The organism is Salinivibrio siamensis (assembly GCF_001996005.1).
GTDB classification, from domain to species: domain Bacteria; phylum Pseudomonadota; class Gammaproteobacteria; order Enterobacterales; family Vibrionaceae; genus Salinivibrio; species Salinivibrio siamensis.
Map to the genome: position 1 here is coordinate 1 of NZ_MUFB01000003.1, position 115,343 is coordinate 115,343.

103 protein-coding genes, 7 tRNA genes and 1 pseudogene (1 of these 111 running past the window's edge) are annotated in these 115,343 nt (G+C 50.9%); 61 read left to right on the forward strand and 50 right to left on the reverse strand.

All coding sequences use genetic code 11. The annotated features are described in order from the left end of the window. Nucleotides 1-271: 271 nt before the first annotated feature. Complete coding sequence (gene cysK, locus BZG73_RS02375) at nt 272-1,240, reverse strand: cysteine synthase A (protein ID WP_046073711.1); 969 nt, start codon at nt 1,238-1,240, stop codon at nt 272-274. 171 nt (nt 1,241-1,411) lie between these two features. Next, the gene (gene cysZ / locus BZG73_RS02380) at nt 1,412-2,170 is read right to left on the reverse strand and encodes a sulfate transporter CysZ (RefSeq protein ID WP_077605827.1); all 759 of its coding nucleotides are present in this window, start codon (nt 2,168-2,170) and stop codon (nt 1,412-1,414) included. A 309-nt stretch (nt 2,171-2,479) separates the two neighbouring features. Between cysZ and zipA the strand changes: the two genes are divergently transcribed. The 3 genes from zipA to gltX all read left to right on the forward strand — a co-directional run bounded on the left by zipA (nt 2,480) and on the right by gltX (nt 7,162). Next, a complete protein-coding gene (gene zipA / locus BZG73_RS02385; protein WP_077667477.1) occupies nt 2,480-3,442 on the forward strand; it encodes a cell division protein ZipA in 963 nt (320 codons plus the stop codon). A 111-nt stretch (nt 3,443-3,553) separates the two neighbouring features. Next, the gene (gene ligA / locus BZG73_RS02390; protein ID WP_077667478.1) at nt 3,554-5,569 is read left to right on the forward strand and encodes an NAD-dependent DNA ligase LigA; all 2,016 of its coding nucleotides are present in this window, start codon (nt 3,554-3,556) and stop codon (nt 5,567-5,569) included. A 168-nt stretch (nt 5,570-5,737) separates the two neighbouring features. Continuing rightward, nucleotides 5,738-7,162, forward strand: a complete 1,425-nt coding sequence (gene gltX / locus BZG73_RS02395; protein WP_077667479.1) for a glutamate--tRNA ligase — start codon at nt 5,738-5,740, stop codon at nt 7,160-7,162. Nucleotides 7,163-7,233: 71 nt separating this feature from the next. Here the strand turns inward: gltX and BZG73_RS02400 are convergent, their stop codons facing one another. Continuing rightward, nucleotides 7,234-8,484: a uracil-xanthine permease family protein gene (locus BZG73_RS02400; protein ID WP_046073706.1), complete on the reverse strand. Its 1,251-nt coding sequence runs from the start codon at nt 8,482-8,484 to the stop codon at nt 7,234-7,236. A gap of 260 nt (nt 8,485-8,744) precedes the next feature. Here BZG73_RS02400 and BZG73_RS02405 point away from each other — a divergent pair, with 260 nt between their 5' ends. Then, a complete protein-coding gene (locus BZG73_RS02405) occupies nt 8,745-9,914 on the forward strand; it encodes a DUF2066 domain-containing protein (RefSeq protein WP_077667480.1) in 1,170 nt (389 codons plus the stop codon). A 95-nt stretch (nt 9,915-10,009) separates the two neighbouring features. On the opposite strand, the gene BZG73_RS02410 is transcribed toward BZG73_RS02405, so the two are convergent. The 6 genes from BZG73_RS02410 to miaB form a co-directional block, all read right to left on the reverse strand. Then, nucleotides 10,010-10,588, reverse strand: a complete 579-nt coding sequence (locus tag BZG73_RS02410; protein WP_077578595.1) for a lipid-binding SYLF domain-containing protein — start codon at nt 10,586-10,588, stop codon at nt 10,010-10,012. 74 nt (nt 10,589-10,662) lie between these two features. Further along, nucleotides 10,663-12,228 (reverse strand): apolipoprotein N-acyltransferase, encoded by a 1,566-nt coding sequence (gene lnt / locus BZG73_RS02415; RefSeq protein ID WP_077667481.1) that lies wholly within the window; start codon nt 12,226-12,228, stop codon nt 10,663-10,665. Then, entirely contained in the window at nt 12,215-13,087 is an 873-nt protein-coding gene (corC, locus tag BZG73_RS02420) for a CNNM family magnesium/cobalt transport protein CorC (RefSeq protein WP_046073703.1), read from the reverse strand. Before corC ends, lnt begins: the two co-directional genes overlap by 14 nt. A gap of 18 nt (nt 13,088-13,105) precedes the next feature. After that, nucleotides 13,106-13,576, reverse strand: coding sequence for an rRNA maturation RNase YbeY (gene ybeY, locus BZG73_RS02425; RefSeq protein ID WP_046073702.1), 471 nt, complete (start codon nt 13,574-13,576; stop codon nt 13,106-13,108). Beyond that, entirely contained in the window at nt 13,573-14,658 is a 1,086-nt protein-coding gene (locus BZG73_RS02430) for a PhoH family protein (protein WP_077578592.1), read from the reverse strand. Before BZG73_RS02430 ends, ybeY begins: the two co-directional genes overlap by 4 nt. Before the next feature lie 54 nt (nt 14,659-14,712). After that, a complete protein-coding gene (gene miaB, locus BZG73_RS02435; protein ID WP_046073700.1) occupies nt 14,713-16,137 on the reverse strand; it encodes a tRNA (N6-isopentenyl adenosine(37)-C2)-methylthiotransferase MiaB in 1,425 nt (474 codons plus the stop codon). Between the two features lie 283 nt (nt 16,138-16,420). Here miaB and BZG73_RS02440 point away from each other — a divergent pair, with 283 nt between their 5' ends. Next, nucleotides 16,421-17,581: a 2-octaprenyl-3-methyl-6-methoxy-1,4-benzoquinol hydroxylase gene (locus BZG73_RS02440; protein WP_077667482.1), complete on the forward strand. Its 1,161-nt coding sequence runs from the start codon at nt 16,421-16,423 to the stop codon at nt 17,579-17,581. A 21-nt stretch (nt 17,582-17,602) separates the two neighbouring features. Further along, complete coding sequence (locus tag BZG73_RS02445) at nt 17,603-18,214, forward strand: HAD family hydrolase (RefSeq protein ID WP_077667483.1); 612 nt, start codon at nt 17,603-17,605, stop codon at nt 18,212-18,214. Nucleotides 18,215-18,276: 62 nt separating this feature from the next. On the opposite strand, the gene BZG73_RS02450 is transcribed toward BZG73_RS02445, so the two are convergent. The 8 genes from BZG73_RS02450 to lolB all read right to left on the reverse strand — a co-directional run bounded on the left by BZG73_RS02450 (nt 18,277) and on the right by lolB (nt 23,173). After that, nucleotides 18,277-18,351: transfer RNA gene (locus tag BZG73_RS02450), tRNA-Gln, on the reverse strand. A 17-nt stretch (nt 18,352-18,368) separates the two neighbouring features. Next, nucleotides 18,369-18,455: transfer RNA gene (locus tag BZG73_RS02455), tRNA-Leu, on the reverse strand. A gap of 51 nt (nt 18,456-18,506) precedes the next feature. After that, nucleotides 18,507-18,583 (reverse strand) — tRNA-Met (locus tag BZG73_RS02460). A 269-nt stretch (nt 18,584-18,852) separates the two neighbouring features. Then, nucleotides 18,853-19,944, reverse strand: a complete 1,092-nt coding sequence (gene ychF, locus BZG73_RS02465) for a redox-regulated ATPase YchF (protein ID WP_046073697.1) — start codon at nt 19,942-19,944, stop codon at nt 18,853-18,855. 24 nt (nt 19,945-19,968) lie between these two features. Beyond that, on the reverse strand, nt 19,969-20,559 hold the full coding sequence (gene pth, locus BZG73_RS02470) for an aminoacyl-tRNA hydrolase (RefSeq protein WP_077667484.1): 591 nt from the start codon (nt 20,557-20,559) through the stop codon (nt 19,969-19,971). 193 nt (nt 20,560-20,752) lie between these two features. Beyond that, nucleotides 20,753-21,700 (reverse strand): ribose-phosphate pyrophosphokinase, encoded by a 948-nt coding sequence (locus BZG73_RS02475; RefSeq protein ID WP_046073862.1) that lies wholly within the window; start codon nt 21,698-21,700, stop codon nt 20,753-20,755. A gap of 32 nt (nt 21,701-21,732) precedes the next feature. Next, nucleotides 21,733-22,590, reverse strand: coding sequence for a 4-(cytidine 5'-diphospho)-2-C-methyl-D-erythritol kinase (gene ispE / locus BZG73_RS02480; RefSeq protein WP_077667485.1), 858 nt, complete (start codon nt 22,588-22,590; stop codon nt 21,733-21,735). Beyond that, nucleotides 22,583-23,173, reverse strand: coding sequence for a lipoprotein insertase outer membrane protein LolB (gene lolB / locus BZG73_RS02485; RefSeq protein WP_158075260.1), 591 nt, complete (start codon nt 23,171-23,173; stop codon nt 22,583-22,585). The genes ispE and lolB overlap by 8 nt, the downstream gene beginning before the upstream one ends. A gap of 318 nt (nt 23,174-23,491) precedes the next feature. Here lolB and hemA point away from each other — a divergent pair, with 318 nt between their 5' ends. The 10 genes from hemA to BZG73_RS02535 all read left to right on the forward strand — a co-directional run bounded on the left by hemA (nt 23,492) and on the right by BZG73_RS02535 (nt 33,557). Further along, nucleotides 23,492-24,751, forward strand: coding sequence for a glutamyl-tRNA reductase (hemA, locus tag BZG73_RS02490; RefSeq protein WP_046073693.1), 1,260 nt, complete (start codon nt 23,492-23,494; stop codon nt 24,749-24,751). A gap of 11 nt (nt 24,752-24,762) precedes the next feature. Further along, nucleotides 24,763-25,851 (forward strand): peptide chain release factor 1, encoded by a 1,089-nt coding sequence (prfA, locus tag BZG73_RS02495; protein WP_046073692.1) that lies wholly within the window; start codon nt 24,763-24,765, stop codon nt 25,849-25,851. After that, nucleotides 25,851-26,696: a peptide chain release factor N(5)-glutamine methyltransferase gene (gene prmC / locus BZG73_RS02500; protein WP_077667487.1), complete on the forward strand. Its 846-nt coding sequence runs from the start codon at nt 25,851-25,853 to the stop codon at nt 26,694-26,696. The genes prfA and prmC overlap by 1 nt, the downstream gene beginning before the upstream one ends. Nucleotides 26,697-26,727: 31 nt before the next feature. Beyond that, nucleotides 26,728-27,111: a SirB2 family protein gene (locus tag BZG73_RS02505; protein ID WP_046073861.1), complete on the forward strand. Its 384-nt coding sequence runs from the start codon at nt 26,728-26,730 to the stop codon at nt 27,109-27,111. Nucleotides 27,112-27,113: 2 nt separating this feature from the next. Continuing rightward, entirely contained in the window at nt 27,114-27,923 is an 810-nt protein-coding gene (locus BZG73_RS02510; RefSeq protein ID WP_046073690.1) for a SirB1 family protein, read from the forward strand. A 31-nt stretch (nt 27,924-27,954) separates the two neighbouring features. Next, entirely contained in the window at nt 27,955-28,806 is an 852-nt protein-coding gene (kdsA, locus tag BZG73_RS02515) for a 3-deoxy-8-phosphooctulonate synthase (RefSeq protein WP_077667488.1), read from the forward strand. Nucleotides 28,807-29,057: 251 nt separating this feature from the next. After that, nucleotides 29,058-30,404, forward strand: coding sequence for a Na+/H+ antiporter NhaC family protein (locus tag BZG73_RS02520; protein WP_077667489.1), 1,347 nt, complete (start codon nt 29,058-29,060; stop codon nt 30,402-30,404). Nucleotides 30,405-30,676: 272 nt separating this feature from the next. After that, nucleotides 30,677-32,350 (forward strand): bifunctional UDP-sugar hydrolase/5'-nucleotidase UshA, encoded by a 1,674-nt coding sequence (gene ushA / locus BZG73_RS02525; RefSeq protein WP_077667552.1) that lies wholly within the window; start codon nt 30,677-30,679, stop codon nt 32,348-32,350. Between the two features lie 98 nt (nt 32,351-32,448). Continuing rightward, nucleotides 32,449-32,922, forward strand: coding sequence for a Cys-tRNA(Pro) deacylase (ybaK, locus tag BZG73_RS02530; protein WP_077667490.1), 474 nt, complete (start codon nt 32,449-32,451; stop codon nt 32,920-32,922). Between the two features lie 17 nt (nt 32,923-32,939). After that, a complete protein-coding gene (locus BZG73_RS02535) occupies nt 32,940-33,557 on the forward strand; it encodes a LysE family translocator (RefSeq protein ID WP_077605845.1) in 618 nt (205 codons plus the stop codon). Between the two features lie 69 nt (nt 33,558-33,626). Here BZG73_RS02535 and smrA read toward each other — a convergent pair whose 3' ends face one another. Continuing rightward, nucleotides 33,627-34,211 carry a DNA endonuclease SmrA gene (smrA, locus tag BZG73_RS02540; RefSeq protein WP_077667491.1) on the reverse strand — a complete coding sequence of 195 codons (585 nt, stop codon included), beginning with the start codon at nt 34,209-34,211 and terminating at the stop codon, nt 33,627-33,629. Nucleotides 34,212-34,356: 145 nt separating this feature from the next. Continuing rightward, nucleotides 34,357-34,494 (reverse strand): DUF3149 domain-containing protein, encoded by a 138-nt coding sequence (locus BZG73_RS02545; protein ID WP_046073685.1) that lies wholly within the window; start codon nt 34,492-34,494, stop codon nt 34,357-34,359. 308 nt (nt 34,495-34,802) lie between these two features. On the opposite strand from BZG73_RS02545, the gene BZG73_RS02550 reads away from it, so the two are divergent. The 3 genes from BZG73_RS02550 (at nt 34,803) to BZG73_RS02560 (ending at nt 35,227) form a co-directional block, all read left to right on the forward strand. Continuing rightward, nucleotides 34,803-34,894 (forward strand) — tRNA-Pro (locus tag BZG73_RS02550). Nucleotides 34,895-34,947: 53 nt separating this feature from the next. Further along, nucleotides 34,948-35,024: transfer RNA gene (locus BZG73_RS02555), tRNA-Pro, on the forward strand. Between the two features lie 126 nt (nt 35,025-35,150). Continuing rightward, nucleotides 35,151-35,227, forward strand: a tRNA-Pro gene (locus BZG73_RS02560). 187 nt (nt 35,228-35,414) lie between these two features. Here BZG73_RS02560 and BZG73_RS02565 read toward each other — a convergent pair. After that, the gene (locus BZG73_RS02565) at nt 35,415-35,852 is read right to left on the reverse strand and encodes a DUF411 domain-containing protein (RefSeq protein ID WP_077667492.1); all 438 of its coding nucleotides are present in this window, start codon (nt 35,850-35,852) and stop codon (nt 35,415-35,417) included. Nucleotides 35,853-35,864: 12 nt separating this feature from the next. Further along, nucleotides 35,865-38,678, reverse strand: a complete 2,814-nt coding sequence (locus tag BZG73_RS02570) for a cation transporter (RefSeq protein WP_077667493.1) — start codon at nt 38,676-38,678, stop codon at nt 35,865-35,867. 103 nt (nt 38,679-38,781) lie between these two features. Between BZG73_RS02570 and cueR the strand changes: the two genes are divergently transcribed. Continuing rightward, entirely contained in the window at nt 38,782-39,243 is a 462-nt protein-coding gene (cueR, locus tag BZG73_RS02575; protein WP_077667494.1) for a Cu(I)-responsive transcriptional regulator, read from the forward strand. A gap of 3 nt (nt 39,244-39,246) precedes the next feature. On the opposite strand, the gene BZG73_RS02580 is transcribed toward cueR, so the two are convergent. The 3 genes from BZG73_RS02580 to tesA form a co-directional block, all read right to left on the reverse strand. Then, nucleotides 39,247-40,101 carry a co-chaperone YbbN gene (locus BZG73_RS02580; protein ID WP_077638602.1) on the reverse strand — a complete coding sequence of 285 codons (855 nt, stop codon included), beginning with the start codon at nt 40,099-40,101 and terminating at the stop codon, nt 39,247-39,249. Between the two features lie 432 nt (nt 40,102-40,533). Continuing rightward, the gene (locus BZG73_RS02585; protein ID WP_077667495.1) at nt 40,534-41,379 is read right to left on the reverse strand and encodes an SDR family oxidoreductase; all 846 of its coding nucleotides are present in this window, start codon (nt 41,377-41,379) and stop codon (nt 40,534-40,536) included. A gap of 11 nt (nt 41,380-41,390) precedes the next feature. Beyond that, nucleotides 41,391-42,005, reverse strand: a complete 615-nt coding sequence (tesA, locus tag BZG73_RS02590; RefSeq protein ID WP_077667496.1) for a multifunctional acyl-CoA thioesterase I/protease I/lysophospholipase L1 — start codon at nt 42,003-42,005, stop codon at nt 41,391-41,393. Here tesA and BZG73_RS02595 point away from each other — a divergent pair. Both BZG73_RS02595 and BZG73_RS02600 read left to right on the forward strand, forming a co-directional pair. After that, on the forward strand, nt 42,004-42,690 hold the full coding sequence (locus tag BZG73_RS02595; protein WP_077667497.1) for an ABC transporter ATP-binding protein: 687 nt from the start codon (nt 42,004-42,006) through the stop codon (nt 42,688-42,690). The two genes, tesA and BZG73_RS02595, sit on opposite strands and share 2 nt — an antisense overlap. Beyond that, nucleotides 42,680-45,121 (forward strand): ABC transporter permease, encoded by a 2,442-nt coding sequence (locus BZG73_RS02600; protein WP_077667498.1) that lies wholly within the window; start codon nt 42,680-42,682, stop codon nt 45,119-45,121. The genes BZG73_RS02595 and BZG73_RS02600 overlap by 11 nt, the downstream gene beginning before the upstream one ends. Before the next feature lie 114 nt (nt 45,122-45,235). Here BZG73_RS02600 and BZG73_RS02605 read toward each other — a convergent pair whose 3' ends face one another. After that, the gene (locus tag BZG73_RS02605; RefSeq protein ID WP_077578575.1) at nt 45,236-46,132 is read right to left on the reverse strand and encodes a TIGR01777 family oxidoreductase; all 897 of its coding nucleotides are present in this window, start codon (nt 46,130-46,132) and stop codon (nt 45,236-45,238) included. Nucleotides 46,133-46,358: 226 nt separating this feature from the next. Between BZG73_RS02605 and BZG73_RS02610 the strand changes: the two genes are divergently transcribed. From BZG73_RS02610 to BZG73_RS02635, 6 genes are all read left to right on the forward strand, one after another. Beyond that, on the forward strand, nt 46,359-47,084 hold the full coding sequence (locus BZG73_RS02610) for a DUF1538 domain-containing protein (protein ID WP_046073676.1): 726 nt from the start codon (nt 46,359-46,361) through the stop codon (nt 47,082-47,084). Continuing rightward, nucleotides 47,081-47,863 carry a DUF1538 domain-containing protein gene (locus tag BZG73_RS02615; RefSeq protein ID WP_046073675.1) on the forward strand — a complete coding sequence of 261 codons (783 nt, stop codon included), beginning with the start codon at nt 47,081-47,083 and terminating at the stop codon, nt 47,861-47,863. Before BZG73_RS02610 ends, BZG73_RS02615 begins: the two co-directional genes overlap by 4 nt. A 9-nt stretch (nt 47,864-47,872) precedes the next feature. Further along, nucleotides 47,873-48,223 carry a P-II family nitrogen regulator gene (locus BZG73_RS02620; protein WP_025674528.1) on the forward strand — a complete coding sequence of 117 codons (351 nt, stop codon included), beginning with the start codon at nt 47,873-47,875 and terminating at the stop codon, nt 48,221-48,223. Beyond that, nucleotides 48,220-48,642, forward strand: coding sequence for a CBS domain-containing protein (locus tag BZG73_RS02625; protein WP_025674526.1), 423 nt, complete (start codon nt 48,220-48,222; stop codon nt 48,640-48,642). Before BZG73_RS02620 ends, BZG73_RS02625 begins: the two co-directional genes overlap by 4 nt. A 287-nt stretch (nt 48,643-48,929) precedes the next feature. Beyond that, entirely contained in the window at nt 48,930-51,806 is a 2,877-nt protein-coding gene (locus BZG73_RS02630) for an archaeal ATPase (RefSeq protein ID WP_077667499.1), read from the forward strand. Nucleotides 51,807-51,829: 23 nt separating this feature from the next. Next, nucleotides 51,830-54,229 (forward strand): amidohydrolase family protein, encoded by a 2,400-nt coding sequence (locus tag BZG73_RS02635; RefSeq protein ID WP_077667500.1) that lies wholly within the window; start codon nt 51,830-51,832, stop codon nt 54,227-54,229. An 89-nt stretch (nt 54,230-54,318) separates the two neighbouring features. Here BZG73_RS02635 and BZG73_RS02640 read toward each other — a convergent pair whose 3' ends face one another. The 4 genes from BZG73_RS02640 to BZG73_RS02655 form a co-directional block, all read right to left on the reverse strand. Beyond that, nucleotides 54,319-55,005: a hypothetical protein gene (locus BZG73_RS02640; RefSeq protein ID WP_077667501.1), complete on the reverse strand. Its 687-nt coding sequence runs from the start codon at nt 55,003-55,005 to the stop codon at nt 54,319-54,321. A gap of 3 nt (nt 55,006-55,008) precedes the next feature. Then, nucleotides 55,009-56,139, reverse strand: a complete 1,131-nt coding sequence (locus BZG73_RS02645; protein WP_077667502.1) for a hypothetical protein — start codon at nt 56,137-56,139, stop codon at nt 55,009-55,011. After that, a complete protein-coding gene (locus tag BZG73_RS02650) occupies nt 56,132-57,112 on the reverse strand; it encodes a hypothetical protein (protein ID WP_077667503.1) in 981 nt (326 codons plus the stop codon). The genes BZG73_RS02645 and BZG73_RS02650 overlap by 8 nt, the downstream gene beginning before the upstream one ends. A gap of 363 nt (nt 57,113-57,475) precedes the next feature. Further along, entirely contained in the window at nt 57,476-57,703 is a 228-nt protein-coding gene (locus tag BZG73_RS02655; protein WP_235606004.1) for an addiction module antidote protein, read from the reverse strand. Nucleotides 57,704-57,876: 173 nt separating this feature from the next. Here BZG73_RS02655 and BZG73_RS02660 point away from each other — a divergent pair, with 173 nt between their 5' ends. The 4 genes from BZG73_RS02660 to BZG73_RS02675 are packed head-to-tail and all read left to right on the forward strand — an operon-like array spanning nt 57,877 to nt 61,983. Next, the gene (locus BZG73_RS02660; RefSeq protein WP_074213135.1) at nt 57,877-58,788 is read left to right on the forward strand and encodes a BKACE family enzyme; all 912 of its coding nucleotides are present in this window, start codon (nt 57,877-57,879) and stop codon (nt 58,786-58,788) included. Next, nucleotides 58,785-59,741: an L-carnitine dehydrogenase gene (locus BZG73_RS02665; protein ID WP_077667504.1), complete on the forward strand. Its 957-nt coding sequence runs from the start codon at nt 58,785-58,787 to the stop codon at nt 59,739-59,741. Before BZG73_RS02660 ends, BZG73_RS02665 begins: the two co-directional genes overlap by 4 nt. Beyond that, nucleotides 59,741-60,202 carry a thioesterase family protein gene (locus BZG73_RS02670; protein WP_077667505.1) on the forward strand — a complete coding sequence of 154 codons (462 nt, stop codon included), beginning with the start codon at nt 59,741-59,743 and terminating at the stop codon, nt 60,200-60,202. Before BZG73_RS02665 ends, BZG73_RS02670 begins: the two co-directional genes overlap by 1 nt. 29 nt (nt 60,203-60,231) lie before the next feature. Then, nucleotides 60,232-61,983: a BCCT family transporter gene (locus BZG73_RS02675; RefSeq protein WP_235606005.1), complete on the forward strand. Its 1,752-nt coding sequence runs from the start codon at nt 60,232-60,234 to the stop codon at nt 61,981-61,983. A 144-nt stretch (nt 61,984-62,127) separates the two neighbouring features. Here the strand turns inward: BZG73_RS02675 and BZG73_RS02680 are convergent, their stop codons facing one another. Beyond that, the gene (locus tag BZG73_RS02680; protein ID WP_077667506.1) at nt 62,128-63,099 is read right to left on the reverse strand and encodes a GlxA family transcriptional regulator; all 972 of its coding nucleotides are present in this window, start codon (nt 63,097-63,099) and stop codon (nt 62,128-62,130) included. Between the two features lie 186 nt (nt 63,100-63,285). On the opposite strand from BZG73_RS02680, the gene BZG73_RS02685 reads away from it, so the two are divergent. After that, nucleotides 63,286-64,101 carry an MBL fold metallo-hydrolase gene (locus BZG73_RS02685; RefSeq protein ID WP_077667507.1) on the forward strand — a complete coding sequence of 272 codons (816 nt, stop codon included), beginning with the start codon at nt 63,286-63,288 and terminating at the stop codon, nt 64,099-64,101. A 55-nt stretch (nt 64,102-64,156) separates the two neighbouring features. Next, the gene (locus BZG73_RS02690; protein WP_021023979.1) at nt 64,157-65,140 is read left to right on the forward strand and encodes a GlxA family transcriptional regulator; all 984 of its coding nucleotides are present in this window, start codon (nt 64,157-64,159) and stop codon (nt 65,138-65,140) included. An 84-nt stretch (nt 65,141-65,224) separates the two neighbouring features. Here BZG73_RS02690 and metQ read toward each other — a convergent pair whose 3' ends face one another. Genes metQ through metN form a run of 3 tightly spaced genes read right to left on the reverse strand, consistent with a single transcriptional unit; the run spans nt 65,225 to nt 67,797 of the window. Beyond that, nucleotides 65,225-66,040: a methionine ABC transporter substrate-binding lipoprotein MetQ gene (metQ, locus tag BZG73_RS02695; RefSeq protein ID WP_077667508.1), complete on the reverse strand. Its 816-nt coding sequence runs from the start codon at nt 66,038-66,040 to the stop codon at nt 65,225-65,227. 46 nt (nt 66,041-66,086) lie between these two features. Beyond that, nucleotides 66,087-66,773, reverse strand: coding sequence for a methionine ABC transporter permease (locus BZG73_RS02700; RefSeq protein ID WP_077578564.1), 687 nt, complete (start codon nt 66,771-66,773; stop codon nt 66,087-66,089). After that, nucleotides 66,763-67,797, reverse strand: a complete 1,035-nt coding sequence (metN, locus tag BZG73_RS02705) for a methionine ABC transporter ATP-binding protein MetN (protein ID WP_077520233.1) — start codon at nt 67,795-67,797, stop codon at nt 66,763-66,765. Before metN ends, BZG73_RS02700 begins: the two co-directional genes overlap by 11 nt. A 247-nt stretch (nt 67,798-68,044) precedes the next feature. Here metN and BZG73_RS02710 point away from each other — a divergent pair, with 247 nt between their 5' ends. Next, the gene (locus BZG73_RS02710; RefSeq protein ID WP_077667509.1) at nt 68,045-68,683 is read left to right on the forward strand and encodes a LysE family translocator; all 639 of its coding nucleotides are present in this window, start codon (nt 68,045-68,047) and stop codon (nt 68,681-68,683) included. 7 nt (nt 68,684-68,690) lie between these two features. Here BZG73_RS02710 and BZG73_RS02715 read toward each other — a convergent pair whose 3' ends face one another. The 3 genes from BZG73_RS02715 to BZG73_RS02725 all read right to left on the reverse strand — a co-directional run bounded on the left by BZG73_RS02715 (nt 68,691) and on the right by BZG73_RS02725 (nt 73,409). Beyond that, complete coding sequence (locus BZG73_RS02715) at nt 68,691-69,830, reverse strand: amidohydrolase (RefSeq protein ID WP_077667510.1); 1,140 nt, start codon at nt 69,828-69,830, stop codon at nt 68,691-68,693. A 129-nt stretch (nt 69,831-69,959) separates the two neighbouring features. Next, a complete protein-coding gene (gene pta, locus BZG73_RS02720) occupies nt 69,960-72,107 on the reverse strand; it encodes a phosphate acetyltransferase (protein WP_077578561.1) in 2,148 nt (715 codons plus the stop codon). Nucleotides 72,108-72,212: 105 nt separating this feature from the next. Next, on the reverse strand, nt 72,213-73,409 hold the full coding sequence (locus BZG73_RS02725; protein ID WP_077667511.1) for an acetate kinase: 1,197 nt from the start codon (nt 73,407-73,409) through the stop codon (nt 72,213-72,215). Nucleotides 73,410-73,778: 369 nt separating this feature from the next. On the opposite strand from BZG73_RS02725, the gene yfbV reads away from it, so the two are divergent. After that, complete coding sequence (gene yfbV, locus BZG73_RS02730; protein WP_077667512.1) at nt 73,779-74,228, forward strand: terminus macrodomain insulation protein YfbV; 450 nt, start codon at nt 73,779-73,781, stop codon at nt 74,226-74,228. 123 nt (nt 74,229-74,351) lie between these two features. Here yfbV and BZG73_RS02735 read toward each other — a convergent pair whose 3' ends face one another. The 3 genes from BZG73_RS02735 to BZG73_RS02745 all read right to left on the reverse strand — a co-directional run bounded on the left by BZG73_RS02735 (nt 74,352) and on the right by BZG73_RS02745 (nt 76,796). Next, nucleotides 74,352-75,323 (reverse strand): ChaN family lipoprotein, encoded by a 972-nt coding sequence (locus BZG73_RS02735; RefSeq protein ID WP_077667513.1) that lies wholly within the window; start codon nt 75,321-75,323, stop codon nt 74,352-74,354. An 18-nt stretch (nt 75,324-75,341) separates the two neighbouring features. Further along, entirely contained in the window at nt 75,342-76,166 is an 825-nt protein-coding gene (gene rlmA / locus BZG73_RS02740; RefSeq protein ID WP_077605869.1) for a 23S rRNA (guanine(745)-N(1))-methyltransferase, read from the reverse strand. A 129-nt stretch (nt 76,167-76,295) separates the two neighbouring features. Then, on the reverse strand, nt 76,296-76,796 hold the full coding sequence (locus BZG73_RS02745; RefSeq protein WP_077578556.1) for a YfbU family protein: 501 nt from the start codon (nt 76,794-76,796) through the stop codon (nt 76,296-76,298). 182 nt (nt 76,797-76,978) lie between these two features. Here BZG73_RS02745 and BZG73_RS02750 point away from each other — a divergent pair, with 182 nt between their 5' ends. Next, on the forward strand, nt 76,979-77,644 hold the full coding sequence (locus BZG73_RS02750; RefSeq protein ID WP_077667514.1) for an energy-coupling factor ABC transporter permease: 666 nt from the start codon (nt 76,979-76,981) through the stop codon (nt 77,642-77,644). Between the two features lie 110 nt (nt 77,645-77,754). Here the strand turns inward: BZG73_RS02750 and focA are convergent, their stop codons facing one another. Further along, nucleotides 77,755-79,203: a formate transporter FocA gene (gene focA, locus BZG73_RS02755; protein WP_077667515.1), complete on the reverse strand. Its 1,449-nt coding sequence runs from the start codon at nt 79,201-79,203 to the stop codon at nt 77,755-77,757. A 197-nt stretch (nt 79,204-79,400) separates the two neighbouring features. On the opposite strand from focA, the gene BZG73_RS02760 reads away from it, so the two are divergent. Continuing rightward, the gene (locus tag BZG73_RS02760; RefSeq protein ID WP_077638578.1) at nt 79,401-80,306 is read left to right on the forward strand and encodes a LysR substrate-binding domain-containing protein; all 906 of its coding nucleotides are present in this window, start codon (nt 79,401-79,403) and stop codon (nt 80,304-80,306) included. Nucleotides 80,307-80,349: 43 nt separating this feature from the next. Here the strand turns inward: BZG73_RS02760 and pflA are convergent, their stop codons facing one another. Beyond that, nucleotides 80,350-81,090, reverse strand: a complete 741-nt coding sequence (gene pflA, locus BZG73_RS02765; protein WP_046073652.1) for a pyruvate formate lyase 1-activating protein — start codon at nt 81,088-81,090, stop codon at nt 80,350-80,352. Nucleotides 81,091-81,421: 331 nt separating this feature from the next. Between pflA and BZG73_RS02770 the strand changes: the two genes are divergently transcribed. Beyond that, a complete protein-coding gene (locus tag BZG73_RS02770) occupies nt 81,422-83,044 on the forward strand; it encodes a methyl-accepting chemotaxis protein (protein WP_235606006.1) in 1,623 nt (540 codons plus the stop codon). A 166-nt stretch (nt 83,045-83,210) separates the two neighbouring features. On the opposite strand, the gene pflB is transcribed toward BZG73_RS02770, so the two are convergent. Next, complete coding sequence (gene pflB / locus BZG73_RS02775; RefSeq protein ID WP_077667517.1) at nt 83,211-85,487, reverse strand: formate C-acetyltransferase; 2,277 nt, start codon at nt 85,485-85,487, stop codon at nt 83,211-83,213. Nucleotides 85,488-85,620: 133 nt separating this feature from the next. After that, entirely contained in the window at nt 85,621-87,132 is a 1,512-nt protein-coding gene (locus BZG73_RS02780) for a DUF3360 family protein (protein WP_046073649.1), read from the reverse strand. A 553-nt stretch (nt 87,133-87,685) separates the two neighbouring features. Between BZG73_RS02780 and BZG73_RS02785 the strand changes: the two genes are divergently transcribed. From BZG73_RS02785 to BZG73_RS02820, 8 genes are all read left to right on the forward strand, one after another. Continuing rightward, nucleotides 87,686-88,789, forward strand: a complete 1,104-nt coding sequence (locus BZG73_RS02785; RefSeq protein ID WP_131826179.1) for a tetratricopeptide repeat protein — start codon at nt 87,686-87,688, stop codon at nt 88,787-88,789. A gap of 432 nt (nt 88,790-89,221) precedes the next feature. After that, nucleotides 89,222-89,992 carry an ABC transporter ATP-binding protein gene (locus BZG73_RS02790; protein WP_077667519.1) on the forward strand — a complete coding sequence of 257 codons (771 nt, stop codon included), beginning with the start codon at nt 89,222-89,224 and terminating at the stop codon, nt 89,990-89,992. A gap of 84 nt (nt 89,993-90,076) precedes the next feature. Then, nucleotides 90,077-90,853 (forward strand): ABC transporter substrate-binding protein, encoded by a 777-nt coding sequence (locus tag BZG73_RS02795; RefSeq protein WP_077605873.1) that lies wholly within the window; start codon nt 90,077-90,079, stop codon nt 90,851-90,853. Between the two features lie 38 nt (nt 90,854-90,891). Next, the gene (locus BZG73_RS02800; RefSeq protein WP_077667520.1) at nt 90,892-91,632 is read left to right on the forward strand and encodes an ABC transporter permease; all 741 of its coding nucleotides are present in this window, start codon (nt 90,892-90,894) and stop codon (nt 91,630-91,632) included. A gap of 6 nt (nt 91,633-91,638) precedes the next feature. Continuing rightward, nucleotides 91,639-92,316 carry an ABC transporter permease gene (locus BZG73_RS02805; protein WP_046073644.1) on the forward strand — a complete coding sequence of 226 codons (678 nt, stop codon included), beginning with the start codon at nt 91,639-91,641 and terminating at the stop codon, nt 92,314-92,316. Between the two features lie 121 nt (nt 92,317-92,437). Then, complete coding sequence (locus BZG73_RS02810; RefSeq protein ID WP_077578550.1) at nt 92,438-92,878, forward strand: MerR family transcriptional regulator; 441 nt, start codon at nt 92,438-92,440, stop codon at nt 92,876-92,878. 87 nt (nt 92,879-92,965) lie between these two features. Continuing rightward, nucleotides 92,966-93,904, forward strand: a complete 939-nt coding sequence (locus tag BZG73_RS02815; protein WP_077605874.1) for an NAD-dependent epimerase/dehydratase family protein — start codon at nt 92,966-92,968, stop codon at nt 93,902-93,904. Then, nucleotides 93,904-94,974: a saccharopine dehydrogenase family protein gene (locus BZG73_RS02820; RefSeq protein ID WP_077667521.1), complete on the forward strand. Its 1,071-nt coding sequence runs from the start codon at nt 93,904-93,906 to the stop codon at nt 94,972-94,974. Before BZG73_RS02815 ends, BZG73_RS02820 begins: the two co-directional genes overlap by 1 nt. A 93-nt stretch (nt 94,975-95,067) precedes the next feature. On the opposite strand, the gene xthA is transcribed toward BZG73_RS02820, so the two are convergent. Beyond that, a complete protein-coding gene (gene xthA / locus BZG73_RS02825; protein ID WP_077667522.1) occupies nt 95,068-95,877 on the reverse strand; it encodes an exodeoxyribonuclease III in 810 nt (269 codons plus the stop codon). A 118-nt stretch (nt 95,878-95,995) separates the two neighbouring features. Further along, nucleotides 95,996-96,196, reverse strand: a complete 201-nt coding sequence (locus BZG73_RS02830; protein WP_077667523.1) for a hypothetical protein — start codon at nt 96,194-96,196, stop codon at nt 95,996-95,998. Nucleotides 96,197-96,734: 538 nt separating this feature from the next. Here BZG73_RS02830 and BZG73_RS02835 point away from each other — a divergent pair. The 5 genes from BZG73_RS02835 to arsJ all read left to right on the forward strand — a co-directional run bounded on the left by BZG73_RS02835 (nt 96,735) and on the right by arsJ (nt 100,959). Beyond that, entirely contained in the window at nt 96,735-97,070 is a 336-nt protein-coding gene (locus BZG73_RS02835) for a metalloregulator ArsR/SmtB family transcription factor (RefSeq protein WP_046073638.1), read from the forward strand. A 64-nt stretch (nt 97,071-97,134) separates the two neighbouring features. After that, entirely contained in the window at nt 97,135-98,196 is a 1,062-nt protein-coding gene (gene arsB, locus BZG73_RS02840; RefSeq protein ID WP_077667524.1) for an ACR3 family arsenite efflux transporter, read from the forward strand. 106 nt (nt 98,197-98,302) lie between these two features. Further along, nucleotides 98,303-98,644: a metalloregulator ArsR/SmtB family transcription factor gene (locus BZG73_RS02845; protein WP_077479022.1), complete on the forward strand. Its 342-nt coding sequence runs from the start codon at nt 98,303-98,305 to the stop codon at nt 98,642-98,644. A gap of 11 nt (nt 98,645-98,655) precedes the next feature. Continuing rightward, nucleotides 98,656-99,663, forward strand: a complete 1,008-nt coding sequence (locus BZG73_RS02850; RefSeq protein WP_077667525.1) for an ArsJ-associated glyceraldehyde-3-phosphate dehydrogenase — start codon at nt 98,656-98,658, stop codon at nt 99,661-99,663. A gap of 72 nt (nt 99,664-99,735) precedes the next feature. Beyond that, nucleotides 99,736-100,959 carry an organoarsenical effux MFS transporter ArsJ gene (arsJ, locus tag BZG73_RS02855; RefSeq protein WP_077667553.1) on the forward strand — a complete coding sequence of 408 codons (1,224 nt, stop codon included), beginning with the start codon at nt 99,736-99,738 and terminating at the stop codon, nt 100,957-100,959. 47 nt (nt 100,960-101,006) lie between these two features. On the opposite strand, the gene BZG73_RS02860 is transcribed toward arsJ, so the two are convergent. After that, the gene (locus tag BZG73_RS02860; protein ID WP_046073635.1) at nt 101,007-101,360 is read right to left on the reverse strand and encodes a DUF4168 domain-containing protein; all 354 of its coding nucleotides are present in this window, start codon (nt 101,358-101,360) and stop codon (nt 101,007-101,009) included. 210 nt (nt 101,361-101,570) lie between these two features. On the opposite strand from BZG73_RS02860, the gene BZG73_RS02865 reads away from it, so the two are divergent. Then, a complete protein-coding gene (locus BZG73_RS02865) occupies nt 101,571-102,548 on the forward strand; it encodes a glutathione S-transferase family protein (protein WP_077667526.1) in 978 nt (325 codons plus the stop codon). Between the two features lie 57 nt (nt 102,549-102,605). On the opposite strand, the gene BZG73_RS02870 is transcribed toward BZG73_RS02865, so the two are convergent. After that, a tRNA-Tyr gene (locus BZG73_RS02870) sits at nt 102,606-102,690 on the reverse strand. Nucleotides 102,691-102,976: 286 nt separating this feature from the next. Between BZG73_RS02870 and BZG73_RS02875 the strand changes: the two genes are divergently transcribed. Beyond that, nucleotides 102,977-104,098 (forward strand): efflux RND transporter periplasmic adaptor subunit, encoded by a 1,122-nt coding sequence (locus tag BZG73_RS02875; protein WP_077667527.1) that lies wholly within the window; start codon nt 102,977-102,979, stop codon nt 104,096-104,098. After that, nucleotides 104,098-107,247: a multidrug efflux RND transporter permease subunit gene (locus tag BZG73_RS02880; RefSeq protein ID WP_046073632.1), complete on the forward strand. Its 3,150-nt coding sequence runs from the start codon at nt 104,098-104,100 to the stop codon at nt 107,245-107,247. Before BZG73_RS02875 ends, BZG73_RS02880 begins: the two co-directional genes overlap by 1 nt. Before the next feature lie 70 nt (nt 107,248-107,317). Here BZG73_RS02880 and queC read toward each other — a convergent pair whose 3' ends face one another. Both queC and BZG73_RS02890 read right to left on the reverse strand, forming a co-directional pair. Beyond that, nucleotides 107,318-108,013 carry a 7-cyano-7-deazaguanine synthase QueC gene (gene queC, locus BZG73_RS02885; RefSeq protein WP_077667528.1) on the reverse strand — a complete coding sequence of 232 codons (696 nt, stop codon included), beginning with the start codon at nt 108,011-108,013 and terminating at the stop codon, nt 107,318-107,320. A gap of 180 nt (nt 108,014-108,193) precedes the next feature. Next, nucleotides 108,194-108,625 carry an acyl-CoA thioesterase gene (locus BZG73_RS02890; RefSeq protein WP_235606007.1) on the reverse strand — a complete coding sequence of 144 codons (432 nt, stop codon included), beginning with the start codon at nt 108,623-108,625 and terminating at the stop codon, nt 108,194-108,196. A gap of 244 nt (nt 108,626-108,869) precedes the next feature. Between BZG73_RS02890 and dbpA the strand changes: the two genes are divergently transcribed. The 6 genes and pseudogenes from dbpA to BZG73_RS02920 all read left to right on the forward strand — a co-directional run bounded on the left by dbpA (nt 108,870) and on the right by BZG73_RS02920 (nt 114,976). Then, complete coding sequence (gene dbpA, locus BZG73_RS02895; RefSeq protein WP_077667529.1) at nt 108,870-110,252, forward strand: ATP-dependent RNA helicase DbpA; 1,383 nt, start codon at nt 108,870-108,872, stop codon at nt 110,250-110,252. Between the two features lie 123 nt (nt 110,253-110,375). Continuing rightward, nucleotides 110,376-110,870: a DUF1003 domain-containing protein gene (locus BZG73_RS02900; protein ID WP_077578540.1), complete on the forward strand. Its 495-nt coding sequence runs from the start codon at nt 110,376-110,378 to the stop codon at nt 110,868-110,870. Between the two features lie 320 nt (nt 110,871-111,190). After that, nucleotides 111,191-113,676: pseudogene (locus tag BZG73_RS02905) on the forward strand (T6SS effector antibacterial DNase). Continuing rightward, nucleotides 113,677-114,090, forward strand: a complete 414-nt coding sequence (locus tag BZG73_RS02910; RefSeq protein ID WP_077667530.1) for a hypothetical protein — start codon at nt 113,677-113,679, stop codon at nt 114,088-114,090. Nucleotides 114,091-114,463: 373 nt separating this feature from the next. Continuing rightward, nucleotides 114,464-114,706: a DUF7683 domain-containing protein gene (locus tag BZG73_RS02915; RefSeq protein ID WP_077667531.1), complete on the forward strand. Its 243-nt coding sequence runs from the start codon at nt 114,464-114,466 to the stop codon at nt 114,704-114,706. 48 nt (nt 114,707-114,754) lie between these two features. Then, entirely contained in the window at nt 114,755-114,976 is a 222-nt protein-coding gene (locus tag BZG73_RS02920) for a bacteriocin immunity protein (protein ID WP_077667532.1), read from the forward strand. 329 nt (nt 114,977-115,305) lie between these two features. Here the strand turns inward: BZG73_RS02920 and BZG73_RS02925 are convergent, their stop codons facing one another. Then, nucleotides 115,306-115,343 carry the final stretch of a PLP-dependent cysteine synthase family protein gene (locus tag BZG73_RS02925; protein ID WP_077667533.1) on the reverse strand. It continues 1,027 nt past the right edge of the window, so the window shows 38 of its 1,065 coding nt (coding positions 1,028-1,065); the start codon falls outside the window, past its right edge; the stop codon is at nt 115,306-115,308.

Sequence of the window (115,343 nt, forward strand, 5' to 3'; positions counted from 1 at the left end):
AGGTTAGCTTAACCGCTAACGGGCGACTTCGCTATCCGTTGACGCTAACCTAACCAAGAAATCGACCCGATAGCTTAATCCATGTCAATTTCGTGTCATCTTGTTGCCATTTTTGACCTTCCACTCATTAGGCGCGAGGGCTTTTATTTTGATGCGGAAAATAAAAAGGCAGACGTGTTTTACTAAAGCTTAATATAAAAATCAAACAAAAAAGGCCCAATTTGGGCCTTTGCGAATAGGGGGTTATGGAGGCTGGTTGGCTAACCTGCTGTTACTGCTCGGTTTCCAGCTCGGTGAACATCCCAGCAAACAGTGGCGAGCTGAGATAACGCTCTGCTGCACTTGGCAAAATTGTGACGATCTTCTTATTTGCGAACTCGGGAAGCTCAGCAATTTTGTTTGCCGCAACCACGGCTGCACCTGAAGAAATCCCGCCCAAGATGCCTTCTTCTTCCATCAAACGGCGAGCCATCGCAATGGCTTCGTCTGAGCTGACAGAGACCACCTGGTCAACAAGCGTGACATCCAAGTTTTTTGGCACAAAGCCCGCGCCAATACCTTGAATTTTGTGAGGGGCAGGCTGCACGTCTTGGCCCGCGATCGTTTGTGCAATCACTGGCGATTCAGCAGGTTCGACCGCGACCGTGGTGATGGCTTTGCCTTTGGTGTTTTTGATGTAGCGGCTAACACCGGTTAGGGTGCCACCTGTGCCAACACCGGCAACAAATACATCGATTTCACCGTCGGTGTCTTCCCAGATTTCAGGCCCTGTGGTTTTTTCATGGATCTCAGGGTTGGCGGGGTTATCAAACTGTTGCAGCATCAGGTATTTGCCTGGCTCTGCTGCCATGATTTCTTCGGCTTTGGCAATCGCCCCTTTCATGCCTTTTGGCGCTTCGGTGAGCACCAGCTTCGCGCCCATGGCTTTAAGCAGTTTACGACGCTCAAGGCTCATTGACTCCGGCATGGTAAGGGTCAGCTTATAACCACGTGCCGCCGCGACATAGGCGAGTGCGATCCCCGTGTTACCACTGGTTGGCTCAATCAATTCGATACCGGGTTTGAGGGTGCCTTTTTTCTCTGCGTCCCAGATCATATTGGCGCCGATACGGCACTTGACGCTGAAGCTTGGGTTGCGTGCTTCAACTTTGGCTAACACGTTTGGCTTCGCCACGCGGTTTAGGCGAACTAGCGGTGTGTTTCCGATGGTTTGTGTATTGTCTTCGTAAATCTTGCCCATTGTATCGTTCCTTCATGACACCGATTTTAATCACACTCCAAGCATATCTCTGCTGCTTGGTTTTGAAAGGATCGGTTGGTTATATCTTATTGTGACATTAACCAATAACTGATTGGTTAACCGAAAAAAGCCCACACCGATGATGTGAGCGTTCGCGTAGACGATCACAGACTAATTGCGTCCCAATGACGCTTTGTGCTTATCCACCCACATGGCGGTCGCGCCGCATACGGCCGCAGGCATCACCAGTAGATTGAGAAAAGGGGTCATGGTAAATAGCATCACCACGGCGCCAAAGCCAAGCGATGCGCCCCGCTGTTGATTTAAGGTCTGGCGCATGGCGGGAAACGACACCTTGTGATTGTCAAACGGGTAATCACAGTATTGAATCGCCATCATCCACGCGCTAAACAAAAACCAGATCACTGGCCCCACAGTTTGTCCGACCGCTGGTATCCACAGCAGTAACAAAAAACCTATTGCTCTGGGGATGTAGTAAGCGAGCTTTTGCCATTCTCGTTTCATCACCCGCGGGATATCTTTAAGGATGCCAGCCAAGCCATCATCAGGCGCACGCGTTCCCGACAGCTTTGCCTCCACGTGTTCGGCCAATAGACCATTGAACGGCGCCGCTATCCAGTTGGCCAATGTGCTGAACACATAGGAGAACACGACCAAGATAGCAACCACCACCAAAGGCCAAATCAAAAAAGAGAGCCAGGACAACCACTCAGGTAAGCTGGCCATCCAATGATCGATCCAGTCACCAACTTGTGAAAGCAAATAGATGAACGCGCCGCCAAGCAGCAACACATTGATCAAAATAGGAATGATCACAAACCGGCGTAAGCCGGGGGCCATCATCAGAGAAAAGCCTTGGAACAGGTAGCCAGCACCACTTTGGGGACGGGGGCGAGCATTATTCGCCATGATATCTCCTTGAGAATAATGTAGGTCACAACAATCCGCATGCATGCGGTCGATACAAAAATAACGGTGTGCGCTATATTACGGGGGGAATCCTTGCGATGACAACGACCCAATAATGGGAAAGTTTAACGATTTGTGTATCTTGATTCGTTAAATTCTCCCCAACTTTTGATACAGTTAACTAAGTTGACCATTAACGCATTGCGTCAGCCAACGGGCCCCGCTTATGATCACACAAACCTTTGCAAACTGGTTGGCGTTGTGACATAAGCGAATCAAAACGCTGAACATAGATAGATTTGAGAATCGATGATGCAGGAATTGCGCCTTGTACTGATTGTGTTGGGAGCACTAGCAATCGCAGCTTTGCTTTTGCATGGCCTCTGGACAAACAAGAAAGAAAAGACGACCAAGTTTGGTGAAAAGCCGTTGGGAAAACTGGATGACGACAGTGACGAACAAAAGTTTGACCAAGATGGTATTGGTGCCGTCAGAGTTGTCAGTCGCGCTAAAAGCGAGAGCGATAAGCCTGCGCGCCAAGAGCCCGCGATGAACTTTGGTGATAAACCTGATGTGGATCCCTTGTTCGCAGGGCAAACTGGCACCGTGTCTGAACCTGAACAGACCCTGTATCCTTCAATGTCTGCGACTGATGATGAGCCTTCGCTTTCAGCCGCCACTCCGCACGTAACCGGTCAAGCTCACGAAGAACCAGAGGCGCCGCAGGCACACGCTACGGTGGCCGATGATGAGCCATCAGAGCCTGCGCCAAGCGTGCATCAAGGTGATACGGAGACGGCTGAACAGGGTGAGCCGCAACCCAGTGATGAACCACCAAAGGCAGATGAGCCCGCGGATGAGACCGAAGTACTTGTGTTGCATGTGCATGCGAACAATAGCGACGTGTTCAGTGGTCTTGAGCTGATCCCGACCCTTGAGCAATATGGCCTCCGTTTTGGTGATATGGGCATTTATCACCGTCACTCTGATCTATCGGGGAGCGGAAAAGTCTTGTTCAGTGTGGCCAATATGGTCAAACCCGGTACGTTCGATATCAGTCATAGCGAAAGCTTTGAAACGCCTGGCATTAGCTTTTTTATGACGCTGCCGTGTTACGGTGAGCCAGAGCAAAACTTTAAGCTTATGCTGCAAACGGCCCAGCAAATCGCGGATGAGTTAGGTGGATTAGTGCTGGATGACTCACGCACGATGATGACGCCATCACGATTGGATGAATATCGCGAGCGCGTTAAAGCCTTCATGGCCAAATAGCCTGCGCTGACGCGACCACGGTTTAAGCATACAGCGGGACATGGCTCCCGCTGTATGTGATTTATAGATATACTTGCCCGCAACCGACTCTGCTCAGACGACGAATCAAACATGGCTTACAGCAAACAACAACTCGATGATTTAAAGCATCAGCTCAACTATCATGCCTATCGCTACTATGTAGAAGACAGCCCAGAGCTGCCCGACGCTGAATACGACCGCCTGATGCAAACCCTATTGGCCATCGAGGCCGAGCATCCCGAATGGGTAACCAGTGACTCGCCAAGCCAACGGGTAGGGGGCGCGCCCCTGAGTGCATTTGAAACCGTGACTCACGAGCTGGCGATGCTTTCACTTGATAATGCCTTTGAACCCGCTGATTTGGATGCGTTTGAACGTCGTTTGAAAGAGCGCCTATCGCTAGACGCTGAGCAAGCGGTGACCTACACCTGTGAACCCAAGCTCGATGGCTTAGCGGTGAGCCTGATTTATGAAAACGGTGAGCTGGTGCAAGCGGCGACGCGGGGAGATGGCACTACCGGCGAGAACATCACCCACAACGTCAAAACCATTCGCAATGTTCCCCTCACGCTACAAAAAGGGGATTGGCCAACGCGGCTCGAAGTGCGCGGTGAAGTCTTCATGCCGAAAGCGGGCTTTGAGGCACTCAACGAAGCGGCATTGAAACGAGGCGATAAAACCTTTGCCAATCCGCGCAATGCGGCGGCAGGCAGCCTGCGTCAACTTGACCCCAAAATTGCCGCCAACCGACCATTGAGTTTCTATGCCTATGCGGTGGGTGTCATGTCGACCCCGTTTGGCCAAGGGCAAAGTGAGCGCTTACAAAAGCTGAAAAAATGGGGCCTAGCGCTCAGTCCGGAAGTGAAACGGGTGGAAGGGCTAGACGGCGTGAAAGCCTATTACCAAGACATTATGGCGCGTCGTGATGCGCTGCCCTACGAAATTGATGGGGTGGTGATCAAGGTTGATAGCATTGCCAGCCAAGAACGATTAGGTTTTGTGGCGCGGGCACCGCGTTGGGCCATTGCTTACAAATTCCCGGCGCAAGAAGAAATCACCACCCTTAACGATGTGGAATTCCAAGTGGGCCGTACCGGGGCGATTACGCCCGTTGCCAAGCTTGAGCCTGTGTTCGTGGGCGGCGTCACGGTCAGTAATGCCACCTTGCACAACGGTGATGAAATCGAACGGTTAGGCGTTCATATTGGTGACACCGTGGTGATTCGCCGTGCCGGTGATGTGATCCCGCAAGTAGTGGGTGTGGTGGAAAGCCGACGCCCTGAGCAGGCGAAACCGATTGTGTTTCCCGATGCGTGCCCCGTTTGTGATTCAGCGGTCACTCGCATCGAGGGAGAAGCAGTGGCACGATGCACCGGTGGTTTGATTTGTCTGGCGCAGCGCAAAGAAGCGATCAAACACTTTGCGTCACGTAAGGCAATGGATATTGACGGTTTGGGCGATAAAATCGTCGAGCAGCTAATCGAAAAAGAGCTGATAGAAACCCCCGCTGATCTCTTTACCTTGACGCCAGGTCGGGTGACGCTGCTAGAGAGAATGGGGCCAAAGTCAGCCCAAAACTTGGTTGATGCATTGGAAAAAGCCAAAGCCACCACCTTGCCACGCTTTATTTATGCCTTGGGGATTCGTGAGGTAGGCGAGGCAACTGCGCAAAATCTCGCTTTGCATTTTCACACCCTTGAGGCGTTGCGCGTGGCCGATGAAGACGCACTCATTAACGTGCCGGATGTCGGTGCGATCGTCGCGGGTCACATCGTCCGCTTCTTTGCCGAGCCGCACAACCAGAGTGTGCTAGAAGCCTTGCTGGATACTGGGATCCACTGGCCGGAAATCAGTGCGCCTTCTGAGCCAGATGCGCAACCGTTAGCCGGTAAAACCATTGTCCTGACTGGCACCTTATCGCAAATGTCTCGCAGTGATGCCAAAGCGGCGCTACAGGCGTTGGGCGCAAAAGTAACCGGCAGTGTCTCGGCAAAAACCGACATGTTAGTGGCGGGAGAGGCGGCAGGCTCCAAACTGACCAAAGCGCAAGATTTGGGCGTTACTGTGCTCGATGAAGATCAGATGATTGCCATGCTCAATCAGTAGCTTGTACCCATCACGCTGTGCGCTTCGCCGTGTAAGCGAATAACCGCGCACAGGCGCAATAGTTTACATGGCCATGTACCGTGTCTGGGCATGGCCTGATTGTGGAATTTACCTGTACTGGTAAACTAACCGTTACATATTATTCTCAGCACTGGGATAGGGATCCTAATGACGATTAAAACCCGCTTTGCCCCCAGCCCAACCGGCTTTTTGCATGTTGGTGGCGCGCGTACAGCACTTTATTCTTGGCTTGCAGCACGCAGCCAAGGTGGTCAATTTGTATTGCGTATTGAAGATACAGATATTGAACGTTCAACCCAAGAAGCGATTGATGCCATTTTAGAAGGCATGGAATGGCTGGGCCTTAATTGGGATGAAGGGCCGTACTACCAAACGAAACGCTTTGACCGCTACAACGCGCTAGTCGATSAGCTGTTGGCAGAAGACAAAGCCTACAAGTGTTATGCCCCCAAAGAGCTGCTAGAAGAGATTCGCGAAGAGCAGAAAGCGAATGGCCTAAAAGCACGTTATGATGCCAATCACCCCAAGGTGATTGCGGCCAACAGCCAAGCAAACGCTGACGACCCACACGTCATTCGTTTCCGCAACCCCAAAGAGGGCAAGGTGGTGTTTGACGATAAGATCCGCGGTCGGATTGAAATCGCCAACAGCGAACTGGATGATTTGATCATCCGCCGCACTGACGGTAGCCCAACCTACAACTTCTGTGTGGTGGTTGATGATTGGGATATGGGGATCACCCAAGTTGTGCGTGGGGAAGACCACATTAACAACACCCCGCGTCAAATCAATATTTATGAAGCCTTGGGCGCGCCTGTGCCTGAGTTTGCTCACTGCTCGATGATCCTTGGCGACGATGGTGCCAAGCTGTCTAAGCGTCATGGTGCGGTGAGTGTGATGCAATATCGCGATCAAGGTTTCTTGCCACAAGCACTGCGTAACTACTTAGTGCGCTTGGGCTGGTCTCACGGCGACCAAGAAATCTTCTCGATGGAAGAAATGATTGATTTCTTCTCCCTAGAGGCGATCAGTAAATCAGCCTCTGCCTTCAATACGGAGAAGTTGCGTTGGCTGAACAACCATTACATCAAAAACGGTGATCCAGCTGAGGTCGCGTCACACTTGCAATGGCACCTGGATCAGCAAGGCATTGATGCCTCGACAGGACCTGCTTTGACCCAGGTTATCCAGCTGGTGGGTGAGCGTTGTGACACCCTGGTTGAGCTGGCCGAGCAAAGCCGTTATTTCTATCAAGACTTTGATGAGATTGAGGCAACCGCCGCCAAGAAACACCTTCGCCCAGTGGCGCTTGAACCACTGCAAGTGGCAAAAGGCAAGATTGAAGCGCTGGACGAGTGGACGGTTGATGCTCTGAAAGCGGTGATTGCGGATACCTGTGCAGAGCTAGACGTGGGCATGGGCAAAGTCGGGATGCCATTGCGTGTTGCGGTTACAGGCGGCGGTCAATCTCCGTCGGTGGATGCGGTGATGCACCTGATTGGTAAAGACCGTGTGGTGGCGCGTATCGATCAAGCTATCAAAGTGGTTGAAGCTCGAGCCGCACAAAGCTAAAAAGTTGCGACACCGCGGCACAATCAAAAAAGGGCGCTGCGGCGCCCTTTTTTAGTTTGTCATCGCCTGTCTTAATGTGACTCTTCTTCCATCTGCGCACTATCAACAATGTGGTTCTCGCCCATTTTTCGCGGTAGGACAAGATTGAGCACGATGGCCACTAAACCACACAAGCTGATGCCTTGTAAGCTGAAATCACCAATGCCGAAGGCCATCCCGCCAATCCCAAAGACCAAGGTGACGCCGACAATCGCGAGGTTGCGCGAGTCGTGGAGATCAACTTGATTGCGAATCAAGGTATTGAGGCCCACGGTGGCGATAGAGCCAAACAGTAGGATCATGATACCGCCCATCACCGGCAAAGGAATGGTTAATAGCAGTGCCCCCAGTTTACCCACAAAGGCGAGCACGATGGCAGTGATCGCCGCGTAGGTCATAATCTTAGGATTAAATGCTTTGGTAAGCATCACCGCCCCGGTGACCTCACTGTAGGTGGTATTGGGCGGGGCACCAAACATTGATGCGGCGATAGTGGCCGCGCCGTCACCTGCCATGGTGCGATGAAGGCCGGGCTTTTTAAGGTAGTCTTTGCGAGTGACGTTGGAAATGGCCAGCATATCGCCCACATGCTCCACCGCGGGCGCTATCGCCACGGGGATCATAAATAAAATGGCGTTAATGTTAAATTCTGGCAAGGTAAAGGCAGGCATCATCAACCAGCTGGCGTTTGTCACCTGAGTAAAGTCGACAATCCCCATCACTAGGCTCGCCACATAGCCAATTGCAATGCCAGCCATAATCGGAACCAGCTTGAAAAAGCCTTTGGCGAAGACGCTGACCGCGATGGTGGTCAGTAATGAAAGCAGGGAAATCCAGATAGCGATATCACCGGCGATGAGTTGCTCACTGCCGTCGCCACTTTTACCTAGCGCCATATTGACGGCGGTGGGGGCCAAACCAAGCCCAATCACCATAATCACAGGGCCAACCACCACGGGTGGAAGTAGCTTGTGAATAATGTCGACGCCTTTGAGGCGAATAATGCCTCCCATAATGAGGTAGATAACCCCGGCGGCCATCAGTCCACCCATGGTGGCAGGAATACCGAAATTGTTAACGCCGTACAGAATGGGGGCAATGAAGGCAAACGAAGAGGCGAGAAAAATAGGAACAGAGCGGCGGGTAATAACTTGAAAGATTAGCGTACCTATCCCGGCCCCGAAGAGGGCGACGTTGGGGTCAAGCCCGGTTAACAGCGGCACCAACACCAAGGCTCCAAATGCGACGAACAGCATTTGTGCCCCTTGTAAAACTTGCATCATGATCTCACCTCCAAAAAAAATCGCGCAATGCTAGCACAAAGCGTTTCTGTGATTCCTGTCATGTTTTTAAATGTGAGACCGGTAGCAAATAAATGATGTAACGGATTTCATTGGCAAGGGGTAATTGTGAAATACGCCTTTTTGCAGCGACGACTATCACTTTATCGCGTTTGCCCTATCTTTTTTACAAATGAGGATTGCTGAACCTAGAGCTGTCAGCTTATGATCGCTCCACGCCCATTTATCCATGTGGAAAGACTATGAATCGATTTGTGTTGGCCTTAATTGCCTGTCTATGGTTGCCCAGTGCGCTGGCAAACGACCTTTATCACGCCAGCATTCCGCTCGAGAATGGCGCGCAAACCTCGCAACAAGCAGCCAAAAAACAAGGGTTAAGCGCGGTACTGACCAAGGTATCCGGTCAACGGAATCTGTCCGACAATCCGGCAGTTAAACAAGCGCTACAAGAGGTAGATAGCTTGATTACCCAGCTTGGGTACGGCGAGACTGATACGGCAGGTGGGGCACCGACGCGTACGTTAGAAGTCGGGTTTGACAGTCAACAAGTACGGGAAATCTTGCGTCAAGCGGGGCTACCTTTGTGGGGAAGCCCACGCCCGTCGGTACTGGTGTGGCTGGTGGATGACCGCGGCCTTGAGCGACAAATTATTTGGGAGCAAAGTGAGCGTCCCGTGATTGACAAGCTGCGCCAAGCGGCGGCATTGCGCGGGTTGCCTGTTCTGATCCCTGTGGGCGATTTTGATGATCTGATGGCGATTTCGAGCAGTGATTTGTGGGGCGGGTTTATTCAGCCCGTTGAAGAGGCCAGTGAGCGTTACCAGCCAGACGGTATCGTGATTGCCAAACTGACCGACCAAGGCATTCGTTGGCAGCTTTTCCCTGAAGCAAACCAAATGCAAACCAATCAAACCCGTGGTCAGGCGCGTAACGCAGCCGCAATGATTCATTCACTTGCTGATTATTACGCGCAGCAAACCGGTGTGATCCTCGATCAAAACGATGACAGTGCGTCTGTCGTGATCGCGGTCGGTGGTATTAATAACGGCAATGATTATGTCGCACTCGAGAAAACACTGGCAAACTTAAATGCGGTACAAGGTGTACATTTACGCAAGCTTAATGATGACACCCTGGTATTCGATGCGCAGTTGGCCGCGTCACAGCAAGCACTGATTAAAGAGCTAACCGCCAACCGAGAAGTGCGCTTAATGACTTCTCAGGAGCAAGAGGCTTATACGGCGAACACATCGCCAACTGCCAGCGATGCGCAACATACTACACAGCCGGCTGTTGAGCTGGAACAAGGTGAGAAGGCGGGCGAACAGGGGGAGAGCGATAGCACACAAACGCTTGTTCCCGACCCACAACCGTCGGCGGAAAAGCGCCTGTGGTTTGTTTGGCAGCCGTAACGGTGCAGTGACAACCCAATTTAAAAAAGGCTAGCCAACACGGCTAGCCTTTTTGATGGGCAGATGAGGCGTTTACGCTCTGTACGCGTCAATGACTACCAGTTGGCAGGACTAAATTGTTGACCGGCGAGGGCAGCTTCTACCATCAGTCCTCCCTTTGCATGGGTAAAGACAGTCAGGCCATTGACGTAATAAGCTTTCGACTGACGGTTACTGGCGGAGGCTGAGGTGCCAGAGGTACCTGTTTGCGCCGATGCCCCCTCGGTCAATGCGGTGGCAGACGCTTGCGCGCCTAGCTCCACTTGTCCTTGCATAAAGCGGTCATACGCTGTTTTGTCTTTAAAGAAAACAATTTCACTGAACGCTTGACCACCAAAGGTCAGCCCGACCGATACCTGTTTGAGCTCCGCGGCACTCACTGGGGAGCCTTGACGATAAACGACGCCCTTACCATAGGCACCGCCTACCCAAAAACCCCCTTTGCCGACAGAAGGGAAGACGGCATAGCCGTAGGCGTTATCAAAAAAGGGTTGTGTTTGTGGGTACTGCTTAAATTGTTCGCGCGCGAGGTTGGCTTGACGAACCTGATCTTGCTGCGAGCTAGCCGCACAACCGGTTAATGCCGTCAATGCGACAATGACCAACGCTAACCAGCGATGAGAAAGACGTAACATGTTTGATCTCCTTATGGCGTCAATGAAAATGACCAAAAGCGCAATCAGATTACGTCAGTTTCTCGCGGATAATGTCAGAGGTTTGTCGATATTTTCGCTTGCCGGCTGGGATCGCGACGCCACGCAATGAAACCGATACACCCGCTTATCAGTATCCAAAGCCATAGCGGGGCATTGCCCCATTGGCGGTAAGGCGTTTCCCCTCGGGTGCGGGTGACTTGCGTGGTGAGCACCTGGGTTTCAAATTGTGGCAAGGTAGTTTGAATCTGGCCGTGCTCGTCCATCAAGGCTGTCACACCGTTATTGGTCGCGCGTATCACTGGCAAGCCAAACTCGAGTGCGCGCATGCGTGCAATTTCAAGGTGTTGCCAAGGGCCAATCGAGCGACCAAACCATGCGTCATTCGACAGTGTAATGATGGCGTCACTGTCGGCATTCAAGTTGTCGCGGATCTGCGCGGGAAAGGCAATTTCATAGCAAAGCGCGGTGATATAGTCCCAGCCGTTGGCGGGCAGGGCAGGTTGAACCGGCTCGCCCGGTGAAAATGACGACATCGGCAGGTTAAACAGCGGGGCGAGCGGGCGTAATAGTGCCTCAAATGGCACAAACTCGCCAAACGGTAGCAAATGATGTTTGCTGTACTGGGTGGGGGCCGGATAGCGATACTCGGGGGTCCCTGCACCCAGTGCCAGTACATTGTTAAAGTACGCGCCCTGTTCATTTTGGTCGAGCGCGCCTGTGATCACCGTGGTTTGGTTATGCTTGGCGGCTTGATCAAGCTGAGAGAAAAAGCGAGGCAGTTCGCGCTCCAGGGCTGGGACGGCGGCTTCTGGCCAAATAATGACATCACTGTCCCAATGCTGGCGGGTTAAATCTAGGTACTTCATCAGCGTTGGCCAGCGCTGATCGGGACGCCATTTCAGCGCTTGCGGCACATTGCCTTGAATTAACGAAATCTGCTGCTGTTGGTCGGTTTTTGTGACCCATTGAATCGTACCGAGGCCATAGCTAACCGCGATAAGCCCTAACCCGATGGCGACGGCACCATAGCGTGCTTGTCCTTGCCACTGGCCCCAGCGAGGTGTGATGAGCGCGAGTAGGCCAGCCAGTATAGCCAAGACAAGCGTGATCCCCTGCACGCCGAGCACAGGGGCAATGCCAGCCAGTGGACTGTCGATTTGGCTGTAGCCAGGCCAAAGCCAAGGAAAGCCGGTAAATACCCAGCCTCTAAGCCAATCAATCACAAGCCATAAGGCGGGTGCGAGGATTAACCACTTAATACCCGGCTGGCGACTGGGCAGTTTGTTGACCAATGCGCCGAACAACGCCGGATAGAGGGAGAGATAGGCAATCAGCAGGCCCATTAATGACAAGCCAGCAATGGCCGGCATGCCACCAAAATGGTCAATGCTCACGTAAACCCAGCTAACGCCGGTAGTAAATTGGCCCAGTCCCCAGCAAAATCCCAACCACGCACTGCGCTTGGGCGAGGCGTTTTGTAGCAGGGTGAATAAGCCCCACAAGGCAACCAGCATCAATGGCCAGTACGAGAAGGGAGAAAAGGCGAGGGTGGCGCTGGCACCAAAAGCGGCAGCCAGTAATGACTGCCCGCTTTGGCGTAAACGGTTAGGCGTTTTCACTGTTTGTTTCGCTACTGTCTGGGACGGTGACTTGTAGCTGAATGATACGACGACTATCGGCGGCCGTCACTTTAAAGTGATAATCACCAATATCGACTTCTTCACCACGATCAGGGAGATGGCCAAAGCTGGTCATCACTAAACCACCAATGGTATCGACCACATCGTCTTGGAACTGAGCGCCAAAGTGTTCATTAAAGTCTTCCAAGGTCGTCAGGGCTTTGACCGAGAACGTATGACGGCTGAGCTGGCGGATTTCCTGCTCCTCTTCGTCGTCGTACTCGTCTTCGATTTCACCGACGATCTCTTCTAAGATATCTTCAATGGTCACTACCCCTGACACGCCCCCGAACTCGTCAATGACAATTGCCATGTGGTAGCGCTCTTCTTGGAACTCTTTGAGTAGGCGGTCAACCCGTTTACTCTCAGGTACCACCACAACAGGGCGTAACACTTTTTCGATGTCAAAGTCTTCGGCATCTGGGCGCAGGTAGCGCAACAAATCTTTCGCAAGCAAAATGCCTTCAACATGGTCTTTGTCATCACTGATCACAGGATAACGAGAGTGTTGGGCATCAATAATAATATTAATGATCGCTTCCAATGACTGCGATCGTTCAACGATTACCATCTGCGAGCGGGGTATCATGATATCTCTCACACGCATGTCAGAGATTTGCATCACACCTTCCAGCATGTCCCGTGTGTCGTGATCGATCAGGGCGTTTTGCTCTGAGTCTCGGAACACGTCCACCAGCTCTTGTCTGTCTTTTGGATCAGCTTGGAAAAACTGACCCAGCCGCTCGAAGAAGGTCTTCCTACTCGGACCGTCTGAGTTTTGCGAATTATCGTCGTTCATTCAGTTTCATTCAGTTAGTTAACGCTCGATGAAGTCGTTAGCATAAGGGTCACTGACCCCCATGGCGGCGAGAAGCTCTCGCTCCAATGCCTCCATTTGCTCGGCTTCATCATCCTCAATATGGTCGTAACCCAGTAAGTGTAAGCTACCATGAACAACCATATGTGCCCAATGATCCATCAGTGCTTTGCCTTGTTGTTGTGCTTCTTGTTCAACAACTTGACGGCACACGATGAGATCACCAAGCAAATCAATTTCCACCCCAGGAGGGGCATCAAACGGAAAAGATAACACGTTTGTAGGCTTATCTTTGCCGCGATAGTCGCGATTTAGGCTTTGGCTCTCACCTTCGTCGACAATACGAATCGTCACTTCCGCTTGAGGGCGAGCGGCACGCACTGCCTGCTCAAACCAAGCTTGGAGCTGATCGTCACTGGGCAAGCCTTGTTCGTTCTCACAGGCAATTTGCACATCGACATAGTAGCTCATGACGGCTCCTGTGAGCCTGGCACGGCAGGTTGCGCTGCAACTTGCTGAGCTTCACGTGCTTCTCGACGACGAGCCTCTGCTTCTTTTCGCGCTTTGGCGTCTTCCGCTTCCCACTTATCATAGGCTTGGACGATGCGCGTCACCACATGGTGGCGGACGACATCATCCGCTTGGAAAAAGTGGAAGCTAATTTCGTTAACGTCGGCGAGCACCTCAATCGCATGGCGCAGGCCTGAGCGTGCATTTCTCGGTAAGTCGACCTGGGTCACGTCACCGGTGATCACGGCCCGTGAATTGAAGCCAATCCGCGTCAAGAACATTTTCATCTGCTCGACCGTGGTGTTCTGGCTCTCATCCAAGATAATAAAGGCATCGTTCAAGGTTCGGCCACGCATATAAGCCAGAGGTGCCACCTCGATCACGTTACGATCGATCAGTTTCTCGACCCGCTCAAAGCCGAGCATTTCAAACAGTGCATCGTAAAGTGGACGTAAATAGGGGTCGACCTTTTGGCTTAAATCACCGGGCAAAAAGCCCAGCTTTTCGCCGGCTTCAACAGCCGGGCGCGTGAGCAAGATACGACGGATCTCTTGACGCTCAAGTGCATCCACCGCGGCGGCGACAGCAAGATAGGTTTTACCCGTCCCCGCTGGGCCAATACCAAAGGTGATATCATGATTGACCATATTGGCGATGTACTGCGCTTGGTTGGGCGTGCGCGGTTTTATCACCCCTTTTTTGGTCTTAATGTTGATTTCTTTACCGTAAGGAATGCTCGACTCGGTGTTTTGCTCCAACACCCCCGACTCTTTGATCGCCAAATGAATCGCTTCTGGTTCAATGTCTGGAGAGCTGCCTCGCACCGGGGCGGTGTCAACGTATAAGCGTTTTAAAATATCAACCGCGGCATTGGCTGTATGGGGCTTACCCATCACAGTAAATGCATTATGGCGGTGACTAATTTCCACCCCCAAGCGGCGCTCAAGCTGTTTGATATTATCGTCAAACGGGCCACATAAGTTGGCAAGACGGGTGTTGTCGGCAGGTTCTAGGTTCAGGTCAAGAGAGATGATTTTAGACAAGATTATCCTCGCTTTCGGCGCCGGCTATCCGGCGCCGTTGAATTGATGAACGCGTTATGGCGTGAAAACACCAACACCAAGCTCGTTTTCATTGCGCGTCTTCGCCATGATTTCGGTTGGCGAGACGGCGACCCGCAAGTCCATATCTTTTTCGGTACGAACCAGCTCGCCGCGCAGCGAGTTTGGCATCACTTCAGTTATTTTGACGTCAACAAATTGGCCAATCAAATCGACAGAGCCTTCAAAGTTGACCACTCGGTTGTTCTCGGTACGACCACGCAACTCCATCAGGTTTTTGCGTGATGGGCCTTCAACCAAGATACGTTGTTCGGTATCTAGCATCATGCGCGAGTAGCGCATGGCTTGGCTATTCACTTGTTGTTGCAAGCGGTACAAGCGCTCTTTTTTCACTTGCTCTGGCGTATCGTCAGGCATATCGGCAGCCGGTGTGCCTGGACGAGATGAGTAAACAAAGCTAAAGCTCATATCGAAATCGACATCTTTAATCAATTTCATGGTCGCTTCAAAATCTTGCTCGGTTTCGCCAGGAAAGCCGACGATAAAGTCAGAACTGATAGTGATATCAGGACGCGCCTGACGCAACTTACGGATTTTTGATTTGTACTCAATCGCCGTGTGCGGGCGTTTCATCATGGTCAAAATCCGATCTGAGCCGCTTTGTACCGGCAGGTGCAAGAAGCTTGCAACCTCAGGGGTATCACGATACACCTCAATAATATCATCGGTAAATTCAACCGGATGGCTGGTGGTGTAACGGATACGGTCAATACCATCAATGGCCGCGACATAACGCAGCAGCTCCGCAAACGTGCATACATCACCGTCATGGGTGTCGCCACGGTAGGCGTTCACGTTTTGTCCCAACAGGTTCACTTCACGCACACCTTGTTCAGCCAGCTGTGCAATTTCGAACAATACGTCATCCAGCGGGCGGCTGACTTCTTCGCCACGGGTGTAAGGCACCACGCAGAACGTACAGTATTTTGAGCAGCCTTCCATGATCGAGACGAAGGCGGTCGGCCCTTCTGCACGAGGCTCAGGCAGACGATCGAATTTTTCGATCTCTGGGAAGGTAATGTCCATCACTGGCGCATGATCCGAGCGTGACTGCTTGATCATCTCTGGCAGGCGGTGCAAGGTCTGTGGGCCAAAAATCACATCCACATAAGGCGCACGCTCACGAATATGGTCGCCTTCTTGGGTTGCCACACAGCCACCGACACCGATCACCAGCTCTGGGTTTTTATCTTTGAGGGTTTTCCAACGCCCGAGTTGATGGAATACCTTTTCTTGTGCCTTTTCTCGAATCGAGCAAGTATTGAGAAGGAGAACGTCTGCGTCTTCTGGTTGTTCGGTCAGCTCATAGCCACCGGCAGAATTGAGCAGATCTGCCATTTTGGATGAGTCATACTCATTCATTTGGCAACCCCAGGTTTTGATCAGCAGTTTCTTAGCCATGTAACTTCACGCTCATTGTTAATCTTATGGACGACATTACCCTTTCAAGCTGTATGGTTTTTAATCAGTCAATCAGCTTGGCAAGCCGCGTATTGTACTGCTTTCCAATATCGCTGACCAGATCACAGGCTCGGAGAAATCGTGTCGATCCGGCTAAACGTTTGAGCGGATGCGACAAAGGCCAACTCGGAAAAGCGAATTTGCCCTCACTTTGATCGGATTGATATCGAATTCTCGTTTACCTTCAGTAGAATGCTTGCATCAACGGCACAAAGAGACGGTCATGAATCAATTTGAAGTTATTATAGTCGGTGGTGGCATGGTTGGCGCCGCGGCCGCACTCGGGCTTGCTCGCCAAGGCCGCCAGGTGGCGTTAATCGAGCGCCAGCCCCCTGAGCCTTTTGAACCTTCACAACCGATGGGCCTGCGAGTGTCCGCGATTTCCCAGGCATCGGTGAGCCTGCTCAAGGATCTCGGTGCGTGGGCGAGTGTTGAAGCCAAGCGTGTTTGCCCCTACCGCCGCCTAGAAACCTGGGAAGCGGAAGACAGCCGTGTATGTTTCAGTGCCGACCAACTCGACTTGCCACAATTAGGATATATGGTCGAGAATCGCTTGATTCAACTCGGCCTGTGGCAGCAGTTTGCTCGTTTTGACAATTTGCACCTCGTCTCACCGGCCTCGATCACGGGTATGACGCAGGCGGGCGAGCTGCATCAAGTCCAATTAGAGAGTGGTGACACCTTGAGTGCTCCTTGGCTTATCGGCGCAGACGGTGCCCACTCCAAAGTGAGAGATTACGCGCAAATCGGCCTTACCAGCTGGGATTATCGCCAGCACTGCATGCTCATCCATGTTGAAACGGCCGCCCCCCAACAAGACATTACCTGGCAGCAGTTTTTCCCCACCGGGCCGCGCTCGCTGTTGCCGCTTTGTGGCCACAATGCCTCGCTAGTGTGGTACGACAGCCCAGCGCGTATTCAACAGTTGTGCCAGCTCAATGCCGAACAGCTCAAAGCCGAGATCGTGAGCCATTTCCCACCGGAAGTGGGCGACGTCACTCCCATTAATTGGGGGGCATTCCCGCTGACACGCCGTCATGCTCAGCAGTACCATCGTAATGGGGTCGTGGTAATTGGTGATGCCGCCCACACCATTAACCCGCTGGCAGGGCAAGGCGTGAACTTAGGCTTTAAAGACGTCGCCGCATTGCTGGATGCGTGTGCAGATGCAGGCGCACAATGGCAAGCGGCGTCAACGTTAAAGGCATACGAAAAAGCACGCCGTACGGATAACATGATGATGCAAACCGGAATGGATGTGTTTTATACCGCGTTCAGCAATCAGTTTACGCCGCTAAAATTAGCCCGTAATGCGGTGTTTAAACTGGCTGAACACAGTGGCCCGGTGAAAACGCAGGTGTTGAAATATGCACTTGGGCTCTAGTCTTCGCGACAAGGAGGTGAAATGACTGGCTACCAGAATATTATTTTTGATATTGGCAATGTGATCGTGCGTTGGTCACCAGAAGAAATTATCCGCTTAACCTTAGGGGAAGCAGCGGATACGGACGTTTATGCCAACCAAGTGTTTCAGAGTGACACTTGGCAAGCGCTGAATCGTGGCACGCTCACCGAGGCGCAAGCCAAGCAACGTTTTGCCGATGACACGGCGCTTAGCCCCGCGCAACTTGAGGCATTGTTTTATTACATTAAACAGACTCAAATTTGTCTTTACGGCAGTGTCGATTTGCTTCGTTCGGCCAAAGAGGCCGGATACGGGGTTTATGCGTTAACCGATAATGTGCGCGAAATCGTGGCGTTCTTAAAACAGCGCTACGCGTTTTGGTCGCTGTTTGATAGTGCGATTGTGTCAGCCGAAGTAGGGTRCTTAAAACCCGAACCTGCTATTTATCAACGCTTGTTGGATGATTATCACCTTGACCCGGTTTCATGTGTGTTTTTGGATGACAGGACGGCGAACGTCGAGGGCGCGAAAGCACTCGGCATGGCGGGCATCACCTTTACCGATGCACAGCAAGGTCGCGCAGAACTGGCCAAGATGGGGATCGTGGTGTAGTGGATGCGGTAAACATGAGCCTCTAAACGCAAAAAAGCCCACATGATGTGGGCTTTTTAATATGGCTGGGGTACCAGGATTCGAACCTGGGAATGACGAGATCAAAACCCGTTGCCTTACCGCTTGGCGATACCCCAGTAGGCGTTGCCTAACTTGGTGCGGAGAGAGGGACTTGAACCCTCACGTCCTTTCGGACACTAGCACCTGAAGCTAGCGCGTCTACCAATTCCGCCACCTCCGCAAAAGGTGGGTAACTCGGCAATAAAAAACGCTGCCAAATTACAAAAATACATGGTGGCTACGACGGGATTCGAACCTGTGACCCCATCATTATGAGTGATGTGCTCTAACCAACTGAGCTACGTAGCCACGCTATAAGGCAAAAGCCTTAAGACGGAACGGATTATGCGGATCGAGAGCCTGAGCGTCAAGTATGGCTACCCATTTTTTTATGATTTTCATCTCGTTGGCTGCAATATTCACCAGTTTGTGCTGATTTTGCCAACAGTATGCGTACAAGGCTTGCTCTGGACAGTGGTGAGGTCAGTTGTAAGACAAAAAAAGCCAGCCCGTAGGCTGGCTCAAAATTATTAGGGTGGGGTCTCGACAACACACCCATGGGGCTTAACGCTTGCGCGTTAAACGTTGAAACGGAAGTGAATGACATCGCCGTCTTTAACAATGTACTCTTTGCCTTCAAGACGCCACTTACCGGCATCTTTGGCACCGCTTTCGCCATTGTTAGCAATGTAATCATCATAGCCAACCACTTCGGCGCGGATAAAGCCTTTTTCAAAGTCGGTGTGGATTTTACCTGCCGCTTGTGGCGCGGTAGAGCCAATCGGCACTGTCCAGGCGCGCACTTCTTTCACCCCTGCGGTGAAATAGGTATGCAAGGTAAGCAGCTCGTAACCGGCGCGAATAACGCGATTAAGGCCCGGCTCTTCCAGGCCCATTTCATCTAAGAACGCGGCCGCTTCTTCGGCGTCTAGCTCGGCAATTTCGCCTTCAATTTCGGCGCACACAGCCACCACGGTCGCGCCTTCTTGGGCGGCGATGTCGCGCACTTGATCCAAATATGGGTTATTTTCAAAGCCATCGTCGTTAACGTTGGCAATGTACATGGTGGGCTTGAGCGTCAAGAAGTTAAGATACTGCACCGCAGCGGCTTCTTCTTTGCTCAGTTCGACTGAGCGCAACATGTTGCCTTCTTCCAGCACAGGCAGCAGTTTTTCCAATACCGTCAGCTCAAACTTGGCGTCTTTATCGCCACCTTTGGCTTTTTTAGCGTTGCGCTGCATCGCGCGCTCACAGCTTTCTAGGTCGGCGAGCGCCAATTCGGTGTTAATCACGGCAATGTCATCAGCAGGATCGACTTTGCCCGACACATGGACAATATTGTCATTTTCAAAACAGCGTACCACATGGCCAATGGCGTCGGTTTCACGGATGTTGGCCAGGAATTTGTTACCCAGGCCTTCACCGCGTGATGCACCCGCGACCAAGCCGGCGATATCGACAAACTCCATGGTGGTCGGTAGCACTTTTTGTGGGTTCACAATTTTGGCTAACGCATCCAAGCGCAAGTCAGGCACAGGCACCACGCCCGTGTTTGGCTCGATGGTACAAAATGGAAAGTTAGCGGCGTCAATGCCCGCTTTGGTCAGTGCGTTAAATAGTGTGGATTTACCTACGTTTGGTAGGCCCACGATGCCACATTTAAAACCCATGAGATGGTAACCCTTTAATCAAAATTACTGTGCTTTGAAGGTATGTAAACGATTTTGCGCTTTAGCAAGATCGTCTTTGAGCAGTATTTCAAGGCTGCGAACCGCCTCATCAGTGGCCTGTTCTAACAGACTCTGCTCATTGGCAGGGGCTTTGGTAAGCACATATCCCGCCACCTTATCCTTGTGACCCGGATGGCCAACACCAATCCGGAGTCGATAAAATGATTTATCATTTGCCAGTTTGCTGATGATGTCACGTAGCCCATTATGGCCACCGTGCCCACCACCTTGTTTAAACTTGGCCACACCGGGTGGTAAGTCTAGTTCGTCATGCGCCACCATGATGGCGTCGACGGGAATATTGTAAAAGTTGGCGAGTGCTTGCACGGCCTTCCCGGACAAATTCATGTACGTGGTTGGGATCAACAAACGCAGATCTTGCCCGTGGATATTGATACGGCCCGTCAAACCAAAGAATTTTTTCTCTTCTTTTAACGGTGCATTGTGGATCCGCGCAAGCTCTTGCACGACCCAAGCGCCCGCGTTATGGCGTGTTTGGGCATATTCTGGCCCTGGATTGGCCAATCCAACTAGTAAGCGGATCTGATTACTCACAACGTTTCTCGCTATTTGTCTACTTATCGTAGCCGGTGAGCATCGCGCCCACGCAAAAAGGCGACATATCCTACCATTGTTGTGACTAGAGGGTCGAGCCAGCACCGACAAATGGCAGATAAAAAAACACCCCGCACAAGGGCAGGGCGCTTAGGGGCTGTTGCTGAGGTTAACTCAGTGACCTATGGCTAACTTACGAGTTAAACATCGCAGAGATAGACTCTTCGTTGCTGATGCGGCGAATCGCCTCAGCGAGCATGCCAGAGAGCGTTAATTGCGATACGCGGCCAGTGGCCTGGATTTCAGCGCTCAATGGGGTGGAGTCCGTCACCACGATTTCATCAATCACAGACTCAGCGATATTTTTCGGGGCATCGCCAGAGAAAACCGGGTGAGTGGCGTAAGCGAAGACGCGCTTAGCCCCGCGGTTTTTCAACGCTTCGGCGGCTTTACACAGGGTGCCACCGGTATCAATCATGTCATCAACGATGATGCAGTCACGCCCTTCGACGTCGCCAATCAAGTGCATCACTTGTGAGACGTTGGCACGTGGACGACGCTTATCGATAATGGCGATGTCAGTGTCATCCAGCAGCTTCGCGGTTGCACGCGCGCGGACCACGCCGCCAATGTCAGGAGACACAACCACAGGGTCTTCCAGGTTCTTCGCCAGCATGTCTTCAAGCAGAACAGGGGTACCAAAGATGTTATCGACCGGTACGTCGAAGAAGCCTTGGATTTGTTCAGCGTGAAGATCCACCGTAAGGACGCGGTCAACACCCACGTTAGAAAGGAAATCTGCAATGACTTTTGCGGTGATAGGAACACGAGAGGAGCGGACGCGGCGGTCTTGACGGGCATAACCAAAGTAAGGGATCACAGCGGTTATGCGGCCAGCCGATGCACGTCGAAACGCGTCTATCATCACGACCAGTTCCATTAAGTTGTCATTGGTCGGGGCGCAGGTGGACTGGAGGACGAACACGTCACTACCGCGCACATTCTCGTTAATCTGAACGCACACTTCACCGTCAGAAAAACGGCCTACAGTGGCGTCACCCAGTGACATGTAAAGACGGTTTGCGATACGTTGGGCGAGAACGGGTGTCGCGTTACCAGCGAACAGCTTCATATCAGGCACGGTGGAAACCTCGGGTTGCATCCATTTAGTAGTCACTGACCGACGGTTTGTTGCTGCAGCACATCAAGTAGGGGTGAACGATTCAACCCACGTGCAACAAACCCTGTCAGCCAGTTAGGCATAGTGTCGAGTGTGGCCTGGGCATCTTGTGCAGTGTCAAACTCGGCAAACACGCACGCGCCTGTCCCAGTCATCCTAGACGGCGCGTATTCTAGCAGCCACGAAACAGCCTTATCAACCTCGGGGAATTGTTTACGGGCTATCTTTTCGCAATCGTTTTCGTATTTTTGTGCCATTAGCGCAGAAACTGTGCGCTTTGGCGTGTTTCGTTGCAACTGAGGGTGAGTGAAAATTGCAGCGGTTGAGATAGACACGTCAGGCTTTACCACCAAGTAGTATTTCTCGCGCGGCGCGACGGGCGTAAACACCTCTCCAATGCCTTCTGCKACTGCCGCCTGGCCATAAATGAAAATCGGCACATCGGCACCCAGCGTCACGCCAAGTTGCGCCAGCGCTTGTTGGCTGACTTGGGTTTGCCACAGATGATTGAGTGCGACCAGCGTGGTGGCCGCATCGGATGACCCACCGCCAAGGCCGCCGCCCATAGGAAGGCGTTTTTCCACGTCAATATGTGCGCCTTGTTGGCATCCCGTATATTGCTGCAACGCTTTCGCGGCTTTGACAATCAAGTTGTCGTTTTCACTGACCCCCTCTATCGCGGGGCTGAGGCTGATCGTGCCACTCGCGTTCGGCGTAATAGCTAGTGTGTCGCCATGGTCGAGAAACTGAAACAGGGTTTGCAGCTCATGATAGCCATTGTCGCGACGACCGGTGATGTAGAGAAACAAGTTAAGCTTGGCAGGCGCGGGCCAAAAGGTGGCTTTAGTCATTATCGAGCGTCCAATCAGAAATCATTAACTTAATGGTTTGCTGGCCTTTGGTAAGGGTAATACGTGTGGGTAGCGCAGGCTGCGTGTCAGCGCTGTAGTCTTGATAATCAATGTCCCAGCCCTGCGCTCCTTTGAGGGTCGCGACACGGTTATCTGGCCCAAGCAAAAAGGTGTCTTGCGCGCGCGGTAGGCCAATGAGCCAAGGGGCAAGGGCATCAACAGGCAATGGCGCGCCAGTTAAGTAGGCCATCAGACGCGCAGGGTTAGGGTCTTGATAGGTCTCCCCTTGGTCATCAATCACGGTCGCGCCTCGGGCATTCATGGTTAGCGACAGCAAGGTGGTGCCGAGAAAGTTGGTGAGCCGCAGTTGAGATTGGGCGGGCGAGTGCCGCCAGTACAAATTGGCAGAAAAACGCGTACTGGGGGCAATAAACGCGACCTTACCCCGTGCGGTGTAGCTATTCACCGATGCTAAGGCGTCGCGATGGCTCTGCCACTCAGTCGTGGGGGCTGGGGCAGTGGCACACCCCGCGAGTAGCGCTAAAAACAACGCCAAGACGCTCACGCGTAAAGAGGAGAACATCAAACCGAATATCCTTTTTGTTTTGGTCAACCGAGCATGGGTTTCGTCAGCCGACCATGGGTTTGGGTCAGACGACATCAATCGCTGTGTAACGCTACTTTGCCACAAGCGCCGGAATGAGAGAAGCCAGTCAAGCGCTTGGTTGTGTGGAGGAAAGAAAGGAATGTTTGTGGTTGTACACCTTTACATCGATCTCGTGAGGCTTCACATTTCCGTGCCACGAAAATGCTGCGATACAATGTTCGCTTTAATTCGCGGGGGGCATCAAGTAAAATCCTCCGCTCCAATCCTTACTGGTGCTGTCGGTAACAACGCTTCATGAGCCTGTTAGTTCTCGGAATTAATCACAAAACGGCCCCCGTCGAGCTGCGGGAAAAGGTCGCCTTTTCGCCGCAACAACTTGAGCAGGCGTTAGGGCAGCTTTCCGAGCATCCGCAGGTGCGCAGTTGCGTGATCGTTTCAACCTGCAACCGTACTGAGATTTATGCTGAGTTAAACCAGCCGGGTGTGGGGGTATTGGTGGAATGGCTAACGCGCTTTCATCAGCTCAGTAGCGACAGCCTAATGGCCAGCATTTATTACCATGAAGAGCAATCTGCGGTGAAGCACTTGATGCGGGTGGCGTGCGGGTTAGACTCCTTGGTGTTAGGCGAGCCGCAAATACTGGGGCAAGTGAAGCAAGCGTATGCCAGTGCTGGTGACGCGGGGATGATTTCTGGCTCATTGGAGAAATTGTTTCATAAAGCCTTTGCGGTGGCGAAGCGGATCCGTACCGAGACCGAGATTGGCGGCAATGCGGTGTCAGTGGCCTTTGCTGCTTGCACATTGGCGCGCCAGATTTTTGAGTCGTTATCCGACGTAACCACCTTGCTCGTGGGCGCTGGCGAGACCATTGAACTGGTGGCCAGGCATTTAAAAGAGCACCAATGCAGTCAGATTATTTTTGCTAACCGCACACAATCACGCGCGCAGGCACTTGCCGAGCAATTTGACGCGAAAGTGTCGGGGCTCGATGCCCTTGAAGAGCAACTCTGCCACGCTGACATTGTGATTAGCTCGACGGCGGCGCCTATGCCATTGATTGAAAAGGCGATGGTAGAAAAAGCCTTGAAACAGCGGCGTCACCAACCCATGTTGCTGATTGATATTGCCGTCCCGCGTGACATTGATGAAAACGTGGGCAGTCTCGCGGACGCGTATCTCTACAGCGTGGATGACTTACAGTCGATTGTGGAGCACAACCGCGAGCAGCGAAAACTCGCGGCGATTCAAGCCGAAGCGATTGTGACCGAAGAAAGTGCTGATTTTATGCGCTGGTTACGCTCACGCGAAGCGGTAGACAGTATCAAGCAGTACCGTACACAGTCTGAACACATTAAACAGGCGGAATTGGAGCAAAGTATTCAGGCTCTAGCCAATGGCGCTGACGCAGAAAGCGTATTACGCCAGCTGAGTAACCGTCTGACCAATAAACTGATCCATCCCCCCACGCAGGCGATGCAGCAAGCGGCGCAAAATGGTGAGCCGGATAAACTGGCGGTGATGCGCGTTTGTTTGGGGCTGGACAGTGACAACTAACGAAGAGACATATGAAAGCATCAATATTAGCCAAGCTAGAGTCGCTATCTGAGCGTTACGAAGAAGTTCAGCACCTGCTCGGCACCCCAGACATCATTAATGATCAGAACAAATTCCGCGCGTTGTCGAAAGAGTATTCGCAGCTGGAAGAGGTGATCAAGTGCTTCAGTGAGTTCAAGCAAGCGCAAGAAGACTTGGCTGCCGCAAAAGAGATGGCCAACGAAGACGACGCAGAGATGCGTGAAATGGCGCAAGAAGAAGTCGCGCAGGCTGAACAAACCATTGCATCACTGACCGATCAGCTCCAGATCCTGCTGCTGCCGAAAGACCCGAACGATGACCGCAATTGCTTCCTAGAAATTCGCGCCGGTGCCGGTGGGGATGAAGCCGGGATTTTTGCCGGAGATTTATTCCGCATGTATAGCCGTTATGCTGAGCAGCGCGGCTGGAAACTGGAAATTATTAGTGCCAGTGAAGGGGAGCACGGCGGCTTTAAAGAAGTGATTGCCCGTGTTGCCGGTGAAGGTGCGTATGGTGTGCTTAAGTTTGAATCTGGCGGCCATCGCGTACAACGGGTACCCGCCACGGAGTCACAAGGGCGCGTGCATACCTCGGCTTGTACCGTGGCGATTTTGCCAGAAATTCCAGAAGCTGAAGCCCCTGAGATTAATCCAGCTGATCTGAAAGTTGACACCTTCCGTGCATCCGGTGCCGGTGGTCAGCACGTCAACACCACAGATTCTGCCATTCGTATTACTCACTTGCCGACCGGCACTGTAGTGGAATGTCAGGATGAGCGCTCGCAACACAAAAACCGCGCCAAAGCGATGTCGGTATTGGCGGCACGTTTGATTAAGGCAGAAGAAGAAAAGCGCGCCGCAGAAGAGGCGTCAACGCGCCGCAACCTGTTGGGCTCGGGCGATCGCTCAGACCGTATTCGCACCTACAACTATCCGCAAGGACGGGTGTCGGATCACCGAATCAACCTGACTTTGTATCGCCTCGACGATGTGATGCAAGGCGATCTTAATAGCTTGGTCGACCCGGTGATTCAAGAGCACCAAGCCGACCAACTTGCCGCCTTGTCTGAGCAGCAATAATGACAGCGACGATCAGCGCATTACTGGCCGATAGCACCACAGAGCTGACTGCCTTATCGGGCGGGTCTGCAGGCGTCGACGTAAGAGCGTTGCTCTGCCATGTGTTAGGACAGCCAAGTAGTTACCTTTACACCTGGCCAGAGCGCAAACTAACTGCAGCACAATTGGCGCAATTTCGTCAGTTGTTTGCTCGTCGCCTCCAAGGTGAGCCTGTGGCGTATATTTTGGGCTATCGCGATTTTTGGACGCTACGACTCAGTGTCTCACCCGCAACCTTAATCCCGCGCCCTGAAACCGAGCTGCTGGTGGAGCAAGCGCTGGCCGTGCTGCCTCCGACGCCTTGTCGTGTACTGGATTTGGGCACCGGAACGGGCGCCGTGGCTTTAGCTATTGCGAGTGAGCGCCCCGATATCACAGTCGTGGGGGTTGATTTGATGCCTGAAGCCGTGGCCTTGGCAAGCCGAAATGCGCAAGACAACCACCTCGCTAACGCACATTTTATTCAAAGTGACTGGTTCAGCGCACTCAGCGATATGAATCGGTTTGACGTGATTGTGAGTAATCCACCGTACATTGACAGCGATGACCCACATCTTCATCAGGGAGATGTTCGCTTTGAACCCGCCAGTGCCTTGGTAGCCGAAGAAAGTGGCTTAGCCGCGATTCGTCACATTGGTAAAAACGCGCCCACGTATCTGGTCGACGGGGGGTGGTTGATGGTTGAGCATGGTTACAACCAAGGCGAAGCGGTCCGGGCGGCATGGAAAGACGCCGGCTGGCCCGATGCCAAAACACAACAAGACTACGCTGGGCTCGATAGAGTCACCTTGGCACAGCGACTTTAACTGACACTGATAGGAAGCAGGAATCGTTATGATCTACATGGCCCTGAAGCACACCCACTTACTGACCGTGGTTTTAAGTCTCTCATTATTTGTGATCCGGTTTGTCTGGGTAATGCGCGACAGTGAGATGATGAATAAAAAATGGGTCAAGGTCACGCCGCATGTGGTCGATACCCTATTATTGAGCACCGGTGTGGCGCTGATTTTTGTGACCGGGTTTATTCCCTTCACCGAATCTGGCGCGTGGCTCACGGAAAAGCTGACCTGTGTCTTGGCTTACATTGCCTTGGGCTTTGTGGCCTTGCACTACAGCCGAGGTAAATTATTCCGAACGGTAGCCTTTTTAGGCGCATTAGGGTGGGCCTATGCCGCGGCTAACCTTGCACTACTCAAAGTTCCTCACGTAATGGGATAAACATGATGCCATTAACCGATCAACAATTAGACGCGCTGACATTGGCAGAAGGGGCGGCGACCCTGAACCATGCCATCGACTCGTCAGTCGATGTGCATCAGGTTAAAGCGTCACTGGATCGCCTTGCCGACGAAGCGGAGCACCAGCTTGGTGCCGAGCCCGATATGGCATTACGTCTGGATGGCCTGTGCCGTCTGTTTTATCACCAGTGGCAATTCAAAGGCGACATCGAGCAGTATTTTTCATCGGATAACGTCTTTATTAATAAAGTATTAGAGCGAAAAACTGGGATCCCAGCCTCATTGGGCGCTGTCTTTTTATATCTGTGCGAGCGCTTGTCGCTGCCGGTTAAGCCAATGGCGTTTCCTAGTCAGCTGGTACTGCGTATTGATGAGTTGGAAGACGCGCCGGTTTTCATCAACCCGTTTAACGGTGAACGGGTTAATGAACGTATTTTGCGTGGCTGGCTAAAAGGGAGCCAAGGCCCACTTGCCGAGCTTGAATCGTCGCACTTGCAGCCAAGTGACAACCCCACCATTATCGGTCGTTGGCTCACTGTGGCGAAAAGTGCGCTATTACGGGAAGAAAAATACGCCATGGCGCTGCGTTGTAGTGAACTGGCGCTAACCTTTAGCCCTGATGATCCTTACGAGATTCGCGACCGTGGCTATATTTTCCAACAATTGGATTGCGATCGTGTGGCGGCAACTGACTACGAGTATTTTATTGAGCAATGCCCGGACGATCCGGCGGCAGAACTGCTAAAAATGCAAGTAAAGGCGCTTAACGAAGAGCAACCAACGTTACATTAATGCGTGATCACGCATGACTAAGGATACCTGTATGACGCAAAAAACCGTCCACATTGGTGACACCCCTGTTGCCAACGATCGCCCGTTTACCTTGTTTGCCGGCATGAACGTGCTGGAATCACGCGATTTGGCCATGCAAATTTGTGAGCATTACGTCAAGGTGACCGACAAGCTTGGCATTCCGTATGTTTTCAAAGCCTCATTTGACAAGGCGAACCGCTCATCAGTGCATTCTTACCGTGGCCCGGGCATGGAAGAGGGGCTCAAGATCTTTGAAGAGCTAAAAAGCACCTTCGGCGTCAAAGTGATTACTGACATCCACGAGCAATATCAAGCGGCACCGGTGGCGGAAGTGGCGGATGTCATTCAATTGCCCGCCTTCTTAGCGCGCCAAACCGACTTGGTTGAAGCCATGGCAAAAACCGATGCGGTGATCAACGTTAAAAAACCTCAGTTTATGAGCCCTGGACAAGTGGGCAACATCGTCGATAAATTTGCCGAGTGTGGCAACGAGAAAGTGATCTTGTGTGAACGTGGTAGCTGCCACGGTTACGATAACTTGGTGGTGGATATGCTGGGCTTTGATGTGATGAAAAAGGCCTCTAACGGCAGCCCGATCATCTTTGATGTTACCCATGCGCTGCAATGCCGTGATCCACAAGGCGCGGCATCGGGTGGACGCCGTCAGCAAACGGTTGATCTGGCTCGTGCGGGCCTAGGCACCAAAATTGCCGGCTTGTTTATTGAAGCGCACCCAGACCCAGACAATGCCCGTTGTGATGGGCCGTCAGCGCTGCCATTGGACAAACTTGAGCCGTTCCTGGCACAAATGAAAGCGCTGGATGATGTGATTAAAAGCTTTGCAGACATCGACATTCGTTAAACGAGTGTCAATACACAAAAAAGCTGCCGAAATGGCAGCTTTTTTTGTATCTGCGGACACACGATATGGCAGGCATGACGAAATGGTTGCGTGCACCCAAGCACGAATTCAGAGTTATTAACTGAGCAACCCGTCAGCAATCTAGACAAGCAATCAAGATATTTAGATGTTTAGACGTCCATTTATTGACTGGACGGCTAGAGGTCTGTAACCTTGATCACAGTTTTAAAAGAGGTATTACAAAAACTGCCATGACAACATCAGCAAACACCACACCGCGACCCTCAGCGCTCGCACTTCTCCCCCTACTTTTATTTTTATCCCTTTTTATCGGGGCGGGCGTGTATTTTACCTTAGAAGGTGCGGACTACGCGTTTTATCAGCTTCCTGCGCACGTTGCTATTCTGCCAGCAGTGATTTTGGCTATTGGCTTGAGCCGTGAGCGCCTGAACACCGCCATTGAACAGTTTATTCGCGGTATGGGGCACGGTGACATTATTGCCATGTGCTTGATTTATTTGCTCGCTGGCGCCTTTTCCGCGGTCGCCGATGCCACGGGTGGGGTAGAGGCCACGGTTAACTTGGGACTGACCCTGATCCCAGAAAGCTTAATCTTACCCGGGCTATTTGTGATTGCCGCTTTCATCTCAACGGCAATGGGCACCTCGATGGGCACCATTGCCGCGTTAGCGCCTTTTGCATTGAACATGGCGACAGCCACGGGGCAGGCACCAGCCGTAATGGCCGGCGTGCTGCTAAGTGGGGCGATGTTTGGTGATAACCTTTCTTTTATCTCTGACACCACCATTGCCGCGACGCGCTCACAAGGCTGTAGCATGCGTGACAAGTTCAAAGAGAACGTGGGGATAGCCATTCCTGCCGCGGTTGCCGCGATTATTCTGTTTGTATTTAACAACCAAAGCGCACCCGTTGACGCACCAGAGAGCATTAACTACCTGGCGGTATTACCCTATTTGTCGATCATTGTATTGGCGCTGGCGGGATTAAACGTGTTTGTAGTGCTCACCGCTGGGATTGCATTGGCGCTATGTGTGGGATTAATGAGCACCCCAGACTTCACGCTGCTTACCTTCAGCCAAGAGGTCAAAGCAGGCTTTGCCAGCATGCAAGAAATCTTTGTTCTGTCGCTGATGATTGGTGGGATTGCCGAGCTGATGCGCTGCCAAGGCGGACTGAGCTTTTTGACCCAAGCCGTGAACCGTGTGATCGCCCGCTTTGAGAAAAACCGCGGTGCGCATCACTCCCGCGCGAGTGAATTTGGTATTGCCTTGTTGGTGTCTTTTTCCAACTTGTGTACCGCCAACAACACGGTCGCGATTGTGGTCTCTGGGCAAGTGGCGAAAAACATTGCCAGTGAACATTCGGTGCCGGCCAAACGCAGTGCCAGCTTGCTGGATATCTTTTCTTGCGTGGTACAAGGCCTGATCCCGTATGGCGCACAAATCCTGCTACTCGGCGCGAGCTTTGGCTTGTCGCCGTTGGTGATTGTTAGCCACTCTTACTACTGTTTCTTCCTCGCAGCCTCCGCATTGATTGCGGTGATTAGCCGCCGATGGTGGCAAGCACGTCGCGCTTAATCGCTATAGTTAATACATCACGGCGCTGTCTTTTCTTGTCTAGATAGGTAAGCAAAGGCTGCGCCGTTTTTGAACTGTCTAGAGTGCAGGCTCTAGAAATATTGTCTCGATCACCAAAGTCGCCCTACCTAGGCGTTGTAAGGTGATCGCAGCAACAAAAATATGAAATCACTCAGCACCATAGCATCAATTCTTTTAGACTAGATAGCGTTTTATAACCACCGACAATGATGTCGATGGTGGTTTATCCATCGCTAAAAAGGTCTATGATCATGAAGRAACGTCTTTGTTTAAAGGCAGCGGTCAGCGCTGCGTTAATTGCATCATTGGCAGGCTGTGCCAACTCTGGTTCAGAGACACAAGAGCAAGGTTGGGCGCCAGATACCACTTATAAACTCACCATTCTTCATACTAACGATCACCACGGTCGTTTCTGGCACAACCGCTATGGCGAATACGGCATGGCAGCACGTAAAACCTTGATTGATGATCTGCGCGCTGAAGCCAAAGCCGAAGGCAGCGACGTGCTGCTGCTATCGGGTGGTGACATCAATACCGGTGTACCAGAGTCAGATTTGCTGCAAGCGGAGCCTGATTTTAAAGGGATGACCCAAATTGGTTACGATGCGATGGCTATCGGTAACCACGAGTTTGATAACCCGCTTAGCGTGCTTGAACAGCAAATGCAGTGGGCCGACTTCCCGATGCTTTCTGCCAACATTTACGACAAAGAAACCGGTGAGCGTAAGTATCAGGCTTACGAAATGTTTGAGCGCAATGGTCTGAAAATTGCGGTTGTGGGTCTGACCACCGAAGACACGGCCAAAATTGGTAACCCAGAATACATTGGCTCGCTCGACTTCCGTGACCCGAAAGCCGAAGCGAAAAAAGTGATCGCCAAGCTCAAAGAAACCGAGAAGCCTGACATCATCATTGCGGCGACCCACATGGGTCACTACGCAGACGGTAAAAGTGGTGTTAACGCCCCGGGCGATGTGGCGCTAGCGCGTTACATGGATGAAGGTGATCTCGACCTTATCATCGGCGGCCACTCACAAGAGCCGGTGTGTATGGAAGGCCCGAACATGTATAACAAGAGCTTCGAGCCTGGTGATGCCTGTACGCCGGACCAACAAAATGGCGCGTGGATTATGCAAGCCCACGAGTGGGGCAAGTATGTCGGTAAAGCGGAATTTGAATTTCAAAACGGCGACCTTAGCCTTGTTAGCTATGACCTGATCCCGGTTAACCTTAAGAAGAAAATTAAGGTTGATGGCGAGAAAAAACGCGTCTTTATTCAAGATGAAATTGAAAAAGACCAAGCACTGTATGATTTCTTGAAGCCTTACCAAGACAAAGGCCAAGAGAAGCTGAGTGTGAAAATTGCTGAGAGCAATGGCAAGTTAGTGGGCGATCGCAACATTGTGCGCTTCCAGCAGACTAACTTAGGTCGTTTGATTGCAACCGCTCACATGGAGCGCGCCAAAGCAGACTTTGCGGTCATGAACTCAGGCGGTGTGCGTGACTCTATCATTGCCGGTGACATCACCTATAAAGATGTGCTTAAAGTGCAGCCATTTGGCAACATGGTCACCTATACCGACATGAGCGGTAAAGAAGTGATGGATTACCTGAATGTGGTAGGGACCAAGCCAGTTGATTCGGGTGCCTACGCGCAATTTGCGGGTCTGTCGATGGTTGTCGAAGACGGTAAAGTCCATGACGTGAAGATTGGCGGTGAGCCAATTGATATGGATAAAACCTATCGCTTCACCGTGCCAAGCTTTAACGCCGCGGGCGGCGACGGCTATCCAAAACTGACTAATCACCCTGGTAACGTCAATACCGGCTTTGTTGATGCAGAAGTACTGAAAGACTATCTGGAAGACAACAGCCCAATCGATGTCAACGACTATGCGCCACAAGGCGAGATCGTTTACAAATAAATGGCTGTAAGATTGTCAGAACAAAAAGCGGTACCGATGCGGTGCCGCTTTTTTTATGTAATCATTAGTGACTGGTTTACAAACAAGTGGCAAAAACGATGACGCCTGCAATTAAATTAGCAGAAAAACAAAGCATTGCGTTTGAAGTTCACCAGTACCAGCACGATCCCAATAACCTTAACTTTGGTGAAGAAGCTGTCCAAGCGTTAGGGCAAGATCCCGCTCGGGTATTCAAAACATTATTGTTTTGTATTAATGGTGACAGCAAGCAGCTGGCGGTGGCGGTTGTCCCCGTGAAAGGCAGTCTCAATCTAAAAGCCGCTGCCAAAGCGGCGGGTGGTAAGAAAGCGACCATGGCCGATCCGCAAGTGGCACAGCGCACAACAGGCTATCTGGTAGGCGGGATCAGCCCGCTTGGTCAGAAAAAGCGGCTACCGACGTTTGTCGACAGCTCCGCACAGCAGTTTGAGACCATTTGCGTCAGTGCCGGGCGGCGTGGACTGGAAATCGAACTCTCACCGGACGATCTGCTGTCTTTAACCGTGGGGCAATATGCCGCGATTGGCGAATAAATAAGAAGGATACACAGATGACACTTACCATTTGGGCGTCGCTCGCGTTGGTTTGCATGCTAGGAGCGATGTCGCCAGGTCCTAGTTTGGTAGTAATGGCAAAGCATAGTCTTGCCAATAGCCGCTTACATGGCATTGTCGCTTCATGGGCACACGCCTTAGGGGTTGGCCTCTATGCGCTCATTACCATGTTAGGGCTGGCGGTTATTTTTAAGCAGTCTCCGCTACTCTTTACCATTATTGCCTATGCCGGCGCTGGGTACCTTGCTTGGTTAGGGGTGAAGTCCTTGCTGAGTAAGGGCGGGGTTGCAGCCAAACTAGAAGCGGGACAACCCGCCAGCTTAGGTGAGGCGGCACGCGATGGGGCGATGATCTCAATGTTAAACCCCAAACTGGCGTTGTTTTTCATTGCCTTGTTTAGCCAGTTTGTTGCGGTGGGTACAGACCTCTTTAGCCGCAGTGTGATTGTGTTGACACCGTTATTGATTGATGGGCTCTGGTACACCTTGATTGCCTTTTTGTTATCCAGCCCTGCCATTGTTGACAAGCTACGTCACCACGGTGCGTGGGTGGATAAACTCTCGGGCGTGGTATTGATTGCATTAGCCGTGCGTGTGGTGGTGACGCTGCAATAGCGAGACATAGCAAGGGAAGCAGACGGAAGCGTTATTAAAAAGACTGGCAGCTCGCCAGTCTTTTTGCATTTAGGGGCGGTGGCTTAAGTGACGCTCGCGGGTCTCTAGCTTTTTCTCTTGGCTTTTTTTCAGCATCACATACAAAGCACCGGTGCCGCCTTGGTGGCGCAGTGCTGAATGGTAGCAAAGCACGTCTGAAATTTGCTGTAGCCACTGACAGACATAGCTTTTCATCATTGCCGGTGGATTACTGCGCTCCCCTTTCCCATGCACAATGATCACGGTGCGTACATCCATGCGCTGGCATTGTTTTAAAAAGCGTAGAATTTCATCGCGGGCTTTTTCTAATGACATCTTGTGCAGGTCGAGCCTTGCGTTGACGTCATATTTGCCGAGTCGCAGCTTACGAAACACCCCATCTTGAACACCGTCGCGCTTGTAGGCCATCACCTCGTCGGGTTTTACCATGTGCGCGTACTCGAGTGACAGGTATTCAGGGTCGCTGTTTGCCAGCTTCTGCGCGGCTTGTTGGCGTGCAAGCTGGGCTTCAGTGGGCTGATGAGATCCTGTTTGATCCTCAACCGTGTCCTGCTTGATGGGCGCGACATCTGACATCATTTCTCGGAACAGCTCAAATTCGTTTTTATCACTCATCACTACAGTGCCATGTGCGTCGTGGAGTCATTTTGGGACAGTATAAACGAAAATAAAAAAAGAAACCTAGAGTCACACTCTGTGACCAACCATGCAACTCTAGGTTAAGCAAGTTTGCTTAAAGATAGGTAGGCAATAAAACAGGTTATTGAGGTTTGGAAGTCATCACCTTGTAGACAAAATAGCCGCCGAAAAAGCTGATCAGGCCAAATGTACAGATGATGACAATCATGGATGACAAGCCCACGGCGTTGCCGAAAAGTAGATCAAGCCAAAAGTCCATAGTCTGTACCCTCGTGTCCGTTAATGTAGGGTCAGGATGCCAATAGGAAGCAGGTTGAATACTGATCAGGATCAAGAGAAATGGCGAACAAATTATCAACATTTGTTAACAACGATCTGATCACAAACTGCGCGCAACTGATGCGAGTTTCACCGTTTAAAGTGGTTGAATGAAAAAATACGCCGCTAGGGCTTGAGGTTTCGCGATGCTTGAGTATGATAGGCGACCTCAGCAGGCAGGATGCGCTTAAACGCATACTGAGCTGCTTGACAAGTTTGCCACCCATTCGTAAAACTTGTCAGAGATGTCGGTGAATAGCGCAGTTTGGTAGCGCATCTGGTTTGGGACCAGAGGGTCGGGGTCCGGAAGCCGGTCCAATCGAATCCTTCTTCACCGACCACTATTTTTAAGCTCGGTAACCTAGGGTTGCTCGGCTGATGTAAAGAACATTGTCGGTGAATAGCGCAGTTTGGTAGCGCATCTGGTTTGGGACCAGAGGGTCGGGGGTTCGAATCCCTCTTCACCGACCACTATTAAGGTAGTGGAGAGCGAATTTGGTCGGGGGCCGGGAGCCCGGTCGCATCGAATCCCTCTTCACCGACCACTATTTTAAACTGAGTGATCGAAGGTTACTCAGTTGACGTAAAAATTATTAACGGTGAATAGCGCAGTTTGGTAGCGCATCTGGTTTGGGACCAGAGGGTCGGGGGTTCGAATCCCTCTTCACCGACCAACGCAAAACCCCAGCCTTTTGGCTGGGGTTTTTTCATTTCAAAATGGAGCATCGGAATTATGCTTGCAGAGGGTCGGGGTCCGGAAGCCCGGCCCCGCGGAAGGCCGCCCCATCGAATCCCTCTTCACCGACCAACAAGAAACCCCAGCCGAGAGGCTGGGGTTTTTTCGTTATAGTGGCAGGGTGTTTATGGTTTTGGGTAATGCTGGAAGGCTTGTGTGTTGCCTTCGTCATCAAACGCCATCACTGTGTAGGGCTGGTGGCGGTCACCATATTCCATGCCCGGCGAGCCGATCGGCATGCCAGCTACCGCCAGGCCTTCTAACCCAGTATGGGTCGCGAGTAGCTTTTTCACCTCTTTGGCTGGCACATGCCCTTCAATCACATAGCCGTTGATACGTGCGGTATGGCACGATTGCATCTCCGCGGGTACGCCCATTTCTTGCTTGATGGACGCCATATCGTCATGCGGTTTAACCTCCAGCTCAAAACCGGCTTGCGCCATATGCTCAACCCAGTCGTCGCAACAGCCACAGCTGGGAGATTTATACACCACCCCGCTTGCGGCCATCGCTGAGGCACTCATCAGACTCACGGTCGCTGCAAGTAGTTGTAAACGCTTCATTGTCGCTCCTTGTTATTTGTCGTTTGATTTTATTTTGAAAAAACGTAGTCGATTGGCGTTGGTCACCACCGTAATCGAAGATAGCGCCATCGCGCCCCCTGCGATAACTGGGCTGAGCAACATGCCAGTAAATGGATAAAGGATGCCGGCCGCGACTGGGATCCCTAAGGTGTTATAAATAAAGGCCCCAAAGAGGTTCTGCTTCATATTGCGCACGGCGGCTTGAGACAAAGCAATCGCGTTGGCGAGAGCGCCGAGGTGTTGGTGCATTAACGTAATTTGCGCACTTTCTATGGCAATATCACTGCCACTGCCCATAGCGACACCTACATCGGCTTGTGCGAGTGCAGGCGCGTCATTAATGCCATCACCGACCATAGCGACGCGTTTGCCTTGCTGTTGCAGCTGTTGAATTTGTTCCGATTTCCCATCGGGTAGCACCCCAGCAATCACGTGATCAATCCCTAGCTGACGACCAATGGCATTGGCCGTATCAGGGTGGTCACCAGAGAGCATGATCACTTCGAGCCCTTGCGATTGCAGGTTGGCAACCGCCTCAATCGCATCGTCACGAATAGGATCACTGACGCCAATCAGCGCTTGCACACTGTCTGCATTGGCAAGATAGATGGCGGTCTCGCCACGCTGAGTCATGGCATCGATGGCACTTTGATGGGAGGAAGTCTCTATCCCCTGTGCGTCCATCCAGGCTTGGTTGCCAATGAAGTAACGCGTACCATCAATCTGCGCCTGGATCCCTTTGCCAGATTCGCTGTTAAAGTCGTTTGACGTTGGCAGCGAGAGATCCTGTGCCTTGGCATAATTAACAATGGCCTGCGCCAGCGGGTGCTCGGAGTGTTGCTCCAGTGAGGCGGCGATCGCCATCAAGTGCTCTTGGTCGCCGTTAATCGCTTTTACATGGGTCACTTCCGGCTGGCCGCGTGTCAATGTGCCGGTTTTATCAAAGACCAGAGTATGGAGTTTGGCCGCGGTTTGTAGCGCATCCGCATCACGAATTAATACCCCGACTTCGGCCGCGCGACCGACCGCCGCGGTGACCGATAAAGGCGTGGCGAGGCCAAGCGCACATGGACACGCGATGATTAGCACGGTAGTGGCGGTGACTAGCATATAGCTGACCGACGGTTCGGGGCCGACAACATACCAGATAGCCGCTGTGACCAACGCAATGGCGACCACGATCGGTACAAACACCGCGGAAATGCGGTCGGCAAGCTTGGCCAGCTCGGGTTTACTGCTTTGAGCTTCGCGCACCAAATCGATAATACGCGCCAGCATGGTATCGCTACCGACGCCGGTGGCTTTAAACGTCAAGCTCCCTTTTTGGTTGACTGTCCCGGCGTGCAGGGTGTCTCCCTGTTGTTTGCTGACCGGCACGGGTTCACCCGTGAGCATCGACTCATCGATATAGCTGTTGCCATCGACCACTTCGCCATCTACCGGCACTTTCGCCCCCGGTTTTACCCGTAGCGTCATCCCTTGTTTAATTTCATCAAGCGGGCGCTCCGTCTCCTGGCCGTTCTCGATAACCAGCGCCGTGGGCGGCTGCAAATCAAGTAGCTGATCAAGCGCTTTGGAGGTATTGGCACGCGCACGCGCTTCAATCGCGTGGCCTAAGCTGATTAAACCAATGATCATCGCTGAGGCTTCAAAGTACACATGACGTGCCTGCTCGGGGAACAGGGCAGGGGCAAGCACCACCGCAGTAGAATACAGCCATGCCGCGCCTGTCCCGAGCGCCACCAAGGTATCCATGGTGGCACGTTTGTGCTTCAGTGCTTGCCAGGCATTGGCGAAGAAATGACGGCCCCCGGTGGCGAGCAGCAAGAGGGTAAGGATGGCCACCGCGCCCCACGCCCACTGATCTTGGTTGGATTGAATGGTCATGCTGCCACCCAATATCCCCCAAGCCATTATCGGGCCACCCAGGCCCAAGCCAGCGATCGTGCTGCGTTTAAAGTTTTTTAACTCGGCGGCTTGTTGGTGCTGCTGGCGCTCGCGACGATCATTGTCATCCTCGACTTTCTCTGCGCCATAGCCAGCGTTTTCCACGGCCTCAACGATGGCGTCAGGTGCGGCGTTGCCTTTTACAATCGCACTGCGCTCGGCCAGATTCACACTTACATTGGCCACACCATCAACGCTGTTGATCGCGTTTTCGACACTGCTTACACAGCTAGCACAGGTCATTCCCGATAATACGTATTGCTGACGGGTCGTCTGGTTGGTAGTTTTTGCGGTGTCATCGCTGGATGAATGCGCTTGTTCAGAGCCAGAAGCGGCGGAGCGGTTGTGTGAACTGTCACTGGGCTCGGCGTCTGACTCTTTATCACTGTCTATGTCTGAGGTTGCGTCATGGTCAGTGTGAGCGCTTTGGTCATCGTTGGTGGCAAGCTCAGCCTGATAGCCGAGCTGATCAACCATTTTAATCAACGTATCAGCAGTTAAGCTGGTGTGGACGTGCGCCTCTGTTTTACTCACCGAATGAGAAAACACCGTGGGCTGCTCGTCCAGCGCTGCTTCGACTTTGGCCACACAACGGCCGCAGTTTAGCCCACTTAAGGTGAAGTAGTGACGGTAGCCGACCTGATAGCCGAGCGCTTCAATCGCGGTAACCGCTTGGCGTAGCGGGTACTCAGTGCTCTCACCCAGGGCTTCTAATGACACTGACTGGGTATCAATGTCCTCAATGCGAACCCCGTCGATATCCTCAAGCGCTTTTGTCACTTTTTTCACACAGCCTTGGCAGCTTAAGCCACTCAGCGGCAGTGTGTAGTAGGTGATGTTAGTGTCGGTGGTGGTCATTGCCTCTCCTTATCGCCTGACGTCATTCGATGTTGGCGATTGTCGCAACTTCAGTTAGGCTAAACTGTAAACCTTATAGCTACTGGAAGGTCAAGCGAGTAAAATGAAAATTCAACAAGTGGCAGAAAAAACCGGCTTAACCAGCAAAACCATTCGCTTTTATGAGCAGAAAGGGCTGATCACGCCACCGCATCGAGCGGAGAACGGCTATCGCGATTATCGCGAGCAGCATATCAATGAGCTGCAAATGATCCGCCGTGCACGATTGGTGGGGTTTACCTTGGAAGAAAGTGCGGATTTGTTGGCGTTATCGCGCGATCCGTCGTTACGGAGTGCCGATGTCAAAGCGCGCGCCGAAAGTAAACTGGTAGAAATTGATGAGAAAATCACGGAACTGGCGGCGATGAAAACCACCCTTCAAGCGCTCACCCAAGCGTGCCCCGGTGATGGAGATGCGCAGTGCCCGATCATCGAAGCACTGCGCGGAGACAGTGAGCTAGGTGAGTTAGACTCTAGCYCCTCAAGTTGTTGCGCGTCAGGGGCTGAACCGCCCGCGACAAACTAACCGTTAGTAAAGCAGCGAATAGAGCTGACGACGATAACGCGACGCGACTTCATTGCCTTGGCCGAGTGCGGTAAGAATATCCATCAGGGTTTTCTTGGCTTCACCCTCGGCATGGTTCATATCGCGGCGAAGAATGTTCATCAGTAACTCCAGCGCCTCTTCACTGCGATTAATCTGATTAAATTGCACCGCCAATTCATAGGCGACGTTGGCATCGTCTGGGTTCTCTTCGAGTTGGGCCTGCAGACGGCGAATTTCAGGGGCATCAACCGCTTGGTTATGCAGCTCAATTTTTGCCACCAAACTTTTGTAGGTCGCGTCTTGGTCTTGCATCAGCACGGTATCCAGCAGCGCTTGCGCCGCATCAAACTGATGAGTCTCGACCAAGCATTCTGCCATCGCCAACTTATACTCGCCTTTATCGCCGTGGCTGGTTTCCAGTGGCTTTAAAATCACCAAGGCATCGGTGTAATTGCCTTCGGCCATGAGCTGACGCGCTTGCTCAAACGCTTGATCTTCCGGGCTGGGCAAATGCTTGTTAAGCATCTCGCGCACGGTCTCTTCATTTTGCGGGCCGGCAAGGCCATCCACAGGTTGACCGTCTTTAAACAGCGCCAAGGTTGGCAGCGCACGCACGCCAAACTGCGCGGCAATAAGCTGCTGCGCTTCACAGTCGATAGTTGCCAGCGTAAAGCTGCCATGGCTGTCGTGAGCAATTTGTTCAACCGTGGGCTTAAGCTCCACGCTTTCAGGCATCATGTTCGCCCAGAAGTACACCAGCACCGGCGTGCGAGACGACGACTCGAGAATCTGCTGAAAATTATGCTCGGTTAATTCGACGATATAGTTTGCGTTCATCATGGATCCTGACCAAGTGGATTTTCCTTAAGGGTGGGGGCAAACGTGCAGAAATTCAAGCAACTGGGCGTGTATTTGGGCGTGTGATGGTGGATCGTACCGAAAGACGAAAAGGGGCGAAACGTAACAGGCACGAAAAAGCCACCCGAAGGTGGCCTGTTTCGTCGGTCTGCAAGCGAAGTCATTACAAAGCAAGTGCGAGTTACAACACGAGCACCACGCACAAAGCGACGCTCAAGCAGAGCCAGTTCAATTGATGCAAGGTCATCAGCCGGCTCCTTTATGATTGTTATCGAGGATGTTGCGTTGTCGATGGACAGTGTCCTAACGGACGTTGTCCACCAGTGACTACCAGATTAGCGCTCGTCTATGACAAAAGTATGACAAATGCGACAGCAGCCACGCTTTTGTGGTGGTTTTTTCGCTGTTGCATCAACCGCCTTTGAGCAATACCCGATCGAGCCAACGACTGGGAAGGAGCCGTTTGAGGATTGCCATCCACACTGTCGGTTGGGTCACGCGATAACGCACTTTGGGGCGAGGCGAGAACAAGGCATGCGTCAGCGGCGCGACAAGCGCGTCGGCAGGCAACGTATATTTGTTGCCGCCTTCGTCCGCCGCGAGGCGGTCAAGTTGGGCTTGGTAGGCCTGCTGATGACGGCTTTTATTGAGGTCGACCCAGTGTTTAAAGGCGCTGAGCGCATTGGCACGAAATGCCGTTTCAATTGGGCCAGGCTCAATCAAGCTCACCTTAATCGGTGTGTCGCTCAGCTCTAAACGCAAAGTATCGGTCCAGCCTTCGAGGGCAAACTTGCTGGCGTTATAGGCACCGCGATACTTCAATGCCACGATGCCCAGCACCGAGCTGTTTTGCACAATGCGTCCTTCGCCGTAATTAAGCAGCATCGGCAATAAGGCTTGGGTTAAATGGTGCCAGCCAAACACATTGGTCTCAAACTGAGCGCGTAAGGCATCGGTGGGCAAATCTTCCAGCGCGCCGGGTTGGCCATAAGCACCGTTATTAAACAGTGCAAAGAGTTTGCCGCCTGTCATTTGCTCAACCGCCTCGACTGCCTGGTTGATGCTGGTCGTGTCTGACACATCCAATTGAATACAGGTTAAGCCTTCTTGCTGTAACCGGCTGACATCGTCTGGCTTTCGGCAACTGGCAATCACCGTGTGCCCTTGCTCATGCAAAGCTTTGGCGCAGGCATAGCCGATGCCGGTGGAGCAGCCGGTGATTAAAATGGCGTTGTTTAATGGCGAAGCCGTTTCCATGACATCCTCACTCATGATTGTGGCGCGTCGGATAAATAAGGCGCGAGCTTTTCTGCCATAAAATCGGCAATCCAAGCTTGTGCGGCGGGCATCGGGTGAATGCCATCATCACGCATCCATTCAGGCTTTTGGATCACAGTCTCCATAAAAAAGGGCAGCAAGGGGGTTTGTGTTTGCGCTGCCAGTGTAGGATAAATATCAGCAAACCCTTGTGCATAGCGCTGACCATAATTAGGCGGGATTTGGATTTGTACCAACAAAGGCGTGGCATCGGCCGCGCGGGTTTGAGTGATCAATTGCTTAAGGTTGTCTCGTATACGTTTAAATGGCCAACCGCGTAGGCCATCGTTGCCGCCGAGTTCAATCAGCACCCATTCGGGCTGGTGGTGTTCTAATAATTGCGGCAGACGCTGCAGGCCATTGGCGGTGGTGTCGCCAGAAATACTGGCGTTAATCACCTCAACCTCGACATTATGTTCTTCGAGCGCGCGCGGTAGCTTAGCAGGCCAGGCTTGTTCAGCCGCCATTTGGTAGCCAGCGCTTAAGCTGTCACCAAGGACAAGGAGCGTTTGTGCACTGGCACTGCTCACCCACAAAAAACACAACAAAGTAAGGATGCGTAACATGGCCTCTCCTGTTATTCGAGCCGAAAAAATTGCAAAACATGTCGTGACACGCGAACAACCGCTTACCATTCTGCAGGATGTCTCGCTACAAATCGAGGCAGGCGAGTCGATTGCATTAATGGGTGTGTCCGGCGCAGGAAAATCCACCTTGATGACCTTGCTTGCCGGATTAGATACGCCCAGTGAAGGCGAGGTCGATCTGCTTGGCCACAAGCTTTCCACCTTGGATGAAGATGCGCGCGCGGCGCTGCGAGCCGAATCGGTAGGGTTTGTGTTCCAAAGTTTTTTACTGGTGCCCTCACTGAACGCGCTTGAGAACGTGATGCTGCCGCTGACTATTCGCGGTGAGGAAGAAGATGAAACCCGTGCCAAGCAACTGCTGGCCTCGGTAGGGTTACAAGGACGGGAAACACACTTACCTTCACAGCTCTCTGGCGGGGAGCAGCAACGGGTGGCTCTGGCGCGCGCCTTTATTATCCGCCCACAAGTGCTGTTTGCCGATGAGCCGACCGGCAACCTTGACCAAAAAACCGCGGCGACCATCATCGATTTATTGTTTGAGTTGAACGAAAAGCATGGCACCACCTTGGTATTGGTCACCCACGATCCGGCGCTGGCAAAGCGTTGTCAGCGTACCTTGATGATGGACAGCGGCAAACTACAGGAGCGAGTGAATGGCGAGTAAAAACGGACTACTCAATCGCTGGGCGTGGCGTGAACTGTTACACGGGCAAATTTGGCCAGTAGCGGTGGCGCTGGCACTGATCATCACCTGTGTGTTTGCGCTGTCAGCACTGGCCGATCGCATTGAAAACGTGCTCACCCAGCAAGGGCGCAACCTGATTGCCGCCGATACCGTCCTGCGTACTCGTCAGGCGCTTAATACCGAACAAATTGAGGCGTTTAAACAAGCCGGCGCTACGGTATCTGCCCAAACCCGCTTTGGCACCATGGCGTTCAGCGAGCAAAACATGCAGCTGGTGAGTGTAAAAGCGGTGGACAGCCTTTATCCGCTGCGCGGAGACTTGGTGCTGGAGCAAAACGGCCAAGCGATTGGCGGTGACCGCCGCATTCAACCCGGTGAACTATGGCTGTCTGAGCGGGTGTTCAGCTTGCTGGATGTCAAACCCGGCGACAGCGTCTCGATTGGTAACCTCGATTTAAATGTGAGCGGCACCTTGGCCGCAGAGCCGGAGCTCTCATTTAACCCCTTTAGCCAAATGCCCGCGGTGATGATGCACCGTGCCGATGTGCCGGCTGCGGGCGTGGTGCGCGAAGGCAGTCGGGTGCGCTATCGCTACTTTTTAACCGGTGACGAGCCCAGCTTAAGTGCAGCTAAAGCCAGCTACACGCTGCAAGATGGCGAGCGCTGGGTGGATGAAAACACCTCCGATCGCACTGGCGATATGCTGGATCGCAGCCGTCAGTACTTGTCGTTAACCGTGGTGCTGGTGATTGTGATGGCCGCGGCGACGTTAACCTTAACCTGTCAGCACTATGCCAAAAGCCGTGCGGATTTGGTGGCGATGCTAAAAAGCCTCGGCGCTAGCCAACAATGGGTGCGACGCTGGTTGGCTCGGCAGTTAACCTTATTGTTTGTCCTTGCTACCGCCGTGGGCTTGGCTGCCGGTTACACGCTTGAAGTGTTATTGCGCTTGCCGCTGACCGATGTGCTGCCTTCGCCATTACCAAGCTATGGCTGGGTGCCTTGGGTGCTTGCGCCCGGTGTCGCGCTGTTGGTGGCGCTGCCAGCCTTGGGGGTGCCGCTGCTTAAACTGCTGGATGCGCCCGCGTTGGCCGCCGTGCAATCGCAGGCTGCCATCGGACGTCGCCGTCGTGGCACCGCGGCTGTTTTGATTGCGATACCTGTGGGGGCGCTTGCACTGTGGGCGTTTGACAACACCTTGCTATGGACAGTGCTGGGGGCGATGGCGGTGATGATCGTCTTGCTGGCGCTGGCAGGGTTAGGCCTGCTTAGGTTGGTGAAATCACGGGTGCGTGCGCCGTCGGTCAAGCTCGCCTTAAGCCGAATTACCCGCAACAAACTGGCCAGCAGCGTGCAGTTAGGGGCGCTGGCGATCTCCTTTATGCTCTTGGCGATTATCTGGCTGCTGCGCACCGATTTGCTTGCCGATTGGGGACGGATGCTGCCGCCCGATGCGCCTAATGTGTTTGCGCTGAATATCGCCCCGAGTGAGCAGCAAGACTATGTGGGTGAACTCGACGAAGCCAGCCTAATGCGCTCCGATGCCTACCCCATAGTGCGTGGCCGGCTGGTGGGCAAAAACGGTGAGCGTTATCAGCTCCCAACCGACGAGGCCGAGCGCGATGAAGCGGATGAGGCCTTGCGCCGCGAGCTTAATTTTACCTGGCGTGACAGCTTGCCGTCGCACAACGAGGTGATTGCCGGAGACTGGCCAACCGAGAATGGCGTGTCGGTAGAGGCCGACATTGCCGAGCGTTTGGAGATTGAGATTGGCGATAGCCTGACCTTTAGCGTGACCGGCCAAGACTTTACCGCCACGGTGAACTCGATTCGTGAAGTCGAGTGGCGCAATATGCGGCCTAACTTCTACTTTATTTTCGACCGCGAGACGCTCGCCGACAAACCCGCTAACTGGCTGGTGAGCTTCAGGCTCGATGAATCACAAACCCCGCTGCTCAATCGCTTGGCGCGGGAGTATCCGACCGTCACGCTGCTTGATTTGCGCACCATGAGTAGCCGTATTCAGTCGATTTTGCGTCAAATTGGCTTGTCGCTTTCGGTCTTGGCAGGGCTGGCGGTGATCAGTGGCTTGTTGCTGCTACTGACTTTGCTGCGTATCAGCCTGAGCGAACGCCAGCAGGAGATAAACCTCTACCGCACCTTAGGCGCGAGCCGCACTCGTATTCAACGCACCTTGTGGAGCGAATACGGCGTGATGGCCTTTGTATCGGGCTTAATGGCAGTGCTCGGCGCAGAAGCGGCGATGGTCGGCCTGCTGAAATGGGGCTTTGAAATGGAGGTACGCCTGCACCCTGAGCTTTGGGCGGTGTTGCCGGTGTTGGCGGTGGCGCTGGTGTTTGTCACGGTGGCCTCGATGCTGCGTAAACTGATTGACCCGCAACGGCGTTAACGCGATAAAACGTGTCTGATTCGTCGATAACAAAGCGGGTATCAAGAAAATTGATACCCGCTTTTTTGTGCAGAATGGCTAGCAAGTAACACGCTGTGTGATAGAAAAGAGCCGCTATTTAAAAAGTGACTGCATGGCTTCTTCCACCTTGGGGTGCTGGAATTGAAAGCCCGCATCTTCGAGTGCGTGAGGCAGGGCGCGCTGGCTATCGAGCAGCAAATGCGAGGCTTCGCCCATCATGGTTTTAATTGCCAGTGTGGGGACAAAGAACACATGTGGGCGTTTTAAAGCACGGGCGAGCGCCTGGCTAAAACGTTTATTGGTGACCGGCTCTGGCGCGGTGCAATTAAACGGCCCCTTGAGCTCAGGGGTGTTGAGCAGATGGATAATCGCACCGACCATATCATCAATATGAATCCACGGCATGTATTGCTGGCCTTTGCCAATTGGGCCGCCCAACCCGAGTTTATACGGCAGCATCATCCGCTTTAGCGCACCACCTTCAGCGCTTAACACCACGCCGGTACGCAGCAAGCACACCCGCGTTTGTTGCGACGCGCCTTTTAAGGCAATTTTCTCCCACTGATGACACACATGTTGGGCAAAATCATCGGCATGGACCACCAAGGTTTCGTCAAAGCTGCGATCTTGCTGATCGCCGTAATAGCCTACTGCCGAGCCGCTAATAAAGGTGTGTGGTGGGGTGCTGCTGGCATGAATTTTCTCCACCAGTTTTTCGGTTAGCCCCCAGCGGCTGGTGCAGATAATCCCTTTTTGCTGCTCACTCCAGCGTTTATCGGCAATCGGCTCACCGGCCAAATTAATAATGGCATCAATATCATTGAGGTGAGGGAGGTCATCAAGCCGCTCTAACGGGGTGACCTTATCGCCAAAGCACTGGGAGACCTTTTGCTTGGAGCGGGATAACACAGTGATCTGATGCTCGGTCAGCAAGCGTGGAATTAACGCCTGACCAATCAGGCCAGTGCCGCCAGTGATTAAGAGTTTCATGCCTGATGTCCTAACGTCGGGTAATGGTGATTATTACTAACGCTAAGAGGGTTTTAGACTTAGCGCAAGTGATTGCTTTGTATCCTGTTACGTGCCGCAACCAAAATCGGTTTGATCGCGCAGTTTTATCTTCTGCTCCTCGCACCCCAAATTGGGAGTGCTAACATAAATAGGCACATAAAAGGTGCGTTTTTCATTTTATTGCGCAGGGAGTCATGTCGCCTACATGCAAGCGTTATTCAAATCATTGCTAGGAAGCTTTCGCGATCTCTTACCTATCATCCTAGTGATTGGCTTTTTTCAAGTGATTGTTCTGCAACAACCGCTGCCGAATTGGATATCCATCACCTTTGGGTTGGTGCTGGTGGTCGTCGGGCTGACCTTATTTGTATACGGCTTAGACATGGGGCTATTCCCGATTGGCGAATCCATGGCGCACTCCCTTGCCCATAAAGGTAGCTTAGGTTGGTTGATTGCGTTCGCGTTTTTGCTCGGCTTTGGCACCACCATTGCCGAGCCCGCACTCACCGCGGTGGCGGCAGAGGCGGCAGATGTCGCCGCTAACGGCGGGATGATACACACCAGCGAAGCGGCCAAAGACAGCTACGCCAACGGTCTGCGGCTAACCGTGGCGCTCTCGGTTGGGTTTGCGATTGTGCTGGGGGTGGTGCGAATCATGAAAGGCTGGCCGATCCACCGTTTGATTATTGGCGGCTATTTGCTGGTGGTGGCGATGACCATGGTCGCACCGCCGAGTATTATCGGCATTGCCTATGACTCAGGTGGGGTGACCACCTCGACCATCACGGTGCCATTGGTCACCGCGCTCGGCGTGGGACTGGCGACCGTGATCAAAGGGCGCAACCCCATGGTGGATGGCTTTGGCTTGATTGCCTTTGCCTCCCTGTCTCCGATGATCTTCGTGATGGCCTACGGCATGGTGGTGGCATGAATAATCCACTCACCCTGTTCCTCGACACCTTTTTCTCCACCGTGCGCGATGTGATCCCGATTATCGCGATCATCTTTGGCTTTCAGCTGTTTGTATTGCGCAAAGCGCTCAACAACCCCAAACGGATCTTTCTCGGCTTTTTCTATGTCATTCTCGGCTTGAGCCTGTTTTTAATGGGGCTCGAGTTGGCGCTATTCCCACTCGGTTCGTCGATGGCCGAGCAGCTGACCGCTCCCGACTTTGTCGGCGCAGCACTCAAAGCAGGCGGCGAGATCGACTGGCAAGCCTATTACTGGGTGTATCTATTTGCCGCAGCGATTGGCTTTAGCACCACGGTGGCTGAACCCTCATTGATTGCAGTGGCGATTAAAGCCGCCAAAGTCTCGGGCGGGGCGATCCGGGTGAACGGCTTACGTGCCTCAGTGGCACTGGGCGTCGCCATGGGGATTGCCTTGGGGTGCTACCGCATTGTGGTGGGCGATCCGCTTCATTACTACATCATCACCGGCTATGTGGTGGTGGTGATCCAAACCTATTTTGCTCCGCCGTTTATCGTGCCTTTGGCCTATGATTCTGGAGGAGTGACCACCTCAACCGTGACCGTGCCTTTGGTGACGGCGCTAGGGCTGGGGCTAGCCTCTACCGTACCGGGAAGAAACCCGATGCTCGATGGGTTTGGCTTAATTGCGTTTGCCAGTTTGTTTCCGATGATCACCGTGATGGGCTATGCCCAAATCACAGCCTATTTACAGAAAAAGCACGCACAGCGTTCATCGTAAGGAGAGCCTATGCGGTTCAAATTAATCATGGCGTTTATTGAAGATGCCAAAACCGATGCGGTGCTCGATGCCGCCAGACAAGCCGGCGCTACCGGCGCGACCATTATTAACAACGCGCGTGGCGAAGGCTTGGTGAAAAAGAAAACCTTTTTAGGGCTGACGCTGGATGTGCAGCGAGACGTGGCCATCTTCCTGGTGGAAGAGCACTTAGCGCGCACCATACTCGAAACCATTAATGATGTGGGCGAGTTTGATGCCACCTCCGGCAGTGGCATCGCGGTGCAAATTGATGTGGAAGATGCCGTGGGCGTAGCCCACCAAATGCGAGAATTAACCGAAGTGGTGAAGGACGAGTTATGAAACAACATAAAACGGTAAGAGATGTGATGCATGCCCATGCCGTGTGTATTGATGGGCTCACCACGGTCGAAGAAGCTATTCGCATTGCACGCGAACAAGAAGTGAAAGCGATTATCGTCAATAAACGCGATGAGCATGACGAATTCGGCATTGTGTTAATGAACGACATTGCCAAAAAAGTGCTCGCCAAAAACCGCGCGCCATCACGGGTCAACGTTTATGAAATTATGACCAAACCCGCGCTTAGCGTCTCTCCCAATATGAATGTGAAATACTGCGCCCGTTTATTTGAACGCTTCGGCATCAGCCGCGCCCCCGTGATCGAAAACGGCCAAGTCCTCGGCATGGTCAGTTATAACCTAATAGTGATCTACGGCATGCTCGCCGAAGAAGTGGAGAGTCAGCATAGGAAGGATTAGGGGGGGAGATTGGTGGTTTTTGGGGGAGAAGTAGGGGAAATTTTTTATATCTCATTTTCTCGATCCCCCTCCGTGTGGTGGTACCTAATAGCCAAAACGAATCACTTAGTCGCCAGAGTGGGTGAAGTGAAGTTTTACTTATCGAATACGCATTTTGTGATGTGTATCAATTGATCAATTAATTAACTGATGCATTGGGCATAGCATCAATCAATGCTTTGGAAATTTAAGGGCTAGTTCTGATGCACTGGCTGACTCAAAAATAGAATGACTGGACCGATACGGATATGACTAATAACACGCAGGCAGAAATAAAAGATACGAAAAAAAACGAAAAGAGAGATGAAATCATTATTGACTTGTTTGCTCCCAATCTTCCCGGAAGTACTAAAGAGGGGGACCTTATTCAGAAAGGACTGCGCGATCAGTTAGTCGATGGTATTCGCGACTCTATTAATAGAAATGAGTTAACTGATTCGACTGACGTTACGCGGTTTATTGATGAGTCTGGTCGTAACGTTTTCTTTGTTGATGGTACCCGTGGTGCGGGTAAAACTACCTTTATTAACAGTGTTGTCGAGCGGTTTAATAATGACAGAAGCGACGCAGGAACTGATATAAAATGCCTTCCGACTATCGACCCAACCAAGCTGCCACGCCACGAACCGATTCTGGTCACAGTGACAGCTCGCTTGAACAAAGTGGTATCCGACAAATTAAAAGGGGGCTGGTCATCGAGTCTCTTCTCAAAGCAAAAGGAGCAATGGCAGGGTCTATTGGAGCAGCTACATCGCGGTTTACATCTGTTAACCGATAAAGAATACAAGCCGGAATATTTCAGTGATGCTTTGAAGCTGGATGCCCAGCTTGATTATTCTATCGGTGGCCAAGATTTATCAGAAATATTTGATAAGTTAGYTGATTTTGCGTGTGAAATTTTAGCCTGCAAGGCCRTTTTGATTTCGTTTGATGATATCGATACACAGTTTGACACAGGTTGGGATGTACTTGAATCTATTAGAAAGTTCTTTAATGGTCAGAAGTTGGTGGTAGTAGCTACAGGAGATCTACGCCTTTACTCTCAGCTTATTCGCGGTAAGCAGTATGAAAACTACGGAAAAACTTTGCTCGACCAAGAAAAAGAAAGCGCTCGTCTAGCAGAAAGGGGCTATATGGTGGAGCACCTTGAGCAGCAATACCTATTAAAGCTATTTCCTGTTCAGAAAAGGATTGAATTGAAAACAATGCTGCAATTGGTCGGAGAAAAGGAAGAGTACGGCGAAGAAAATATCAAAGTTAAAACTGAACCTGGTATGAAAGATCAGGATGCAATAGAAGTCCGATACGCAATTGGAAGTGCTGTTCGAAATGGTTTAAACCTTCGAGAAGGCTCCGACGCAGACATGTACGTCGATGAGCTATTGAAACAGCCAATTCGTTTGTTAATGCAGGTGTTACAAGACTTCTATCCTAAAAAGTATTATTCTAAATCTCATAGAAATGATGTCGCTCAAGAATACAAAGGAAAAGCTATTGAGTTATCAATTCCGAAACTACTTAGATACTCTTTATATGGGTCGATGCTAAGTAGTATTTACCGAGCAGGCTTGAATTATGAACAGCACCGGTTTGGCATGGATGCGCTTTGTAAGGATGTTTTTACTTATGTTAAACAGGATCGTGATTTCAATACCGGATTTTATTTACGACCTCAGTCCGAGAGTGAGGCATTAAGAAATTGCTCGATTTACTTAGCCTCCCAGGTAAGTGAGAATTGTCAGGGAAGTCTGTCAAAATTCCTACAGATGCTTTTGGTTGGCTGTGGCTCCGTTAGTATATTCAACCAGTTTGTGACCGGACTGCTGCAGGCTGAGAATGATAGTGGTAAATCTGAACAGCTTATTAGTGAATATTTAGCCTATATGTCGGTGGGTAGAAATGAAAGTGCTTCCCATTGGGCTAACCGATGTTGTGCTGTAATTTCAAACAGCCCCAATGATTCTAAGACGGGTGTTTTTCTTGGTATGGTGCAGTTAAACCGCCAAAAACGTTCAAACATACCCGAAGGTTTTAATGCGTTTAATATTAACTTAGAGAAGAACTTGGCAAAATCAGCAATGGCAGCTTCCTTAAGCTCAGTCGCTTCGAGCAATCTAATGGACTTCAGTAGTGTTTTCAATCTGATTGGTGCTATCGCTGATATCTCTGCATGTCATCGCGAAAGAACTGCCATTGCTAATGCATTTAATAAAGCTATAGCACAACCAACATGCATCGTTCCTCCATGGAGCGATTCTGCCGCTCGCGCGGAAATGAAAGGGTCAAACAAAAGTACGGATAGTGTTATCTCGCCTACGAATGTTGAAGTTAATCATAATGATAGTGTTGAAGGAGATAAAGAAGAGCAGGAAGTCCGAGAACAGTTCTCTGGCGCTATCGGGAGTGTTGAGAGTTGGCTTGAGAAAGTTGGTGAAATTGAATCTTCAATCCGTCCATCGGCTCTGTTAATTGGTAAAGTATGGACGCGACTCTATTTTAACCTTAACAATGTGGCGGATCAGCATAAAACCAGAATATACAACAACTCGAATAATGGTCGAAAAGCCAGCCAGTCAAATGCTGCGAAGATTATGCGGTTTAATGTCCTGGCGTTTCTTCATGCAGTTTTAGTTGAAGAGAGTTTGTATCATGTGTCTAGTGATAAGACATATCTTGGAGAAGGGTTAAGGCTAAATCCGGTTACTTCGGTTGACGTGTTTGAGGAAAAAATAAAAGAAATTAACGCCGATTTGAAGGATAAAGGAAAAAAATGGGAAGATACTCACCCTTTGTTCTTTTTATTGATTAGTTGCCCAATATTGCATCCGTTCATTTTTCCTCTAGGAGGGGTTAATTGTTCTTCAAGGTCCTATAGAAAAGAGGAAAGCCTGCGCAGTCTTATTGCGGAAATAATTGATCCCGACACAAAAGAAAGCGATTTTTTGTCGGAGAGTGAATTTATCGAATTGTTCAAGGGTGATACTCATAATGGAAGCTATACATCGGAAACTGCCAGTAAAACAATAATGTCACTGAACGTAGCCACAATCGCAGGTGCAAAATACCCTAAACCAGCTGGTAATAGAGACAACTCTTTTTCTGGCGATAATGCAAGCGAAGAGTAATAACTGCCGTGTAAGGATTGGATATGGAATATTTTCTGCTTAATTCTACAAATTTGTTGTCTCGCCTGAGCGCTGCCTCACTGTATGAGTCATCACTTGATGAAGTGGTGGCGTCATCTGTCTTCCTTACTCAATACGAACAGGCGCGCAGTTTGCCCGATCATTTCGCTAAATCGGCTTGGCTATCCTTGGAACAACAACTAAAACAGCGGAGCATGAAAATAGGCCCAATTGCTGCCTTACGCTTGATTGCTGAAAAGTTCGTTAAAAACGAGAAAGGCGGCCCCAAAGTCGATCTCGCCTTGTTCTCGGAATGGCAAACTTTGATGAGTCGTGTGTCGAGCTTGCCAATTATGGCGTGTCATCAGGTATTTGGCTCAGCGTCTGACTGCCAGGAATATAATTTCCGCTGGCCTTTGTACCCTTATCACCCGGCGGTAGAGGACTACATTATCCGCGAACGTTTGCACGAAACTCACCAGCATCTGAATGGCAGTACAAGTGCGGAAGAGTGTTGGTTAGATGCCCTCAAGCAGCCAGAAGTCACTATCAGAGATTTTGAGAAGGGTTGGGCTTCCCAAGAGGTGAAGCAACTCTGTGCCCAAATTGATACTTCCCTGACGCCTGAGGTTTTCAGGGATCGTTTGCAGATTGCCAGCAATATTCGCGAAATTCTTTGTCGAGTGGCTCAGGGAATGGAGCTTCCAGAATGGATGATGTCATTGCAGCATCCACAGCAATTGGCGGATAGCACGGTTTTGCATGAGGGGAGAGAACATGGTTTTACCACAGTGTGGCCAACGGAGGAAAAGTACAACCAAGAGGCTGAATTTAAGTTGCTGGTACTTTTGCTTGAACGTTGGTGTTACGGCGCACCGGAAGGGCTGGAGAGGCTATTGTGGATCTACCTGCTGATTCAAAATCAATATCTGACTTTATTAGTCCAGCGAGACGATTTTTTCGGTTTTGATCAGTTTCAGAAGTACACTATGACGGAGCTAAGGGAAGAAACCGAGAAGTCTTATTTGTCTCGTTTCAACCATGCGCATGGTGTCGGTATGTATTCGCAGGTGCGTTATCTGGAAGGGCGATTTGCTCCGAAGAACGACCCCAGCAAAATGCATAAGCTGCTCTTTAGAGTTTTGCGCGGTTACTGGGAATACCTTAAAGGGCATATGACCGTGGACTGGGTGCACTCCCAGCCATTGAACATCACTCAGGCGCTCGATAATCTTGAGCAGGTTAAACCCAACAATATATGCGCAGACCTAGCGCTAGTGCCACATTTTATTAAGAGAATGCCCAAAAAAAACGAAGTCTATCCCTACGCTTTGCTGTTGAAGGATTTGAAGAATCAGGCAGCGATCCTAACGGACATCCTTAAGTATGAACCGCGCTTGACACGATGGATTCGAGGAGTGGATGCCGCTGCTAATGAGATGCACGCGCCACCGGAGTTGTTTGGACCTCTGTTTCGGGTACTAGCCAAGTCAAGTATAGCCCATTTTACCTATCATGTAGGCGAGGACTTTCCGCATTTGATTAGTGGTATTCGATCCATTGATGATGCTTTGAAGTTTTTACCTCTACGTAATGGAGACCGTCTTGGTCACTGCACTGCTATTGGGATCACGCCTAACACCTGGAAACGCTCTTTGCCCTCACCTTTGTCTATGACTAAAGAAACGCGATTGCTCGATTTAGTGTTTATTTGGCGGGAGTTTCGAAGCCATCCTGAACGGTTGCGTTATGCCAGCGATGCAGCGATTGAAGCGGTTAGTTTAGCCCACGATGTGTTTTCTCTTGAAGAAGATATTTCGATTACAACCCTCGACAAAGTGTTCGAGTTGAGGGGGGTATTGGCTGAATCAGAAGGCCTGCTCGGTGAATTAAATGAGCCACTAAAACCCAAATCCCTCTGGTTGGAAGAGTATGAACACGCTAGAGAGTTGGCGAAGACGGCGGGTATGAAAAAGCCTCTGATGTTGTATCAACAGTGGCTGACAGCTAATAACGTGCGAAAAAAGCGTGCTGAATACGTTGAAGTTGACTTAGAGTATTTGCCAGATGAAGCGTTAGTTTCATTGCAGCAGACAGTGATGGAGAAAATGGCAGATCGAAATATTGCGATTGAATGCCCACCGACCAGTAATACCCGTATCAGCCAGTATCGAGAAGTTAGTGAGCATCATATATTTCGTTGGATGGGCTTGCCGGGTGAGACGATTGAAGGTGATGTACCAATGTCTATTTGCCTAGGATCTGATGATCCCGGGATCTTCGCAGCCGATTTAAAATCCGAGTTCTATCATCTGTTCGTAGTGTTAACCAGAAAGTTTGGTTTGTCCCCTGCGGAGGCTTTGAGAAAGGTTGCTGAGCTGAACGAGAATGGGCGAATTTACCGCTTTCATGATGTTAGGTAGCGCCTATGTATCGAGAGCCCACTGTTTCCTAAATCATTGAACTAATTACTTTAGCGGAAATCGGTAGTGTTCAAGAATCTGTTTCACTCTTATTCCTGACTAATTAATGCTCTTTCTAATGCTTCCCTAACCTTGTCGAGCACAAAACTTACATTGGCAGTTTTTAAGCGACAAACACCCAGCCTAGTGAACTCACATAATAATTCCAAACTGCCAAATTCAGCCTTAAATTTCGCACTATCAATCAAATATCGCTTATCTGCAATGATAGTAGTAAAATCACGCCTAATATCCTTTACTCCATTCACTGTAACTTTCGCAGTAGCTCCGTGCGAGACACGAATGCCATATGAGGACAACCGGGTAACTTTTAAAGAATCAGTCGAGTGCTCCAAGTAACTAACCCATTGCTCAGGAGCTACATTAACTTCAGATAACACTAACCCTAAACCAATTATATCGTGTAGTTTATTTAAAAACTTCCTTAACGAGCGAGGCGGATTAGTTATGTACATGTATTTAGAGTCTGAGATCCAATTAAACTGACATGTGTAATAGTTTACCGATTCAACCTCAGTGACTTCACCAAATGGATTTTCAACCACACTTCGTTGGACTTGTCTCTCAACATACTTCCCTGAAAGCTTTGAAGAAGTAGATACAGAAAGTAAAAAGCCTAAACCAGCTTCTTCTGAATATTGCTGCTCCTTCATTAACCTTGACAACTCAATGAGGTTTAGAGGAAGTTCAGAGTATAGCCATTTTGCTTTAATCATTATCTATACCTTCTTTTTATATAAATTAAGAGTTTTGGCCAAAGCCTTCTCTGATGCATCTCTGAGATTGACGTTGTACTTCTCATTTTCATATGGAGTCGCAGCTTTTCTGGTGACATTGTGCTCAAGAGTTCTAGAGTTGTAAGGATATATACCTCTAACGGTATACATAAACTCCGTACATAAGTCAGGTCTACCAAAACGAGCCTCAAACTCTACCTTGGGTCCTTCATGGCTTTTATTTATTGCCGTCCAGATGATTTTGTAAATATAAAACCCTCGGTTATGAAGCTGCTTAAATTCTGTTGAATCTAATACGCCTTCTCCTGCTAAAGCAGCCTTGTTGATATAGGAAGCTAATCTAGCTTCAACAGTATCATCCTCATCATCCTCATCATCCTCACCAAACTCGTCTTTCTCTACTTGCTCCAAATGATAAACATCAACACTAGAAACATTATCAAACTCAAAGCCAGGAACATCGCGAATTAAGTTGTCAAAGAATTTGCTTCTAAATGCCGCGTCAGTAATAGATTGTAACGAAATTAAAAACTCTTCTAGCTCATTACCTGTATCTTTTACTACCTGCGCTTGAACAGCTTTTTTTAGCGTCTCAGAAACTTCTTTAGCCTTTTTTGTTGATGGAAGTTTCATTACAACCCCATCTTTATCTCTCTCAAGCTTTATTTCGCAAGTCTTAAGTGTGCGCTGGCGCATCTCGGTTTTTCTAAAGTCATGTTCAATATAACTAACCGTTAGCGTTGTTGTATCACTACTTTTAGTAACTTTTACAGAATCATCACCAAGTGCAGTCAAATTCGCCTTTACTGCTGAGCATGCCGCTTGAATTTGCTCGTCCTCTATTTCTCCCTTAAGTTTGGAATGAGTGGTTTTATCTTTCCTGTTTGGATTTTCTAGCAGCTTACCAATCCAGTTGAAATCAGAATGACTAAGTGTTAGAGAGCTAATTTTTTCCACTAACGCATCTTTAGAAGTGCTGTTAGAGACCAGAATGCCTCTTCCTCTTAGGAATGAAGCCAACTCACTGTGAGTTACCTTCTTGTGCTGTAAAGCATCAAATATATTTTTATCAGTTGGGATATAAATGGAAGGACCAGTTTTGATCTTAGACATCTTCTCGCATTCCTATTTCCATGGGATTAAAGCAAGTTGTGAACTTAGTTATACTTTCAGCTTCAATAGCCGCCATCTGTTTCTCACGGGCAGAGTCATTCCCCCACATTTTTAGATATTCACGTTTTGCTTTCTCAAAATTGACTGAGGCATGCCTACATGCATCAGTAAACCGAACTCGTATCATGTAGTCACTACTGAGCATCTGATAGTGGGACATAGCGTCGATAAGATAGATGAACTCATCAACCGTTTCCCCAGACTGGTGGTAATAGATGACAAAGCCACTATCAAAGTCATCCCCCGATCGATGTTTGATAATTAACCAAGGTGATGTTAAAGCTTCAACTGTAGCTGGTTTATCCCATTCGTCACCACAACGACGTGCACGAATCAAATCAGGATAAAAGAAAGTGAAGTCTTTACGACTAGGAAATTTATCATCAGCCTTCAGCTTTTGCATATCACTTACGACATCATAAAGACGCTTAATTAAATGTGGCCCCATTACAATAATTTCTTTGTCTTCCAAAAGTGGGATTTCCCTCAAATCTACTCTTCCCATTAGGTCAGAAAAGTCATAGTCGTATTTATCGTCATGGTTGTAGATGAACAATAACCCTGAAACAGCCCCAAACCCTACATCATCCAGAAGAAATGTTTTTTGCCAACTTTCACTAATGTTTGCGCAATCAACAGACATTGCAAGTGATTTAAGAGCCTTTGAAACAGAGCTCTTATTGATAGTGCCAGCCTTATAACTCTTAAGGTCAGTGTTTAGATATTTAGTATCACCCGAGTATGGGTCATCATAATAGAATACAACATCTGATGGGTGAGTAGATTTACTATGATGATCTGTTACACATTCCCAGTTTTCATCTTTTGGCAAGCAAGTTTCCCACTTAAACCACTTAAATATATCATCGGAAACTATTTTTGCGAGCTTCTCTATATTTCCAGTTTCTGCCATTACTAATATCTCGCTATAATCACTTCGGTAATGTGTACACTAAATTAAGCGTCACAATGAAATAATAATTCCTTGTGAAGTGTTAAGCAATTGACTATGTGAAAAATGTTGACACAGAACGGATAATATAAATTTTTCCATACTTTGGAGTTATGCATCAATTACTAGCTTTCGCTTTTGCAAAACAGATCTCTGTCTATTGGCACCCCAAAGCCCGCAGTATTCAGCGCGCGCTTAGTCATTTTATTAGTCACATTTGCTGGCCTGCCAGCCTTTGATAGCAGTACCGCTATAGTCACTATGAACTCTGTGACTTCGAGTCACCAAGCCTCAACTCCACCCCTAACGCATTCACAATCGCTATCAGTGTCTTGAGGGATTGCCTTTTTGGCTAAGTGTGCGGTAGAGCGTTTCTCGTGAAAGACCGGTTTGCTTGGCGATATCTGCCATTCCTTTGGCACGAGCGACCACGCCTAGTGCATCGGCGATAAATGCGGGATCGCCCGTTTGCACCGCTTCGTCTAAGTAAGCTTGAAGTGCTTCTTGATTGTCCAAGAACGCTGCTGGGTCAAATGGGGGTGTCGTTATCATCGGTAACCGCTATCACGTTTAGCGCTCTACCGTGATTTGTTCGCGCCATTCCGTCAGCCCGCCATTAACCCACAATGTCTCTTCATGTGGCTTTTATGTCGCTTAGTGTCAAGTTGTAGCGTGTTATTCCGGACACACTGTGGCCAGTTTAATCAAGCGACAAGAGGCCGAACATGAATCGCAGCGTCATTCTTACCTGCGCCGTCACCGGTGCGGGCGATACCACGGGAAAAAACCCCAATGTGCCAATCACGCCAAAACAGATTGCCGACAACTGTATTGAGGCGGCGCGTGCTGGTGCCAGTGTCGCTCATATTCACGTGCGTGATCCTGAAACAGGCGGCATTAGCCACAACATTGATCACTTTCGTGAGGTGATGGAACGTGTTCGCGAATCAGACGTCGATATTGTCATGAACATCACCGGCGGTGGTGGCGGGGATTGGGTGCCGGATGCCCAAGACCCAAGCCGTGGTGGCCCGGGCACCGATATGCAAACCCCAGCCGAGCGCCATGCGCCAGTGGGCGAGCTCTTGCCTGAGCTGTGTACCTTAGATTGCGGCAGCCTGAATTTTGGCGACATGGTGTACATTAACACCGCTGACTGGCTGCGTGAGCAAGCCCGAATGGTACAGGCCGCGGGCGTGAAAGCAGAGCTGGAGTGCTTTGATTTAGGCCACGTTTGGTTTGCGCGTCAGCTACAAAAAGAAGGTTTGCTCGAGGGCGATCCGCTGTTTCAGCTGTGTTTAGGCATTCCATGGGGCGCGGAAGCGGACACCGAAACCATGCTGGCAATGCGCAATAAGTTGCCGGAAAACGCCAACTGGGCGGCGTTTGGAATTGGTCGCCATCAGATGCCGATGGTCGCGCAAGCCATGTTGCTGGGTGGCCATGCGCGCGTGGGTTTGGAAGATAACCTCTACCTGGAAAAAGGGGTAATGGCGACCAACGGCGGCTTGGTAGAAAAGGCGAGCACTATCATTGAAAACCTCGGCGGTCGTATTATGACCCCTGCACAAACGCGCGCCGCGCTGAAACTGGTTGACCCTAAAACCGGTAAGCCGGTTGAAGGAGGTGACCAATGAGTAAGCAGTTAGCGGTCATCGGCACTGGCGTGATTGGTAATGGTTGGATTGCGCGCGCCTTGGCGCAAGGCTGGGACGTGGTTGCTTATGATCCCGACCCACAAGCGCCTACTCGCACCCGTGCCTTCGTGGCCAATGCCTGGCCATCGTTAGAAAAGCTAGGCCTTGCTGAAGACGCAGATCCTGCTCGGTTAACCTTTGTTGATAGCCTTGAGCAGGCGGTGAAAGAGGCCGATCTGGTTCAAGAGAACGTGCCGGAGCGCATTGATATTAAGCGTGAGACCTTGGCGGCAATTGATGCGGCCGCGGCGCCAAACGCGATTATTGGCTCATCGACGTCTGGCTTTAAGCCTACCGAGCTGCAGAGTGATTGTGATCATCTTCCCGGACGCGTCATCGTCGCGCATCCTTTTAATCCGGTGTATCTGCTGCCGTTGGTGGAATTGGTGGGCGGCGAAGCCACTCAATCCGATCATATTGATCGCGCCCATGCACTCTACCAAGAATTGGCAATGCGTCCCTTGGTGGTTAAGCGTGAAATCGAGGGGCACATTGCTGACCGCTTGATGGAAGCGCTGTGGCGTGAAGCCTTGCACCTGGTTAACGATGGGGTGGCGACCACCGAGGAGATTGATGCGGCGGTGGTTTATGGCTGTGGCTTGCGTTGGTCGCTGATGGGCACCTTCTTAACCTTCCATTTGGCCGGTGGCGAGCAGGGCATGCGCCATATGCTAGAGCAGTTCGGCCCGGCGCTAAAACTGCCGTGGACCAAGCTGGAAGCGCCTGAGCTGACCGATGAGCTGATTGATAAAGTGGTCGAAGGCTGTGAACACCAAGCCGCGGGTCGTCCGGTCTCTGAGCTAGACCGTCGCCGTGATGCCTTCTTGGTCGAGCTTTTGGACTTGGTACAAAAATACTGGCCCGAGGCTGAAGGTTTGGAAGGGCGCATCTAATGGCACTGTTAAAGATAGACGTCGCCCCCGAATGGGTCGATTATAACGGGCACATGAACGACGCCGAGTACGCGCGTGTGTTCTCGCTGGGTGTCGATGCGTTGATGGCCACCATTGGCTTGGATGACGCAGGCCGCACCCAACATCGCTACACCATTTATACCTTAGAAACCCATTTGTGTTACCGACGTGAGGCGCATCAAGGCCAGACCTTGGTGGTCGACGTGACCGTGTTAGCGCGGGATCAAAAGCGCCTGCATGTGTTTATGCAAATGTGTGATAGCCAAGGTGAGGTGCTGGCCACCAGCGAGCAGATGCTGATGGGCATCGATACGCAAACCGGTCGCCCCGCACCGTTTCCGGATGCTGTCGCCAGCCTGATTGAGCGGCTGCCTGCCGCATCCTACAATGAGTGGCCCCAGCTTGCTGGGCGTCGCATTGGTCTGCCCAGTAGGCCGTGAGCGCGTCGTCACCGAGATGGTGAGCCATCATGAGGTCCCGCCCAGCAGAGCCTGGGCGGATTACGGGATCGCCGGCCCGACTTCCGGCTCAAGGAGGAATCATTATCGCTACTTCAACACCCCCACACTCACCCCAACGCGGTGACAGCCAGCAGGCTGCTACCTCGACCGATTATATGGTCACCGAGCTTGCGCAAGGTGGCTTCTTTCAAGGCATGCATCGCGGCATGACCATTTGTTCAGCCGTGCTGGTACTGGCATTTGTATTGTTCACCGGCTTTCAATCCGAGACGGCCAGTGTCTTGTTTGGCACTACGCGCACCTGGATTGAAAGTACCTTTAGTGGCTACTACCTGGTCACCGTGATGCTGTTATTGACCGTGTGCGGTTTTATCGTTTTCAGCAAGTACGGTAACGTGCGGCTCGGCCCTGACGACAGTCGCCCGGAGTTTAGTAACTTCTCTTGGTTCTCGATGCTGTTCTCTGCCGGCATCGGTATCGGCATCCTGTTTTTTGGGGTGGCCGAACCGATTTTTTACCTCGATAACACCGGCGGATTTGGTTATCCCAACAACCCCCACGCTGATATGGCGGGCGCGGCTACCATTGGCTATGAGCGCGCCATCGATGCGCTGCGGGTCACCGTGTTCCACTGGGGGCTGCATGGCTGGGCCATCTATGTGATTGTCGGTATGTCGCTGGCGTATTTTGCCTACCGTAAGCAACTGCCTTTGGCCCTGCGCTCGGCGCTTTATCCTTTTATCGGCGATCGTATTTTCGGCGTCTGGGGCCATCTGTTTGACATCCTCGGGGTGCTCGGTTGCGTGTTTGGTGTGGCGACGTCGCTCGGACTTGGCGTGAGTCAAATGGCCGTGGGGCTGGAGCGCTTGATGGGTATCGCCTCTGGCTTATCGACCCAACTGGTGTTGATTGCGGTGATTTCGTTTATCTCGATTGTGTCGGCGGTCTCTGGCGTGCGCCGCGGGATCCGTATCATTTCGCAGATGAATATTTGGGTGTCGGTGTTTGTGGTTGGCGTCTTTTTAATTGGCGGCCCCACACTGTGGCTGTTCGGCGCGTTTGGCGAGACCTTACTCGACTATGCGATTAACTTTATCCCCATGGGGCTGTGGTTTGCCGACGAGCCGGGTACGGTAGATTGGCAGCAGGCTTGGACTATTTTCTATTGGGGCTGGTGGCTTGCCTGGGCACCGTTTGTAGGGTTGTTTATTGCGCGTATTTCCAAAGGGCGCACCTTGCGTGAGTTCGTGTTGGGGGTATTGTTTGTGCCTACCTTGCTGATCTTTGTTTGGTTGGTGATTTTTGGCGGCAATGCTATCTATCAAGAGCTGTATGCCAGTGGTGGTGTGGGCAGTGCCGGCATTATCGACTTGGTTAATGCTTGGGAGCTGCCAGCGGCCTTATTTGCGGCAGCTGATGGCATTGTCGGTACCGGGACGTTCGGCTGGATACTCTCGGCTCTGATGGTGTTCTTGCTGATGAGCTGGTTTGTGACCTCGTCGGACTCGGGCACCTTGGTGCTGACGACAATCTTATCTCTGGGGGACGAGGAGCCGCCGCGGCGTTTCCGTATTATCTGGGGCGTGGTGATTGGCTTGGTGGCGGCGACGCTGCTAATGGCCGGCGGCCTTAAGGCGCTACAGACGGCGTTGATCGCGGCAGCCTTGCCACTGAGCGTGGTGATCCTGGTGATGACTGCCGGGGTGCTGATCTCACTGTTTGGTGAATCGCGCCGCTCGCTAGTGGCGGCGAAAAAATAGCGATTCGCCAAAAAGTAGCGGGCTGCCCAAAAAGAGTGGCTTAAGGCGTCGCCTTGTGACGCTTTGAACGCGATATCCGTTCACTCCGTTACCGATCAAGGTAGTGGGGTGAGCGGCTTTTATATCTATCTTGCCTTTCTTCTTTTACTGGCTTTGGGCTTTGCGCATCTGGCGCGGTGACACACCGTAGTGGGTGCGAAACGCGCGGGAAAAACTCGAGCTTGAGCTAAAGCCACACGCCAATCCCACGGATAACACATCAAGATCGGTTTCTTTTAGCAAATAATGGGCGCGCTCTAGCCGTAACCCCAAATACCAGCTTCGTGGTGACTGGTTCAACTCGCTGTCAAAAAGCCGTTGCAGATGGCGAAGCGAGATACCACTGCGCTGAGCCACCTCCGATAAAGGCAGCGGGGCTTCTATATGGCGTTCCATCACATCCACCGCTTCGACCAGACGTCGGCGATGGGTGCCTAAACGGCGGGCGAGTGTCATTCGCTGTTGATCGCGCCGGGTACGAATGCGCTCGTGCACTAGCTGCTCAGAGACGTCGATCGCTAACTGGGTGCCATGGCGACGCGCAATCACATCCAGCGCCATGTCCATCGCCGCTGCGCCCCCTGCGCATGAAAAACGCCGCTGTCCCAGCTCAAATAGCTCATCTGAGGTCCTGACTTCCGGAAAGCGCTCTTGAAACGAGGGCAGGCTTTCCCAATGTAAGGTGACCCGCTCACCCTTGAGCAAGTCGGCAGCGGCCAGCAAAAAGCAGCCGGTATCGAGCCCACCGAGCGCGCACCCCGCCGCATCAAGACGGTGCAGCCAGCGCATTAAGGGGCGACTTAAATAAGCTTCAGGATCAAAGCCGCTACACACGGCCAGTGAGGGCAGGTCATGCACCGCATCAATGGCTTTGTCGGCCAGCAGTGACATGCCGTTAGACGCCTTCACCGGTTTGCCATCCTCACTGATCATTTGCCAATCAAATAGCTGCTTGCCACTGATTTGGTTGGCAATACGCAGTGGCTCGACGGCAGAGAAAAAGGCCATCATCGAAAAGCGGGGCAGTAAAAGAAAGCCGATACATTCTGGTATCGGGCCTGTGTATTCAAGACGCATGACCGCAAGCTAAACGTGAAGAGTGATGAACTATGATGACTGGCCGCCGCTATGGGGGTCAAGTTAAGGGGGAGCGTCTTTGTCCCGATACTATCCTTATATGTCCTTTTAGCCACTTTTGAGCGTGTGGTTWGGTGCTTATTATTTCGTCACTAACGCAAAGCATAGTGACACTGGAGCGCAATCATGAAAATCACACAAATTCGTAATGCAACACAAATAATTGAATATGCAGGTAAAAAATTCCTCATTGACCCGATGTTAGCCCCGAAGGGGACGTACCCCGGCTTTGAAGGCACAGCCAATTCGCACCTATCGAACCCCACCGTTGAATTACCTTTACCGATTGAAAGTATTATCGATGTGGACGCGGTGTTATTAACTCATACGCACCCAGATCACTGGGATGGGGCTGCCGTGAACATAATCCCCAAAGATAAAACGATTTTTGTGCAACATGAGGGGGATGAAGCCATTTTACGCTCTCAAGGGTTTACCAATGTGCAGATCTTTTCTGAAGAGGTTGATTATCATGGTATTTCATTTATCCGCACGGTATGCCAACACGGCTCTCATGCTGCTTTTCAAAATGAACAAATGGCGGACATATTAGGTGAAGTGACGGGGGTTATCTTCTCGCACGCGACGGAGGAAAAGCTGTATTTGGTTGGTGATACGATCTGGATCCCAAGTGTTGAACAAACCATGATAAAACAACAGCCAGGTGTGGTTATTCTCAACACAGGTTGGGCACATGTCCTTGGTTTCGGCCCTATTATCATGGGTAAGGAAGATGTGCTCAAAACACATCAAGTGCTGCCTGAAGCTAAAATTGTCGCCACACATATGGGGGCTGTGAATCATGCGTTGGTAACAACGCAAGAAATGCGCGCTTATGCAAAAGCAAACATGATCCATGAGTGTGTGTTTGTGCCAGAAGATGGTGAGACAGTGACCCTTTATGGTGGGTCAATAAAGCATCATAAGATGCTGTGCTGGTGAGCAACACAGAGTAGTGCGTCTTCATTACTCTGTGTTTTAACGATGGAAATGGCCTATGTATCCCACAGACAGTAACAAACTTCCCTCGGTGGCTATTGTCGTTTTTAATCACTTTAGCCCATTTCATATTTCCGTCCCGAGTATTGTGTTTGGGCCTAGCACGTTGAATGAGGCTTTTTTTGACCTCAAGTTAGTCGCAGGAGAACCTGGTCCCATTCTTTCCGATATTGGTATGGAAATTCATACTGAGCATCAGCTGGATGCGCTAGCGCACAGCGACATCATCGTCATTCCCTATTGGCGAACCATTGATGAACGCCCCAATGAAGCACTGCTTGCTGCGCTTCAACGTGCTCATGCCCGAGGCGCATTCGTTGTTGGTTTATGTCTTGGCAGCTATGTGCTTGCCTATGCGGACTTGCTGGTAGGAAGGCGAGCGTCGACACATTGGGAACTAGAACAAGACTTTAGCCAACGGTTTCCGTGTGTTTTGCTGGATACGAATGCCTTGTATGTTGAGGATAATCGCGTGATCACTTCAGCAGGTACGGCTGCCGGGATTGACTGTTGTCTCTATATTTTCCGCAAGTTCTACAGCAGTACCATTGCAAACCGAGTGGCAAGAAGAATGGTCGTGCCGCCATATCGTGATGGTGGACAAGCTCAGTTTATCGACCAACCCATACCGGTGACGTCATCCGACTCTCGTATCAATGCGTTAATGGAGAATATCAGACGTAACCTCAGTCAAAAGCACTCATTGGATGTGCTCGCTGAGTCTGTGATGATGACCCGCCGCACGTTTACCAGAAAATTTAGCCGGGCGACAGGAATGTCATTTGGAGAGTGGTTGACCACCGAGCGACTAAATGTCGCTCAAGATTTGCTTGAATCTACGGACTTATCTATCGAGCAGGTTGTCGAAAAAACAGGCTTTAGCTCGGTGCTTATGTTCAGAGAAAAGTTTAAAGCGCGCTATGAAGTGACGCCTAATCAGTGGAGAAAAGCGTTTTATCGTCAATCCAATAATCAGACCTAAGTGTCAGTTGGGTTGTTCTCTGCATCAAAAAGCCCGCACTTTTCAGCACGGGCTTTATTATTTCAGTATGTTACGCGTAGTGGCTTACCAGCCTTTTACCACGGCGCCGTCAAAGATTTCCATCGCGGCGTTGTAAACGGCGTCGGTTTGGTAGGCTTTAACAAAGGTTTTCACGTTTTCCGCGTCGACGTTTTCTTTACGCGCCACAATCAGGTTCACGTAGGGTGATTCTTTGTCTTCAACAAAGATACCGTCTTTGTTTGGCGTTAGGCCCACGCCGGCTGCAAAGGTGTTGTTGATGATAGCCAAATCGACATCTTCTAACGAGCGAGGCAGTTGTGGGGTTTCTAGCTCGATGATTTCTACGTTTTTCGGATTCTCAACGATATCCAGTTTGGTGGCGTTGATGCCTGCGCCTTCTTTGAGCTTGATGATGCCTTGCTGCTCAAGCAATACCAGTGAACGGCCCAGGTTCGATGGGTTGTTTGGCACCGCAATTTTACCGCCTTCTGGTAGATCCTCGACGCTATCTAGCTTGTAAGAATACGCTGCAATCGGATACACAAAGGTGTTGCCGGCAATCGCAAACTCATAACCACGGTCTTTGATTTGTGCGTCCAAGTAAGGTTTGTGTTGGAAAGCATTCACGTCGACCGAGCCATCATCCAGTGCCGCGTTGGGTGACACGTAATCGGTAAAGGTCACCAGCTCTACCTCAAGACCGAGCTTTTTCGCTTCTTCCACCGCGTGTTCAGCCACTTGTGCTTCTTCGCCGGCCATCACGCCCACGGTGATGCTGTTGGTATCGGTTGCGGCTTGTTCTTTCTCGCCGCAGCCAGTCAGCACCAAGGTTGAGGCAAGGCCAAGAGTGGCAAGTAGTGTTTTGATCGTGGTTTTCATTGTCTGTCTCCCTGTTTGGAACATATTCGTCATTATTGTGTTTGATTTAGCGGTGATCGGCGCGTCGCACCAAGTAATCACCAAAAGATTGAATCGCTTGCACTAAGACTACCAACATTACAACGGTGATCAGCATCACTGTGGTGTCAAAGCGCTGATAGCCATAGCGGATGCCCACATCCCCAAGGCCGCCGCCGCCGACCGCACCGGCCATGGCCGAGTAGCTCACCAAGGTAACCAAGGTAATGGTCGCGCCATTGATGATGCCGGGTAACGCTTCCGGTATGAGCACTTTATAAATAATCTGGAACGGGTTCGCGCCCATCGCTTTGGCCGCTTCCTCTAGCCCAGCCGGTAACTCGAGTAACGCCCCTTCAACCAAGCGGGCAATAAATGGAATCGCGCCGACGGTAAGCGGCACAATCGCCGCCGCGGTACCAATCGAGGTACCAACCACCATGCGGGTAAACGGAATAATTGCCACCAGCAAGATAATAAAGGGGATAGAGCGACCAATGTTCACTATTGCGCCGAGCACCTGGTTAACTTGCGGCTGGCCCAGCAAACCACCGGGTTTGGTCACATGCAGTAACACGCCCAATGGGATGCCAATCACAAACCCCATGATCCCGGAGGCAAACACCATGTACAGGGTTTGGCCAGTGGCTTCGAGGAGCAAGTTGATAAGGGCGCTGTTTTCATTGACCCAGTGAGTGAGTTGATCAATCAACATAGCCGAGTACCTCCGTGTTGACATGGTGCTTGTTGAGGTAAGTGATGGCGTTTTCAACCGCCTCTTTTGGACCCATGATTTCCGCAAGGAGTAGGCCGAATTTCACGCCGCCGGCGTAGTCGATATCTGAGCTTAAAATGCTGATGTCGATATCAAACAGGCGCGAGATCTGGCTGATTAATGGGTCATCGACCGTCGCACCGGTAAACTCGAGGCGCACCAAGGGGTAACTGCCTTCGAAGTATTCTTGTTGTAAGCGCTGGGCAAAATCATGCGGCACTGACAAGTCGAGGGTTGAACGAATAAATTGTTTGGCCAAGTCGGATTTGGGATGCGCAAAAATCTCGCCCACCGGACCGGACTCGACGAGCTCGCCATCGCCAATAATAGCGACGTCGTCACAGATACGTTTGACCACATCCATTTCGTGGGTGATCAGCAAAATGGTGAGATTGAGCTTTTGGTTGATGGTTTGCAGCAGCGACAGAATGGATTGCGTGGTGGCTGGATCCAGTGCGCTGGTGGCTTCATCACAAAGCAGAACGTTGGGGCTTGGCGCCAATGCACGGGCAATGGCGACACGTTGTTTTTGTCCGCCACTGAGGCTGGCAGGATACACATCACGCTTATCGGCCAAGCCGACCAGATCGAGCAGTTCGCTCACGCGTGTTTCAATCTCATCGCGGCTCGAGCCACTTAGCTCAAGCGGCAGGGCGATGTTGTCGAACACGGTGCGTGACGAGAGCAAATTAAAGTGTTGGAAAATCATCCCGATTTTACGGCGCGCTTGGGTCAACTGGCGGCTGGGTAGCGCAGTGAGGTTAGTGCCACCCACTTTGACTGAGCCGCTGGTTGGGCGCTCGAGCAGGTTAACCATCCGGATCAGGGTACTTTTCCCTGCACCGGAGGCACCGATCACACCAAATACTTTCCCCTTGGGAATAAATAAGTTGATGTCATTAAGGGCATGAATTCGGCGTTCCCCGAGTTCGAATACCTTGTTGAGGTTGGTTATCTCAATCATCACATGTCCTTGGCGAATAATTTGATCACAGCAGACTCACTCAGCGGCTTGTGCCACATTCTTGCTGTCGCTCTGGTTATTGATGCTATGAGTTAGTCAAAATTAAGTCAATGGATATTTTTACTTCTGGACGTCTAAATGGCAATAAGTCCAATCGCTTGGTTATAAACTCAACAGTAGGCTTGATCTCAAACGATAAAGGGCGTTTACTAGAAGCCCCTGTAGTGCTTTGTTCTGATTACGCTTTATGCCAACTGCTTTGATTGATACCACCATGCTTTCCTTGTTCATCCCGACCTTTTTTCTGGTGTCCGTGACACCTGGGATGTGTATGACCCTCTCGATGACGCTGGGAATGACCATCGGCGTTAAGCGTAGCCTGCATATGATGTGGGGCGAGTTAATTGGCGTGGGGCTGGTAGCGATTGCCTCGGTAATTGGGGTGGCGGCAATGATGCTTAACTATCCGYCGATCTTTCAGGTGTTCAAATACGTCGGTGGTGCCTACCTGGCGTTTCTTGGGGTACAAATGTGGCGATCTCGCGGCAAAATGGCCATTCCGGAGGATGATGACGCTAGCCCCAGTGAAGCATCAGCGTGGTCCTTGGCGACCCAAGGATTTGTCACCGCGATTGCTAACCCGAAAGGCTGGGCGTTTATGATCTCACTGTTGCCCCCGTTTATTAATCCTAAATTAGCGCTGCCCAGCCAGTTAAGTGTGCTGGTGTTGATTATTCTGCTGACCGAGTTTAGCTGCTTGATGTTGTATGCCAGTGGCGGTCGCACGTTGCGTCAGTTTCTGCAGCAAAGAGGCAACGTGCAACTGCTTAACCGTGTCGCCGGCACCTTGATGGTGGGCGTTGGCGTGTGGCTGGCGCTGGGGTAGGACGTGATCAATCCGTGTAACGCCCGTGATGCTCAGCGACCAAAGCGGTAAAGAGCGCTTTGGCGGTGGGGAGAATCGTATCGGGAAAATCATAATCGGGGTTGTGCAGTTGCGGATGATGCTCGCCACTGCCAATGCCAAATAACGCGCCCGGCCAACGGGCAAGAAACTCGGCCACATCTTCTGACCAACGCATCGGTTCACTAAGCCAATGTACCTCAACCCCTAGCGATTGCGCGGCATTGGCGACATGCTGTGTATGGTGTGTGCTGTTCTCGGCCGCGATAAAGGGCTCATGCCAGCTAAAACTGACCGTTAACCCTGCCCGAGCCGCCAGCGTGTTCACTTTGTCTATCAAGTCGGCTTTCATGGCCTGAAAGCAGGCGTTGTCATCACTGCGCAAGGTAGCCATCACGGTCGCGTGGCCGGGGGCGACGCCGTAGGCGGGCTCTCCTAACTGGGCATGAACCAAGGTGACAAGGCTGTTGGCCTCAGGGTAGGCGTCGGGCAGTTGTGTCAGGGTATGCATCACGCCTGTCATCGCACTGGCAGGGCTAACCCCGCGTTCGGGGTAGGCGGCATGAGAGGTTTTTCCGTACAGCTCAATGGCGACTCCGGTCGAGGCACAGGCAAAGGTCCCTGGGCGTACCACGATTTGATGCTGATTAAAGCCGGGGAGATTATGGAAAGCGTAGACGTTATCAATCTGCGCGTTGGTAAGTGCGGGGGACTCGCACATACGCGCTGCGCCTTCGCCGGTTTCTTCTGCAGGCTGAAAGGCAAGCAGCACAGTACCACGAGCGGGCGGAATGTGGCTAAGCTCGGCAGCGACGGCCAGCAACGCCGCGGTATGACCATCATGGCCACACGCATGCATCACGCCTGAATGCTGGGAGCAATAAGCCTGTGTTCCATGCTCTTCAATCGGGAGCGCATCAAAATCGGCGCGTAGCAAGGTGGTGGGCCCTGGCGCAGCGCCTTGAATGGTGACCAGGATCCCGTGGCCGCCGACATCAGTGGCTGGGTGAAAGCCAAATTGTCGCAACTGGGCAGCGATAGTACGTGCGGTGAGGGCTTCGTGGTTAGAAAGCTCAGGGGTTTGGTGCAGGGTATGCCGTAGCGTGACGGGATCGAACTCGTTAGCCATCTTCGACTCCAAAACCAGAATGGATACGCCATGCTAGATCGCGTTTGCATGTCACGTTGTGAACGCAAACGCAAAAAAGCCAGCAACAGGTGCTGGCTTTTGTTTTATCTCGACAGGGCGTGGTGAAAATTACACTTGGCCGTTGTCTTCCGCTTGTTTCGCTTGGATAGCTGTCAGGGCCACTGTGTAAACAATGTCATCTACCAGTGCGCCACGAGACAGGTCGTTCACCGGTTTGCGCATGCCTTGCAGCATTGGACCGATAGACACCAGCTCAGCAGAACGCTGTACCGCCTTGTAGGTGGTGTTACCTGTGTTCAAGTCTGGGAAGACGAACACGGTCGCTTTACCGGCAACCGGTGAATCCGGTGCTTTCGACTTAGCAACATTTTCCATGATTGCTGCGTCGTACTGCAGTGGGCCATCAATCACCAGATCAGGGCGTTTCTCTTTGGCAAGGCGGGTGGCTTCGCGAACTTTATCCACGTCAGCCCCTTTACCTGAGCTACCAGTCGAGTAAGAGATCATCGCTACGCGTGGCTCGATACCAAAGGCGCTGGCGGAATCGGCCGATTGAATGGCGATTTCTGCCAGTTGCTCAGCGTTTGGATCTGGGTTGATCGCACAGTCACCGTATACCAGCACTTGCTCAGGCAGCAGCATGAAGAAGACCGACGACACCAAAGAGGCGTTCGGGGCTGTCTTGATGATCTGCAGCGGTGGGCGAATGGTGTTGGCCGTCGTGTGCACGGCACCGGACACCAGGCCGTCGACTTCGTTGGCTTCTAGCATCATGGTACCCAGTACGACTGTGTCTTCCAGATGCTCTTGCGCAATCACTTCGGTGATGCCTTTGCTCTTACGCAGCTCAACCAAGCGGGCCACATATTTGTCACGCGCTTTCACAGGATCAATGATTTCAACGCCAGCGCCCAGGGTGACGCCTTGCTGATCGGCAACACGTTTAATTTCTTCTGGGTTACCCAAAAGCACACATTCAGCAATTTTACGCTCTGCGCAGATAGCGGCAGCCTTGATGGTACGTGGCTCGTCACCTTCTGGCAGCACAATGCGCTTGGCGGCTTTACGCGCAAACTCGGTGAGCTGGTAACGGAAAGCGGGTGGGCTGAGACGACGCTCGCGGTTAGAGCCAGAGCTTAGTGACTCAATCCAGTTGCCATCAATGTGGCTAGCCACATGGTCGTTCACAAACTCAACACGCTCTTTGTCGTCAGCTGGGACTTCGAGGCTGAAGCTTTGCAGGTTGAGTGAGGTTTGCCAGGTGTTACCTGCGGTGGTGAACACTGGTAGGCCGGTTTCAAAGGCACGGTCACACAATGCTTTGAGCTGATCAGGGATCGAGTAACCACCGGTCAGCAGCAGCGCACCGATTTCCACGCCGTTCATTGCTGCCAAGCAGGCCGCGACAATCACGTCTGGACGGTCTGCCGAGGTCACTAGCAGTGAGCCAGGGCGGAAGTGCTCAACCATGTTAGGAATAGAGCGTGCGCAGAAGGTAATGCTCTTGATACGGCGCGAGTGAATTTCACCTTCATTGATGATGGTGGCATTCAAGTGCTTAGCCATATCGCTGGCACGGGTAGCAATCAGATCGATTTTCCATGGCACACAGCCCAGTACGCGGATTGGGCTCGTGTTGAAGATCTGCATCACTTCAACGTTAGTCGGACGCGCGCCGTCTGCATCGTCAAAGATCTCTGACAGATCGGGACGGGTGCGGCCAGCATCATCAACAGGGGCATTGAGCTTGTTGATGATCACGCCAGAGATGTTGCCGTTTTTGCTGCCACCAAAGTTGGTGCAAGCAAACTCGATACGCTCTTTTAGCTGCGCAGGGTTGTCGGTACCTGGTGTGGTCACAAAGACAATCTCTGCATCCAGCGTCTTGGCAATCTCGTAGTTGATTTGGTTGGCAAACGGATGGTTACGCGTGGTGACCAAGCCTTCAACCAGTGCCACTTCGGTGTTTTGGGTGGCGCGTGTAAAGCGTGCAAGTACTTCTTCAAGCAGCACGTCTTCTTGATCGGAACGCAGCAGATCTTCGGCCTGGTTCATTGACATCGACTCGGCGACTTTCATGTCACTGTTGGCGTGAATGATTTCTGTCGTCAGGTCAGTGACATCAGTGTCGCTACCGTGATGAGGCTGCGCAATGGGTTTAAAAAATGAGACGCGGACGCCTTTACGCTCCATCGCTCGCATCACGCCGAGGCTGACACTTGTCAGGCCGACGCCGGAGCCGATTGGGATTAGCATAATAGTACGGGACACGTTGACTTCCTCTTACTATCTGATTGGCGTGCCGGACAGGCCGGCACAAATATAAAAACGGCTGAGTGGAATCAGCCGTTGGGAATGGTCTTACAGGCCAGTTAGGCGCGCGGTGTCTTGCGCAATGACCAACTCTTCGTTGGTTGAAATCACCATCGCAGGCACGCGGCTTTCGTCTGTGGTGATCACGCCTTCACCGCCAAAGCGGGCTTTTAGGTTGCGTTCTTTGTCGACGTCAACACCCAGCAGAGATAGGCGCTCGAGTACCAATTCGCGGATTGGGCCTGAGTTCTCACCGATACCGCCGGTGAAGACAATCGCGTCTAGGCGACCATCGAGGGTCGCGGTGTAGCTGGCCACGTACTTAGCAAGACGGTGACAGAACACGTTCATCGCGCGAGTGGCTTCTTCTTTCTCGCCATAGTTGTCTTCGACAAAGCGGCAGTCAGAGGTCACTCCGGTCAAGCCTTGTAGGCCAGACTCTTTGGTCAGCATGGTGTTGATTTGCTCAACGCTGTAGCCCAGTGCATCGTGCAGGTGGAAGATAATCGCTGGATCTAGGTCACCAGAGCGGGTGCCCATTACCAGGCCTTCCAACGGGGTCATGCCCATTGAGGTGTCGACGGATTTGCCGTTTTTAATCGCACAAACTGACGCGCCGTTCCCGAGGTGGCAGTTAATGATGTTCACTTCATCAACAGGTTTGCCAAGCTGCTCAGCGGCGGCGTTAGCGATAAAGTAGTGCGAGGTACCATGCATGCCATAGCGACGGATGCCGTGCTCTTTATAAAGGTTATAAGGCAGTGCATACAAGTAGGCTTCTTCTGGCATGGTTTGATGGTATGCCGTATCGAATACAGCAACATTTTTCAGCGCTGGGAAGGCTTTTTTCGCCGCTTCGATACCTACGATGTGGGCTGGGTTGTGCAGCGGTGCAAAGCTGGCTGCATCGTGGATCCCTTTCAGTACATCGTCCGTAATTAATGCTGACTGAGTGAAGTGCTCGCCACCGTGAACAACGCGGTGGCCAATGGCACCTAGGTTCTCGGCAAGCTCAGGCTTAGAAGCCAGGATGGTATCAACAATGAAGTTAAGCGCTTCATTGTGTGCGGCACCTTCGCCGAGTTGGGCTTCATGCTTACCGTCCATCTTCCACTTGATGCGGGCTTCTGGAAGGTGAAAGCATTCGGCTAGACCGGTAAGATGCTCATCGCCTGATTGAGCGTCGACAATGGCGAACTTCAAAGAGGAGCTTCCGCAATTGAGTACGAGAACCAGCTTGGACATGTATGACTACCTATGTTTCGTAAGACAGAGTGTATTGAACAAAAAGGATAGTGGACAAACAGAGACACTACCTTTTTAAAAAAAGAATTATCTCATGCGTTGTCGCGGGGAAAGAACCATCTTTATCCGTCCTGGATAAGTGAACGCTCCGTCGAGTACAACCAGATTAGGTTGCGAGACAATCGAATCCGAGCAACAATGATAAAGTGCGCTAAGGATAGCGGGACTTGATACAGATAACAAAAATTTTTTGAGCAATACTGGTTAATTTTGAAAGTTTTTAAACAGTTTGTTTAATTTTTATTGTAAAAGTTGAGTGACAGCGCCTTGTGTCACACTGAGCGAGTCACACGAGTAAGTGAGGTAGGTATGACAACGAATAAGTCAATCTGGCGTTGCCTGCAAGATGGTCAGAAGTACATGCAGGAATGGCCAATGAGAAAGGAGTTGGCACCGGTATTCCCCGAGAACCGTGTGATTACCATGACTCGCTTTTCGATCAAAGTGATGCCAGCGGTGGCGGCGATTAGCGTGTTATTACAGATGTCGGCCAATAATGTACAAGGGCTGCCGCAGGCGGTGATTGTGGCCTTGTTTGCATTGAGCTTGCCGGTGCAAGGTTTGTGGTGGTTGGGTAAGCGTCGTGATACGCCTCTGCCGCCAGCGCTTGCGGGTTGGTATCGCGAGCTGCATCAAAAGATCACCAGTGAAGGACATGCGATGCAGCCGATCAAAAACCAGCCACGATACAAAGAGCTTGCGCATGCGTTAAGCCGCGCGTTTAAAGTTGATCGCGCCGCGTTGGAGCGTTGGTTCTAACAGACACGCGGCGTCGTCGCTATCGACTAGCGAACAGATATAGAGAAGAAGCGACAACAAAACGCCGACTGTTTGGTCGGCGTTTTTGTCTGTGGGACAGTGTCTGTGGGAAAGCGTGAGCGCTTAGCTATTTGTGGCGCGCTTGCACTGGGCGGCACCTTGCCCTTTCATTTGGCTCACCGCTTGACGCATTTCGTCCATCGACAGCCAGCGCTGTGGCATGGGTAGCACGTGTAAGCGCAAGTCGGGCGCGTCGTCGCTTAGCATGGCTTGGTCGCTTACCGCGGTGATCAATGCAATGCGCAGTTCAGGGTTACGGGCGTGAATTTGTGCCGCGGTTCCCAAGCCTTCGGCGATGTGAAAGCGCCCGGCAATATGCACAATTTGGCTGTCAGGTTGAGCGGCATGGTAATCGACGATGCTTTCGGCCATGGTGGCATCCCACGCAAGCTGAGCCGCATACTGGGCGTCTGTTTGGCTGGCGCTGCCATGGTGCATATTGGCCTTAAACTTGCGCTTATACGGTGAATCTTGGGTATCTATGGTGTCGGCAAACCAGCTACGCTGTTGCTCGGACAGACTATCGAGATATGACAAGCCTTGCTGACCAATACAGCGCACCAGTCGCTTGGGGGCGTTGGCAGCAATCACCTCGATTTGGCGTTGCTTAGCCAGTTCAATCAAGGGCCGGTAACTGCCATCATAATTATCCCATGCATTGGCTTGTCGCTTTAACGTGTCTTCGCCGATCTCGCCAGCAAGATATTGGTCAAGCACGGGTTGTGTATCGCGACTGAATTGCTCCATCGACAGGGCCACTGGGTGTTCTGAGGCGAGCTGGCTGAGTAGCTCAGCTTGAAAGCGGTGCACGCCAGGATGGCTGTGCCATTCGCCAATGAGCACCACATCGGCATCCGCCACTTGGCGGGCCACTTGGGTCAGGCTCAATGATTCGCCCTCTGCGCGAGTGACTTGGTAGTCAAATAAAGTGGCAAGCGCATCGGTTTTTGCATGAAGCGTCGAACTGGTGAATACGATGCAGGCTGCGGCGAGCCAGGCGCTGATGATACGAACCGATACGCGACCTTGTTTCATGGAATGTCTCCTTGGCTATCATTGCTCGGCGGCGTGATGGCGATACACGCGCAGGGTGAAGTCGGCGTCACACTCAAAGGCCTCGCTGTTCGCTAAGGTGTCACGCCATTCATCCGAGGCGCGCCAGGCAAAGGGCGTCATTTGCAGCAGAGTCAGGGCTTGCTCACCTGCCAATGTCATCGAGTAATGCAGTGAGTGCTCACTTTCAAGTTGGAAGCCTGGTAGGGCTTCAGGTGGCGTTTCGTGTAAACGCACCTCTTGATAGATACCGGCTTTTAGCTGAAATAGATGACGTGGACCTGGCGTAACCGTCACCACCACGCCGCCAGGCTTAATCGCGCGCGCTAACTCTTCGCCGTTACAGGGCGCATAAATCCGTACCACACCATCCAAGCTGTTGTCGGCAAACGGCAGGCGCTGGGAAGAGGCGACCGAGAACTGACACTGTGGGTACCATTTGGCCGCATAACGCACCGCCACTTTGGCAATATCTAATCCGTGAACAGACCATTGTTGCTCTGCGGTTTGATCGGCAATCGCATGGGTGTAGTACCCTTCACCACAGCCGACATCCAAGATGGTTTTGTGCTCGCCATCGAGCGCTTGGGTGAGAGCGTCAATCATCGCTTGGCGCATAGGCGCATAGTGGCCAGCGTTTAAAAACGCCCGACGCGCTTGGGTCATGGCCTTGTTGTCGCCCGGATCTTTAGAGCGCTTAAATTGCACGGGGAGCAAATTGAGGTAGCCTTCTTTGGCGCGGTCAAATTGGTGATTGTTCGCGCAATAGGCGCCACGTGAGGTGGCTTGCAGAGACTGTTGGCACAGTGGGCATCGATAAATCATGGTCGTTCGGTGTGTTAGCGTGAATGGGCTTAAGGGTACGGGCTTGCGATGGATTCGACAAGCGCGAGACGCGCAAATAAAAAGCCGCCTCGCGGGCGGCTGGGATTCGGGATGGTCGCGCTCTGCGGTTTAGGCGGCGAGGATTTGCTCAATCTCGGTTAAGCTTAAGTGGAATTGGCGCGGGCAATGACGCCATACATCCAGCATGCGACGGTATTTGTCCAACATGGGCATTTGGCTGTTAAAGCGATGCTCGCCCTGATCGAATTGCGGATAGAGTCCCTCCGTATCGACAAGAAAGCGGACATAATGCACTAACGCACCTTCGGTGGCGGCGTCGAAGCCCCAGAATTGAACGCGGCGCGGTGATAAGGCGGCTTGGTTGGCGTCGTCCAAGAGGTTGTATGAGGCCTGCATGGCATGGTGCATTTCCATGATATCAATGATCTCACGACACTGGGTTTCGCATAGCGCCTCGAACTGGCTGATCACTTCTGCCATTTGCAAGCTGTAACCGCGCTCAATAATGGTTTGTAAGCGGCGATACTTTTCGCTATTAGAGGGATCGAGGTGGCACATTAATTGGTATTGATTAGATAAAATTAGACGTTGTGCAGGGGTCATATCCATCGCGGTTGGCCTCTTAACTCTCAAAGGTACAATAGTCATTCATCAATTGATGAGGGAATAAATAGAGACTACCAGCTCTATGAGGGGGAAATCTTGATCTGGGCTATGTCCGTAGCACGTTTATCACCCGCTAGTTGTTGTGTCAGTCAAAGGTAGAAAAGGTCAGTGACTAGGGATTGAATATGTTTGAGTTCGCCGAAGTGAGCGGTTGGCAATGGAGTGGCTGGTTATTGTGGGCCGCGGTGCTGTATCGAACCTATCTGCCGGAATTTTTTTCTAAGCTGCGTCAAGAAACCGGTTACCAGCATTTGGCGTTTTCCTCGGCGGTGGTGTTGTTTGCTTTATGGGCGCTTCAAGCAGGGATCAAAGCGGGGCTAGATATCCACTTTTTAGGCGTGACCACGCTCGCCTTGTGCCATGGTTGGCGTATCGCTATTTGGATTGCCACTGTGCCTCTAACACTGATGGCGGTGTTTGATTTTGTCCCTGTCGCGGACTTGGGGATGACCGCGCTCACCACGGCGGTGCTGCCAATCACTTTTAGTTATGCGATTTTCGCGCTTAGTTACCATTATTTAACCCGCCACCTGTTTATTTATATTTTTATCGCCGCTTTTATCGGCGCGGCGCTGACCATGGTATTCCAGCTGTCCGTGACATCGTTGTGGTACGGGCTGGCAGAGCGACATAGCTGGCAAGACATTGTCCATAACTATCTGCAAATTGCGCTCCTGATGTGGTTCCCTGAGGCGTTATTAAATGGCATGGCGGTGACAGTGATGGCGGTATATCGGCCTCATTGGCTACGCACCTTTTATGACCGTGAGTATTTATCACCTGAGCGTTAGGCCGTGTGTCAATGCGGCGATGAGGGCAACATCTCGATGAAAAATGCCGCCAGTATTGACCGGCGGCGTGCTCGATAATGGCCATCCCTGTGCTAGGAGGTGACTAAGTGTTAGGCGGTGACTAAGCCTTCTTTCGCATCGGCGGGAAGGATATCCATTGCATTACCGTAAAGTGGCGCGAGTGCTCGAATCACATCGGCGCGCGTGATCACCCCCACCAAGCGCTCGTCTTTCATCACCGGATAAATATAGGGACGAGACAGTGTTTGCGTTTTGGCGCGCTCTAATGCCGATTGGTTGGTAAAGCGGGTGGCAATGCCCGCATCACTGACCGGATAGAGCACTTGGTTATCAATGCTCATGTACTGCGCCAGCTCAATCACCGATTGGTCTGCCTCAACGGTTTGTACCTCGGTGCGCATCAGATCTTCAACTTTGGCATCCATGTCGGGTTGATAGTCATTCCACCATAGATCCACTAAGACATCTTGCACCGAGAAAAAGCCAACCAGTTGATTTTGGCTGTCTACCACAGGGGCGCCTTGAAGCTTGGTGCGGTTGAGCTGCTCTAGGGCGTCCGCCACAAACTGCTGGGCTTTTAAAGCACACTGAGCCGATTGCATGTTGTTTTCAATAGTTAAGGTTTCTTGGGTCATAATAGGTCTCTCAGAATAAGGCGCAGACGGGAGCGTCAATGCAGAAATGTGCGCGGTTTTGTGTTCTCTTTCTGGGTTGATAATCAGCCAATAGCCCATACCAACCAGGCCAGCGCCACCGACGATATTGCCAAGGGTGACGGGGATTAAATTGGCACTGATAAACTGGATGAGATTGACGTCATTAAAGGCCGCGGGGGAACTGCCCACCGCTTGCCAAAAGCTGTCTGGTGCGAAGGTGGCGATGCTCATGCCCAGAGGCACCATGAACATATTGGCCACGCTATGCTCAAAACCGGTGCTGACAAACATGGCAACAGGTAAGATCACCATCACGGCTTTGGTCAGCGGGTTTTGCGAGGTGAATGTCATCCAAATCGCCAGACAAACGAGCAAGTTACAAAGCACACCGAGGGAGAACGCTTGCAGCCAGCTGTGATGCAGCTTGTGCTGCGCGACATGAAGAGCGTTGAGCCCCCACTGCCCATCATCAAGCTGATATAAACCCGCCGCCATCACGATCAGCACCAACAATAGCGCGCCGCATAAGTTGCCGATATACACCCTTGCCCAGGTATAAAGCAGGCTAAGTGTACTAATTTTGCCGTTGGCGCGAGCAAGCATGGACAGCACCGTGCTGGTAAATAGCTCGGCCCCGCCGAGTACCACAAGAATTAATCCCATGCTAAAGGCCAGTCCGCCCATCAGCCGAGTGAGCCCCCAGCCGGCCGTGCTCCCCGTGGTCACCGTGAGGTAAAACACGAATGCCAACCCGATAAATAGGCCTGCCATCATCGCCAGCCCGACGGCCATACGGGTCGATTTGTGCGATTTGCTCTCTGCGTATTGTTCGGCTTGCACCAGCAGCGCAGCGGGGCCGTCAGTGTGGATAGGGGTTACCATCGGCTGCCTCCTCTTTTGGCAATGTGTGCCCGACCTTGAAGACAAAAAAACATACTGGTTGTACTCCTTTTTAGACTGAATGTGAATAAATCCAGCCTAAGCGTGTGGTTATCAGGAGTAAAATTGATATTTCTTAGGGTAATAATCACAAAAATTGATAGTCTGATGTCATCAAAGTCAGACAGTAAGGATCTTAGATGCGCTACTCACTCAAGCAGCTCGCTGTGTTTGAAGCGATTGCCGCGATGGGCAGTGTGAGCCGTGCTGCCGACCATTTAGCGTTAACACAGTCGGCGACCAGCATGGCGCTTTCACAGCTTGAAAAGCTACTCGGTAGGCCGCTCTTTGAGCGCCAAGGTAAGCAAATGCAGCTCACCTATTGGGGAGCATGGTTGCGACCCAAAGCACGACAACTGTTGTTTGACGCGCAACAAATTGAAGCAGGGTTTGATGGGCAGCACATTATTAGTGGTGATATTGCCTTAATTGCCAGTCAGACCGCCGCAGAACACCTAATTCCAGACCTTATCAGTATTATTGATAGTGATTTTCCCGAGCTGAGAATCGACTTTACGGTGAAAAATACCCAGAAGGTGATTGATAGTGTGCGTCGGTATCAGCACGACTTGGGGATCATTGAAGGGCGTTGTGACGACAGCCGGTTGAAGCAACAGGTGTGGTGCCATGACCATTTGGTGGTGGTGGCAGCCAAGCATCACCCTTACGCGCAGCGCGATCAAGTAAGTTTGGCGCAACTTGAGCAAGCCCAGTGGGTATTGCGAGAGCCGGGAGCGGGGACGCGACACAGTTTTGATAGTGCCATTCATGGCGTTATCGAAGATCTTGATGTGCGCCGTGAGTATGAGCAGGTGCCGGTATTGCGCACCTTGGTGGCTAACTCCAACTACCTCAGTTGCTTGCCGTATCTTGATGTCGAGAAGTGGTTAGCGCGTGAAGAGCTGGTGGCGCTGAACGTGCCGGAGCTAAATATGCGCCGCACATTGTCGTTTATCTGGCGAGCAGACGCGGCGGATAACCCGTTGCGTGACTGTATTATTCGAGAAGCCATTCGAATGACGAAGGCGCGGCGACGCGAGATGTAAGGAGAAAAAGCCGGCTGCATGGCCGGCTTTATGGGGTTAACGCTTAGTAGGTGACACTGTGACCGTAACTGGCAATAATCGCTTTGACGCTATCCATCACTTCTTTTGATGGGGGCGAGACGTCTTGCAGTTCGTACTCATGACCCAGCGCTTCCCATTTGTGCGCGCCGAGTTGGTGGTAGGGAAGTAACTCGACTTTTTCGATGTTATCCATGTCTTGAATAAATTGGCCAAGACGATGGGCAGAGTCGTCATCATCGGTGTAGCCGGGGACAACCACGTAACGAATCCAGGTTTTTTGCCCAATTTTGTGCAGGTACTTAGCAAAGTCAAGCGTTCGCCGGTTTGATACGCCCACCAAGTCTTCGTGGACTTCATCGTTGAGTTGCTTCAAATCCAGCATCACTAAATCGGTGGCATCAAGGACTTCATCAATCACCGGAGTGTGTTTGCGAATATAGCCGTTGGTATCTAAACAGGTGTGGATCCCTTCTGCGTTAGCGGCTTGGAAAAAGTCACGCACAAACTCAGGTTGCAACATGGCCTCACCGCCAGATGCTGTCACCCCGCCACCCGAGGCGGTAATAAAATGGCGATAGGCACGCACATCTTTCATTATTTCATCCACGGTGACTTCTTTGCCGCCGTGCGTGTCCCACGTATCACGGTTATGGCAGTATTTGCACCGCATCAAGCAGCCTTGCATAAAGACAATAAAGCGGATGCCAGGGCCATCTACGGTGCCACAGGACTCAAACGAATGGATGCGACCAATTGTCGACATAGCTGTCTCCAGACTGCGAATGGCTATGCCGTCATTTTATTACAAAAACCGGTGTGAAGATAAGGGAATTCCCGGCTTTTTCGCACTTCTCACCTTCGTATTTCTTCTATGTTGCATCCCTGTCATAGCTTGATCACAGTTCCAGTTTTTCGTCGCCTAGCGAATGAGACGTTAACCAGATAAATTCCATGCAGATTTTGTGACTTTTCGTTTTTTTGTTCAAACTTACGTGCGACACGTCGCCAAAGCGATACATGCTTATGCCAGGTTGCATGCAAGCAAGGACATGCTTGGTGTCAGGCTAGGATCAAAGCAAATGCTAGGACTTATAATGAGAAAAATCAGTGATCTGAGAGTGAAAAATAAGCTTGTTGCACTAATGCTGGTTGCCGTTGTGTTGCTGGCAGGGATCAGCGCGTACACCATCAACAAAGAGCGGGAGCAGTCTTATGCTGAACGGACGGCTTCCTTGCGTGCCAATATTGAGGTGGCGCAAAGTGTGGTGGCCTATTATCGCCAGCAGGCACCACAAATTGGCGAAGAAGAAGCAAAGGCACAAGCAATCGCGCAGCTTAATAAACTGCGTTACGACGGGAATAATTACTTTTGGGTACTCAAGCCCGACCTCACCATTGTGAATCACCCGATCAAGCCCAAGCTAAACGGCACCAGTGCTGATGGGCTGACCGATGGTGACGGCAAGCACCACTGGCGTGAGATGGTGCAAGTCAGTCAAGGCGCGCAGGGCGGCGTGCTCGATTACACCTGGCGTTCACCTGAGGGCGAGATGAAGCCGAAAATTTCCTATGTGAAACGCGTTGATGGCTGGAATTGGATTATTGGCTCAGGCGTGCATGTCAGTGATATTGAGGAGCGGGTGATACAATCCGCGTGGCAGATTGGTGGTTTAACCCTGTTATCTGGCGCTATCTTGCTGGTAGCCGGTGGGTTTGTCAGCCGCGATATCGTGGTGCCCTTGGATGAGCTGGTGGAAAAATTCGACCGCATTGCCGGTGGCGATCTTCGGGTCGAGTGTGGTTATACCCGTCATGACGAAATTGGCAAACTCGCTCGGCGAATGGATACCGCGATGAGCAGTGTCCGCGAGGCGCTGCGTGTGGCGCATGATGAAGCCAAGCAATCATCGACCATGGCCTCCTCCATAGCATCAGCCAGTGAGGAAAGTGCACAAAGCATTCAATCGCAGCGCGCACAACTTGAGCAGCTCGCCACGGCGATGAACGAAATGACGGCTACCGTGGCCGATGTTGCCGATCACGCTGAGCAAACCGCGCAAGCGACCAACGATATTTCGTCGATGGCGGAAGACAGCAACCACAAGCTAGATAGCACGGTGGCCAGTATTCGTGAGGTGGCTGAGCGTATTGCCGCAGCGGATAAATTGGTGAATCAAGTGAAGCAAGGGGTGATGGAGATCAGTGATGTGGCGACGGTGATCCAAGGCATCTCTGAGCAAACTAACCTGCTGGCACTCAATGCGGCGATTGAAGCGGCGCGAGCGGGTGAGCAAGGCCGTGGCTTTGCGGTGGTGGCCGATGAAGTGCGCTCGCTCGCTCAAGGCACGCAAAAATCGACCACTCAAATTCAAGGCACGATTGAATCGCTCACCAACAATGCGATTGAGGCCGCTGAGGCAATGACATCAAGTCATCAATCGAGTGAAGACAGTGTCAATACGGCGCTAGAAACCCAAGCGCAGTTGAAGGAAATGGTGAGTGCCTTACATGGCTCAAATGACCGCGTGGTACAAATCGCCGCGGCGGCAGAAGAGCAGGGGACGGTGTCGGAAGAGATGAACCAAAATGTGAGTAATATTCACAACTCGGCCAACGAAGTGAGCGGTGCGGCGTCGCACCTTGCCGAGCAAAGCCAGCTGCTTGCCGATTCAGCACGTGAGTTGGACAGTAAGTTGGACCGCTTTGAAGTGGGGTAATGGCTGATTGCGCCTAGCTGGCAGGTTAAACAACTGTTCGCTGGGCGTCGGCTCTTTGGCGTTGCCCCCGGACAAAGCAAGACATAGCGCTGAAAAACGACAGACAAACAAAAACCGCCAGCATTGCCGGCGGTTTTTTCTTTAGGCGTTAACCCTTATTTATCTCTTACAGTGAAGAGGTAAAGGTACGGGTAATCACGTCTTGTTGCTGCTCTTTGGTCAGCGAGTTAAAACGTACCGCGTAACCAGAAACACGGATGGTCAGCTGAGGATAGTTCTCAGGGTGCTCCATCGCGTCCAGCAGCATTTCACGGTTCATCACGTTGACGTTCAAGTGCTGGCCACCTTCTTGACCGCTTTCGTGGTGGAAGTAACCATCCATCAAGCCTGCCAAGTTAGCGCGTTGTGCGTTCTCATCTTTACCCAGTGCATTTGGCACGATAGAGAAGGTATAAGAAATACCGTCTTTGGCGTGGGCAAATGGCAGTTTACCGACAGATGTCAGTGACGCAACCGCGCCTTTTTCATCACGGCCGTGCATAGGGTTAGCACCTGGGCCAAATGGCATGCCGGCTTTACGACCGTCAGGCGTGTTACCCGTTTTCTTACCGTATACCACGTTTGAAGTGATAGTCAGGATAGACTGGGTAGGCACCGCGTCACGGTAGGTCTTCAGTGAACGGATTTTGTTCATGAAGCGCTCAACCAGGTCACAAGCGATTTGGTCAACACGCTCGTCGTTGTTACCAAATGCTGGGTATTCGCCTTCGATATCAAAGTCGATAGCAATACCGTCTTCGTCACGAACAGGCTTCACTTTGGCGTATTTAATCGCGGCTAATGAGTCAGCTGCTACCGAGAGACCGGCGATACCACATGCCATGGTGCGATACACATCACGGTCGTGGAAAGCCATCAGCGCCGCTTCATAGCTGTACTTGTCGTGCATGAAGTGAATGCTGTTTAGGGCAGTCACATACTGTTTAGCCAGCCAATCCATCAGGTGATCCATGCGGTCCATGACTTTGTCATAGTCCAACACTTCGTCAGTCATTGGCGCGTGCTCAGGCGCAACTTGGATTTTCAGCTTCTCGTCAATACCACCGTTGATGGTATAAAGCAGCGTTTTTGCCAAGTTGGCACGAGCACCGAAGAATTGCATTTGCTTACCCACGATCATGGGTGATACGCAGCACGCAATCGCATAATCGTCATTGTCAAAGTCAGTGCGCATCAGATCGTCGTTCTCGTACTGGATAGACGAGGTGTCGATAGAGACTTTGGCACAGAACTTTTTGAAGCCTTCTGGTAGCTGCTCAGACCAAAGCACGGTGATGTTTGGCTCTGGGCTTGGTCCCATAGTGTACAGGCTGTTTAGGAAACGGAAGCTGGTACGTGAAACCAGTGGACGACCGTCAACACCCATACCGGCAACCGATTCTGTTGCCCAAATTGGGTCACCAGAGAAGAGATCATCATACTCAGGCGTACGTAGGAAACGCACCATGCGCAGCTTCATCACGAAGTGATCGATCAGCTCTTGGGCTTGCTCTTCAGTCAGTTTACCCGCCGCGATATCGCGCTCTACATAGATATCGAGGAAGGTAGAGGTACGGCCAAGTGACATGGCGGCACCGTTTTGGGTTTTCACTGCACCCAAGTAACCGAAGTACGTCCACTGAATCGCTTCTTGCGCGGTTTCGGCTGGGCGAGAAATGTCACAGCCGTATCTTGCGGCCATTTCTTTCAATTGACCCAGTGCGCGATGCTGCTCTGCAATTTCTTCACGCAGTTGCATGGTCATCTGCAGATCTTCGCCGTTTTCGAATTTCTCTTGCAGTGAATCGAATTGGGCTTTTTTGTCTTTCATCAAGAAGTCGATACYGTATAGCGCAACGCGACGGTAGTCACCGATGATACGGCCACGGCCATACGCATCAGGCAAACCAGTTAACACGCCAGATTTACGGCACTTCATGATTTCTGGGGTATAAATATCGAAAACGCCTTGGTTGTGGGTTTTACGATACTCGGTGAAGATTTTCTTCACTTGTGGGTCAAGTTCGCGGCCATAGGCGTCGCATGAACCTTGAACCATGCGGATACCACCATATGGGAGCATCGCGCGTTTTAGCGGCGCGTCAGTCTGTAGACCGACAATCTGTTCCAGATCTTTCTCGATGTAGCCGGCGTCGTGAGACGTCAGGGTAGAAACCACAGACGTATCAAAATCAACCGGTGCATGCGTCGCGTTCTCTTGCTTGATGCCTTCCATCACGCGCGCCCACAGTTTGCGAGTGGCGTCAGTTGGCTCAGAAACTAGGAATGATTCGTCGCCCTCGTAAGGGGTATAGTTTTTCTGGATGAAGTCACGAACATCAACTTCTTTGCTCCAGTTACCTTCAACAAATCCTTCCCATGCATTGGAAACGTGCTCAGACATGTTGCACCTACCTGTACTCTTTTCAAAAAGATATGTATTGGGACCAGGTTCAGTCATCGTATTTGTCAGTATGGCTGACGCCTGCGACCCATCGATTTATCCGGATACCCCGCCCGAAAGCGGGGCAATGTTCTTACAACAAAGATGGAATGCCGGGAATCATTCCGACTGCCAACATGGCAGCAATACAAATGATCACTGTGGCGGTTGGAATCACCAGACGGTCAACGGTAGAAAGCGTTGTAGGACGCTCTTTATCACCGATAAGGCCGTTGTTGTCCAAGAGCATAGTGACTGCCCAACCAAAGACTGGGTTAACAGCCATGGAGGCGAAAATACAAATACCGGCTGCCTGGCTCGACTTGGCGTCTTTCACCATCTGCATGCCTGCTTCAAGCAAGGGCAGGAACACACCCGATAGTAGCGCAATGGTCATCACTGGTGGCCAAGTGGCGACATCCATAGGATAGCCAATCAAGGCAACGGCAATACATAACAGACCCAGTACAATGGCACCGCCAGGGATGGGTCGACGCGCAATCGCCGCCGGAATCATGTAGGTTCCCCACGATGAGGTGATGTTACCGCCACCCACAGAGGCACCAACCATTTGACGGATAGAACAACCAGTCATGGTGTCATCCACGTCCATCAATACTTTTTCGGCTTTCTTCGGATAATTTAGTTCCTGGAAAATACGGTGACCCAGAAAGTCTGGCGACCACATCGCCACAGCCAGCAATGCAAATGGCAAAGAGGCAAGGAAGTGCGACAGGTTAGGAAGTCCTAGCTGCCAGCCTTGCTCGGTTGAGCCCCACCAGTAAACCGGATTGAGGTTAGGCACACCTGGTTGAGTAACGAACTCCAGTGAAGAGCCAGCACCGAGCGCGGTAGCAATAAGTCCGCCGGTGACCGCACACACGGGAATCGCGAGCCAGCGTTTACCGATGCGCGCCAAGAAGGCATAGATCACAATCGATACGGCGAGAATTAAAATGGAGATATAGCCCATATCAATCGCCGCGCCCCATGCGAGCAGACTCTCAATCTGGCCTTTTGCACCACCAAAGCCAAGGAAAATCAGCAAGCCACCGGCGACCCCTTGACTGGTCAAATTAACTAATTTGGAGCCACCTTTCAGGTAACTGAGTATCAGGCCAAAGGCACCAATCAGAATCCCCAATGCCAATGGGTGAGCACCTGCTAACGCGATGGTCCCGACCAGTGGAATCATTGGCCCATGGTTGCCGGCCAAGTTGGCGCGTGGGTTAATAAACCCGCACAACAGGACACAGAACAGAAGCGCTGGGATAAGCATTTCTACCCGCGCCACTTCAACGGCAAACGCTTTACCCAAGGTGATGTGATCCCAAGCGGCGGTTAAACCATCCGCCCAAGACATCATCACAGCAGAGTACATGGCGATAATGCCGATGGTACCCGCGAGTGCTGGGACAAGGTCTTCGATTTCAAAACGGAAGTCACGGCCAGGCAAGTTTAAGCCCCAACGGCGCGGACGCATAATTTGTAGTTCGTGATTCAGGTAGTCAGCGCGGGAGGCAAATGAAGAAGCCGGCTTGTGCTTCTTTTGATATTCGCTCTTTTCTTCGTGACTCACACTGCGGTCTTGAGCATGTGTTGCCATAATTTCCTCGTCGTACAGAAAGCAAACGCTTTCGAAACAGTGGCTTAGCCAGTCTTTATGTGTTGTTAACGCTGGCCTTGTGGCCGTGTTCTGTTTCGTTATCAGCATGCTAACAACAGGGGGGGCGCAGAATGTTGACTTAGATCATTACCGTGTAATTTTTTTACGTGCTACGCCCACTTGTGCCGAGGTTTTTGACCCTGTGTTCCGCTCGTCTCGCCGATAAACCAGCATTTATGTAATTTAATTACCAATCTAAGCGGCAAATATGTGCTACAAAACAGTAAGATAAACTCGCCTGATGTAAAGTGGACCTGGTGGCATCCTGAATCTGTGTCAATAAATAAAGACAGCCACCGCTTGCTCGCTGTAGTGAATAAAAAAGATAGGTTATAGTCGATATATTGTCCTCTAAAAATGGATCCTTATGGTGCGCCGATTGTTCCGCCTGTTTGTTTGTTCTCCCATGCTGATGCCAAAGTGGCGTTGTTTGAGCTTGGGTGTCTTACTGTTTTGCCCTTTTATGGTTGTCAAGGCCGCGGGGGTGGAAACAGTGAGCGCAGCGATTCAAAACGGCAACTATCAATATGCGCTCACCGAGGCCGATAGATTGCTGACTCCATCGGATCAGCAGGCGCTGGCACCCTCCGAGCGTGCGGAGCTGCAACGTTTGCAGGCTATCGCCCACCTTTACCTTGGTCAGCGCGCCGAAGCCTACCGAGCCTACCGTCTTGCATTGGCATTGAACGCGCTCAGCAAAGAGAGCGAGGCGGATGCGTTAACTGCCGTGATTAGCTTGGCGTTTCGAGTCGAGCAATATGAAGAAGTATTGAACTATGCCCGCCAGCTCCGCGATAAGCACACACTGCAGCCGACCTCTGCTCGCTTCGCGATGCAGGCTGCTTATGCCCTGTCTCGTTTCGACGTGGCGATTGAGTATGCGCGCCAGCTGAAAAAGCTCGGCGCGGAGGATGCATTTGTCCTGCAAACCAAAGGGCTCAGTGAAGTGGCGCTATCACGCTTTAAGGCGGCGGCAGCGACATTCGATCAGTTGGTCAATCAACCCGATGTGGCCCCTCGTTGGTTAGAGCAGGCCGCACGCGCCCACGCTAAAGCGGGCTCGCACCAAGCGGCACGCCAGTATTTAGCGCGTGCCAATGCTGACATTGCCCTTTACCGGACTCTCTCCGCCGGGCAAATGGAGCTGGGGGCCTCACAGCAGGCATTGCTATATTGGCAACAGGGATTACAGCAATTGACCCGGCTACCCACTCGTGATGAGCAGTTATTTCTGGTGCAGTGTTTGATTAAAACAGACCAGCGCGTGGCGGCGTTAAACCGGATCAGTGAAGTGAATTTGAGCGAGCCAGACAAGCAAACGCTCAAACTACAGGTGATGTTAGCGTATCAGCTTAATCATTGGCAGGAAGTGATTGATACCGCGCAAGTGGCGCTCTCTTATGGCCTGAAAGATGATCGTATGCTGTGGCAGTGGTTATCCATCAGTGCGATTAAAGCCGGGGACTATGCACTAGCAGACTATGCGCTAGAACAGTGGGAAGCGCGTGATCCTACCGGCCTTGCCGAGCGCTGGCGTGACACCTTAGAGCTACTTAAAGCGAAGCGAGCGAAACGTCGCGACGCGCGGCTGTCATAAGGTGAGAGGCTGCCTACTTTAAAAGCGCCACTGTCTTTTTTAGTAGGCGTTTAACTATGGTGTTCACAGTTTTGTTACGCACCGCTGATCGCATTGAAATGAAATAAATTGCACGTCTATCCCCTCCAACGCTAATTTTTGTCAGCTTTCACGATAAAAATAACCAGCTTTCTTCAAGTTAACTTCTATACTTACCTCGGTTAAAGCCGGTTTAGTACGGCTAATGGCTGACAAAGCAATTGTTGGTTTTTTCAGCAGTAAATTTTACGATTGACTTTTTATGCAGTAATAGTGACTATAATGAATGCGCTTTAAAGGTTAACAAAATGTTGCTCATTGCGTTGAGGGGTGATATTTTCAATTCATACTCAGTGCATTTGGTGCGCTTTAACCACAAACACAACAGATTTCACGGATGACAGGAGTTAGCGCATGACGGATGCTGTGGCGCTACAGGTAAAATCACTTAAAAAAAGCTTTGGGCAGCATCAAGTGCTCAAAGGTATTTCCCTCGACGCCCACCGCGGCGACGTGATTTCCATTATCGGCTCTTCCGGTTCTGGCAAGAGCACCTTTCTTCGCTGTATCAATCTGCTGGAAACCCCCACGGGCGGTGAAATTTGGGTCAACGGTGAGTTGATCAAAATGAAAAACAACCGTGCCGGTGAGCCCATCCCCGTCAGTGACAAGCAAGTGCAACGCATTCGTTCGCGTCTGGCGATGGTGTTTCAAGGGTTCAATCTTTGGTCGCATATGACGGTGCTGCAAAATGTTATTGAAGCGCCTGTGCATGTGCTAGGTGTGCCTAAGGCACAAGCGACTGAAGAAGCAGAAGCGTTATTACACCGCGTTGGGCTTTATGAGCGCCGCGATTACTACCCAGGCCATTTATCCGGTGGTCAGCAACAACGTGCAGCGATTGCGCGCGCACTCGCGGTAGAGCCAGAAGTATTGCTGTTTGATGAGCCAACCTCCGCGCTGGATCCTGAATTAGTAGGAGAAGTGCTGGGTGTGATGCGCTCACTGGCTGAGGAAGGACGTACCATGCTGGTGGTTACCCATGAAATGAGCTTTGCGCGCGATGTCTCTAACCATGTGATGTTCTTGCACCAAGGGTTAGTAGAAGAGCAAGGCAACCCGAAAGAGTTGTTTGATTCGCCAGAATCAGAGCGTTTGCAGCAGTTTATTTCATCGATTTACTAATCTATTTATTAAAAATATCAATAGCATAACCATGCAATAGGGCAATGCCCTGACAACATCGTAAAAACGACAGGAGACAGGAAGATGAAAAAATGGCTAGTTGCCGCCGCTGTAATGGCCGCGGTTGGGTCAACCTCCGTAGCAGCCAAGGATTGGAAGGTCGTACGTTTCGGTATCGAAGGGGCCTATCCTCCATTTAGCTGGACCACTAACGAAGGCGAGCTGAAAGGCTTTGATGTGGATATGGCCAATGCGCTCTGCGAAGAGATGCAGGCAAAGTGTAAGATTGTGGCACAGGATTGGGATGGCATTATTCCATCACTGCTGGCACGTAAATACGATGCCATTATCGCCGCGATGTCCATTACCGAAGAGCGGAAGCGAAAAGTTGACTTCACCAACAAATACGCGCTGATCCCTAATAAATTTGTGGCTGAGAAAGGCACGGATCTGACCTTTACCAAAGAGGGGTTAGAGGGCGTTAAAATTGGTGTACAACGTGCGACCACGCACGACAAATACCTGACTGATAACTATGGTGACTCGGTGGATATCGTGCGTTACGGCACCTTTGATGAAGCCTACCTGGATCTAAAAGCAGGCCGTATTGAGTCAATCCTTGGCGATGCGTCGGCACTCCAGCAAGGGCTGCTCGACAAAGACGGGGGGGACGAGTTTGCGTTCATCGGCCCGTCACTGACAGACCCTGAGTGGTTTGGTGAAGGCTTTGGGATTGCGACACGTAAGCAAGACAAAGAACTGACCAAGAAGCTTAACCAAGCGATCGATTCGTTGCGTGAAAAAGGCGTGTATGACGAGATTGCTGCCAAGTACTTTGACTACGACGTTTACGGCGAGTAATAGGCAGGCGGGCAGCATGAAAGTGCTGCCCGAATCATATGATTGATTTGAAAGGTTACGAGTGGTCCCTGCTTGAAGGCGCATGGGTGACCCTTCAGGTTGCGCTGCTCTCGTTAGGTCTTGCCATGCTACTGGGTATGCTGGGCGCACTGGCGAAACTCTCCAAATTTGGCTGGCTGCGTGGGATAGCGACGGTCTATACCACGGTTATACGCGGGATCCCTGATCTGGTGCTGATGATGCTGATTTTTTACGGCGGTCAAATGCTGCTGAACAACAGCTTGTATGGCATCAATGAGTGGGTTAACGAATACATGGCCGGTCAAAACCCCAATCACGACTGGACATCCTATTTACCTGACTATATTGATGTGAGCCCATTTATTGCCGGGATCCTAACCATCGGGTTTATCTTTGGTGCTTACATGGCGGAAACCTTCCGTGGCGCTATCATGGCGGTGGACGCTGGGGAAATGGAAGCCGCACGTGCTTATGGCATGAGCAGTAGTTTGGCATCCCGCCGTATTTTGCTGCCGCAGATGATCCGACATGCGCTGCCAGGCTTTGGTAACAACTGGCTGGTGCTGCTCAAAACCACTGCGCTGGTGTCGATTATTGGTCTTGATGACATGGTGCGAAAAGGCGCGTTGGCGGCCGGCTCAACTCAAATGCCATTTACGTTTTACTTTACCGTTGCACTGATTTTCTTGCTCTTTACCAGCATCTCGACCACGGGACTACGCTGGATGGAGCGTCGTTTTAGCATTCACACGCGGTAGGTGACCATGGATTTTTCTCTCGTACTCGAAACCTGGCCGATATACTTAGAAGGCCTTTGGACCACCGTATGGCTGGTCGCCTCTGCGTTGGTGATTGGCTTAGTGGTCGCGGTGCCGGTCGCGGTCGCGCGTAATGCGCAATTCCCTTTATGGCGTTATCCAGCGTGGGCGTTTATTTATTTTTTCCGGGGTACACCGCTGTTAATTCAGTTGTATCTGATTTATTACGGCTTGAGCCAAGTGATCAATGTCGAGAACAGCTTGTGGCAGCACGCTTGGTTCTGCGCCTTGGTGGCCTTTGTGCTCAACACCGCCGCTTACACAGCGGAAATCATCCGTGGCGCGATTAATGGCCTCCCTAAAGGGGAAGTCGAGGCGGCGATTGCTTATGGCATGAGCCCCTATAAAGCCTTTTCGCGCATTGTGTTGCCGAGTGCGATGCGTCGTGCGTTACCCGCGTACAGTAACGAAGTGGTGTTTATGCTCCACGGCTCAGCGGTGGCAGGGATTATCACCATTGTCGATTTAACCGGTGCCGCTCGGATAGTGAACTCTCGCTATTATGCGCCGTTCGAGTCGTTTTTGACCGCCGGCGTGTTTTATATGGCGCTGACATTTAGCATCCTTTGGATGTTCCGCTTAGCGGAGCGCCGCTTCCTACGCCATTTAAGGCCGCTGAGCTAGAATTTAAGGTGCTATTTTTTAGCACCTTATTAATCCCTCCTTTAGTCCGACATGCAAAATTGGCGAATCTTCAATGCTATAGTTAGCCGAGGTACTGCGATCTATATAGAGCGATAACAGCATGAAAATTGGAGAACTCGCGCGCCGATCAGGATTATCGGCCTCGCGTATACGTTTTTATGAACGCATAGGGCTTCTCAAAACAGTGACTCGTCAGTCAAATGGCTACCGACGTTATCCGCCGGAAGCACTAACTGTATTGTCTATGATCACTGCGGGGCAGCAAGCTGGCTTTAGTCTTGACGAGCTGAGAACGTTACTTCCAAGCAATATTTCTCAGTGGGATCATGCCAGTTTGGTAGCCACGCTAGAAAACAAAATATCCGAGCTGGCAGAACTTGAGAGAAAAATAGTCGCGAGTAAAGCTCAGCTGGAGACGGTGTTAAATGATATTGCGGCCAAGCCGTATGACATGGACTGTGCTGAAAACGCACAGCGAGTGATGTCTCGGGTAGGATTAGTTTTATCATCATCCAACCCTGAGCAAGATTCAGGAAAATAATCGACTAATTTGAGTTTGACCTTAAACCTTACTTCAACCTTAGAGTAGGAATTCTACGGAATGTGGAGTGTTGAATGAGGTCAATATATGCAAACAATAATGGGTGCTAACGGTCAGATAGGGCGTGAACTGGCAATTGCCTTGAAGCGAGATTATACCCAGTCGATTCGCTTAGTTAGTCGCCATCCCCAAAAAATTCACGATACAGATGAAGTCTTTCCTGCTGACTTACTTGATTCAGAACAGACGAAAGCAGCTGTTGCTGGCTCGAGTATTGTGTATTTGACCGCAGGTTTGCCAATGAACCCGACGCTTTGGGCTTCTTCGTGGCCGGTGATAATGCGAAATGTTATTCAAGCCTGTATCACTCATAAAGCTAGCTTGGTCTTTTTCGATAATACCTATATGTACCCGCAAACTGCATCGCCGCTTGTCGAATCTACACCTTTTCGGCCAATTGGCGTGATGGGACGCGTGAGAGCGGAAATAGCCTCAATGCTATTGGCTGCGATGCAACAAGAACAAATAAATGCAGTCATTTGTCGAGCGCCGGAGTTTTATGGACCAGGAAAGACACAGAGCATTACGAACTCAGCCGTCATTGATAACTTGCTTAAAGGAAAACGAGCAACCGTATTATTGCGTGATGATGTGAAACGAAGTCTTATTTATACGCCAGATGCTAGCCGAGCGATGGCGTTGATTGGCAATACACCTGATGCGTATGGACAAACATGGCACTTGCCTTGTGATGATCACCGACTAACTTATTCTGAGTTTATTGCCTTAGCGGCGGATGTATTTGGCACATCTCCTCACTATCGAGTGGTGACATCGTTTCAACTACGTTTAGCGAGTTGGTTTGATAAGCGCTACAGATATATGAGAGAGCTATTGCCTCGTTACCAGACAGATAATGTGTTTGTTTCAGATAAGTTTAAGGCACGCTTTCCTGATTTTAGGGTGACAGAGTGGCGCCTCGGCTTAGCCAATATAATGAGTGAACGTCAAAAGGAGAGGGCATAATGGCTGGGACAGGAAAGACAAAGCGCTGGATGATCTATGGCGTCTATGGTTATACCGGACAGTTGATTGCGGAAGAGGCAGTGAGAAGAGGGTTTACCCCCATCCTAGCCGGCCGAGATCCTCAAAAAACAATAGAAGTGGCGAATGCACTAGGACTTGAATGCAAGACGTTTAGCCTAACTGATAAAGCGGAAGTTAAAAAGAACATTGCAGATATCGATATATTACTTAATTGTGCCGGACCGTTCTCAACGACGGCTGAGGTCATGATGGATATATGCTCACAGCTTGGTACGCATTATCTCGATATCACTGGAGAGATTGCAGTATTTGAACTGGCCCAAAGCTTTAGTCAACAAGCAAGGCAAACAGGGGCTGTGATTTGCCCAGGCGTCGGCTTTGATGTTATTCCAACGGACTGTGTTGCCGCAATATTGAAGTTCGCTTTGCCAGATGCTACCCAGCTTTCTCTGGGCTTTGATTCGCGTTCAGGCTTTTCTCCGGGGACGGCGAAGACCTCAATAGAGGGGCTTGCGGACGGAGGAAAAATTAGAAGAAATGGTATTATTCGCACTGTGCCATTGGCCTACGATGTAAAAAAAATTGACTTTGGCAATGGCGAAAAGTTAGCAATGACTATTCCTTGGGGGGATATATCAACGGCTTATCACTCTACGGGGATACAGAATATAGATGTATATATTCCAAGCTCTGAAAAGATGGTTCGTCAGGCTCGGCGCGCTAACCTGATTCGTCCTTTACTTAAGCTGAGTATCATACAGTCTTTGGCTAAGTTTTGGATATCCAAAAAGGTAAAGGGGCCTAGCCATAAAGACAGGGAGCGTTATCCTACTTATGTGTGGGGTGAAGCGACTAACGCTAATGGTGACAAGGCTACCGCTCGAATTAAAACGGCAAATGGCTACCATTTGACAATGATAGGGGCGATTGAGGTTGTCTCTTTTCTGCTAGAAAATGGTTGTGTTGGTGGTACTTATACGCCTTCTCAGCTGATGGGGGCCAATTTTATAGAGCGTTTATCGGGAGATGAATCCATCATTTTATCCTAATTGCTAAACCGAATACCGCAGCCTTCTTATGCTGCGGTATTTATCGTTGAATGACAGATTAATCGTTTGATCGTGTCGCCAACGACAGATCAATCATGCTGATTTAAAGGTTGCCCAAATCGGCGCGTGATCTGACGGTTTTTCAATCGCACGGAGTTCGTAGTCAATGCCTGCATCAATGCATTGGCTCGCCAGATCGGAGGTGGCCAGAATCACGTCAATACGCAGGCCGCGGTTATCGTCAAAGCCGCGGGAACGGTAGTCAAACCACGAGAACTGATCGTTCACGCTAGGATGCAGGGCTCGGAAGGTGTCAACAAACCCCCAGTCTATCAGAGTGCCCAGCCACTCACGCTCTTCGGGTAAGAAAGAGCACTTACCGGTGCGTAGCCAGCGTTTGGCGTTTTGCTCACCAATGCCGATGTCATCGTCTTTCGGGCTGATATTAATATCGCCCATCACCACCAACTGCTCACTCGGATCACGGTCAGCTAAATAGGTCATTAAGTCTTGATAAAACTTACGCTTGGCGGGGAATTTGGTTTCATGGCTGCGGTTTTCCCCTTGCGGGAAGTAACCGTTTAGCACAGTGATTGGCTTGCCGTTTTCGTCTTCAAAGGTCGCCATGATCATCCGGCGTTGAGCGTCCTCATCGTCAGTAGGAAAGCCTTTTTGCACGCTGATAGGGGACTTTTTACATAGCATTGCCACGCCATAGTGGGCTTTTTGGCCATGAAAGTGCACTTCGTAACCCATCGCTTCGACATCCGCGAGCGGGAAGGCGTCATCATGGACTTTGGTTTCTTGTAACCCGATCACGTCAGGTTGATGTTTTTCAATCAAGGCTTGCAATTGATGCAAACGAGCACGAATACCATTGATATTGAATGAAATGATTTTCACGTGTGAGGCTGCCTTTGTTGTCTTGTTAATAGCAAGACACTTTACCAGCTTCGTTCAATGAACGGAAAGGCGGCCTCTATCTCTGTAGGTTATGGAAACGCGCGATATTGTCTAAGCGTTAGTGCGCAAGAGAGAATTCACCTAAGCATTCGCCTTGGCTAAAAATGGCGCCAAGCTCGGTGCTAGGATCAAACTGTAGCGTCGGTTGGGATAGTGTCGGTAGGCGATGGAGCAAGTGCTTGAGGATAATATCCCCATTAAATTGATGAATCGCGACCTGCCAGTTGGCAAGATTAGGGAGTGAAAAGTTAACTTTCAATGGCGCTCCTTACTGTTTTGTCTGTGTTGTTAGCGGTTTTCGTTTGTGTTTGCGCACGGCGTAAATGATACCAGTGACGCAGTCTGCCGTTAGTAGCGGCCATATTTTATCTCCATGAGTTAAATGATTATTGCTCTGCCCTCTCAGTCGTTATCCATCATGGGCCGCGCAGATGCGTCGGTTTCTCTGGATTAAGTGATCACCATCCATACAGTGATACTTACCAATGAGTGATAGCAAAAGGGGGGTTAACGGGTTATCAATCTAGGAAAAAAGCGAAAGTGGATTGCTGCAGAGAGTCTATGCGGGAAATAGCGTGGTCTGTCTCGACTTTGACTTGATGTCTTTTGATGCTCCGTATCTAGAGCTTTTATCACACTACAGCATTTCTTACGGATGTAAAGGGCTTTTTAGACCGCAACGAGATAGCGATAGTGCTGTGTTTGTCATTCTAGCCACTATTCTACTTGCTGTTTGATTTGACATGTGGTTTTTCATATATATGATTTATCGTATATATTGAAAAGAGAAAATGCAGATGTGTCAAACGCTTAGTTTTTACAAGGCTTTATCCGAGCCCACTCGGCTGACCTCTCTATTGCTGCTCTCACAGCATGGTGAGTTATGTGTATGTGATCTGATGGAGGCGTTAGCCCTAAGCCAACCAAAGATTTCTCGGCATTTGGCGGAGCTACGTAAGCACCAATTGGTTGTCGGAGAGCGTCGAGGAAAGTGGGTCTATTATCAGCTTCATCCTGCATTACCCGACTGGATGGTCGGTATTTTGCACACTACCGCTATCAACAACCCTTCACTTCTCTCGCCTTTCACTCCAGTGATGCAGGGAAAAACGGTGTGTGAGGATCATCAATAGTTAACCTCTCGCATCATGATGGGTGCCTGTTATTCAACGTCAGTAATCACCAAGGATTTGTATTATGTCTCAATCTGAAACCTGTGCGCCGTCGGCCGCCGAAAAGATGGGTTGGCTTGATCGGTATTTAACGGTATGGATTTTCCTCGCTATGGCCATAGGGGTCAGCATAGGGTGGATTTATCCAGAAGTGGCGACCCTCAGTGAGCGTTTATCGGTCGGCAGCACCAATGTGCCGCTGGCGATTGGCTTGATCTTAATGATGTATCCGCCACTGGCAAAAGTGAATTATCGTTTATTGGGCTCGGTCACGCGCGACAAAAAAGCCATCACGCTGTCGCTGATCATGAACTGGGTGGTAGGCCCTATTCTGATGTTCACACTGGCGGTGCTGTTTTTACGTGATGAGCCAGGCTACATGGCGGGAGTGATATTGATTGGTCTTGCCCGTTGTATCGCCATGGTCTTGGTGTGGAACGATATCAGTGGCGGTAACAAAGAGTATGGCGCAGCCCTAGTGGCACTGAATAGTTTATTTCAGATCCTGACTTACAGTGTGATGGCATGGCTATTTATCACCGTTTTACCCCCCATGCTGGGTCTACAAAGTTTTGTGGTGGATGTCACCATGGGCGACATCGCGCAAAGTGTGCTGATTTACTTGGGTATCCCTTTTGTAGCGGGTTATCTATCACGTACCGTTCTGGTCGCTAAAAAGGGCGAGCAATGGTACGAAGATGTCTTTCTGCCACGTGTCTCACCGATGACGTTAGTCGCTTTGTTGGCGACCATTGTGTTGATGTTTAGCCTCAAAGGGGAAGCGATTATTGCGTTGCCGCTTGATGTGCTGCGTATCGCTGTACCGCTAGTGACCTACTTTGTGTTGATGTTCTTTATTAGCTTCTTTGTGGGCAAAAAATTGGGGATCCCGTATGACCGTAATGCGTCAATTGCGTTTACCTCATCCGGTAATAACTTTGAATTAGCCATTGCGGTGGCGATCGCGGTGTTTGGTATTCACTCTGATCAAGCCTTTGCAGGGGTAATTGGGCCGCTGGTAGAAGTGCCCGTGTTAATTGCCTTGGTGAATGTCGCGCTAAGGATGAAGCGGCGCTATACGATTTAACATGAAGCTTTTATGAATTCCTGCCTGGCACCGTTGCATGTATGCTTGGGTTTATTAATATATGCATATCCATATGTACATTTGGTAAAGCGTTATGAGAGAGCCTATGTTGCCTCACCAGTTTTTCAAATTATTGGCCGATGAAACACGTGTGCGGTGTTTACTGCTTATTGCCCGTGAAGGGCAGTTATGTGTGTGCGAACTGACTGAAGCGCTAGATACCTCGCAGCCGAAGATTTCACGCCATTTGGCGCAACTGCGGGCCAGTGGTGTGTTGGTTGATACGCGCCAAGGACAATGGGTGTTTTATCGCTTAGCCGCTGACTTACCCGGTTGGATGCGCAAACAAATTCAAGGGCTGGTGGACTCCAACTGCCTAAAAGACACTTATCAAGAAGATCTCACGCGGCTTGCCAAGATGGCGTCTCGCCCCACCTGCTGTGTGTAAAGGAGAAAGCAATGACAATTAAAGTCGGGATCAATGGGTTTGGCCGTATCGGCCGTTTGGCTCTGCGTGCTGCGTTTGACTGGCCAGAGCTCGAATTTGTCCACATTAATGATGTGGCGGGAGATACGGAAACACTGGCGCATTTGCTGGAGTTTGATTCGGTACAAGGGCGTTGGCATCACGCGGTGAGTGCAGAAGGCAACCGCGTGCAGATTAACGGTCAAACACTGACGACAAGCCAAGAAAAAGCGATTGATGCAGTCGATTGGTCAGGCTGCGATGTGGTGATTGAGGCAACGGGAAAACACCGTGACGCGGATCTGCTGCAACAATATTTGGACCAAGGCGTAAAGCGCGTGGTGGTCTCTGCGCCGGTCAAAGATGAGCGTGTGGCGAATATTGTGGTGGGAGTGAATGACGCGATATTTGATCCCAGCAAACATCGAATCGTTACCGCAGCGTCGTGTACCACGAACTGCTTGGCTCCGATTGTGAAAGTGATCCATGAAAAACTGGGAATTGCGCAGTCGACCTTCACCACCATTCATGATTTAACCAATACTCAAACGATTTTAGATGCGCCGCATAAAGATTTACGTCGTGCCCGCGCCTGTGGCATGAGCTTGATCCCGACCACCACCGGATCGGCGACCGCTATCGTAGAAATTTTCCCGGATCTAAAAGGCAAGATTAATGGCCATGCAGTGCGTGTCCCCCTCGCCAATGCGTCGCTAACGGATGTGATCTTTGAYGTGGAAACCGATACCACYGCYGAYGAGGTGAAYGCMCTGTTGCAAGAAGCCGCGGATGGCGATCTCAAGGGCATTCTTGGCTTTGAGGCGCGTCCTTTAGTCTCGATTGATTACCGTGGCGATCAGCGCTCCACCATTGTCGATGGTTTATCCACCATGGTGGTGGGCAAGCGTATGGTCAAAATCTATGCGTGGTATGACAACGAAATGGGGTATGCCACGCGCACTGCAGAGTTGGTGCGCAACGTCGGCGGCGTTGATAAGTAATCGCTTTTTATAGGGTAGCGATGCGTGCCCCGTACCGCATCGCCCTTTTTTGTATGTGAATCGATGACCACTATGTTTGCTCAATTAAGCCAATCCGTGCGCCAGTATATGCTGGTCACCTTTAACTATTGGAATTTTACCATCACCGACGGCGCACTGCGGATGCTGGTGGTGCTGTATTTTTATGAGTTGGGCTACGGCACGTTAGAAATCGCCTCGCTGTTTTTGTTTTACGAATTCTTCGGGGTGGTCACCAACCTTATCGGTGGATGGCTCGGTGCACGTTTAGGCCTCAATCGCACCATGAATATTGGCCTTGGCATGCAAATTATCGCGCTTGCCATGTTAGCCGTGCCAGCCGTTTGGCTCACCATTCCCTGGGTGATGGCTGCTCAAGCCTTGTCTGGGATTGCGAAAGATCTGAATAAAATGAGTGCCAAAAGTGCGATCAAAACCCTAGTGCCCGAAGATGCACAAGGAGCGCTGTTTAAGTGGATTGCGATCTTGACTGGCTCGAAGAATGCACTCAAAGGTGTGGGCTTTTTTGTTGGTGGCGCATTGCTCTCTCTGATTGGCTTTCAGTACGCGGTGGCGGCGATGGCTGGCGTCTTGAGCCTCGTGTTTATCAGCAGTGTGGTGTCGCTCAATGCAGAGTTGGGAAAAGCCAAAAGTAAGCCCAAGTTTTCGGAAATTTTTTCTAAGTCTCGTAGTGTGAATATCCTCTCAGCAGCACGGATGTTCCTTTTCGGCGCGCGAGATGTTTGGTTTGTGGTGGCCTTGCCAATTTATCTCGGCACTACATTTGGTTGGAGCCACAGTGCGGTGGGCGGCTTTCTTGCTCTTTGGGTGATCGCTTACGGCATGGTGCAAGGGATTGCGCCGAAAATCACTGGGCGCCAAGCTGGCCATTCGCCGGGTGGCAAGGCGGCGCTCGGTTGGGCATGTTTACTGGCGGTGGTGACGGGCATTATTGCTTATGCAATTGGCGAGCAGTGGCATCCGCAAGGGGTGATTATCGTCGGGCTTATGGTGTTCGGGGCGATATTTGCCGTTAATTCCTCGCTACATTCCTACTTGATTGTCAGCTATGCCAAAGGTGACGGCGTGTCCCTGGATGTGGGGTTCTATTATATGGCAAACGCCATGGGACGCTTAATTGGCACCGTGTTATCCGGTTGGGTGTTCCAAGTATGGGGACTCGCCGCGTGTCTTTGGGTGTCTTTCGCATTTCTCGTTTTAACCACTGTGATTTCGCTAGGGCTACCCAACACGGCTGTCTCGACAGACCAAGCTTAAATAAACAGGGGTAGCATGGATATGCTTACCCCTGTTTCAAACTACGGTTACTCGTTGAGCATATTGCTGATTTTCTTCTGCAGCTCTTTATCTTCACGTGCTTGACGAAAAACAGCGTTATATTCTTCTATCGTCAGGCCCGTTGCCTCAATCGCTTGCGCCATTTCTTTTTGCGTCTCCGCCATTAGCGCTTTCGCCTTTTCTTCACTGCGAATGCTCTCAAGCTTGCTTTTGTAATCTTTTGAGATTGAAACCACCTGTTCAGCGGCCTCTGCGTAGCTGCTTACCACTTGGTCGGTCAGCTGATCCGCTGACAGTTCGTTTGTTTCGTTGGCAGCGAAACTTGGCAGACTGGCTGCAACAACAAACGCAAAAGATAGGGTCGCTAGTAAACGTTTCATCAATACTCTCCTTTTATTCATCAAGGTCACCCTAAAAGAGATGGAGAGTGATGGTCAAACGCGAACAAGCAATCAGACAAATTCTCACAAGACCATGACATTGTTGATACTGTAAGGGTTGTTCAGCTTTTTCGAATAACTCCAACAAGTTGCTCTGCCGACTTTCCTTAGCGCGCTTCTTATACTGCTGTGAGTAAAAAAGGAGGACGTATGGGAAAACTGATAGACGGTATTTGGCATGATGTGTGGTATGACACCAAGTCGTCGGGCGGTCGATTTGTCCGTGAAGATGCGGGCTTTCGTCATTGGGTGACCGCTGATGGCCAAGCTGGACCAAGTGGCGATGCGGGCTTTAGCGCTGAATCAGGCCGCTATCATCTGTATGTTTCTCTTGCTTGTCCATGGGCACATCGCACCCTGATTATGCGCCATTTAAAAGGACTTGAGCCTCATATAGCGGTTACGGTCGTCGCGCCTGAGATGCTAGAACATGGCTGGACGTTTTCTGAGCCAGAGCCGCTGTATGGATACGACTATGCCCATCAGCTCTATACCCACGCGAAGCCTGATTACACCGGTCGAGTCACCGTTCCGATTTTATGGGATAAGCAAACTCAGACGATTGTCAGTAATGAATCCGCTGACATTATTCGAATGTTTAATTCGGCGTTTAATGGTATGACGGGCAATCATGACGATTATTACCCAGACAACCTGCGTGCGGCGATTGATCAGTGGAACGAGTTTGTTTACCCCAATGTGAATAATGGCGTGTATAAATGTGGCTTTGCCACCGAACAAGAGGCTTATGAAGAAGCCTTTGATCAGTTATTCACTGCATTGACGGTGTTGGATGATCATTTAAGTCGCAATCGTTATCTTGCCGGAAATCAGATTACTGAAGCAGACTGGCGGCTGTTCACCACGTTAATTCGCTTTGACCCCGTCTACGTGGGCCATTTTAAGTGTAATAAGCAACGTATTGCCGATTACTGCAATTTATTCTGTTACATGAAAGAGTTATTCCAAGTGCCAGGCGTGGCAGAGACAGTCGATATGCACCATATCAAAACCCATTATTATTACAGCCACGGCAACATTAACCCGACGCGCATTGTGCCGAAAGGACCAGAGCAAGACTTGTGGTCGCCGCATGGCCGCGCATCACTCGCCTCTCACGCGAAATGATGAGGTTATCACCACAAAAGCAACGAAAAAGGGCCAGCAAATGCTGGCCCTTAAAGATGGTGGTGGAGGAAGGATTCGAACCTTCGAAGGCTGAGCCGTCAGATTTACAGTCTGATCCCTTTGACCGCTCGGGAACTCCACCACGCGAACGAGGCGAATCTTATCAAACCGACTGGAGCTGTAAAGGGTTTTCTCTGTCCCGATTAGTGGTTGGTGCTTTTTTCAGCGTCTTGCGTGCGAAAAACGGTGTAAGTGAGCTTTTTTGATGTTTTTTGAAACCTGGCTGTCCTTACACAGTCTTACCTCTGTCTCGCTTTATCGCACAATCCTATGTAATAACGATAAAAAACAGTGTCTTTACAATTCTTTAAGGACAAAAAAATGCAGATCAGTACACTGGTGCTATCCAACATATAAGGTACATGGCAATGAAAAAGTGGATGCTATTGGGCGTCGTGGTATTGGCGGGCGTCGCGTTCTGGAAGTGGGGCGATATCCAGCCCTCGAGCGAGGAGGCCTCTGCGCCACCACCGGGGGCACGATCTGTGGATGTGATGACGGCACAAGTGGAAACCAAACCGGTTGCGCCGTCGTTGTCATTGGTGGGCAATGTTAAAGCCCATCAGCAGATTGATATTGAGTCAGAAGTCTCGGCGCGCATTGAAACKGTGCATGTAAAACCGGGMGARACGGTTGAAAAAGGGGCGCCTTTGGTGACCTTTAATCGCGCCAAAGCCCAAGCGGCGGTGTTGGAAGCGTCGGCTTATCTCAATGATGAGCAGCGCAAGCTAAAGGAGTACACCAAGCTGGCGCAACGTGGTGCCTTAACACAAACCGAGTTGGATGCGCAGCAAGCCAGTGTCAATATTGCCAAGGCCCGTTTGCAATCGGCGCAATCTGATTTAGATGATCATCGTTTAATCGCGCCTTTTTCCGGTCGCATTGGTTTGTTTGATTTAAGCGTCGGCCAGCGCGTGGATGTGGGCGAAACGCTTTTTAGTCTCGACAACCTGTCACGCATGAACCTTGATATTCAGGTGCCAGAGCAATACATCGGACTGCTTTATCCCAATATGCCAGTGGCGGTCACGTCGCAAGCGTATCCCGATGATGCCTTTACCGGCACGGTGAGCGTGGTGGACTCTCGGGTGGATAAAGACGCGCTATCAGTCAGTGTTCGCGTTGCGCTGGATAACCCTGAACGCCAATTGCAGCCCGGCATGCTGATGGAGGCGAAACTGACCTTGCCGGAACAGCAAGCGGTGATTGTGCCTGTGCAAGCTCTGCAGTATTCCGGTACGCGCCGCTATGTCTTCCGCGTTGATGACGAAGGCATTGCCCATCGTACTGAAATTACCCTTGGTGCGCGGATTGATAACCAAGTGGTGGTGAGTAAAGGACTTGAACCCGGTCAGCACATTGTGGTGCAAGGTTTGGTGAATATGCGCGATGGTGCGCAAGTGTCTGTATTAAATGCGGAAGCACCGAAAAATCCAGAAGATGACCAAAGCCGTATCGATGATACCGTGTCTGAGACGGAGGCCAGCTAATGTGGTTGTCTGATGTCTCAGTGAAACGACCAGTGATGGCGATCGTATTGAGTTTGCTGTTATGTGTCTTTGGCGCGGTTTCTTTCTCGACCTTATCAGTGCGTGAAATGCCTGATATCGATAGCCCGGTGGTGAGTATTTATACCGGCTATTCTGGCGCCTCGGCCAGCATTATGGAAAGCCAAGTCACGCAATTGATTGAGGATGAGCTTTCCGGCATTAGCGGCATTGAAGAGATCACCTCGGTCAGCCGCAATGGCTCATCACGGATCACGGTGGAATTTAAACTCGATCACCCGCTGACCGAGGGGGTGAGTGATGTGCGTGATGCCGTGGCGCGCGCGCAAGGGGGACTGCCTGATGATGCCAATGATCCGATTGTGTACAAAGACAACGGCACCGGTGAAGCGGCGGTTTATATCAACTTGGCCTCGTCAGAGATGGACCGCAACCAACTGACGGAATACGCCCAACGTACGCTGGAAGATAGATTCAGCTTGATCTCTGGGGTGAGTTCGGTCGATTTATACGGCGCGCTGTATAAAGTGATGTATGTGAAGCTGGATCCCACCCAAATGGCGGGGCACGGTGTCACCACCCAAGATATTCTTGATGCATTGCGGGATGAAAACTTAGAAAGTCCGGGCGGGGAAATTCGCAATGACGTGATGACCATGCCAGTGCGTAGCGATCGTTTATATCGTGACGCAGAGGATTTTAAACAACTGGTGGTACGCACCACGGCGAATGGCACCGCGATTTATTTGTCGGATGTGGCGGAGGTGGCCATTGGCTCACGCAACGAAGATGCCACCTATAAAAACAATGGTATCAATAATTTAAGTTTAGCGCTGATCCCACAATCCGATGCCAATCCGCTCGATATTTCTGACCGCGCTCATAAGCTTGTCGATGAGATGCAGGCCTTCCTGCCCGAAGGTACGCGTCTTTGGGTGGATTACGATACTACGGTATTTATTGAGCGCTCGATTGAGGAAGTGTATAGCACGCTATTTATTACTGGGGCGCTGGTGGTATTAGTGTTGTATATCTTTATTGGCCAAGCACGCGCCACCTTGATCCCAGCAGTGACTGTGCCGGTATCCTTGATTTCCGCCTTTATCGTTGCCTCAGCGATGGGCTTTTCGATTAACCTATTGACTTTAATGGCGCTCATTCTCGCGATAGGTCTGGTGGTGGATGATGCCATTGTGGTGGTCGAAAATATCTTCCACCACTTACAACAAGGCGATAAACCCTTGGTGGCCGCTTACCGTGGCGCACGGGAGGTGGGTTTTGCAGTGATCGCCACCACCGCRGTGTTGGTGATGGTGTTCCTCCCCATTACCTACATGGATGGCATGATTGGTAAGTTGTTCACCGAGTTTGCCGTGATGCTCGCCGTCACCGTGCTCTGTTCGTCCTTAATAGCGTTGACGCTTACGCCGGTGCTTGGCAGTAAAYTGCTGCGCTTAAATGTGGCATCTAGTCCTGTAAACCGCGTGATCACCCGTGGGTTTGATGTGCTTGAAAGCTACTATCGCCGAGTGCTGGCACATGTCCTGCGTTGGCGTTGGATTGCGCCTGTGGTTATCTTGCTCTGTATTGGCGGCAGTGGCGTGCTGATGCAACACTTACCGTCGCAATTAGTGCCACAAGAAGATCGCGGGGTGCTGCTGGCGTTTGTCCGTGGTGCGGAAGGCACGGCGTACAACCGTATGGTGGGCAATATCGAGCAAATTGAGCAGCGTTTAATGCCCTTGGTCGAGGCGGGTACTCTCAGCTCGGTCAGCTTACAAACACCAGCGTTTGGTGGTCGGGCCGGCGATCAAACGGGCTTCGTGATCATGCTATTGCCGGATTGGGATGAGCGCGACCGCTCCGCTCAAGCCATTCTCGGAGAAGTGCGTCAGGTGTTAAATGGTGTGCCAGATGTGCAAGTGTTCCCGTTTGCGCCTGGCTTTGGGGGCGGTAGTTCAGAGCCCGTGCAGTTTGTGTTAAGTGGTCCAGACTATCCTGAACTTCATCGCTGGGCGGAAAAATTGGGCGAAATGGGCCGCGAGGCAGGCATGATTGACAGCCCTGATTATGACTACAACCAAAACACCCCTGAGTTGGTGGTCAAAGTAGACCGTCGCCGCGCCGCTGAACTTGGGATTTCGGTGCGGGATGTCTCCGATACCTTAGAGGTGATGCTCGGTGGTCGTGCCCAGACCAGCTATGTGGATCGTGGTGAAGAATACGATGTGTATGTACGCGGCGATGAAAAGGCCTTTAGCAGCAAAGGGGATCTTACCCGTATTTATATGCGTAGCCGCAGCGGCAAGTTAGTCTCGCTGGATGCAGTGACCACGGTGGAAGAAACAGCGTCCGCGCAGCGTTTAAGCCATACCAACAAGCAAAAGTCGATCACCTTATCGGCGCATTTAGGCGAGGATGTGACACTGGGTCAAGCACTCGATTATCTCGATAAAATCGCGGCTGAGAACCTGCCGGCCGATATCTCGGTGGGCTATTCAGGGGAGTCGAAAGATTTTCGTGACAACCAAACCAGTGTGCTGGTGGTGTTCGGTTTAGCGCTCTTGGTTTCGTACTTGGTGTTAGCGGCGCAATTTGAAAGCTTTATCAACCCCTTGGTGGTGATGTTGACGGTGCCCATGGGGATGCTAGGCGGCTTTTTAGGCCTGTGGCTGACCAACCAAGGGATCAATATCTACAGCCAAATTGGTTTGATTATGCTGATTGGGATGGTGACGAAAAACGGTATCTTAATCGTGGAGTTTGCCAACCAACTGCGTGACCGTGGCATTGCATTTGATAAAGCGATTATCGATGCGTCAGTCCGTCGCTTGCGACCGATTTTGATGACGGCGTTTACCACCTTGGCAGGGATGATCCCACTGATCCTCTCAACCGGCGCGGGGGCCGAAAGTCGTATCGCGGTTGGGACGGTGATCTTCACCGGCATGGCCTTTGCGACCTTTGTTACCTTGCTGGTGATCCCTGCGATGTATCGCTTGCTCTCCATTCATACTCACTCGCCTGAGTATGTGGCGCAGCAATTGGATAAAGCGCTCGCGGTGGAAACYGTGCATCGGGCCAGTCATGGTGAGTTTGATACCCATCCGCATGATGAGCCGCATAAATAACTGCCGTTTGATGCTCGACACAAAAGCCGCCTCATTGCGAGGCGGTTTTTTATGTTTTGTCGCTGCGCTATTACGCGTTTTCGGCTTGTTTGCGTTGTAGTGCGGCTTGCACGTCCGCTTGGTTGGTGAGGTAGTCATCTAAGCCACGCTGACGCAAGTGACAGGCTGGACACTCGCCACAGCCAGTGCCTTTAATGCCGTTATAACAGGTTAGGGTGTGGTCGCGTACAAAATCGAGGGCGTGATACTGGTCGGCCAGTGCCCAAGTCTCGGCTTTATTCAGCCACATCAGTGGTGTGACTAACGCGAGTTTTCTGTCCATGCCTTGCTCAAGGGCTTGCTGCATTGATTGAATAAAATCATTGCGACAATCAGGGTAGCCAGAAAAGTCAGTTTCGCAGACACCGGTGATCACCGCCTCAGCGCCAATTTGATAGGCGTAAATGCCTGCCAAAGTCAAAAACAAGATATTACGACCCGGCACAAAGGAATTGGGCAGGCCGTTTTCGTTCAGTGCATTGGAAACAGGAATATTGTCGCGTGTGAGCGAGCTAATCGCCAATTCATTGAGCAAACCAACATCCAGTACCTTGTGCGCACTGACGTTGCGGTTTGCAGCAATCTCACGGGCAACGTCAATTTCTTGTTTGTGGCGCTGGTTATAGTCGAAAGTGAGGCAATGCACTTCGTCGTACTCTGCCTGCGCTTGAATCAAACAGGTGGTTGAATCCTGTCCTCCGCTAAATACCACAACGGCTTTTTTCATCGGTTTGTCCTTTGGCGGTGCTACTTACCCAGTGTTACACAGAGCACGGATGGTACCCCTGTGCGGTATCGACAGCAAGCCAGACGCTCTTGAGTCACCATGATGCCAAAGAACAAATGTCCAAATGGATCAACGGCTGACTGCGCGTCAGGCAACGCGCAGTGCCTGTCTCTATGCTTCCTATTTCGCCACAAAAGCTTTTAACCCTTCGAGCGTCTCGGCTGGGATAGGGCAGCTTTTACCGGTTTTAAAGTCGCAATAGACAATCAAGGCCTCGCCCTCGGCCACACAGCGTTCTTGATTGTGACTGTAGATTTCATACTTCATCGCATAGCGCTTTTCTTGAATATCCTCGACCCAAGCGACGGTGGTGATGGTATCTGGATACACCAAAGGGGCGCGATAATCGCAGCGGGTTGAGGCGACTACGGGGCCAACATGCAGTTGTTTGGCTAGCTCGAACACTTCCAATTTTTCAAGCATTACCACGCGTACATCTTCAAAGTAGCGAAAGTACACGGTGTTATTGATGTGTTGCAGGGCATCCATGTCGTTCCAGACAATCGCCTGCGTATGAGAGAGCGGGTAGTTTTCTACTGGGATATTTGCCACAAGACAATCCTCCTTAATTGTGTGTCTTGATTGCACACCAAGCACAATGACAAGACAAGCCGCGCAAAGGTAAATACGGAGCTTGGTCTAACAATTACGCAACAAAACACATGAGGCGACAAAGCGGTTATCAAGAGTGTGGCGCTAATTGGTTAATGTGACACCAATCAGACTCTGGTATGATACGCCCCCTTTTTGGCCGTGCTTGGGCGCGGCATGATTTACTTTTGCTGTGGATACGACTTTGACTGATACCGCTTTTTCCTCGCTCGCGTTACCTGCTGATTTACTCGATAACTTGGCAACCTTGGGTTATACGCAGATGACGCCCATTCAGGCGCAGAGCTTACCGTCTGTGCTCAGTGGCAAAGACATTATTGCCCAAGCTAAAACTGGCTCGGGGAAAACGGCGGCATTTAGCTTAGGTGTGTTAGCCAAACTGAACGTAAAACGCTTTCGCGTGCAATCTTTGGTGCTGTGCCCAACCCGTGAGCTGGCCGAGCAAGTGGCGGTTGAGATGCGTAAGTTGGCGCGTGGTCGTCATAATGTCAAAGTACTGACCCTGTGCGGTGGAGTATCGATTGGCCCACAAATTGGATCACTGGAGCATGGTGCACACATTATTGTCGGCACTCCGGGGCGCGTGGATGATCATTTACGCAAAGGCACCTTGCGCCTTGATGATGTTGAGACCTTGGTGTTGGATGAAGCCGATCAGATGCTGGATATGGGCTTCCAAGATACCTTGGATGCCATCATTGCGCGTGTTCCTGCTCATCGCCAAACCTTGTTATTTAGCGCCACTTTCCCGCGCTCGATCAATGCGATTGCCCAGCGAGTGCTGAGCCACCCTGTCTCCGTTAAAGTGGATGAGGTGCAAACGCAAAGTACAATCACGCAACACGTTTATAAAGTCGATGACAACAAGCAGCGTTACCAAGCGTTAAAGCTACTGTTATTACATTTTCAGCCGCAAAGCTGTGTGGTGTTCTGTACGACCAAAGCTCAAACACAACAAGTTTGCGATAACCTAGAAGATGATGGTTTTAGCGCCGTTGCCTTGCATGGCGATATTGAACAGCGTGGCCGTGAGCGCACCTTGGTAAAATTTGCCAACAAAAGTGCGTCTGTGCTGGTGGCCACTGATGTGGCCGCGCGCGGCTTAGACATTGATGACATGGATATGGTGATCAACTATCAACTCGCCCACGATCCGCAAACTCATGTACACCGTGTCGGCCGTACCGGTCGCGCTGGCAAAAAAGGGGTGGCGTGTTCGCTATATAACGATGCTGAGCACTATAAATTGGCGATGATTGGCGATCAATATGATCGTGATTTTCTCCCCGAAGCCCTGCCGCCGCCGCATTTGCTCGACACTGCGCCTTACCAGCCTGAGATGGCAACCTTGATGATTGACTCGGGTAAAAAGCAAAAAGTACGCGCGGGTGATATTTTAGGTGCGTTGACTGGCCAAGCGGGCATTGACGGTAAGCAGGTGGGTAAAATCAATGTGCTCGACAATGTGGCGTTTATTGCTGTGTCCCAATCCTGCGTTAAAGCCGCGTTGCGTAAACTCAATGATGGAAAAGTTAAAGGACGCACCATCCGCGCCCGCCGGATTTAGTTTGTATGATAAAGGATWCTCTGCTTGCTAAGCCTCTAAGTTAATCTACTCTACTTCAATGGCTTAATGATAAAGTCTGCACGATACCTTGTTGGTGTCGTGCACGTTAGCATGGAGTGACAGATGAAAAAGTATTTTGAGAACTTAGCCAAAGCCTTGCTGGGCCAGCCGTTTGGTAGTCTTAGCTCGGGAGAAAAGAAAGTTATTGAGAGTATTGCTAACAACACGTCTGTCTCTGAGAACGTCAACAAGTCCTTTCATGAAAGCCTGACCACCGGGCAAATGGTGGCGGATAAAATTGCCTCATTTGGCGGTTCTTGGTCATTTATCGGGCTTTTCTTCGCATTCATCATTGGCTGGATTGTCGTGAATACGGTTTGGTTAGTGGGAGACGCATCATTCGATCCCTATCCCTTTATTTTACTGAACCTTGGGTTATCCAGTCTGGCAGCTTTCCAAGCGCCGATCATCATGATGTCGCAAAACCGCCAAGCGGCAAAAGACAGGATGGAGCAAAAAGCCACCTACGAAATCAATCTAAAACTCGAGCTTGAACTAATGCGCCTGCACGACAAGTTTGATGCCCTGCAGACGCGGATAGATAAAGATACGGACTAGCGCATTAATACTTTTGTGCGTTTTATCAATCGTCTGAGCCGAATACCGGAGGCGCCGTGCAACGGACGCACCGCGTATATTGAGTCCATGATTGACAGAGTACGGGCGCTTATTACCGACCTACTACTCCGCGTTGCAATCTGTGGGAGATATTATTCCTGTCATCCCTTCTTGAACGCACATCACAATTCAGCCAGAGCTAACCTAACTATAACAACAAACCTATCCAAAAATCTGGCTTGCTGAGTAGAGTGCATCGCCATGATTATTGACTGGCGGACAATGTAGTGGGTTACAAAGTAGTTCGACTGACCGAACTCATGGCGTATGAGTTCGGTCAAGTAGAGGGCGATATTGAGGCGCTGAATGAGCGAGACCTTGATGGAGTGATACCCGATGGGATGAGCTTTTCACAATTTAAAGAAAAGCTGAGTAGTGGCGAAGCCGCATTGCTCACAGACACACCTTCCATGCCTGCCATGTTGTACGACAGCACTAATAAGATCTGGACCCTCTCGCCAGATACTGAAACGACTCTCTCACCACAAATTCGTTCAGCGCTTATGGCCAGAGCCAATCAATCTGGAGCCGCCGCGGGCGGTGGCAGTGGATCTGGCGGAGGTAGTCGTTCACAGGCAGCAACAGAAAATATCGAAGATACTTATGTGCCCGAGCCGGTAAAGCCCGATCGCTCAAATGCGCCACCGTCACTTAAATACGAGTACTGTTTTGAGATTGCCAGCTCGGACAAGGTCTTTAGCAAGACAGTCGGATGCAAATTTGAGTTAGCCAAAACACAGCAAGAAGGCGTGATCGGTGATTGGCAAACCGCGCCCACTGAACATGGTACCAAGTATACCGCTTATGCGGCATTCAATGAGCCCAAAAAGCTTGTTGCTAAAATTGCATCGGCCTCAATGGGCATCAGCGTGCCCGAGCCCGTGCAGATGAAGCCGATTGGCTCTGGGGTAATCCAAGAAGCCTTTATTCCTGTAACCCCCTCCGTTCAACTCGGCGAGCGACTAGGCTTACCCACCGAAGGCTATTATTACCATTTTCACCAAAAGCGCTTAGTGCAGGAGTACAAGGTGCTGGCAAATGGCAGTTTTACGCCACGCGCTCAAGGCATGACAGGCTCAATCGTGAGCAAGGTTTTAATCGTTATCAAAGCGCCATTCTGGTGTACTGGAAGATTGACGGGAAAGAAGTTGACGACCAGCATCTTGTCTATCTCGAAGAGCCGATCACTCGCGAGACGCTTGATAACCCAGACGAAGAATGGCTGGAAGAAAATGGCATCAAACTGTCTATTGGTGATCTACTAGCTGCGCCTACTCAGCCTATGGCGAAGAGAGGAAGTCATTCTGCTAATGACGTAGACAGCGAGCCAGAGCAAGCGGGACCGGAAACTCATCAAGTTGCGACTGATCTAGACACTCGACAGCGCGAATCATGGGGGGCGATAGCAGGTAAGTATGGCTTGTCCGCAAAACAACTACTTGACTTAAACCCCGAATATAACGCTGATCCCATGTCTTTAAAGGTCGGTGATACCCTCATCGTTCAACAGGCGCCCGCTAAGCAACCTTCTAGCGAAGCCGCAACGGAGCTGCCACCGCTTTCTCCTTGTGCATATAATTGCGCTGGAAATGCCCATTATGACTACTCGGAGCCGTTTATAGATGGAACACCTTTCAAGGCGATCAACAATGACAGCCTGTTAGAAAGAAAGCTGCCGGTTGTGAATCTAACTGCAATCACTACGGCTTCAAAAGCGACCGATTACGGGAAAGCAGCAATACTCACACTGCCTGCCAATGGGGCGGCGACTAATCTCGGTGTCATCAGTACGAATACTGCGAATACGATGGGAACCTGGTCGCTATCTGGCGAAGCACTGGCGGGTTTCGCCCGTATGGGAGGCTTTCTAGTAGCGGCGCTGTGGCCGTCTAAGCTAGGGGACGGTACGCTCGACGGACATCCAGAGTGGAGTGGTGTTGATGCTATAACGATGCGTGTGCGTTTCAATATGTACACAGATGAAAATGGTAAACAGCAAGTCGTTGGCATAAAAACCGGTGAAGGTAGTCCATATGGAGAGCGTGTGACAAAGCGTGAGGCTCATCAAAATGGCCAAAATTTCGTTGCTGAACTGGATGATGGTATTACTATTACGTGGACTCCAGATGGCTCGACAGACGTTCTAACACCCGATACGGTGTTACCTGAGAATGATCAGCTAGACGTGCATAATATCTGGGTCCGGCCGATAGAAGAGTACGAGCAGGAGATTGGGACGCCATTATACCCCGAGGAAGATCTTGCTGAGTACTTAGTGACATTTCCTGCTGATGCTGGTTTGCCCCCGCTTTACTTGGTGTTCAATAAACCGAGTAGAGGAAAATCAAAGGTAAAACTATTAGAAGTCGGTACCTATGGTGACTTGGCGCTGAGGAGCAAGAAAGATGGAATGGACATTGACCATATACCTTCTCTAGCGGCTCTGGTTAAAGCTACAGAAATGCTCTATCGTCGTAAATTGAGTAAAAACCAAATTACAGAGATAAAGAAAACATCAGTAGGTGTAGCAATCCCATCTCAAGTCCATCAAAAATGCAGCGAAACTTTTGGCGGAAGAAATAGAACAGATAAGCAACAATTGGATGCAGACAACTTAGAAAAAGCTGTTGATAGCAACTTTGATGCTATAGAGCCTTGTCTCAAGGCTGAGGGGTACTCTCAAGATAAACTTGAAAAGACTCGTCAAGAAATACATAAACTCAATAAACAAAATGGATGGTATTAAATGAGCCACTCTTATGAATGCTTAATAGGAAATACGTATCGAAATTTATTGAAAGATGCATCCTTTCTTTCACTTATAGGGGGGAATGTACCTGAAATTGTTGATGAAAGTTTAGATAGTTTCTATATCGTTTCGAATAGCAGTCAAGTTGAGTTGATCTTCAATAAGCATACTCAGATACTTGAAGTTATTATCTTTAAGAAAAGTGTTGATGGGCGTTTCCCCAAGTCATTGAATAGTCATATGGATGCTGATGAAGTTCGTAGTATTCTTGGGAATCCCATTGAAATAGTTCAAGCGCGAAAAATACCTGTTTTAGGAATGGTTCCAYCTTTTGATAAGTTCGAAGGCAATGTGGAGGTGACTTACTCTATTGATACTGGCTTGGTTGAAGAAGTTCGATTTAGTTCATAGAGTTAAACTAAGTAGTTCATCCAAAGGTTTTGGGTAAGATATTACTCTCTATTTTGAGTCTAATTTTTACCCAAATTACTCAGTCTAAAAAAATTCCCCGAGGATATTCAATATTCTGTGTCAGACAATTTTCATAGGTCTATGTGATCATCCAGTCGGCCTTCGAAGTGAATGGTCAGCTGCGATAGCGTCAGGTTCCAATTGCTGACTTTGTACTTGGCTTTGCTCATCATCTGTGACCTGTTTTGAGGCGTTGATGATCTGATCGCGGCTCGGATGATAATTTCAATGATTTAGGAAACAACGCCGAGTTTAACCATATAACAGGTGAACAAACAAAGGATGCTGACCCTTCAATAAAGGTGGAAAAATAATGAAAGTTGTGATCGAGGCATTTGATAAAGAAACTGAACTTTTAGTACTAGAAGTTGAAGTTAAAAGCAGTCACGTTGAAGCAGTTGCGCAAGTCTTGGGTTTGAGCGACGATGATCTTCAGTTCCTTTTAGGAGGCGCCGGAGGGTTTGATGTTTCTACTGATCAAGCCAAGGCGATAGAGCAAATAATCAATGAAAAATTCTTTAGCCCTCGCTATGACTATCAACTTGGTACAAGCTAAACACATAAGATAAAAAATACTTCTTTGTTACGATATGATGATGCCTAAATGAATTATGACTTATCAACATATTCACGTTCAGAGTTCCTTCAATTGGTACAAAGAATCTGTTTGGATGATTATGATACAGAACAAGAACACATTGATGCAGTGCTTCATTTTGAAGAAGTTACACAGCACCCAGGTGATTCAGATCTTATTTATTATCCAGAAAAAGAAGAGGATGCAACTCCTGAGAATATTGTAAGAATTGTCAAGGAAGAGAGATAACCCAATCCCTAGTACATTTCATCGATGCCAAAATTTATACATTGATGGTGCCATTGGCGTAGGTGACACAAGCCCCGGAAAGATGTCAACCACGATGTACTATTCCTCCTGGGCGCCTGTCACGTTTGGCGCCAATTTTATCCGCGATGTCGGAGGCGCGCAGGGCACATCAATGCACGAGGCATACATCGTGCTGGCGCTTTTCCGACCTACGCCTGATTCGGGCTCTTGAATACAGAGCGCTTCGCTGACGGAATACAGATTACAGAGAAAGCAGCTCGTGTTGGTATTGGGGGCTTTTTCTGTATTATTGTATAGACGATGGCGCGTTACCCCAACACCGTCTGCAAATCATGGGTCGCTTGGT

Coding starts and splice junctions, on each gene's coding strand:
- cysK (WP_046073711.1), bottom strand. CDS start 1,240: ATGGGCAAGATTTACGAAGACAATACACAAACCATCGGAAACACACCG.
- cysZ (WP_077605827.1), bottom strand. CDS start 2,170: ATGGCGAATAATGCTCGCCCCCGTCCCCAAAGTGGTGCTGGCTACCTG.
- zipA (WP_077667477.1), top strand. CDS start 2,480: ATGATGCAGGAATTGCGCCTTGTACTGATTGTGTTGGGAGCACTAGCA.
- ligA (WP_077667478.1), top strand. CDS start 3,554: ATGGCTTACAGCAAACAACAACTCGATGATTTAAAGCATCAGCTCAAC.
- BZG73_RS02400 (WP_046073706.1), bottom strand. CDS start 8,484: ATGATGCAAGTTTTACAAGGGGCACAAATGCTGTTCGTCGCATTTGGA.
- BZG73_RS02405 (WP_077667480.1), top strand. CDS start 8,745: ATGAATCGATTTGTGTTGGCCTTAATTGCCTGTCTATGGTTGCCCAGT.
- BZG73_RS02410 (WP_077578595.1), bottom strand. CDS start 10,588: ATGTTACGTCTTTCTCATCGCTGGTTAGCGTTGGTCATTGTCGCATTG.
- corC (WP_046073703.1), bottom strand. CDS start 13,087: ATGAACGACGATAATTCGCAAAACTCAGACGGTCCGAGTAGGAAGACC.
- ybeY (WP_046073702.1), bottom strand. CDS start 13,576: ATGAGCTACTATGTCGATGTGCAAATTGCCTGTGAGAACGAACAAGGC.
- miaB (WP_046073700.1), bottom strand. CDS start 16,137: ATGGCTAAGAAACTGCTGATCAAAACCTGGGGTTGCCAAATGAATGAG.
- BZG73_RS02440 (WP_077667482.1), top strand. CDS start 16,421: ATGAATCAATTTGAAGTTATTATAGTCGGTGGTGGCATGGTTGGCGCC.
- ychF (WP_046073697.1), bottom strand. CDS start 19,944: ATGGGTTTTAAATGTGGCATCGTGGGCCTACCAAACGTAGGTAAATCC.
- lolB (WP_158075260.1), bottom strand. CDS start 23,173: ATGTTCTCCTCTTTACGCGTGAGCGTCTTGGCGTTGTTTTTAGCGCTA.
- hemA (WP_046073693.1), top strand. CDS start 23,492: ATGAGCCTGTTAGTTCTCGGAATTAATCACAAAACGGCCCCCGTCGAG.
- prfA (WP_046073692.1), top strand. CDS start 24,763: ATGAAAGCATCAATATTAGCCAAGCTAGAGTCGCTATCTGAGCGTTAC.
- prmC (WP_077667487.1), top strand. CDS start 25,851: ATGACAGCGACGATCAGCGCATTACTGGCCGATAGCACCACAGAGCTG.
- BZG73_RS02510 (WP_046073690.1), top strand. CDS start 27,114: ATGATGCCATTAACCGATCAACAATTAGACGCGCTGACATTGGCAGAA.
- kdsA (WP_077667488.1), top strand. CDS start 27,955: ATGACGCAAAAAACCGTCCACATTGGTGACACCCCTGTTGCCAACGAT.
- BZG73_RS02520 (WP_077667489.1), top strand. CDS start 29,058: ATGACAACATCAGCAAACACCACACCGCGACCCTCAGCGCTCGCACTT.
- ybaK (WP_077667490.1), top strand. CDS start 32,449: ATGACGCCTGCAATTAAATTAGCAGAAAAACAAAGCATTGCGTTTGAA.
- BZG73_RS02535 (WP_077605845.1), top strand. CDS start 32,940: ATGACACTTACCATTTGGGCGTCGCTCGCGTTGGTTTGCATGCTAGGA.
- smrA (WP_077667491.1), bottom strand. CDS start 34,211: ATGAGTGATAAAAACGAATTTGAGCTGTTCCGAGAAATGATGTCAGAT.
- BZG73_RS02545 (WP_046073685.1), bottom strand. CDS start 34,494: ATGGACTTTTGGCTTGATCTACTTTTCGGCAACGCCGTGGGCTTGTCA.
- BZG73_RS02565 (WP_077667492.1), bottom strand. CDS start 35,852: ATGAAGCGTTTACAACTACTTGCAGCGACCGTGAGTCTGATGAGTGCC.
- BZG73_RS02570 (WP_077667493.1), bottom strand. CDS start 38,678: ATGACCACCACCGACACTAACATCACCTACTACACACTGCCGCTGAGT.
- BZG73_RS02580 (WP_077638602.1), bottom strand. CDS start 40,101: ATGAACGCAAACTATATCGTCGAATTAACCGAGCATAATTTTCAGCAG.
- BZG73_RS02585 (WP_077667495.1), bottom strand. CDS start 41,379: ATGGAAACGGCTTCGCCATTAAACAACGCCATTTTAATCACCGGCTGC.
- BZG73_RS02595 (WP_077667497.1), top strand. CDS start 42,004: ATGGCCTCTCCTGTTATTCGAGCCGAAAAAATTGCAAAACATGTCGTG.
- tesA (WP_077667496.1), bottom strand. CDS start 42,005: ATGTTACGCATCCTTACTTTGTTGTGTTTTTTGTGGGTGAGCAGTGCC.
- BZG73_RS02600 (WP_077667498.1), top strand. CDS start 42,680: ATGGCGAGTAAAAACGGACTACTCAATCGCTGGGCGTGGCGTGAACTG.
- BZG73_RS02605 (WP_077578575.1), bottom strand. CDS start 46,132: ATGAAACTCTTAATCACTGGCGGCACTGGCCTGATTGGTCAGGCGTTA.
- BZG73_RS02610 (WP_046073676.1), top strand. CDS start 46,359: ATGCAAGCGTTATTCAAATCATTGCTAGGAAGCTTTCGCGATCTCTTA.
- BZG73_RS02615 (WP_046073675.1), top strand. CDS start 47,081: ATGAATAATCCACTCACCCTGTTCCTCGACACCTTTTTCTCCACCGTG.
- BZG73_RS02620 (WP_025674528.1), top strand. CDS start 47,873: ATGCGGTTCAAATTAATCATGGCGTTTATTGAAGATGCCAAAACCGAT.
- BZG73_RS02625 (WP_025674526.1), top strand. CDS start 48,220: ATGAAACAACATAAAACGGTAAGAGATGTGATGCATGCCCATGCCGTG.
- BZG73_RS02635 (WP_077667500.1), top strand. CDS start 51,830: ATGGAATATTTTCTGCTTAATTCTACAAATTTGTTGTCTCGCCTGAGC.
- BZG73_RS02640 (WP_077667501.1), bottom strand. CDS start 55,005: ATGATTAAAGCAAAATGGCTATACTCTGAACTTCCTCTAAACCTCATT.
- BZG73_RS02645 (WP_077667502.1), bottom strand. CDS start 56,139: ATGTCTAAGATCAAAACTGGTCCTTCCATTTATATCCCAACTGATAAA.
- BZG73_RS02650 (WP_077667503.1), bottom strand. CDS start 57,112: ATGGCAGAAACTGGAAATATAGAGAAGCTCGCAAAAATAGTTTCCGAT.
- BZG73_RS02655 (WP_235606004.1), bottom strand. CDS start 57,703: ATGATAACGACACCCCCATTTGACCCAGCAGCGTTCTTGGACAATCAA.
- BZG73_RS02660 (WP_074213135.1), top strand. CDS start 57,877: ATGAATCGCAGCGTCATTCTTACCTGCGCCGTCACCGGTGCGGGCGAT.
- BZG73_RS02665 (WP_077667504.1), top strand. CDS start 58,785: ATGAGTAAGCAGTTAGCGGTCATCGGCACTGGCGTGATTGGTAATGGT.
- BZG73_RS02670 (WP_077667505.1), top strand. CDS start 59,741: ATGGCACTGTTAAAGATAGACGTCGCCCCCGAATGGGTCGATTATAAC.
- BZG73_RS02675 (WP_235606005.1), top strand. CDS start 60,232: ATGAGGTCCCGCCCAGCAGAGCCTGGGCGGATTACGGGATCGCCGGCC.
- BZG73_RS02680 (WP_077667506.1), bottom strand. CDS start 63,099: ATGCGTCTTGAATACACAGGCCCGATACCAGAATGTATCGGCTTTCTT.
- BZG73_RS02685 (WP_077667507.1), top strand. CDS start 63,286: ATGAAAATCACACAAATTCGTAATGCAACACAAATAATTGAATATGCA.
- BZG73_RS02690 (WP_021023979.1), top strand. CDS start 64,157: ATGTATCCCACAGACAGTAACAAACTTCCCTCGGTGGCTATTGTCGTT.
- metQ (WP_077667508.1), bottom strand. CDS start 66,040: ATGAAAACCACGATCAAAACACTACTTGCCACTCTTGGCCTTGCCTCA.
- BZG73_RS02700 (WP_077578564.1), bottom strand. CDS start 66,773: ATGTTGATTGATCAACTCACTCACTGGGTCAATGAAAACAGCGCCCTT.
- metN (WP_077520233.1), bottom strand. CDS start 67,797: ATGATTGAGATAACCAACCTCAACAAGGTATTCGAACTCGGGGAACGC.
- BZG73_RS02715 (WP_077667510.1), bottom strand. CDS start 69,830: ATGGCTAACGAGTTCGATCCCGTCACGCTACGGCATACCCTGCACCAA.
- pta (WP_077578561.1), bottom strand. CDS start 72,107: ATGCTAATCCCAATCGGCTCCGGCGTCGGCCTGACAAGTGTCAGCCTC.
- BZG73_RS02725 (WP_077667511.1), bottom strand. CDS start 73,409: ATGTCCAAGCTGGTTCTCGTACTCAATTGCGGAAGCTCCTCTTTGAAG.
- yfbV (WP_077667512.1), top strand. CDS start 73,779: ATGACAACGAATAAGTCAATCTGGCGTTGCCTGCAAGATGGTCAGAAG.
- BZG73_RS02735 (WP_077667513.1), bottom strand. CDS start 75,323: ATGAAACAAGGTCGCGTATCGGTTCGTATCATCAGCGCCTGGCTCGCC.
- rlmA (WP_077605869.1), bottom strand. CDS start 76,166: ATGATTTATCGATGCCCACTGTGCCAACAGTCTCTGCAAGCCACCTCA.
- BZG73_RS02745 (WP_077578556.1), bottom strand. CDS start 76,796: ATGGATATGACCCCTGCACAACGTCTAATTTTATCTAATCAATACCAA.
- BZG73_RS02750 (WP_077667514.1), top strand. CDS start 76,979: ATGTTTGAGTTCGCCGAAGTGAGCGGTTGGCAATGGAGTGGCTGGTTA.
- focA (WP_077667515.1), bottom strand. CDS start 79,203: ATGGTAACCCCTATCCACACTGACGGCCCCGCTGCGCTGCTGGTGCAA.
- BZG73_RS02760 (WP_077638578.1), top strand. CDS start 79,401: ATGCGCTACTCACTCAAGCAGCTCGCTGTGTTTGAAGCGATTGCCGCG.
- pflA (WP_046073652.1), bottom strand. CDS start 81,090: ATGTCGACAATTGGTCGCATCCATTCGTTTGAGTCCTGTGGCACCGTA.
- BZG73_RS02770 (WP_235606006.1), top strand. CDS start 81,422: ATGAGAAAAATCAGTGATCTGAGAGTGAAAAATAAGCTTGTTGCACTA.
- BZG73_RS02780 (WP_046073649.1), bottom strand. CDS start 87,132: ATGGCAACACATGCTCAAGACCGCAGTGTGAGTCACGAAGAAAAGAGC.
- BZG73_RS02790 (WP_077667519.1), top strand. CDS start 89,222: ATGACGGATGCTGTGGCGCTACAGGTAAAATCACTTAAAAAAAGCTTT.
- BZG73_RS02795 (WP_077605873.1), top strand. CDS start 90,077: ATGAAAAAATGGCTAGTTGCCGCCGCTGTAATGGCCGCGGTTGGGTCA.
- BZG73_RS02800 (WP_077667520.1), top strand. CDS start 90,892: ATGATTGATTTGAAAGGTTACGAGTGGTCCCTGCTTGAAGGCGCATGG.
- BZG73_RS02805 (WP_046073644.1), top strand. CDS start 91,639: ATGGATTTTTCTCTCGTACTCGAAACCTGGCCGATATACTTAGAAGGC.
- BZG73_RS02810 (WP_077578550.1), top strand. CDS start 92,438: ATGAAAATTGGAGAACTCGCGCGCCGATCAGGATTATCGGCCTCGCGT.
- BZG73_RS02815 (WP_077605874.1), top strand. CDS start 92,966: ATGCAAACAATAATGGGTGCTAACGGTCAGATAGGGCGTGAACTGGCA.
- BZG73_RS02820 (WP_077667521.1), top strand. CDS start 93,904: ATGGCTGGGACAGGAAAGACAAAGCGCTGGATGATCTATGGCGTCTAT.
- BZG73_RS02835 (WP_046073638.1), top strand. CDS start 96,735: ATGTGTCAAACGCTTAGTTTTTACAAGGCTTTATCCGAGCCCACTCGG.
- arsB (WP_077667524.1), top strand. CDS start 97,135: ATGTCTCAATCTGAAACCTGTGCGCCGTCGGCCGCCGAAAAGATGGGT.
- BZG73_RS02845 (WP_077479022.1), top strand. CDS start 98,303: ATGTTGCCTCACCAGTTTTTCAAATTATTGGCCGATGAAACACGTGTG.
- arsJ (WP_077667553.1), top strand. CDS start 99,736: ATGTTTGCTCAATTAAGCCAATCCGTGCGCCAGTATATGCTGGTCACC.
- BZG73_RS02860 (WP_046073635.1), bottom strand. CDS start 101,360: ATGAAACGTTTACTAGCGACCCTATCTTTTGCGTTTGTTGTTGCAGCC.
- BZG73_RS02865 (WP_077667526.1), top strand. CDS start 101,571: ATGGGAAAACTGATAGACGGTATTTGGCATGATGTGTGGTATGACACC.
- queC (WP_077667528.1), bottom strand. CDS start 108,013: ATGAAAAAAGCCGTTGTGGTATTTAGCGGAGGACAGGATTCAACCACC.
- BZG73_RS02900 (WP_077578540.1), top strand. CDS start 110,376: ATGAAAAAGTATTTTGAGAACTTAGCCAAAGCCTTGCTGGGCCAGCCG.
- BZG73_RS02915 (WP_077667531.1), top strand. CDS start 114,464: ATGAAAGTTGTGATCGAGGCATTTGATAAAGAAACTGAACTTTTAGTA.
- BZG73_RS02920 (WP_077667532.1), top strand. CDS start 114,755: ATGAATTATGACTTATCAACATATTCACGTTCAGAGTTCCTTCAATTG.